The 115,343-nt window shown below is 44.9% G+C and carries 94 protein-coding genes, 2 pseudogenes and 1 riboswitch (1 of these 97 running past the window's edge); of the genes and pseudogenes, 46 read left to right on the plus strand and 50 right to left on the minus strand.

The window, feature by feature from the left end; all coding sequences use genetic code 11:
- Positions 1 to 88: 88 nt before the first annotated feature.
- From ribB to R8N47_RS00055, 11 genes are all read right to left on the minus strand, one after another.
- Positions 89 to 745 (minus strand): 3,4-dihydroxy-2-butanone-4-phosphate synthase, encoded by a 657-nt coding sequence (gene ribB / locus R8N47_RS00005; protein ID WP_005385579.1) that lies wholly within the window; start codon positions 743 to 745, stop codon positions 89 to 91.
- Between the two features lie 113 nt (positions 746 to 858).
- Positions 859 to 999: riboswitch (FMN riboswitch) on the minus strand.
- A gap of 104 nt (positions 1,000 to 1,103) precedes the next feature.
- Positions 1,104 to 1,721 carry a hypothetical protein gene (locus tag R8N47_RS00010; protein ID WP_064354868.1) on the minus strand — a complete coding sequence of 206 codons (618 nt, stop codon included), beginning with the start codon at positions 1,719 to 1,721 and terminating at the stop codon, positions 1,104 to 1,106.
- A 116-nt stretch (positions 1,722 to 1,837) separates the two neighbouring features.
- Positions 1,838 to 3,691: an MFS transporter gene (locus R8N47_RS00015; protein ID WP_025767948.1), complete on the minus strand. Its 1,854-nt coding sequence runs from the start codon at positions 3,689 to 3,691 to the stop codon at positions 1,838 to 1,840.
- Positions 3,692 to 3,837: 146 nt separating this feature from the next.
- Positions 3,838 to 4,596, minus strand: coding sequence for a helix-turn-helix domain-containing protein (locus R8N47_RS00020; RefSeq protein ID WP_064354867.1), 759 nt, complete (start codon positions 4,594 to 4,596; stop codon positions 3,838 to 3,840).
- The gene (locus tag R8N47_RS00025) at positions 4,597 to 5,235 is read right to left on the minus strand and encodes an HD domain-containing protein (protein WP_017819864.1); all 639 of its coding nucleotides are present in this window, start codon (positions 5,233 to 5,235) and stop codon (positions 4,597 to 4,599) included. It lies immediately after the preceding gene.
- A 248-nt stretch (positions 5,236 to 5,483) separates the two neighbouring features.
- Entirely contained in the window at positions 5,484 to 6,761 is a 1,278-nt protein-coding gene (locus R8N47_RS00030; RefSeq protein ID WP_064354866.1) for a cytosine deaminase, read from the minus strand.
- 9 nt (positions 6,762 to 6,770) lie between these two features.
- On the minus strand, positions 6,771 to 8,009 hold the full coding sequence (codB, locus tag R8N47_RS00035) for a cytosine permease (RefSeq protein WP_064354865.1): 1,239 nt from the start codon (positions 8,007 to 8,009) through the stop codon (positions 6,771 to 6,773).
- A gap of 805 nt (positions 8,010 to 8,814) precedes the next feature.
- Positions 8,815 to 10,161: a magnesium transporter gene (locus R8N47_RS00040; RefSeq protein WP_005373641.1), complete on the minus strand. Its 1,347-nt coding sequence runs from the start codon at positions 10,159 to 10,161 to the stop codon at positions 8,815 to 8,817.
- Positions 10,162 to 10,273: 112 nt separating this feature from the next.
- The gene (locus R8N47_RS00045; protein WP_064354864.1) at positions 10,274 to 11,596 is read right to left on the minus strand and encodes an ABC1 kinase family protein; all 1,323 of its coding nucleotides are present in this window, start codon (positions 11,594 to 11,596) and stop codon (positions 10,274 to 10,276) included.
- A 101-nt stretch (positions 11,597 to 11,697) separates the two neighbouring features.
- Entirely contained in the window at positions 11,698 to 12,921 is a 1,224-nt protein-coding gene (locus tag R8N47_RS00050) for an HlyD family secretion protein (RefSeq protein WP_064354863.1), read from the minus strand.
- Positions 12,921 to 13,247 carry an MFS transporter gene (locus R8N47_RS00055; RefSeq protein WP_017635162.1) on the minus strand — a complete coding sequence of 109 codons (327 nt, stop codon included), beginning with the start codon at positions 13,245 to 13,247 and terminating at the stop codon, positions 12,921 to 12,923. Before R8N47_RS00055 ends, R8N47_RS00050 begins: the two co-directional genes overlap by 1 nt.
- A 107-nt stretch (positions 13,248 to 13,354) precedes the next feature.
- On the opposite strand from R8N47_RS00055, the gene R8N47_RS00060 reads away from it, so the two are divergent.
- Positions 13,355 to 14,356, plus strand: coding sequence for an AraC family transcriptional regulator (locus R8N47_RS00060; protein ID WP_053304538.1), 1,002 nt, complete (start codon positions 13,355 to 13,357; stop codon positions 14,354 to 14,356).
- Between the two features lie 91 nt (positions 14,357 to 14,447).
- Here R8N47_RS00060 and R8N47_RS00065 read toward each other — a convergent pair whose 3' ends face one another.
- Together R8N47_RS00065 and R8N47_RS00070 are read right to left on the minus strand one after the other, a co-directional pair.
- Positions 14,448 to 15,137 (minus strand): hypothetical protein, encoded by a 690-nt coding sequence (locus R8N47_RS00065; RefSeq protein ID WP_031778833.1) that lies wholly within the window; start codon positions 15,135 to 15,137, stop codon positions 14,448 to 14,450.
- Positions 15,138 to 15,149: 12 nt separating this feature from the next.
- The gene (locus R8N47_RS00070) at positions 15,150 to 16,691 is read right to left on the minus strand and encodes a hypothetical protein (protein ID WP_031777160.1); all 1,542 of its coding nucleotides are present in this window, start codon (positions 16,689 to 16,691) and stop codon (positions 15,150 to 15,152) included.
- A 366-nt stretch (positions 16,692 to 17,057) separates the two neighbouring features.
- Here R8N47_RS00070 and R8N47_RS00075 point away from each other — a divergent pair, with 366 nt between their 5' ends.
- A complete protein-coding gene (locus R8N47_RS00075) occupies positions 17,058 to 17,750 on the plus strand; it encodes a response regulator transcription factor (protein ID WP_005373624.1) in 693 nt (230 codons plus the stop codon).
- Positions 17,751 to 17,753: 3 nt separating this feature from the next.
- Positions 17,754 to 19,076, plus strand: a complete 1,323-nt coding sequence (locus tag R8N47_RS00080; RefSeq protein WP_005373622.1) for an ATP-binding protein — start codon at positions 17,754 to 17,756, stop codon at positions 19,074 to 19,076.
- Here R8N47_RS00080 and R8N47_RS00085 read toward each other — a convergent pair.
- Positions 19,057 to 19,713 (minus strand): pyridoxamine 5'-phosphate oxidase family protein, encoded by a 657-nt coding sequence (locus R8N47_RS00085; RefSeq protein WP_064354862.1) that lies wholly within the window; start codon positions 19,711 to 19,713, stop codon positions 19,057 to 19,059. The two genes, R8N47_RS00080 and R8N47_RS00085, sit on opposite strands and share 20 nt — an antisense overlap.
- Positions 19,714 to 19,813: 100 nt before the next feature.
- Between R8N47_RS00085 and R8N47_RS00090 the strand changes: the two genes are divergently transcribed.
- On the plus strand, positions 19,814 to 21,259 hold the full coding sequence (locus tag R8N47_RS00090; RefSeq protein ID WP_053307231.1) for a PLP-dependent aminotransferase family protein: 1,446 nt from the start codon (positions 19,814 to 19,816) through the stop codon (positions 21,257 to 21,259).
- Here the strand turns inward: R8N47_RS00090 and yjeH are convergent, their stop codons facing one another.
- On the minus strand, positions 21,260 to 22,522 hold the full coding sequence (gene yjeH / locus R8N47_RS00095; RefSeq protein ID WP_064354861.1) for an L-methionine/branched-chain amino acid transporter: 1,263 nt from the start codon (positions 22,520 to 22,522) through the stop codon (positions 21,260 to 21,262).
- Positions 22,523 to 22,849: 327 nt separating this feature from the next.
- Here yjeH and R8N47_RS00100 point away from each other — a divergent pair, with 327 nt between their 5' ends.
- The 3 genes from R8N47_RS00100 (at position 22,850) to R8N47_RS00110 (ending at position 24,984) form a co-directional block, all read left to right on the plus strand.
- Positions 22,850 to 23,305: an Lrp/AsnC family transcriptional regulator gene (locus R8N47_RS00100; protein WP_005373615.1), complete on the plus strand. Its 456-nt coding sequence runs from the start codon at positions 22,850 to 22,852 to the stop codon at positions 23,303 to 23,305.
- Between the two features lie 40 nt (positions 23,306 to 23,345).
- Positions 23,346 to 24,260 carry a LysR family transcriptional regulator gene (locus R8N47_RS00105; protein WP_042522676.1) on the plus strand — a complete coding sequence of 305 codons (915 nt, stop codon included), beginning with the start codon at positions 23,346 to 23,348 and terminating at the stop codon, positions 24,258 to 24,260.
- 109 nt (positions 24,261 to 24,369) lie between these two features.
- Positions 24,370 to 24,984 (plus strand): LysE family translocator, encoded by a 615-nt coding sequence (locus tag R8N47_RS00110; RefSeq protein WP_005373611.1) that lies wholly within the window; start codon positions 24,370 to 24,372, stop codon positions 24,982 to 24,984.
- Positions 24,985 to 25,126: 142 nt separating this feature from the next.
- Here R8N47_RS00110 and R8N47_RS00115 read toward each other — a convergent pair whose 3' ends face one another.
- Both R8N47_RS00115 and R8N47_RS00120 read right to left on the minus strand, forming a co-directional pair.
- Positions 25,127 to 25,348, minus strand: coding sequence for a hypothetical protein (locus R8N47_RS00115; RefSeq protein WP_005373607.1), 222 nt, complete (start codon positions 25,346 to 25,348; stop codon positions 25,127 to 25,129).
- Positions 25,349 to 25,588: 240 nt separating this feature from the next.
- On the minus strand, positions 25,589 to 27,022 hold the full coding sequence (locus tag R8N47_RS00120; protein WP_017635170.1) for a glyceraldehyde-3-phosphate dehydrogenase: 1,434 nt from the start codon (positions 27,020 to 27,022) through the stop codon (positions 25,589 to 25,591).
- A gap of 615 nt (positions 27,023 to 27,637) precedes the next feature.
- Between R8N47_RS00120 and R8N47_RS00125 the strand changes: the two genes are divergently transcribed.
- Positions 27,638 to 30,274 (plus strand): ATP-binding protein, encoded by a 2,637-nt coding sequence (locus R8N47_RS00125; protein WP_054576123.1) that lies wholly within the window; start codon positions 27,638 to 27,640, stop codon positions 30,272 to 30,274.
- Positions 30,275 to 30,348: 74 nt separating this feature from the next.
- Here R8N47_RS00125 and R8N47_RS00130 read toward each other — a convergent pair whose 3' ends face one another.
- On the minus strand, positions 30,349 to 31,686 hold the full coding sequence (locus R8N47_RS00130) for an MATE family efflux transporter (RefSeq protein WP_005385628.1): 1,338 nt from the start codon (positions 31,684 to 31,686) through the stop codon (positions 30,349 to 30,351).
- Between the two features lie 121 nt (positions 31,687 to 31,807).
- Positions 31,808 to 32,122: a DUF496 family protein gene (locus R8N47_RS00135; protein WP_005373603.1), complete on the minus strand. Its 315-nt coding sequence runs from the start codon at positions 32,120 to 32,122 to the stop codon at positions 31,808 to 31,810.
- Between the two features lie 220 nt (positions 32,123 to 32,342).
- Here R8N47_RS00135 and R8N47_RS00140 point away from each other — a divergent pair, with 220 nt between their 5' ends.
- The 8 genes from R8N47_RS00140 to R8N47_RS00175 all read left to right on the plus strand — a co-directional run bounded on the left by R8N47_RS00140 (position 32,343) and on the right by R8N47_RS00175 (position 40,606).
- Positions 32,343 to 32,567 carry a hypothetical protein gene (locus tag R8N47_RS00140; protein WP_005385630.1) on the plus strand — a complete coding sequence of 75 codons (225 nt, stop codon included), beginning with the start codon at positions 32,343 to 32,345 and terminating at the stop codon, positions 32,565 to 32,567.
- A 165-nt stretch (positions 32,568 to 32,732) separates the two neighbouring features.
- Positions 32,733 to 33,383: a YceH family protein gene (locus R8N47_RS00145; protein ID WP_054577764.1), complete on the plus strand. Its 651-nt coding sequence runs from the start codon at positions 32,733 to 32,735 to the stop codon at positions 33,381 to 33,383.
- The gene (locus R8N47_RS00150) at positions 33,380 to 33,697 is read left to right on the plus strand and encodes a GIY-YIG nuclease family protein (protein WP_053349265.1); all 318 of its coding nucleotides are present in this window, start codon (positions 33,380 to 33,382) and stop codon (positions 33,695 to 33,697) included. Before R8N47_RS00145 ends, R8N47_RS00150 begins: the two co-directional genes overlap by 4 nt.
- Before the next feature lie 331 nt (positions 33,698 to 34,028).
- Positions 34,029 to 35,126 (plus strand): autoinducer 2-binding periplasmic protein LuxP, encoded by a 1,098-nt coding sequence (locus R8N47_RS00155; RefSeq protein WP_005385634.1) that lies wholly within the window; start codon positions 34,029 to 34,031, stop codon positions 35,124 to 35,126.
- Positions 35,126 to 37,702, plus strand: a complete 2,577-nt coding sequence (gene luxQ, locus R8N47_RS00160) for a quorum-sensing autoinducer 2 sensor kinase/phosphatase LuxQ (protein WP_005373590.1) — start codon at positions 35,126 to 35,128, stop codon at positions 37,700 to 37,702. Before R8N47_RS00155 ends, luxQ begins: the two co-directional genes overlap by 1 nt.
- 304 nt (positions 37,703 to 38,006) lie before the next feature.
- The gene (gene slyA / locus R8N47_RS00165) at positions 38,007 to 38,462 is read left to right on the plus strand and encodes a transcriptional regulator SlyA (RefSeq protein WP_005373589.1); all 456 of its coding nucleotides are present in this window, start codon (positions 38,007 to 38,009) and stop codon (positions 38,460 to 38,462) included.
- 35 nt (positions 38,463 to 38,497) lie between these two features.
- A complete protein-coding gene (locus R8N47_RS00170; protein WP_005373588.1) occupies positions 38,498 to 39,556 on the plus strand; it encodes an HlyD family secretion protein in 1,059 nt (352 codons plus the stop codon).
- Positions 39,557 to 39,568: 12 nt separating this feature from the next.
- Positions 39,569 to 40,606 (plus strand): DUF2955 domain-containing protein, encoded by a 1,038-nt coding sequence (locus R8N47_RS00175; RefSeq protein ID WP_017635179.1) that lies wholly within the window; start codon positions 39,569 to 39,571, stop codon positions 40,604 to 40,606.
- A gap of 2 nt (positions 40,607 to 40,608) precedes the next feature.
- Here R8N47_RS00175 and R8N47_RS00180 read toward each other — a convergent pair whose 3' ends face one another.
- A complete protein-coding gene (locus tag R8N47_RS00180) occupies positions 40,609 to 41,271 on the minus strand; it encodes a flagellar brake protein (protein WP_054576118.1) in 663 nt (220 codons plus the stop codon).
- A 94-nt stretch (positions 41,272 to 41,365) separates the two neighbouring features.
- Positions 41,366 to 42,292, minus strand: coding sequence for a DMT family transporter (locus R8N47_RS00185; RefSeq protein ID WP_064354860.1), 927 nt, complete (start codon positions 42,290 to 42,292; stop codon positions 41,366 to 41,368).
- Between the two features lie 148 nt (positions 42,293 to 42,440).
- On the opposite strand from R8N47_RS00185, the gene R8N47_RS00190 reads away from it, so the two are divergent.
- Together R8N47_RS00190 and R8N47_RS00195 are read left to right on the plus strand one after the other, a co-directional pair.
- Positions 42,441 to 42,896 (plus strand): Lrp/AsnC family transcriptional regulator, encoded by a 456-nt coding sequence (locus tag R8N47_RS00190; RefSeq protein WP_005373581.1) that lies wholly within the window; start codon positions 42,441 to 42,443, stop codon positions 42,894 to 42,896.
- 5 nt (positions 42,897 to 42,901) lie between these two features.
- Positions 42,902 to 43,525 (plus strand): class I SAM-dependent methyltransferase, encoded by a 624-nt coding sequence (locus tag R8N47_RS00195; protein ID WP_017819884.1) that lies wholly within the window; start codon positions 42,902 to 42,904, stop codon positions 43,523 to 43,525.
- Between the two features lie 525 nt (positions 43,526 to 44,050).
- On the opposite strand, the gene R8N47_RS00205 is transcribed toward R8N47_RS00195, so the two are convergent.
- The gene (locus R8N47_RS00205) at positions 44,051 to 44,599 is read right to left on the minus strand and encodes a hypothetical protein (protein WP_064354859.1); all 549 of its coding nucleotides are present in this window, start codon (positions 44,597 to 44,599) and stop codon (positions 44,051 to 44,053) included.
- Between the two features lie 103 nt (positions 44,600 to 44,702).
- On the opposite strand from R8N47_RS00205, the gene R8N47_RS00210 reads away from it, so the two are divergent.
- From R8N47_RS00210 to secF, 4 genes are all read left to right on the plus strand, one after another.
- On the plus strand, positions 44,703 to 45,371 hold the full coding sequence (locus tag R8N47_RS00210; RefSeq protein WP_005373574.1) for an SH3 domain-containing protein: 669 nt from the start codon (positions 44,703 to 44,705) through the stop codon (positions 45,369 to 45,371).
- A gap of 168 nt (positions 45,372 to 45,539) precedes the next feature.
- On the plus strand, positions 45,540 to 46,019 hold the full coding sequence (locus R8N47_RS00215; RefSeq protein ID WP_064354858.1) for a hypothetical protein: 480 nt from the start codon (positions 45,540 to 45,542) through the stop codon (positions 46,017 to 46,019).
- Positions 46,020 to 46,183: 164 nt separating this feature from the next.
- On the plus strand, positions 46,184 to 48,022 hold the full coding sequence (gene secD / locus R8N47_RS00220) for a protein translocase subunit SecD (protein ID WP_053349261.1): 1,839 nt from the start codon (positions 46,184 to 46,186) through the stop codon (positions 48,020 to 48,022).
- A 2-nt stretch (positions 48,023 to 48,024) separates the two neighbouring features.
- Positions 48,025 to 48,927: a protein translocase subunit SecF gene (secF, locus tag R8N47_RS00225; protein WP_054577769.1), complete on the plus strand. Its 903-nt coding sequence runs from the start codon at positions 48,025 to 48,027 to the stop codon at positions 48,925 to 48,927.
- Positions 48,928 to 48,988: 61 nt separating this feature from the next.
- On the opposite strand, the gene R8N47_RS00230 is transcribed toward secF, so the two are convergent.
- Positions 48,989 to 49,255 carry a hypothetical protein gene (locus R8N47_RS00230; RefSeq protein WP_064354857.1) on the minus strand — a complete coding sequence of 89 codons (267 nt, stop codon included), beginning with the start codon at positions 49,253 to 49,255 and terminating at the stop codon, positions 48,989 to 48,991.
- 15 nt (positions 49,256 to 49,270) lie between these two features.
- Complete coding sequence (locus tag R8N47_RS00235) at positions 49,271 to 49,891, minus strand: LysE family translocator (RefSeq protein WP_021035942.1); 621 nt, start codon at positions 49,889 to 49,891, stop codon at positions 49,271 to 49,273.
- Between the two features lie 739 nt (positions 49,892 to 50,630).
- Between R8N47_RS00235 and R8N47_RS00240 the strand changes: the two genes are divergently transcribed.
- The 4 genes from R8N47_RS00240 to phaC all read left to right on the plus strand — a co-directional run bounded on the left by R8N47_RS00240 (position 50,631) and on the right by phaC (position 54,826).
- Positions 50,631 to 51,371: an SDR family oxidoreductase gene (locus R8N47_RS00240; RefSeq protein WP_064354856.1), complete on the plus strand. Its 741-nt coding sequence runs from the start codon at positions 50,631 to 50,633 to the stop codon at positions 51,369 to 51,371.
- 12 nt (positions 51,372 to 51,383) lie between these two features.
- On the plus strand, positions 51,384 to 52,592 hold the full coding sequence (locus R8N47_RS00245) for an acetyl-CoA C-acetyltransferase (protein WP_064354871.1): 1,209 nt from the start codon (positions 51,384 to 51,386) through the stop codon (positions 52,590 to 52,592).
- Between the two features lie 44 nt (positions 52,593 to 52,636).
- Positions 52,637 to 52,984, plus strand: coding sequence for a phasin family protein (locus R8N47_RS00250; protein WP_005373550.1), 348 nt, complete (start codon positions 52,637 to 52,639; stop codon positions 52,982 to 52,984).
- A 66-nt stretch (positions 52,985 to 53,050) separates the two neighbouring features.
- Positions 53,051 to 54,826: a class I poly(R)-hydroxyalkanoic acid synthase gene (gene phaC, locus R8N47_RS00255; RefSeq protein ID WP_064354855.1), complete on the plus strand. Its 1,776-nt coding sequence runs from the start codon at positions 53,051 to 53,053 to the stop codon at positions 54,824 to 54,826.
- Positions 54,827 to 54,999: 173 nt separating this feature from the next.
- Here phaC and R8N47_RS00260 read toward each other — a convergent pair whose 3' ends face one another.
- The 6 genes from R8N47_RS00260 to napF form a co-directional block, all read right to left on the minus strand.
- Complete coding sequence (locus R8N47_RS00260; RefSeq protein WP_005373546.1) at positions 55,000 to 55,134, minus strand: TIGR02808 family protein; 135 nt, start codon at positions 55,132 to 55,134, stop codon at positions 55,000 to 55,002.
- A gap of 11 nt (positions 55,135 to 55,145) precedes the next feature.
- Positions 55,146 to 55,724 (minus strand): NapC/NirT family cytochrome c, encoded by a 579-nt coding sequence (locus tag R8N47_RS00265; protein ID WP_005373542.1) that lies wholly within the window; start codon positions 55,722 to 55,724, stop codon positions 55,146 to 55,148.
- Between the two features lie 28 nt (positions 55,725 to 55,752).
- Entirely contained in the window at positions 55,753 to 56,208 is a 456-nt protein-coding gene (locus R8N47_RS00270) for a nitrate reductase cytochrome c-type subunit (protein WP_005389061.1), read from the minus strand.
- 78 nt (positions 56,209 to 56,286) lie between these two features.
- Positions 56,287 to 58,776: a periplasmic nitrate reductase subunit alpha gene (napA, locus tag R8N47_RS00275; RefSeq protein ID WP_005389060.1), complete on the minus strand. Its 2,490-nt coding sequence runs from the start codon at positions 58,774 to 58,776 to the stop codon at positions 56,287 to 56,289.
- Positions 58,773 to 59,081 (minus strand): chaperone NapD, encoded by a 309-nt coding sequence (locus tag R8N47_RS00280; protein WP_005373535.1) that lies wholly within the window; start codon positions 59,079 to 59,081, stop codon positions 58,773 to 58,775. Before R8N47_RS00280 ends, napA begins: the two co-directional genes overlap by 4 nt.
- Before the next feature lie 47 nt (positions 59,082 to 59,128).
- Complete coding sequence (gene napF, locus R8N47_RS00285) at positions 59,129 to 59,614, minus strand: ferredoxin-type protein NapF (protein ID WP_005373529.1); 486 nt, start codon at positions 59,612 to 59,614, stop codon at positions 59,129 to 59,131.
- Positions 59,615 to 59,861: 247 nt separating this feature from the next.
- Between napF and narQ the strand changes: the two genes are divergently transcribed.
- Together narQ and R8N47_RS00295 are read left to right on the plus strand one after the other, a co-directional pair.
- Positions 59,862 to 61,598: a nitrate/nitrite two-component system sensor histidine kinase NarQ gene (narQ, locus tag R8N47_RS00290; RefSeq protein ID WP_025767926.1), complete on the plus strand. Its 1,737-nt coding sequence runs from the start codon at positions 59,862 to 59,864 to the stop codon at positions 61,596 to 61,598.
- A 4-nt stretch (positions 61,599 to 61,602) separates the two neighbouring features.
- Positions 61,603 to 62,217 (plus strand): response regulator, encoded by a 615-nt coding sequence (locus R8N47_RS00295; RefSeq protein ID WP_064354870.1) that lies wholly within the window; start codon positions 61,603 to 61,605, stop codon positions 62,215 to 62,217.
- 90 nt (positions 62,218 to 62,307) lie between these two features.
- Here R8N47_RS00295 and R8N47_RS00300 read toward each other — a convergent pair whose 3' ends face one another.
- Positions 62,308 to 62,481 carry a hypothetical protein gene (locus tag R8N47_RS00300; protein ID WP_005373524.1) on the minus strand — a complete coding sequence of 58 codons (174 nt, stop codon included), beginning with the start codon at positions 62,479 to 62,481 and terminating at the stop codon, positions 62,308 to 62,310.
- A gap of 261 nt (positions 62,482 to 62,742) precedes the next feature.
- On the opposite strand from R8N47_RS00300, the gene R8N47_RS00305 reads away from it, so the two are divergent.
- Positions 62,743 to 63,606, plus strand: coding sequence for a DUF6279 family lipoprotein (locus R8N47_RS00305; protein WP_064354854.1), 864 nt, complete (start codon positions 62,743 to 62,745; stop codon positions 63,604 to 63,606).
- Between the two features lie 170 nt (positions 63,607 to 63,776).
- Positions 63,777 to 65,006, plus strand: coding sequence for a peptidase T (gene pepT, locus R8N47_RS00310; RefSeq protein WP_064354853.1), 1,230 nt, complete (start codon positions 63,777 to 63,779; stop codon positions 65,004 to 65,006).
- A gap of 82 nt (positions 65,007 to 65,088) precedes the next feature.
- On the opposite strand, the gene R8N47_RS00315 is transcribed toward pepT, so the two are convergent.
- Positions 65,089 to 65,553 carry a dCMP deaminase family protein gene (locus R8N47_RS00315; protein ID WP_005373515.1) on the minus strand — a complete coding sequence of 155 codons (465 nt, stop codon included), beginning with the start codon at positions 65,551 to 65,553 and terminating at the stop codon, positions 65,089 to 65,091.
- Between the two features lie 419 nt (positions 65,554 to 65,972).
- Here R8N47_RS00315 and vmeY point away from each other — a divergent pair, with 419 nt between their 5' ends.
- Positions 65,973 to 67,100, plus strand: coding sequence for a multidrug efflux RND transporter periplasmic adaptor subunit VmeY (gene vmeY / locus R8N47_RS00320; RefSeq protein WP_017635193.1), 1,128 nt, complete (start codon positions 65,973 to 65,975; stop codon positions 67,098 to 67,100).
- An 8-nt stretch (positions 67,101 to 67,108) separates the two neighbouring features.
- On the plus strand, positions 67,109 to 70,261 hold the full coding sequence (vmeZ, locus tag R8N47_RS00325) for a multidrug efflux RND transporter permease subunit VmeZ (protein ID WP_064354852.1): 3,153 nt from the start codon (positions 67,109 to 67,111) through the stop codon (positions 70,259 to 70,261).
- Positions 70,262 to 70,350: 89 nt separating this feature from the next.
- On the opposite strand, the gene R8N47_RS00330 is transcribed toward vmeZ, so the two are convergent.
- Together R8N47_RS00330 and arfB are read right to left on the minus strand one after the other, a co-directional pair.
- The gene (locus tag R8N47_RS00330) at positions 70,351 to 72,120 is read right to left on the minus strand and encodes a methyl-accepting chemotaxis protein (RefSeq protein WP_064354851.1); all 1,770 of its coding nucleotides are present in this window, start codon (positions 72,118 to 72,120) and stop codon (positions 70,351 to 70,353) included.
- A gap of 100 nt (positions 72,121 to 72,220) precedes the next feature.
- Entirely contained in the window at positions 72,221 to 72,634 is a 414-nt protein-coding gene (gene arfB / locus R8N47_RS00335; protein ID WP_017635196.1) for an alternative ribosome rescue aminoacyl-tRNA hydrolase ArfB, read from the minus strand.
- A 76-nt stretch (positions 72,635 to 72,710) separates the two neighbouring features.
- Here arfB and R8N47_RS00340 point away from each other — a divergent pair, with 76 nt between their 5' ends.
- Positions 72,711 to 73,313, plus strand: a complete 603-nt coding sequence (locus R8N47_RS00340) for a beta-phosphoglucomutase family hydrolase (protein ID WP_017819896.1) — start codon at positions 72,711 to 72,713, stop codon at positions 73,311 to 73,313.
- 88 nt (positions 73,314 to 73,401) lie between these two features.
- On the opposite strand, the gene R8N47_RS00345 is transcribed toward R8N47_RS00340, so the two are convergent.
- Positions 73,402 to 74,394 (minus strand): OmpA family protein, encoded by a 993-nt coding sequence (locus tag R8N47_RS00345; protein ID WP_064354850.1) that lies wholly within the window; start codon positions 74,392 to 74,394, stop codon positions 73,402 to 73,404.
- A gap of 459 nt (positions 74,395 to 74,853) precedes the next feature.
- On the opposite strand from R8N47_RS00345, the gene aroG reads away from it, so the two are divergent.
- The 3 genes from aroG (at position 74,854) to R8N47_RS00360 (ending at position 79,010) form a co-directional block, all read left to right on the plus strand.
- Positions 74,854 to 75,906: a 3-deoxy-7-phosphoheptulonate synthase AroG gene (gene aroG / locus R8N47_RS00350; RefSeq protein WP_017635200.1), complete on the plus strand. Its 1,053-nt coding sequence runs from the start codon at positions 74,854 to 74,856 to the stop codon at positions 75,904 to 75,906.
- A 159-nt stretch (positions 75,907 to 76,065) separates the two neighbouring features.
- A complete protein-coding gene (locus R8N47_RS00355; RefSeq protein WP_021035943.1) occupies positions 76,066 to 77,238 on the plus strand; it encodes an MFS transporter in 1,173 nt (390 codons plus the stop codon).
- A 209-nt stretch (positions 77,239 to 77,447) separates the two neighbouring features.
- Complete coding sequence (locus R8N47_RS00360) at positions 77,448 to 79,010, plus strand: methyl-accepting chemotaxis protein (protein ID WP_017819900.1); 1,563 nt, start codon at positions 77,448 to 77,450, stop codon at positions 79,008 to 79,010.
- A 141-nt stretch (positions 79,011 to 79,151) separates the two neighbouring features.
- Here R8N47_RS00360 and tkt read toward each other — a convergent pair whose 3' ends face one another.
- Both tkt and tal read right to left on the minus strand, forming a co-directional pair.
- Positions 79,152 to 81,143: a transketolase gene (gene tkt, locus R8N47_RS00365; protein ID WP_042522667.1), complete on the minus strand. Its 1,992-nt coding sequence runs from the start codon at positions 81,141 to 81,143 to the stop codon at positions 79,152 to 79,154.
- Between the two features lie 125 nt (positions 81,144 to 81,268).
- A complete protein-coding gene (tal, locus tag R8N47_RS00370; RefSeq protein ID WP_005373488.1) occupies positions 81,269 to 82,219 on the minus strand; it encodes a transaldolase in 951 nt (316 codons plus the stop codon).
- 466 nt (positions 82,220 to 82,685) lie between these two features.
- Here tal and R8N47_RS00375 point away from each other — a divergent pair, with 466 nt between their 5' ends.
- Positions 82,686 to 83,687 (plus strand): sugar-binding transcriptional regulator, encoded by a 1,002-nt coding sequence (locus tag R8N47_RS00375; RefSeq protein WP_005387670.1) that lies wholly within the window; start codon positions 82,686 to 82,688, stop codon positions 83,685 to 83,687.
- 165 nt (positions 83,688 to 83,852) lie between these two features.
- Here R8N47_RS00375 and R8N47_RS00380 read toward each other — a convergent pair whose 3' ends face one another.
- From R8N47_RS00380 to moeA, 5 genes and pseudogenes are all read right to left on the minus strand, one after another.
- The gene (locus R8N47_RS00380) at positions 83,853 to 84,683 is read right to left on the minus strand and encodes a sulfurtransferase (protein ID WP_064354848.1); all 831 of its coding nucleotides are present in this window, start codon (positions 84,681 to 84,683) and stop codon (positions 83,853 to 83,855) included.
- 129 nt (positions 84,684 to 84,812) lie between these two features.
- Positions 84,813 to 85,213: pseudogene (locus R8N47_RS00385) on the minus strand (hypothetical protein).
- A 12-nt stretch (positions 85,214 to 85,225) separates the two neighbouring features.
- On the minus strand, positions 85,226 to 87,331 hold the full coding sequence (locus R8N47_RS00390; protein ID WP_064354846.1) for an LruC domain-containing protein: 2,106 nt from the start codon (positions 87,329 to 87,331) through the stop codon (positions 85,226 to 85,228).
- 175 nt (positions 87,332 to 87,506) lie between these two features.
- Entirely contained in the window at positions 87,507 to 88,256 is a 750-nt protein-coding gene (moeB, locus tag R8N47_RS00395) for a molybdopterin-synthase adenylyltransferase MoeB (RefSeq protein ID WP_064354845.1), read from the minus strand.
- 9 nt (positions 88,257 to 88,265) lie between these two features.
- Positions 88,266 to 89,501, minus strand: a complete 1,236-nt coding sequence (gene moeA / locus R8N47_RS00400) for a molybdopterin molybdotransferase MoeA (RefSeq protein WP_064354844.1) — start codon at positions 89,499 to 89,501, stop codon at positions 88,266 to 88,268.
- 288 nt (positions 89,502 to 89,789) lie between these two features.
- On the opposite strand from moeA, the gene folE reads away from it, so the two are divergent.
- Complete coding sequence (gene folE, locus R8N47_RS00405) at positions 89,790 to 90,443, plus strand: GTP cyclohydrolase I FolE (RefSeq protein ID WP_005373478.1); 654 nt, start codon at positions 89,790 to 89,792, stop codon at positions 90,441 to 90,443.
- A gap of 45 nt (positions 90,444 to 90,488) precedes the next feature.
- Here the strand turns inward: folE and R8N47_RS00410 are convergent, their stop codons facing one another.
- Positions 90,489 to 91,436, minus strand: coding sequence for a TDT family transporter (locus R8N47_RS00410; protein ID WP_005373475.1), 948 nt, complete (start codon positions 91,434 to 91,436; stop codon positions 90,489 to 90,491).
- Positions 91,437 to 91,696: 260 nt separating this feature from the next.
- Entirely contained in the window at positions 91,697 to 93,100 is a 1,404-nt protein-coding gene (gene clcA / locus R8N47_RS00415; RefSeq protein ID WP_005373473.1) for a H(+)/Cl(-) exchange transporter ClcA, read from the minus strand.
- 471 nt (positions 93,101 to 93,571) lie between these two features.
- Here clcA and R8N47_RS00420 point away from each other — a divergent pair, with 471 nt between their 5' ends.
- A complete protein-coding gene (locus tag R8N47_RS00420) occupies positions 93,572 to 94,186 on the plus strand; it encodes a hypothetical protein (protein WP_081248214.1) in 615 nt (204 codons plus the stop codon).
- Here R8N47_RS00420 and R8N47_RS00425 read toward each other — a convergent pair.
- Entirely contained in the window at positions 94,167 to 94,580 is a 414-nt protein-coding gene (locus R8N47_RS00425; RefSeq protein WP_005387686.1) for a helix-turn-helix domain-containing protein, read from the minus strand. The two genes, R8N47_RS00420 and R8N47_RS00425, sit on opposite strands and share 20 nt — an antisense overlap.
- Positions 94,581 to 94,675: 95 nt before the next feature.
- On the opposite strand from R8N47_RS00425, the gene R8N47_RS00430 reads away from it, so the two are divergent.
- From R8N47_RS00430 to R8N47_RS00460, 7 genes and pseudogenes are all read left to right on the plus strand, one after another.
- Entirely contained in the window at positions 94,676 to 95,584 is a 909-nt protein-coding gene (locus tag R8N47_RS00430) for an aldo/keto reductase (protein ID WP_064354842.1), read from the plus strand.
- A gap of 367 nt (positions 95,585 to 95,951) precedes the next feature.
- Positions 95,952 to 96,956, plus strand: a complete 1,005-nt coding sequence (locus R8N47_RS00435) for a response regulator (protein WP_005373466.1) — start codon at positions 95,952 to 95,954, stop codon at positions 96,954 to 96,956.
- Complete coding sequence (locus tag R8N47_RS00440; RefSeq protein WP_005373463.1) at positions 96,956 to 97,393, plus strand: PAS domain-containing protein; 438 nt, start codon at positions 96,956 to 96,958, stop codon at positions 97,391 to 97,393. Before R8N47_RS00435 ends, R8N47_RS00440 begins: the two co-directional genes overlap by 1 nt.
- Before the next feature lie 86 nt (positions 97,394 to 97,479).
- Positions 97,480 to 99,021, plus strand: coding sequence for a bifunctional ADP-dependent NAD(P)H-hydrate dehydratase/NAD(P)H-hydrate epimerase (locus R8N47_RS00445; RefSeq protein WP_064354841.1), 1,542 nt, complete (start codon positions 97,480 to 97,482; stop codon positions 99,019 to 99,021).
- A 436-nt stretch (positions 99,022 to 99,457) separates the two neighbouring features.
- Positions 99,458 to 100,501, plus strand: a complete 1,044-nt coding sequence (locus tag R8N47_RS00450) for a GMP reductase (RefSeq protein WP_005373458.1) — start codon at positions 99,458 to 99,460, stop codon at positions 100,499 to 100,501.
- A gap of 1,177 nt (positions 100,502 to 101,678) precedes the next feature.
- Positions 101,679 to 102,089 carry a hypothetical protein gene (locus R8N47_RS00455; protein ID WP_225452424.1) on the plus strand — a complete coding sequence of 137 codons (411 nt, stop codon included), beginning with the start codon at positions 101,679 to 101,681 and terminating at the stop codon, positions 102,087 to 102,089.
- Between the two features lie 207 nt (positions 102,090 to 102,296).
- Positions 102,297 to 102,477 (plus strand): annotated as a pseudogene (locus tag R8N47_RS00460) (IS5/IS1182 family transposase); the annotation flags it as partial.
- Positions 102,478 to 102,841: 364 nt separating this feature from the next.
- On the opposite strand, the gene R8N47_RS00465 reads toward R8N47_RS00460, so the two are convergent.
- From R8N47_RS00465 to R8N47_RS00485, 5 genes are all read right to left on the minus strand, one after another.
- The gene (locus tag R8N47_RS00465; RefSeq protein WP_213913885.1) at positions 102,842 to 105,322 is read right to left on the minus strand and encodes a GH92 family glycosyl hydrolase; all 2,481 of its coding nucleotides are present in this window, start codon (positions 105,320 to 105,322) and stop codon (positions 102,842 to 102,844) included.
- A gap of 89 nt (positions 105,323 to 105,411) precedes the next feature.
- The gene (locus tag R8N47_RS00470; RefSeq protein ID WP_064354839.1) at positions 105,412 to 107,868 is read right to left on the minus strand and encodes a GH92 family glycosyl hydrolase; all 2,457 of its coding nucleotides are present in this window, start codon (positions 107,866 to 107,868) and stop codon (positions 105,412 to 105,414) included.
- Between the two features lie 72 nt (positions 107,869 to 107,940).
- The gene (locus tag R8N47_RS00475; RefSeq protein ID WP_045454298.1) at positions 107,941 to 110,646 is read right to left on the minus strand and encodes a GH92 family glycosyl hydrolase; all 2,706 of its coding nucleotides are present in this window, start codon (positions 110,644 to 110,646) and stop codon (positions 107,941 to 107,943) included.
- Between the two features lie 47 nt (positions 110,647 to 110,693).
- The gene (locus tag R8N47_RS00480; RefSeq protein ID WP_064354838.1) at positions 110,694 to 113,114 is read right to left on the minus strand and encodes a GH92 family glycosyl hydrolase; all 2,421 of its coding nucleotides are present in this window, start codon (positions 113,112 to 113,114) and stop codon (positions 110,694 to 110,696) included.
- A 132-nt stretch (positions 113,115 to 113,246) separates the two neighbouring features.
- On the minus strand, positions 113,247 to 115,343 hold the 3' portion of the coding sequence (locus R8N47_RS00485) for a GH92 family glycosyl hydrolase (protein WP_064354837.1). It continues 735 nt past the right edge of the window; only the last 2,097 of its 2,832 coding nucleotides appear in the window; its start codon lies off the right edge, out of view; the stop codon is at positions 113,247 to 113,249.

Genomic DNA, 115,343 nt, shown 5'->3' on the forward strand with positions numbered 1-115,343 from the left:
CTTTAAAATACAAAACGCCCGATGAAGTACATCGAGCGTTTTAGTTAAAAAGTGTCAACCCATATCAGGACGGGTCACTGAGATCTGACTATGCCAGTTTCAACTCGAACTGGTTCAGGTACATTACCATATCTTCAATCGTCAGTACCGGCATGTTGTGGAGGCGACCGAATGCTACGATCTCCGGTGCCTTTGCCATCGTGCCATCTGGATTGGTCACTTCACACAGTACGCCAGCGGGTTGAAGCCCTGCCATTTGCATCAGATCAATCGTACCTTCTGTGTGACCACGGCGAGTCATTACACCACCTGGACGTGCGCGCAGAGGGAATACGTGACCCGGGCGAGCAAGATCTTCCGGTTTTGCGTGCGGGTTTGCCGCCGTTTTAATGGTCGTTACGCGGTCTGCTGCTGAAACACCCGTTGTTACACCAACTTTCGCTTCAATAGAAACCGTAAATGCGGTTTGGTTTGCGCTGTTGTTGTTTACCACCATTGGAGGCAGTTCCAGTTTGTCTGCTTGAACATCTGTTAAGCACAAACAAACGATGCCGCTACATTCGCGGATCATCAATGCCATTTGCTCGTTAGTGAGGTGCTCGACTGAATAAATGATATCGCCTTCGTTTTCGCGATCTTCATCATCAAGAAGCAGTACGCCACGGCCTTCTTTTAAAGCGATAAGTGCGTTTTCAACGCGAGTAATTGGGTCGCCGAATTCGGCAAGTAGTGATGACTGATTCATGGTTAACTCCTAAATTTCACCAGAATCAGGGCGGTATGAGAGATCGCCGTAAAATACGATCAAAAAGAAGTGCACCAGCATTCTTAGCAATCTGACTCGCTATGCTGGTGTATTCTTATTCTCTTTCATCCGGACTATAACCGTCGGCTCTGGCATCTCACCAGATCTGCTGACCTCGACGAATCGAGCGCTCGCGGGCTCACTTGAAAAAGTATACCGCCGGTGGGGAATTTCGCCCCGCCCTGAGAACAATTAAAAATGTACCACTTCATCCAAGTTGTGAAGAAGTGGAGCTAGGATAGTACTGCGAACTGAATAGCTTGGAAAGTCGATTCCATCTGTATGATGGAAAAGTGTGCTATCGACGGAAATAATCTGTGTGAATAAAGTGATCAATCTGCTGCGGCACGAAGGTGTTGTAAATCAGGCTCGTATGCGTTTGCTTCACTTCGATATGATCTTGCATACCGTCCAGTCTTGTCTCTTCTACGGTAACCGTACCGTCCGACATGGTGTTGTCATTACGGATCAACAATGGGCGAGCGCCAATCGGCATCGTTCCTGCGATACTGCCGAGTTTTTGAGGGAAATCCCAAGCGTCATCATGTTTGTTTAATCCGTGGTGTGGCGAATTGCCTAAAATTGCACCCAATCCGAGATCTTGAATTCGACCTACAATGGACGCGCCTTTCAGAGGCGAACCGATAGCGACAACATGAGAGATTAAGTTAGTGCTCGGTTTTCTGTTGGCGAGATAGCGCTTAATCATCAAGCCTCCCAAGCTGTGTCCCACGAGGACGTTTGTGGTCAGTGGATTAAGCGAATGATCAATAGAATCAAACAGTGAAGACTCATCGATAGCAACAGTGTTATAGCTGAGTACTTGCGTTTCGTATCCGAGTTTTCTCAGCTTTTGGCTAAGAGGCTGCATGACCAGCCCATGCATATAAAGACCATGTAAGATGATGATTTTCATAATACCTCCTAGATTTATGACGTCGTAATATCCTACTCTAATTGACAAGAAACTACTTGTGCTTTGTGGTGCATATTTACGTTTTGCTGCAAAGTTTGACTGCTGTAGCAAGCGACTCAGCCCAGTAAATCCTGTACTTGTTGTTGCAATTGATGACGATTTAAAGACGCAGGACTTAACACTTCACCGATTACAACATCCACTTTTGACCAAAAACGAGTCGGTCGTTTTGTGAGAGCATGTCCGCCTTTGTGGCTGAAAAAAGAACCCCAAAGCCCTTTTAACGCCATAGGGATGACAGGAACAGGGTTACGTTCAAGGATTTTTTCCACACCAGGGCGAAACTCACCCAATTGACCGTTAGACGTTAAACGACCCTCAGGGAAGATACAGACAACCTCACCGTCGTTAAGTGCTTGTTCAATCTGTTCAAATGCTCGTCGGTAAGTGTCGGCACACTTACGTGGAGAACAGATCGGGATAACACCGGCATGACGGAATACATATTTAAGAACAGGTAGCTCGCTGATGGACTTGTCCATCACAAAACGAACCGGGCGAGTAGAGGTTCCCATCAAAATCAATGCATCGACATAGCTAACATGGTTAGCCACGATTAACGCAGCACCTTGTTCAGGAATATGTTGGCGCCCCTTTACGGACACACGATACATACAATGGCTGAGTAAATAACTGATAAAGCGTTGTGTAAATTCCGGTACTTGGCGATATACATAGATCGCCACGAAAAAGTTACCTATTGCCATCATGGCAAACAGTTCCACAATAGAAAGCTCTAGTACGCTGAGTACAACGATCGAAACCAAAGCAGACACCACCATAAACAACGCATTCATGATGTTGTTAGCAGCAATGGCACGTGCACACTCCCTTTTGTTTGAACGCGATTGGATGAACGCATAAAGAGGAACAATAAAGACACCGCCGCTTACACCAACAAGGAACAGGTCAATCATGACGCGCAGATGTTTTGATTCAGCAACGAAGCTTTGCACATCATAAAAGTGCACCGGAAGTGATGGATAACTTGGGACTGCCCATAGCAAGTCGACGCCAAAGACTGTCAGACCAAGGATACCGAATGGCAAAATACCAAGCTCAACGTGGTTGAAAGAAAGTTTTTCACACAACCAAGAGCCTGTCGCGATACCAATCGAAAACAATGCCAACAGTAAAGAAACGACAGTGCTATCTGCGAACAAATGTTCGCGTGCGAAGTTAGGGAATTGAGTTAGGTAAGTCGCACCCATGAACCAGAACCAACTGATGGCAAGAATAGACATCCAGATGCCTCTCTGTTTTTTTGCCACTTTTAACGTGTTCTTTAAACCAGAAATCGGTTCAAATTTCGCTTTGTCATTCGATTGGCTAGGCATCGTTGGAATATTCACGCTGCTCATGAACCCAAGCAAAGACAAGGCAATCACGGTACAAGAAGCAATCAAGGTACCATTAGGAATGGCTAGCAGCAGGCCTGCGCTAAGCGTACCTATAAGAATCGAAAGAAACGTGCCCATTTCAACCCAAGCATTTCCTTTAACAAGCTCATTTGGTTTGAGCGCTTGTGGTAACAAGGCGTATTTCACGGGACCAAAATAGGCCGATTGAGTGCCTGTCATAAACAGCAGAACCAGCATCAGCATGGCACTTTGGGTGGCAATAGCGGTTGCTGCGCAAGACATGATAGCCAGCTCGATGAGCTTTAGACGTCGGATTAATTTGGCTTTGTCCATGCTGTCAGCGACGGCACCAGCATGCGCTGAGAATAGAAAGAAAGGTAGGATGAATAAGCCTGCCGCCAAATTAACGAATAGATTGACGGATATTGGTAGGTTATCAATTTGGCTGTATGTCACCATCAATAACAGAACGTTTTTGTAGATGTTGTCATTGAGTGCGCCAAGGCATTGCGTCACAAAGTAAGGAAAAAAGCGTTTTGAGAAAAACATACGGGCCCTGATTAAACAAAGTCGAATGAGATGGGAGCACTTTATGCTCAATGAACGATTAAACCAGCTTTCTCTTTCAAGTGACGTTGTATGCCACCAAAAGTAACGAAATTCGTTACTTTCATTTCCATTCGTTTATTGAGTTACTAATTCCGAGACTTCTGAGCAGGTTTTCTTTCCCATGGTTCAAACAAAGGGAACGTCCAACGACGCATCGCAATAATCAGAGAGGTGCCGTGCTTTTCGTCCATATCGAGAGAGCTATCATTTTGGCAAGCCTGATAAAACTCATCGATGACCTTTTGCAGTTTCTGTTGTAGCTTCTTGTTGCTTGGTACACTGATCAGTCCTGTTGCCATGGAGAACTTTTCATCTTCACCAGAAAAGTAGCTTTGGAAAAAGGCGTCTTGAACTTGCTGTTGGAAGAACCGTTGAATAGGGCCGCCCATCTGCCACTTAAATGTCGGAGATATACGCAAACGAATTTTGTTATTTGGCTGTAAGTCGATGATGTTCAGACGATCCAAATGAGCAAGCTTTTGCACCAGTTCCAACTCATTGAAGGTGTATTGCTGAACGATTTGCTCAAACTGATAGCCATTTACAACACAGATTGCCACGAGTAGCAGGGCTTTATCATCAACCAACTGCTTTTCTTGCTCTAACGTTAGCGACTCTAGACCTTTATTGTGCGCAGCCGCGAGCTTAAACAGTTCCGCCATTTCTAAACCAATCAATTGGCAAATGCGTTCTAAGCGTTCAAGACTAATGTGTTGACCTTCAGCGAGTAAACGTTTGACGCTTCCTTCACTTAAATCAAGGTGTTGTGCAACATCCGCATAATGCAGCCCAGCTAACTTTAGTTGGCGTTTAAGCTCTTTAATTAACGTATAGCTTTCTGACATTTACGCTGTTACCTCGTCGTGTAACTGCTCTAGGTACGTTTGCATAAAGGTTTTGCGTTTTTGCGCTTCGCGTCTTGCTGACTCTGTGTTCATAGTTTCAGCGATTTTGAATAACTTGGTCTGAAAGTGATCCAGAGTGAATTGTTTATCGTTAAGTTCACGTTCTTCGGCAAATATATCGCTGTCGTTGTAAAGTTGCGCGTTAAATTGAGTGCTGACTTGAATGCATCGCGTCACGCCAATTGCGCCTAAAGCGTCCAGACGGTCGGCATCTTGGACGATTTTGGCTTCTAACGTATTTGGCCTGATGTTTGCGCTAAAGCTGTGTGCCTCTATCGCATGAGCAATGGCATCATGATATTGCTGCGGATAATCGATACTCTCTAAAAATGCGACCGCTTTTTTGGCTGCGATGATTGAGCTCTCTTTGCGATTTGGGTGATCTTTCGGGTAAGTAAAGCAATCATGCAAATAGGCAGCCGGTAATACAATCGCGATGTCTGCATTTTCTTCTTTGCAGAGCTGTTTCGCTGTTTTGACCACGCGTTTTACGTGTTTAAGATCATGAGCTGCATCTACTTGCATCTCTTGCTGCATAAATTCCAAAAATTGCGGTTCTATCTGGCTTAATGACGTCATGGTTCATATCTACAACTAAAATGAAGTCAGAAGTATGCCCAACGCTTAGAATAATTTCCAAGTGCGATGGTGTAATTGAGATTCAGCCACCAGAACCTTGTGCAACGTTTGGTACTGAGCCGTTTTATATGGCCTTTCAATGTGTTCAGTGGTTTATGAGACAAGAATAGACAGAGCGAGCAGTGATGTTTACCAGTAGAAAAAAGGTCTGACGATGTCGTCAGGCCTTTTTAGTTTCGCCGATCTTTTTAGCGTTTGAACGTTACTTGCTCTGCTTGTTCAAGATGAATATGAGTTGTTGCAGGCTGTGTTTCTGCAATCACTTTACCGTGACGAACAGAGTAGCGAACCGGCACTTGGCGACGTACTGCGTCAAAACCATTTTCTGCGGGAAGAATCAGTAAACTACCTGGTTTGCCTTCTTCAATGCCGTGCTTATCTTGAATGTTCAGTGTACGTGCTGAATTGGTGCTGATCAGATCCAGTGAGTTGTTGATTTGGTCGTAACCCATCACCTGACACACGTGCAGACCCATATGCAGTACTTGCAGCATGTTTGCAGTGCCTAGTGGGTACCAAGGGTCAAATACATCATCGTGTCCAAAGCAGACGTTGATGTTGGCATTCAGCATCTCTTTCACTCGTGTTACGCCGCGACGTTTTGGGTAATCATCAAAACGTCCTTGTAAGTGAATGTTCACCAATGGATTTGCCACGAAGTTGATACCGGACATGCGTAATAAACGGAACAGGCGAGATGCGTATGCACCGTTGTAGGAACCCATCGCTGTGGTGTGACTGGCCGTGACTTTATTCCCCATATCAAACTTGTGCGCTAATGCTGCCAGTGTTTCAACGAACCGAGATTGTTCGTCATCGATTTCATCACAATGCACGTCGATCAGGCGGTCGTATTTTTTCGCTAACTCGAATACGTAGTGCAGCGATTCAATGCCATATTCGCGTGTGAATTCAAAGTGTGGAATCGCGCCAATCACGTCCGCACCTAATTTGACGGCTTCTTCTAGCAGCTCTTTGCCATTTGGGTAAGAGAGAATTCCTTCCTGCGGGAAGGCGACGATTTGGATATCTACCCATTCTTTCATCTCTTCACGCACTTCTACCATCGCTTTTAGGGCAATTAGGGTAGGGTCTGAAACATCGACGTGGGTACGAACGTGTTGTACGCCGTTTGCTATCTGCCATTTTAAGGTTTGTTTTGCGCGCGCTTTCACGTCTTCAATCGACAGCATTTCTTTGCGCTCAGCCCAACGTTCAATACCCTCAAACAATGTGCCAGAAATGTTCCAGCTTGGCTCACCTGCGGTTTGAGTTGTATCTAAGTGAATGTGTGGCTCGCAGAAAGGCGCAATCGCCATACCGCCTTCAGCATCGATGATGTCACCGTTATGACTAAGCTCCACATCGTTGCTTTCAATGCGCTTGAATTGACCATCTTCAATCAAAATTTGCTGCAGACCTTCTTGTCCTTTTAGCGTTACGTTTTTGATCAGTAGTGTTGTCATGATGGTTCCTTACGCTGGCTGTGTAGCCAGTGCTTTTTTGTTGAGAACAGGATTAAGAATCAGGAAGCTAATTGCGCCGCCAAGTACAGCGTTAATCGGCACTACGCCAGGCAGGAAGTGTCCCGCACCAACGCCAATCACGACAGCGATAATGCCAGCCCAGTTAACGTTTTGGAATTGGGCGGCTTCAAAGTTTGCGTAGCGTTTACGGTTCGTGAAGAAGTCAGCGATGATCACACCGCCAATCGGTGGAATTGCCAAAGATAAGAAGGTCAGCCAGCCAACAAAGTTATTGTAGAGCCAGAGAGCGCAAAGTGTGCCAACAAGACCGTTCGCCATTGAGATGTATTTACTTGGTAAGCCTGTGATGTTGGAAAATCCAAGACCCGATGCGTAGAGCGCGTTGTCGTTGGTCGTCCAGATGTTCAAGCCAAGAACGATGATAGCTGGAATAAGAAGACCTTGCGCGATCATCACTTCAGAGATGTCTGATTGACCCGTCACCGACGCACCTGCCGCGCCAAAGATAAACATTAACGAGTTACCGATGAAAAATGCCACCATGGTGATCATCACGGCGCTGCGCGGCTTTTTACCAAAGCGTACGAAATCCGCCGTTAATGTACCAGCACTGACAAAAGAGCCGACAACCATCGCGAGAGCTATTGAAAAATCGAGTGGCTCGGTTGGTTGAACCTGTTGTAGTTCGCTTATACCGCCAACACTATTTACTGCCTCGATGACAGAGTAGCCGCCAAGTAGCGCAATGGCAGGAACGGCAATTGCTGACAACACCATCAGTGCGGAGATGCCAAAGTAAACGGTCGCGGTCATGAGCAAACCGGAGACGAGGATCAAAGTATTGGTATCGATGCCCGTTGCTTTGTGCACCGGAATCGCAAACATCGCGACACCAACTCCAAACCACCCAACTTGAGTACCGCCAAGAAGAGCAGAAGGAAGCCAAGAGCCTTTAGAACCAAAAGAGAAACGAGCAAGAAGGTGAGTAGAGAGACCAGTAGAAGCGCCGATGTAACCGAGGAAAGAAGTGTAAATACCGAGGATTAGGTTACCGATGAGAACAGCGAGGAAAAAATCATTAAAGGAGAGCCCAGTACCGAGAGAACCCCCAGTCCACATACTTGCGGAGAAAAAAGTGAGTCCTAACATCACCATTGTAAGTGACGCCACGCCTTTTCTGGCCGTGTTAGGAACTGGTCCAAGACTGTAGTTATTGTCTCCAGCCATTATTACCTCCGCACATTGAAATATTAAATTATAGCACCTGATTTTCAGGCAAACGGCGCGTATTATCGTGATGTAAATTTAATAGTCAATGATAAAATTGCAATTTAAACGTTTGCTTTGTTTTTGATGTGTATTTTTTCTTTTAATAACAATGGTTTGATTTTTAAATTCTAAAGGTGGAAATTTTGATTTTACGTATTTTCTATGATTTATAGACAGGTTTTCTATGTGAAATGAATGTTTTGAATTGCTATTTGTTTTTATGGATTAAATTTATCTATAACTCTGGATTGTTCAGTCGATTTCTATGAAAAGAAAACGATTTCATGATGAGGTTTTTGGTTTGGACGTTATTTGTTCTTTTCTTGGGTGTGTTTTCTTGGTTTTATTTTATGTAGGTGATTTATTTTTGTTGAAGCTGGCATTTCTAATGGTTTAGTGGGCGAATATTTGAATTTTATAAACAGTAAACAATCTGTTGTGGGTAAGAAAAGTACAACCGAGCTCGGTCAGAGGATAAGAGGGCAATAGCCACATAAAAAAATAGCCAACCGCAAAGAGTGCGATTGGCTTATATACATGTGAACAAAATCAAGTTCACTAACAACGTCAGTTGGCTAGGTGACCCTCGGCTTAAGAAGGGTCGATTTATATAATGCAGTTACTGTGCCAACTTTAATATGCCCTAAAATACGTAGTTTCTGTGACATGCGTTGCTTAAAGTTTGAGTGTGTTTGCAATTTGCAACTGCGTTATGCAACTTGACTCTATTATGCTAATGATTGATTAATAAACAATGAACCTTTTAAAGCATGACTAAACTCGCCGTTCCTAAAAAGGCGAAAAAACCAACTACATCTGTCACTGTTGTTAGAATCACCGAGCCAGCCAAAGCGGGGTCCAATTTAAACTTATCCAGAATGATGGGAATCAGCACACCAAATAAAGCTGCGGTAATAATATTGACGATAATGGCCAGCGCGATGGTCCCACCTAGAACCGGAGATTGAAACCACAATCCGGCGAGCCCGCCGATGATTAACGCCCAAGCAATGCCGTTCAGAGAGCCAATACCCAACTCATTTTTCAATAGCTTGAAACGGTTACCTGGGGTGATCTGATTAAGCGCCATCGCACGAATCATTAGAGTGAGCGTTTGGCTGCCAGCAATGCCCCCCATGGATGCAACAATTGGCATGAGCACCGCCAAAGCCACCACCTGCGCAATTACATCTTCAAATAGTCCGATAGTGACAGACGCCAAAATCGCAGTAAGCAAATTGATGCCTAACCAAACACCGCGCTTTTGCGAGCTTTTTAATACTGGCGCAAACAAGTCATCGCCTTCATCCATACCTGTACCGGCCATCAAACGTGCTTCGTAGATTTCACGCTGTGTACTCAATGCAAACTGCCAATCGACTTCACCGATCAGTGTTTGGTCTGCATCAGTTACAGGGAGAGCGGGCAGTGTGCTGTGTTCTAATGCCTCTACCGCTTCAGGAAGCATCATTTTACTGTCTAGAACCGTCACAGCCTCAATAACGAGTGTTTTTAAGCGAGTATCGGGGTCACCACGCAAGATATCGAAGTAGTTGACCGTTCCACGATACTGTTTATTACGATTAATCAGATACACCTGTTGAGGCGTGTCGTAGCTATAGCGCTCCATTAACTGCTTAGCTGTCCCAATCGTAATGTTGAAGGGCAGAGTGATGATCTTACGTTCAGCCCAGTGGCCGAGTTCTTCATCAGCATACTCGTTTGCTTGATCGTAAAGTTCCAACTCATCTTTTTCTATCAACGAGAGTGCTTCGTTGATGATCGACTCTGGCAACGAATCGGCCCATTCGATGAGCGATAAGTTGTCGAGTTTAGCGAGAGTGAGTTTTAGCTCGACTTCAGATAACGCGTTGATGATAGAGAAACGTACGTCCGCACGCATTTCCGTTAACACGTCGATATGTAGCTCTAGTGGTAAAGCTCGCCATAAGCGAACACGATCGTCGATTGGAAAGGCTTCTAGAATCAGGGCAACCGCGCCGGGCTCGAGGCCCGCTTCAATAGATTCATTGAGCGTTGCGACTTGATCCGCTTCTTCGGCTTGGCCAATTTGCTGGATTAGAGTGGAGAGATCTTGAAACTTGCTCACCGAGTACCCCGATAGTTAATTCGTTTTATGGAAGTATGGCATGTTATTGAGATGCACAACTATGCATCTTAACCTTGCTCAAGGTACTTGAAAGTAACAGAAAAACAATAGGCTATTCGCTGTTGATGGTGAGATATGGCTGTACCAATTGGCGAATGTTCACTTTTGCGCCAATACGGGCTGCCAGCAAGTACATTCCGCCGATTTTTCTGTGTAAAAATAGGGCATCTGCTGGTGGAGTATGCCAGTATTCTTGCTCCATGCTTAGAATGGTGCCAGCCTCGCGAAGCTTTTGTGCTAAGCCGCTGGCTTTGAAATCATAGGGCTCATCGACCAACATAGGTTCACATGCCATTTTCACTAGATCGAGAATCGCTTGGCGTTGGTCTGGAAGGATGGTTTGGCTGAAGAAGCCTATTTGTTCAAGCGCATCATTCAAGCCTTGTTCGTCATTGTTAACGACAGATGCGAAAGCTTGGCGATAACCAGTGCTGAACCGCTCGCTGTACTCGCGAGTGGCCCCGAAATCTAGCAAGCCGATTTGACGAGTGTTTTCGATATATAAGTAGTTGGCGAAATTTGGATCGGTTTGTACCATCTTAAATTCGAACAGCTCTCGAAACAGTAATTCGAGTAGGCTGTGCATGACAAAATCTCGCGTACTCTGATCATAATGTTCGATTTTCTCAATCGGGCTGCCATCAATGAATTCCATCGCGAGAACGGAGTCTGAGCAACTTTCAGTATGAATCTTGGGCACCACAAAATGAGGGTGCTCCTTCAAAGCGTCATGATAACGAATGGCAAATTGTGCCTCTCGTGCGTAATCGGCCTCGTCATGTAGCTGCTTTTTCGCTTCTTCGAGCAATCCTTTGTAGTCGACAGACTCGGGAATCAACCCAACGACCTTGAGCAGTGTACCGACATTATCGACGTCGCTATCGATACTTTTCCGTATGCCCGGATATTGCACTTTGACGGCTAGGTTATCGCCCGCATCGCTGTAAGCTTGGTGCACTTGTCCTATTGATGCACTGGCGATTGGTTTGAAGTTAAATGACAGAAACTCAGCTTTCCAATTCGTTCCTAGCGAACTTTCCATTACTGCGTTGAGTTGTTTTGCAGGCATTGGGTCTGCGTTGGAACGAAGACGGGAAAGAATATCGGCGAGTTCAGGTTCTAAAACATCACCAGCATCCATTGATAGCATTTGTCCAAGCTTCATTGCAGCGCCACGTAGGTGAGCAAGTTGGTCGGTTAAACGCGCGATGTTCTGTGGCGTCAGCAAGAGGTCTTTCGCTTTTGGTTTGTTGCCTTTGGCTATCTGCTTCGTGCCTTCTGCAATCACATTGCCTGCGACACGGGTAGCAAGTGAAGCGAACTTGCTGAATCTTGAGATGCGATGGGTAGGTAGGCTTCTTTCCTTTACCGACATGAATCTTCTCCGCTATTTACTAACTAATTGTTATACGGGAAAAGGATATGTTTGGATACAAATGAAAAGAAAACCGCCAGCGTAACTGGCGGTTTGCGAGTTTAGATAGAGTAGAAGAAGTACAGTTGAGACTTCATTCGGATGATGATCCCGCGAATCACATCTAAGAAGGCCATGAAGCCTATCGGTTTTTCACCGCTGACCCATGCCAGGCCAACAGAGCCAACAGGGATGTCGTAGCCTTCTGGCTCATCAATCTTAAGACGAACAAAGTGATGTTTGTTTTGTAAGTTCTTGCCGGTTGTCACGCGAACAGAATCATCGAAACCCAGTAGATTACCTTGTGACTCACCTGTTGCTTCAACAATGCCTTCGACGGTCGCTGAGAAGATCTTACCTGGATAAACGGACGAAGAGAATTCCGCTGGCTGACCCGGTTTGATGTTACGAATCGCCTGGTGGTTGACTCGCATCAGCACGTACTTCTCGTTAGTGTACATGTTGATACGCGGCATCATCGATACACGCTGACCTTCACGCAGGATAAAGTTGGTGACAAAGCCATCTGTTGGTGCATGCACTTTGGTGCTGTTCAAATCCCATTGTGCTTTTGCAATTTGCTCTTCCGCTTGACGCAATTCAGCTTGTTTCGTTTCAACCGCTAACTCGGCTTTATGAATCGCCAGTTTTGCACGGGAAATATCGACTTGTTTCTTCTTAATTTGAGACTCAAGGGTTAACACGTTGTGACGTGCCATATCAACCGCACTCGATTGTTTGTCGATGTCGCTTTCCGTGATGGTGTTTTGCACCACTCGGTTTTGCTCAACATAACGATCTAGCATTTTTTTCTGCAATTTGTAGTCAACTTTGGCCGCTTCCAACTGGCTCTTTGATGTTTCTAGATCTTGCACTAGCGCTTCGTGATTAGCTTCTTCAATCTCGATGTCGCCTTTTGCTGTAGCTAATGCAACGCGAGCAGAATCAGCGGATACGTTCGCTTGATTTAATGCGATTTTGTATTGCGTTGGGTCAAGTTCATAAATTAGCTGACCTTCTTTAACTTTCTGATTCGGCTCAATGTAAATGTGGTCAACTTTACCTTTTACATTGGTTGAATCTGGACGCAATTGGATGTGTGGTGACTGCACGACAGAACCGCCGGATAAATCCATCGGGGTGAAGTTAATCAAACCTACCCAGACGAACATTAGCCAACCCAAGCCGCCAAGATAAGCGAACGATTTGGTTGCTTTGTTCCAAGGCATGCCAACCAAACGCAACAGATAGATGAAGAGTGCCCATACCGCTAAACCTTCTAACATTATGCTTCCTCTTTTGGCTGTGTTTCTGTTTGCGGTTTACTTTTCCATGTATCACGCAGATTGATGATGGCTTTTTCCATATCAACAAATGCAAAGATCACGGCTAGCACCCAAACCCAGTGCCAGACAAACCCTATCCAGGTCAGCGCAGTGATGAGCCCTATCTGATGATGGTCTTTGCTGTGTGCTTTATTGATAGGTAATTCATGGATTTTCCAAAAGCCGTAACACGCGCCCGCGACACTCGCGATTAAAACGACAGCAGCGACAACATGTAACGCCGTATCTGCGCCTGTACCGACAAATGGGACACTCAGTAAACTCATTAAACACTCCTCTATCAAACTGTTGGCGTATTGTGATCTGAATTTGATTTGCGGCTTTCTTTGTGACAGATTCAATCACTATAGGATTAAATTTGATGTGATTGGTTATGAAAACGGTTCGGTTTATTCGTGCGATGGGCATTCTAAACATGCATAACCTCGCGTTATCTAAATACAATTTGGACTCGGATGAGTTAGGGATCCCAGCATCGGTGTTTCGCAACCCAATGACACTGATCCCGCTAAAAGCCGTTGCGGAATGGTACCGTTGTGTTGAACAAGCCAGTGGTGACCCGGATGTGGTGTTGAGTCTCAGCCGAGGTATTGAACTGCAAAAGCTAGGGCCAGTGGGACGCTGGTTATTCTCCGGCAATGATTTAGCCAGTACCATTCGGCGAGTGAATTATGGTGTGAGCAACCTACAATCAGGGGCGTTTTTTGCTGGCGAACAGTCGGGTAAAATCATCAAATGGACTTACCACAACCCGTTTATAGAAACGTCAGTAAAGGTGCACGATAGTATCCGCTGTGCGGTATTTATGATTAAGGTGTTACGCGAATTTCTTGGCAAAGATTACCAGCCTTTACGTGTCAAGGTTTCAGGCTCGAGAAAAAATACTGAGCGATACCGGGAATATTTCGGCTGCGAGGTGGAATGGAGTCAGCCAAAAACAGAGATATGGATCCCGGGAGATGACCGACTAGCTTCTCGCCAAGTGAGCCATCGAGAAGACAGCCGTCTAGCGATGAGTTTTTCCGATTTGGATGATTTGCTTAATATGCCCGACCCAGAAGATGAGTTGAAAGTGATTTATGAAGTGGTGAATTACAGCAGCCATTATGGATTGCCAACGTTAGAGCGCGTTTCTTCTCTGCTTGATTTATCTGAACAGCAGTTTCAACGTCGTTTGCATAAATTAGGGCTCAATTTTTCGACGGTTTCTGGCTATGTATTGAGTAATATTGCAGCTGGTTTGTTGAGTAAGCGCGTGAGTATTGATGACATTGCCACGCGCCTTGGTTACACCAATGTGGCGAGCTTCAATCGTATGTTTAAGAAACATCGTGGATTAACGCCCAAGCAGTATACGGGAAGATTAGAGAAGTAGTGCTCCACTTATCTCTATGAGTACAAGCAATAAAAGCCCTCAAAAAAGTAGAGGGCTTTGTTTTTTTGTGTGTTGTTGTTTTATGTAATGGCTATTTTTTAGGGCGCCAACTTAGTGCACTTGCAACAGCGCCGATGGCAATTACATCCTTTTTTTGTTCGCTAAGTTCAGGGAGCATCTGTACCGCAATGGTACCGTTCGTCTGCACTGCGGCAATTTCTTGTGTGCCCTCCTTAAAGCTATAACCCAATGGAATGTCTACCGCCATCATGGCGTCAGGACTAGTATGTACAGTTTCTACATTAAAGTGGGTGCTACCAATACGCACTACGCCTGTCTCTTTTTTTTCAAAGCTGATGTCGATGAGAGCCGATTTTGGCTCCATCGCAAACTCACCGACTTTTTTACCATCTTGAGTAATGTCACAGGTGTAAGGATCATTCCCACCAAAATCGACGCCCATGTAGTTAACCGACATACCGCCTCCGGTGCAGTTCAAAAGCCAAGTTTCTCCGCTGTCGATACGAGTCACTTCTGCGCCCATTGAACCTTCTTTGAAAGAGATACGGTTAAACCAACTTGAGTTAGAAGCACTGCGTGAATACTTGCCTTTGTACTTACCAGCAAAATCAAAATGGCCATCTGCACCGAATCCCCAAAAATCACCGTCGGTTTTGATCAGCATTTCTGGTTGTGCTTTTACGGCATCAGTACGATCCATGACGGCTAGGCCACCACAACCAGCAAGGAGCAAGGGAGCGAATAGAATAAGTTTCTTCATGTTTTTCATTGTTTATAGCTTGGTTACATCTAGGGTTTGGTCGGTGAATTGGATGTTCTGAATGTCGTACAACTCGTCAGTGCCTGTACTCGGGCACTCAACAGAAACGCTCTTTGCTTTGATAACAGTACATTCCGCCAGTTTGTGTGGCACGATATAGGTGTTGATACCGCCTTCACCATAAATGCTGTTGTCTTTGCTGTTGCCTTCAAAAGTATTGTTTTGATCATTACCGATCACATTCATCGCGTCGCCGCCAATGATCTTCACTTTTGTTAGCCACTGAGATTTGTAGGTGTACGCTTCTATCAAACCGTCTTTGTTGGGAGCCATACGGAAGGTAGGTACTGTGCCTGGACTTGTCTTTTCTGTGTAGAGCTTGACGCCCGCAGAGTCGATATTCGCGGTATATTGCAAGTATCCGTGGAATAAGCCACTGATCCAATCAACGGCTTGTGGATCTTGGGTTTGCATTTCTTCACGCGTTAACGCTTGGTAGCCATCTAAACCATGTCCGTTTGCTTTTGCTACACCCATGTAAGCTTCAAAAGCGGCAGCAAAATATTCGTGAGAATATGAAGGGCCCGTTTGTTTCACACTTTCAGGATCGAAGTCGTCCGATTTCCAATCGTCCCAGTCATACTGAGTAGGGCGCCACACCGTCGGTTTGCCCGATTGAATATCGTTATAGATGCTTAACGCATGAGCTTGAATGTCATTTTGCAGTGCCGCAGTCGCCGTGTTAGGTGCAATACCTTGCGCTTGGACCAAGTGTAAAATTTCTTCAAAAGCGGCGTCTCGTTCGGCTTTTTTACCAAGATTGGCGCAGTAATCGGCAAAATTACTCATGTAATGGCAATCGCCTTCAACTGTCAGTTCTCGATACATTAAAGATTGGCTATTCCTTAGCCAGTTTGGTGTTTCTTTACTAGTTACTAATGTTGACGCGATAGATGTGACAAGTGTATCCATATCATCTTCGTTAAGTACCATCATGCTTACAACAAACTTTTCTAGAGAACTAGTATCAAAAGAGTGTGCTAAGCCCGAGCTTGTAACTGCATCGTTCAATTTGCCTTGGCGAATCAGTTCGTTGATAAAGATTTTGGTTAACATCTCATCATTCTGTTCGTCGTTTTCGGTCAGCATTAGTGTGGCATCACGCTCGGCTAATGTCTTAGCGATACGAGACTTGTCAGCACCGTACTTAGAGTCTGGTTGGTTTGTGAGAAGGTGTTGGATGATTTTGGCTGCACGAAAGATTTTTTCATTATTCGCACCGTCATCAACAGCCACAATGTGAAATGTATCGTTGTTGTTTGCTTCGGAAAGGGAGATTTTCACATAGTGGGTGAAGCCCGAATCAGCAGCCACTTTTAACTTGGCCGGAAACTCTGTAGAAACGACAGTTGGGATTGTGACAGTGCTCAATGTTGGCATTGGTGGTGTTGGAGGTGTCGTTGTCGATGGTTTCGAATTAGATTCACTGCCGCCACAAGCAGTTAGACTTATCGCGCAAAATATGGCTAAAGGTGTTAATTTGGAATATCTCATTTCATGTTACTCGTAGACTTTATTAGAGCAGGAAACTTAGAAGCAACATAAAGTCCTGTCTATATAAGCAAACTAAGTCATATATGTTGATATTGTTTTTTGGTAAGACCTATTATTCGATATATTTAAAAATATAGTGGATTTTTATTCCGAATTTTATTTTCTATGTGAAGCTATATTCTGATAATGAATAAAACCTCAGGTTATTGCATGGTTTTAGGGGTATAGAATGATTAGGATTATCGTATATGTATGGTTTGTAAGCGTATGTAAGCCTGCGTTTTATTAAAATTATCATTTAAGTAGGTTGCGCAGTATAGGACGAGCGATATACTCCCTCCATCATATTGGTGGAGTAAATGATTCATGGTGGGTAATACAATCTTACTGGTAGAAGACGACTCAGAGATTGCTCGATTAACCAAAATGTACCTCGAAGCCGAAGGATATACGGTAACTGTCATCGATAACGGTCAAAATGCATTAGAAACGATTAAGGGGCTCAAGCCGGACCTAGTGCTGTTAGATTTGATGTTACCAGGAAAAAATGGCGCAGAAATATGCCAAGAGGCGCGTAAGTTTTATCATGGTATTATCATTGTTTTGACTGCGACCGATGATGAAATGAGCGAGGTGAGCTTATTTAAGTTCGGTGCTGATGATTACCTTACCAAACCGATAAAAGGTAATATTTTGCTCGCCCGTATTGAAGCAGCGTTGCGTCGCTATTGTCGTCAAGTTGATATCGTTGAAGAAGAAAAGCTGAGCCGATATGGCATTAGTCTTTGTCTTCGTCGCTCCCAAGCATTTTATTTGCAAAAAGATATTGGTTTAACGAGTTCTGAGTTTGAAATTTTAGAGCTCCTGATGCTGAATGTCGATAAGCCAGTATCTCGTGAATCATGTTGCCGTCTTGCCCGAGGCATTGAATACTGTATTACTGATCGTTCGATTGATATGCGTATATCCTCACTAAGGAAGAAATTCTCTAAGGCTCATATCCATACGGCTACCATTAAAACCATACGTCACCACGGCTACATGCTGACAGGTAAATGACGCATGTTTTCCCTGTTTACTCGTCTATATGTGGGGTTAGTAACTGGCCTTGCGCTGACTGTTGCTTTGTTTCTCTTTATGGGGGAAGAGTACATGCGCAAAACAGAAGTCGGTGTTTTTTTGAGTGACGGTGCTTATTTTGTCGATCAATACATTGAGCAACGAGGCACTCCGGATTCTCTCTACAAGAAGTTAACCGAAAACGGCAAGCAAGATTTCTTTATCTTTGATTTAACATTGGTTGAAAACTGGGACGGATCACCGCCTTGTCGAGATTGTAATCTGCTGTACCGTATGCAAGGGATACCTGTTTATCTTATTGATGGCAGTACCTATGCTGCGGTATTCCCTTTGCCTAACACTTCGAAGAGTTTAGTTTTCAAAGAAAAAACGGATTTCTTTAGCCCACACGTTGATTGGAATGAAGATTCTGAGATTGTATTTATACTTACTCTACTTTTGGTTGTTGTATGCAGTTTAGGCATTATGGTTTACATACCTGTACGACGTCTTGACCGCCAAATTCGGCAACTAACGGCTGCGCAACAACAATTTGGTTCTGGTGAGTTGAATACGCGAGTCGAGCTAAAGCAATTTTCGCAACCCGTGAAAGAGCTCGCCCAAGGCTTCAACTGCATGTCTGAAGAGATTGAGAGACGAGTGCGCCAAACACACATCTTTACTCAAGCTATTCCTCATGAAGTGCGCACTCCGCTGAGTCGTATTCAGCTAGCGACGGATTTAGCTCGACGCACGAGTGGTGAAATGCAGGCAGAGTTACATGACGATATTGAACGATACGTTGATGTCGTGACGGATTTAACATCCGACATTGTCATGCTGTCTCGCTTGAGTGTGAAAAACCACTCATGGATCGATTCTGTTGAAACCATGGAACTGCCACTTTGGTGTAAAAGCCGCATGAATTACCTAGGCTTAGAGTCCGCCATGTTGAGAGCAGAAAATAAACTCGCGAACCAATTGATTCACTTTCAGCCTACTTTGGGTAACCTTGTCCTCGATAATTTACTGCAAAACGCCAAGCGTTATGGTGAGTCCTGCGTTGAGGTGACGATTCGAACGGTAGCGGATTGCTGGAGCATCGATATTGAGGACGATGGTCCGGGCATCCCTGAGGCGATGCGAGAAGAAGTATTTATGCCATTTTCGCGCTTAGACAAAAGCCGCAACGCCGACATGAAAGGCTTTGGTTTAGGGCTTGCCATCGCTACCAGTGCAGCGCGGCAACTGGGGTGGGAGCTTTCTGTCGGCGAGAGTCACTTAGGCGGCGCACGTTTTACGGTGCTTATTCCTGCCAACGGTTAGAGTAGGCACTGCGGTAGTCTGGCTCTGCGATACCTTCATACAAATCGTCACAAGCTTGCAGTGGACCTACGACGGTTCGGTAGGGTAGGACACCTGCCCAAACAGGGATGTCCATGTCTTCCGCATCGTCGTTGACGCCAAAATTGCTGATTTTCACTGATGCTTCTGTGAGTGGAATACGCAGCAGCATGGTGGCTTTGAGTTCTTTTTCATTACTCAAACGGATTTGTTCTGTTCTCCCCGGAGCGATCTGTTCAATAAAGTGATTCAGCAACCTGTCTTTCTCTTGGTTATCTTCCACCACCTCAAACTGGCCAAAGACCACAGCACTGCGATAATGCGCACTGTGGTGAAACGCACTTCGAGCCAATACCCAACCATCAAACAAAGTAAAGGTTAAGCACGTTTGCACTCCTTGTTTGAGTGAGCGTAACAGTCGACTGTTGTTGGCACCATGGATATACACGTAATCATCGACACGCCATGCCAGCATAGGGATGACCACAGGGCCTGACTCGTTGGTTATCGCAATATGAGCGATTAGGCTTTCATCTATGATGGCGTGCAGTTTGCTAACATCAGAGACGGCTTTATGTGCGCCTTTTTTAATTTCCGTTCTATTGGTGTTGGATAGCATTTTCTCTCCTTGCTTGCTCACGATTACGAGCGATTTATTCTCATTCTTTGATTGCAATGTAGCGTTTAACTGGTAGCTTAAAGAGAGCCAGTTTTAACTAATGGATGGATCCAGTTTGTCTTTGATTGATATCGGTGACCTACATTTAAAAGACAGTGAAGGAACGCGCCAGCAAGCGTTGTTTTTTGCTATTCGCAAGAAAATTGTTCAAGGACTGTGGATGAAGAATGGGAAGCTGCCTTCTACGCGGAAGCTTTCACAAGAGCTTAATCTAAGTAGGAATACCGTGATTTCTGCCTACGAACAGTTAGTGGCGGAAGGGTACTTGAACAGCCAAAAAGGTTCTGGTTTTTATGTTGCCGTAGAACTGCCAGAGCAGTACTTGCCTGAACCTAGTTCAGTTCAGAGAGACTCATCACCGAAAGCTCACTTTGATATCAACCGCGCATTTGCACCGGGTGTACCGGATTTGGACGCATTTCCGATGGCGCAATGGCAAAAGTTACTCACTCGCCATATGTCTCGTACTTGCTTGTTGGGGAACCAAGATATTCAGGGCAGTTGGACATTACGCTGTGCTTTAGCTGACTACCTTGCATCTAGCCGTTCAGTGAATTGTTCTCCAGAGCGCATCATTATTACCTCTGGGGCGCAGCAAGCGTTGTCGATTGCGACGATGGTAGTGCTCAAACAAGGTGATAAGGTTCTGATGGAGCAACCAGGTTACGCGCAAATGCGGAAGTTGATTCAATTCCAGCAGTATAAATTTGAGCCTTTATTCGTCCGAGAGAAACTAGGCTTTGATGTGGAAGCTGTGACCACAAGCGATGCCGATGCCCTGTATATCACCCCAAGCAATCAATATCCGATGGGCACCACACTCAATACTGAGCAAAGAGGGAAGATCATCAACTGGGCAGTCGAACAGTCACGTTGGATCATCGAAGACGATTATGACAGCGAATTCCAGTTTGCTCATCGTCCCTATACCAGCTTACAGGGGCTAGCAGCTCAAATGGGTCGAGATGATCGTGTGTTGTATGTGGGTTCCTTCAGTAAAGTGATGTTTAACGGATTGCGGCTTGGCTACCTTGTAGTTCCTGAACGTTTAGTAGAGCAATGCTTAGTGGTTAAGGATGCGTTAAGTGGTGATTCGCCGACGCATACACAAGAAGCATTGGCAGACTTTATTACTGAAGGTGGGTTATTACGTCATATTCGAAAAATGCGTCGACTGTACAAAACTAAGCATGAACAGATGCATGTATCCATTCAACAGCATTTTGGCGACCGTGTTTGCGTCGTTAGCCAAGCGGCGGGGCTTCATGTTACGTTGAAATGGCAAGACGGTATGGATGAGCAGCGTTTTATAAAACTAGCAGAGCATGAAGGGATCATCTTGCGACCTTTGAGCTATTATGAACACCCAGATTTTCAAGCACGTCACTGGCATGGTGCCGTGCTTGGTTACGGCAATATCGCGTTAGAGAACATAGACGCTGGTATCCAACGTTTAGCTCACATATTTCGAAATGGGAAGCGATGACTATTCAACTACACGTGTTTGTCGCTTATGTCGCCACTGTTTCCAAGGCAGTAAAAGTAGAGTAAAAATGCCAAGTGCATAAAACATTGACCAGCCTAAACATATAAAAACACCGGTACAAAGCAGTAGGGACAGTCCCGCAAGTGTTTTACCAAATCCTCGAAGCAATTTGAAAGCGGCTAACATCGCCAACATGTAAACCAGAACGAATACACTGTTTGCGAGTTTTAGGAAAAACTCCAGATCGAGCTGTGATAGGGTTCCGATCACACAAGATATCAATAATATACCGCCAACTAATATGGTGGCTGAGAAAGGGACACCATGACGCGAAATCTTGGCTAGTGGACTAGAAGGACGATGTTCCCGAGCTTGAGCCCAGACCATTCGCGCTAGGCTCTGTGTGTATAAGTTAACGCTCGCGAAACAAGCGGAGAAACCTATCAAGCTGATTATCCATTTGGCTCCATCGCCTAGTAGTTGGGCACTAAGCCAGGGGATGGATGCGTTATCAAATTGAGCGTTACCATACGCGCCAAATTTTAAAATAACGACAGAGCATGCCCAATAGGTAGCCCCTGCTACAAAACAACCGACCACAATGGCAATAGGGAAATCTCTTTGAGGGTTTTTGAACTCTTCCCCCATATGGGCAAAAGCCTCTATGCCAACAAAACACCAGAACATCACGCCTAACGCTGCGGTAATAGGCCAAATTGACTCTTGTGTGATGGCGGGCATCACAAGATCGGCGCTGTTAACGTCGCCTTTCCATAAAAATGCGCCAACAAGTGCGAAGACACTCAAAGCAATAAGAGTTTGTAAATGACCTGATGATTTTGTGCCCATCAAGTTGACGAACACAAGAAGTACTACCGTGAGAACTTGTGCAAACAGATTGTTGCTAATAGGCTCTGGCAATATTTGTTGTAGAAAGCCTGCGGCGAGTGCAATCGCGGCCGGAACCCCTACCGGAATGACACTAACAAATAGCCAAGCGACACTACTTTCCAGCTTGGCGTTAAAGGCTTTGCGTACAAAAAAGGCTGTTCCGCCCGCGTTGGGGTATCGTTTACCCAGTTGAGCAAAAGTCAGCGCAATAGGACAAATCGCGATGAACAATAAAATCCAAGCCCATAGTGAAAAATAGCCAGCTATACCTGCTGCGATAGCCGGGATCATAAACAGCCCCGTTCCCATTAATGTGGTGGATAACTGTGCGATACCTGATGTGAGTGAAATGTCTTTTTTGAGCTCTTCCATGCGAATTGATTCATCCAATGTTATGAGGCTTATTACGAAAAAGCTTGTAGCTTCTGATTATTTCGTTTTATGTGTTTAAGCGATGCTATTTATGTGTTGAGTGTATAAGGTGGGAATTTGATTTCAATGTGTTATCTATTTTCTGTTGAAATGGATAACAGCACTCATCTCATGCCCGCCAAATAGCATATCCAAAATGTTAATAACAAAATGATTTACTAAACCGTCAATATGACGGTTGTTTTAAATAATTCCAACAAAATGTTGGTTTCTTATGCAGTTAGAATCGGTATAGAATGAGAAAAATAAGGAAAGCTTGGTAACGGTATGGACAAGTTTGATCATAAGATTGTGGATCTGCTCAGGCACAACGCTCGGCTGTCGGTGACTGAAATTGCGGATAAAGTAAACCTTTCTCGTTCTGCGGTAACGGCCCGTATTCGCAAGCTAGAGCATGACAAAGTGATTCTAGGGTATCACGCTGAAATTGCGCCTTCGGGTGGGGATTCGATTTGCGCCTATTTTGCCTTAAAGTTCGATAAATCAACCTCTACGTATTATTGCGAATCATACGCGGACGAATTATACAAAATTGATGGCGTAAAATGGTGTCATGCGATCAGCGGTGAGACGGACATGATGGTTTTTGTCGAAGTGCCTACTATGGCTCGCTTGAATGAAATCAGAGATCAAATTCAACGATATCCAGAGCTTCGAAACCTGATGACTCATACCGTCTTAGCTGAATTCTTTAACACGACTGGGAACCTGTTTGTGAAGTGACCATGAATGGATGCCATGTTGAAAACCCTTCTGAGCGAATATGTTAAACAACATTAATTTGAATCTACTTAGATCCTTGCATGTACTTTTAGAGGAGTGTCATGTCAGCCGGACCGCAGAACGTTTGCACATTACGCAGTCTGCCGTCAGTCGACAGCTTGCACAATTGCGCGATCTGTGTGGTGACCCACTGCTTATTCGTCAAGGTAATCAACTGATACCAACGCCACGAGCAATAGCGTTAAAATCAAAGCTTGATGCATTACTGGCTGAGTTTGACCATTTACTCGATGACCAACCTTTTGAGCCGCGGCAGTGGCAAGGTGAGCTTGTTATTGCTTCTAGTGACTACGTGGCGCAATACGTATTGCCCGATATTGCCTCTCACTTGGGTGAACAAGCGCCACAGTTAGATATGGCGTACCGACTGTGGCAACCCAACTTTCTTGATAAACTTCATGAGACGGGCATCCATATCGCGTCTTCTATGTATCCAGAAAAACCACAGAGTGTGTCGAGCGTTAAAATTGGTGAGGATTCATCAGTTTGTTTGATGAAATCTTCTCATCCGTTAGCAAAGCAGGACCAGATCAGTATTGAAGACTTGATTTCATATTCACACATTAAAGTGACTGGCGGCGGAGACAAAGATTCCTACACTGATTTAGCATTGAAAGAGCTAGGGCACACCCGCCACGTTACCTTTAAGGTTCCATTCTTCTCTGCTGCGATCAATCGCTTAGTTGCAAGTGAGCACCTGATGGTGGCTCCTGAACATATTGCCGTTAACCTCGCTAAACATTGGGACGTAACCCATAAAGCATTACCACTCGAAACACCTATTCATCAATATTGGTTAATGTGGCACCCCAAATACGACACGGATCCTGCGCATAAATGGGTGCGAGAAGAGATTCGCTCAGTAATGCAAATCTCTGAGTATTCCATTCGCTAATACGTACACCGTTTAGCTATGACTTGAAGTCATGATTAGTATGAATAACTTTGATTTCTAATTATACCTCTTCCGTTGATAGAGTGAGCTTCAAAGAGGGGAGATTCTTATGACACTAACAGTTTGGTTATCACTTTTTACCGTGTGTTTATTAGGGGCTATGTCACCAGGTCCCAGCTTAGCTATTGTCGCTAAGCACTCGTTGGCTGGTGGACGTATCAATGGATTAGCTACGGCTTGGGCTCATGCGTTTGGCATTGGTATATATGCGTTTATTACCTTGATTGGGCTCGCTGTTGTTTTGCAGCAAAGCCCGATGCTGTTCAAGACGATTAGCCTTGTGGGTGCGGCATATCTTGCGTATTTAGGGTTTAATGCTTTGCGTTCAAAAGGTGGTGTGGCTGCGAAGTTGGAGTCAGGTGAGGAAACAACGGTAATCCAGTCTGCGCGAGAAGGCTTTTTTATCTCGATTTTAAGTCCCAAAATTGCTTTGTTTTTTATCGCATTATTCAGTCAGTTTGTCGCGCTCGGTAATGATTTGAGTAATCAGATGATCATTGTTGCCACGCCGTTTGTTGTGGATGGGCTTTGGTACACCTTTATTACCCTAGTGCTATCGAGCTCTAAAGTCGTTGACAGAATTCGCTCTAAGGCAGTGTTGATTGATCGTTTGTCAGGGGTAGTACTCATGCTGCTGGCTCTTAGAGTGGTCGTAACGGTATAGACAAGCTCGCAAGACAGAAATACTAAAAGCAGCCCGTGTGGCTGCTTTTCAAAAAAGCACCCTGCCATTTTAAGGACAGGGTGAAAGCAAGAAGTTTCTCAGGAGCGGTCGGGGGAGAGAAACTCATCTAAATCTTATTTACTTACCGGCGAACCTCTTCAAATTCACCTTCAATCGCATCTGCTTTACCTGTATTAAACTCATACTCTTCGTGCATTTCTCTCTGCATTTTCTTGACGCGCTTTTCAATACGTTTACCGGTAATTAATGCTGCGATGGTCAACGGAATCGCAATGATCAAGCTAAATACTAACGTAAAAAAGCCGGTAATCAGTGCTAGTGCAGTTACAATAATCCGATTCATAATCATGACCTCTCTGTAATTTATGTGCTCAGATTAATGCTGTGAACATGAACAAAACATGAATGCTGACGTTCACTTTGTCCGGAGAGTGTCAAATGAATGAAACGAAAAAACGCCTGAGGGTGATCAGGCGTATAAACGGGGAAAAATATTAGTAATGCGCATGGCGCTTATTATTTAGAACAAATATGAGATATTGTCCGCTACGCTATGTGGTTAACGTTGTGGAGCAAAGTTCACCTATCGAGGGAATGTTTGGTAACGAACACCCATCATTTGTTCCATACAGTGCACAACTTGGCAGCTGTAACCGAATTCGTTGTCGTACCAGATGTAAAGTACACAACGCTTGTCTTGTGCGATAGTCGCTTGACCATCTACGACGCCTGCATGACGAGAACCAACTAAGTCAGTTGATACAATTTCTGTTGAATCGGTGTAGTCAATCTGTGCCGAAAGCTCAGAGTTCAACGCCATTTCACGCAAGTAATCGTTCAGTGAATCACGGTCTACGTCTTCACCTAAGTTTAGATTAGCGACTGCCATAGATACGTTTGGTGTCGGTACGCGAATCGCGTTGCCTGTTAGCTTGCCTGCAAGCTCTGGCAATGCTTTAGCAACTGCTTTTGCCGCACCTGTTGAAGTCAGAACCATGTTTAGTGAAGCACTACGTCCGCGACGGTCACCAGAGTGGAAGTTGTCGATCAAATTTTGGTCGTTTGTGTATGAGTGCACGGTTTCAATATGGCCAGAAAGAACACCATATTTATCGTTCAGAGCCTTAAGGACTGGCGTGATTGCATTTGTTGTACAGCTTGCCGCAGAGATGATGGTGTCATCTTCTTGAATTACAGACTCATTTACACCGAATACAACGTTTTTGATGTCACCTTTACCTGGTGCTGTTAGCAGTACTTTCTCTGCGCCTTGACACGCTAAGTGCTGGCTCAGACCCTCAGAATCACGCCAAACACCTGTGTTATCAACAACTAGCGCGTTATTGATACCGAAAGCTGAGTAATCCACTTCGCTTGGATTATTTGCGTAGATGATTTGGATGTAGTTGCCGTTAACGATCAGTGCTTTGCGCTCTTCATCGATAACAATACTACCGTTGAACTGACCGTGAACTGAGTCACGACGCAGCAAGCTAGCACGCTTCTCCAAATCGCCTTTTTTACCGCCACGAACCACAATCGCACGTAGTCTTAGTGGGTAACCTGGACCACTTTTCTCAATGAGAAGGCGAGTAAGTAGTCGACCAATGCGACCGAACCCGTAAAGAACCACATCACGCGCTTTCAGTGAAGAATCTGCGTCGCGAGCGCCATCAAGTGCAGTGATAAGGAAATCGTTTAGAGAGCTTGTATCGTCATGTTCATTCCAGTACATAGTTGCCAATTGGCCAACATCGACACGGCATGAAGAAATGCTCATTTCACAAAGCGCTTGAATAATAGGCATCGTGTGCTCAAGCGAAAGTGGGTTACCGGTATAACGTCTTGCAACGCGATGAGTTTTGAGAATGTCTATAGTAGTAGCATTAATAAGCGTTTTACCAAACAGAACCACTTCGATTCCTTTTTGACGATATAGCTTACCAATTAGAGGGGAAATAGATTCAGCAATCGTTTGGCTAGTTTGCCAGTCTTGGAGATATTTCTCTGGACTCATTGTTGTATTAGACCTTTCACGTTTTGGGGGCTAACCATACTCTCTGCTGTTGCCTCTTCGGCAGCGTGCAAGAGTGTGGTGGGTTATGTAATCGGGTTGTAATAGTTATGTGTGCGGATTCTAAGGTCGGAGTCCTTATTCTGCTAGGAAAATTAAATCCAGTGTAAAACACTACTTAAGGGGACGTTAGTGGTGGATTAATGTGACTAAAGCAGTGGTTTTCACGTATTGACATTTAGAAAGTAACTTACTTTTTTTGCGATGATAACGTTTGCTTTCAAATTAGTTTTGTTGACAAAAATGGATATTTTGCATTTTTGTGTGATTTTCCTCGATAAGGCAACTCAATAGGTAAACATACAATAGATGATTTCCTGAAAAGTGAGGCGACTCTTAGTTGTGAGTGAAACTTTATTGTTTGCATCCAACTTTAAGATCAAAAAATATGACTTGAATCACAATTGCCACTTCATTAGCCGATGATAAAACACTCACAATAACCATAGTCTAGGTAGGTGAATGTTGTTTGAAAGTAACAATGTCGTATATGCCTTTCAATGCGGGAAACTAGTCTAATATTAAATAAACGGATGAAATCAACCATTAGGCTGATGGATGTTGAGATTATCAATAAAAACACGCTTAGCACTCCTCGCACTATTACCCGCTGTGGTAATAGTGGTGTTTGCAGTTCAGCAGTTTTCTGATAATGCGTTGCGCGTGAGCCGTCTCAATCAAACGGTTAGCAATATTCAAGGTTTCCAATTGATATCCAAGGCCTCCCACTTTATTTACTCCATAGAGAAAGTACGCCGACAGCCTGATCTTCAAGTCTCTGCAGCCATTAATATTGAAGAACAAGGTGAAGTTATTTCTTCTTTGCATCAAAAGTTTGTGAGTAACCCTAATACTGCTGAGTATGCTGATGACCTGAAAGAAGCCATGCTGGGGGTATTGTCAGGTAGATTGAGTGAGATGGACGATTTGGGTGATTGGGCATTTCAACAGCTCCAAAATATGTCGCGCTCTTTGTTGCAAAATCATCAATGGTATGGCAGTGACGACGGCATTCGCATGCAAAATTTTATTGCCTACCTTGCTCAGCTCTCTTTTTGGACACAGAAAGAAGCTTGGCTGACGAACCGTTTAGTCCAAGACCCTGAGAGTCGGCTAAGTCAAAGTATGTTTTATCAGGCGATTGACCGACAGCAGCAAAATTTGGATGCGTTTTTAAACTTAGGTGGGTCATACGAGCAAGTGGATAAATTGCTTGGCTTGTTTACTTCGCCGAGATATCAGAGAAACTTGGCGTCTCGCGGACAATTAATGTCAGGAGACATGTCACAAAGTGACTATGCCGCGTATTTAAAAGAACTCGATTTTCGTGTGCAGCGCTTACAAGTGCTCATTGATGGGTTCACCAAACAAACTGAGCAGTCGCTTCTCACGCAGGTTCATGAACAAAAGGCCAATATAGCGATGATCAGTTTTGGCGTTGCCTTAGTGGTTATCCTGCTTTGTTGGCTCGGATTTAGTACTTGGTTCCGAGTTAACAGCAAACTCGATGCGATCATTCATACTTTAAACGCGTTGATCAACTCCGAAGAGAAGCAAACAAAAGTCAAAGTTGATGGAAGTGATGAACTGACCATTTTTGCTCAGCAAGTGAATCGAGTGGTTGAAGAAATGCAGAGACAAACTGAAGAAATACTGCATGCAAAAGAGTCAGCAGTATCGGCTAATCGTGCAAAATCTGTGTTTCTTGCCAACATGTCACATGAAATACGCACGCCCCTTAACGGGATCATGGGCATGACAGAAATACTCTCTCAAAGTGAGTTGTCTTCGCATCAACAAGAAGTTGTTGATGACATTGACTCCTCATCTCAAACACTGCTTACTTTACTTAACGATATATTGGATCTCTCTAAAATCGAGTCTGGACGATTGGATCTGTCACTAGTAGAAGCGGATATCCGAGAAGTCGTGTATCAGTCGATGATTTTATTCCAATCCAAAGCAACATCTAAACAGCTAAAGTTAGGTATTAATTTAGCTGAAAATATCCCCATTCGCGTGATGGTCGATGATCATCGTGTCAAACAGGTAGTTACGAATCTGGTATCGAATGCGGTTAAGTTTACCGAAAGTGGGCATGTATGCGTTGATGTTAGTTATGAGGAGTTACCTGAGAAAGAACGTGGAGTGCTGACGTTTAAAGTAGAAGATACCGGAATAGGCATTGATCAAGATAAGTTAACCACGATTTTTGAACCCTTTACTCAGGAAGATGAAGGAGTGTCGAGGCAATTTGGCGGCACAGGGTTGGGTTTGGCAATTTGTTGTCAGCTTGTGTCGATGATGGGGGGCAAGCTCGTAGCAACATCTACAAAAGGAGTGGGCACATGCTTTGAATTCTCGATTGAGGTTGAAGCAATTCCGGTGTTTGGCTGGCGTTCTGAGGTGATTAATAAAGGGCTTTTGATCTGCTCAAATTACGACTACGCCGACCAAGTATTAAAAGAGTGTCGCTTAGCGAAAATCAATCTCTTTGGTGTTAATAATGTGAATGAAGTGCAAGCGATAAATGATGACTTTGATGTCATATTTCTGTGCCACAGTAACGACGCTAATACCGATGAAATCTTGGATAATCTATCATTTAATTACGATCTTCGCCGTGTGATTATTTGCCAGCATCATTTATCCACTCCCTACGAAAATGCAGAAAAAGTACATGCCGTACTCACATTACCTTTCCTTGGCAATCGATTTAAGCATGTCATTGATGATTTAGCTAAGGTTGAAAAGACTATATCAAGTGACAATGTCACCAATAATGTTGTCAGCTCTGAATATCGAGTGTCGCGCTCTCATCGGAGGATCTTAATTGCGGAGGATAACTTGATGAACCAGAAAATAGCGAGTTTCTTTCTGGATAAAGCAGGTTATGACTATTTGATAACAAGCAACGGTCAAGAAGCGTTAGAAGCCATCACAAAGGGAGAAGAATTCGATGCAATTTTAATGGACTGCATGATGCCCGTGATGGATGGACTGACCGCGACGAAAGAAATTCGTCGTTGGGAAAAGAAAGCAGGACGTGAAAAAACGATGATTATCGCACTCACTGCGAGTGTTTTGGAAGAAGACATCCACAACTGTTTTGCGGCAGGCATGGATGCTTATTTACCTAAGCCGTATAAATCGAACCAGTTGTTTGAGCTCTTTAGTGAATTAAAACTCGCCTAGCTAACATTTCAACTTAGACAAGGTGTCAAAACGATTAAGCCCCATTTCAGGGGCTTAGTTCTGATTATTCATCGTTACGCGTTGGCTTGAGCGCCTGCGAGTTTGCGTATGGTTTGGCGATAGGTTAGGTATGCGGAAACACCAGCTAACAGGTTGCCGATACAAGCGCCTAAGAGTAAACCTCGGATTCCATCCATTTGAGCGCCAACCCACAAGCACGGTAGGAAAAAGACAAACAAGCGCAGCGCTGAAATAGTGAGCGCGGTGTAAGATTTGCCTAATGCATTACAAAGAGAAACCATTAGCATACAAACCCCTAACGAACCCAAACTGATCGGCACTATCAGTAAATGCATTTCCAAGACTTGCTCCACTTGCACATCACTTGTCATCAATAATGCGAGTGGGTTTGCGACGGCAAATGTAATGGCAGCAATCAAAAGTTGGAAACCTAGAATGAATTTTACGGCAATACTGACGAGCCTTTGGATATCTTCATAGTTCTTTGCTCCAAGTAAGCGTCCAACCATTGGAGGCATAGACATTGTCAGCGCCAAGACCGAAACGATAGCAAAGAACTCATAGCGTGAACCAAGTGCCCAAGCGGCGACTGCTGCGGTTCCAAAGCTTGCCAATAATTTTGTTGCTAGCATGGAAGACAACGGTGGCAGCAGTTGGCTAATCATCGCGGGGCCCATAATGTTACCGATAGATGCAACACTTTTGGCTACGTTAAGATCTTGCCATTGTGTCGTTGCCCAGTGATTCTTTTTCACGCGAGGAGCGACGACTAAAATACCAAACCCAAAAGCGACGATGGTTGCTATTGCCGCTCCGTTAATACCCAAGTCAAACGTGAAAATAAATAGCGGGTCGAGCACAAGGTTCACGCCGCTGGTTATCATCATCATTGTGCCAGGTAACATTGTATTGCCATTAGCTCGGCAGATACTGTAATAAAAATACAAAACCGCACCAGTCCATGAGCTTAATAACCACCAAGGCCAGTAACTGTCGATTATCGGCATAACAGATTCTGGAGCGCTTAATAGAGCTAAAATGGGGTAGCGCAAAAGCCAAATTAGCCCGCCAAAAATAGCGACACCAATTGAGCCGATCATCAATACCAATCCGCCAAGTTGTTTGGCATACCGACTTTCATTCGCCCCAAGAGCTTTAGAAATGACCGCTGTCGTTGCGATCCCTAGACCGACTTGAATACCGATAATGACCATTTGCAAAGGCAGAGTGAAACCTTGAGCGGCTAACGGTAAAACGCCGAGCTGACCGATAAACGCACTATCCACAAGCTGAAAGCTCATTAAAGACAGAACGCCAAATAGCATTGGCCAGGTCATCGTAAATAATTGTTTTGCAAGCGTTGGTTGTGTACTTGTCGTAGTTGAAGACATAGAAAGCTGAATGCGTTAGGAATAAGAGTTAGATTGATTGTACACGGCGGTTAGTTTAGAGACAAAAATAAACCCCGAGGAAGATATTCTTGCTCGGGGTTCGAAAATCTAGCTTACGCGTTTATTTTTTGCCGCTAGTTTGCTTGTCTTCTTCAGTCAGCTCACGAATGCGACGGCTGATGTCACGACGTGCTTTAGAGATCTCAGCGCTTTTAATGATGTGGTCATCAACACGATCTTCATAGTCTGCTTTCATATTTTTGATGATTGCGACGATTTCATCGTGAGTCATTTCTGGTTTGATGTAGTCTAGAAGGTTTTCTAGAAGATCAACACGTTTACGGTTATCACGAACTTTCTTCTCGTTATCAAGAAGCTCACGTTTTAGTTTGTTTTTACGACGAGCTTGGTTAACGATTTCAAATACGCTACTCATAGTTCTCTTTCCTAATTTTATGAATATCTTCCTCGATTAAAGCACAACATCCAGTGGCATAACAGTCTTTAGATCAATAGCAATGCAGAGTTGAATATTTCTCAACCAATTGCGCTGTGTCCATATAATCGTGCTGCTTTCTTCGAGTTTTGGCCAACATCGTAGAATCCATCGATTCATTGTCATAACGTGGCCTTCACTATATTATCAACACCATTGAATGCAAAATGATGAACTTGATATGGACTCTGGTAACACTGCGGAGCAAGTAAATAGTCAAGATAATGAGCAAGTCACTCGCTCTGTGGCTGAAAAGTTAAAAACGGCGTATATCAACGCTCGCGAGCAACTCGAAATCATCGAAGTTGAGCTTAATCGTTCAAAAATAATGATGGTCGACCAAGATGGCAATTTGACGAGAGTGCCGATTCTCTCGGAGCATTGATACCTGACCCTATTCGTAAGGGGTGTCAGGTCTTACGCTATGCTTTAGCCTGACACCAACACCTGAACCGCTAACGCTTCTTGCACTGCTGTGTGAATTTATGGCGTATGATTTCGAAGCGATTTAGGTACAAAGTCAAATGCAAAAATAATAAGGAAATGCATTATGAAAGTTGAGCTAACGGCAATTGAAGCACGAGTTATTGGTTGCTTGATCGAAAAAGAAGTCACTACCCCAGATCTTTACCCCCTCAGCCTGAACGCATTAACCAACGCGTGTAATCAAAAAAGCAACCGTGATCCCGTGATGTCACTCTCAGAGTCAGACGTACTCGATGCCGTTGATGCTCTTATTGAGCGCAGGCTCGTCAGTGACGAAAGTGCGTTCAACAGCCGCGTCAGCAAGTATCAACACCGTTTCTGTAATACGGAATTTGGTGATTTAAAGCTGACAGAGCAGGAGAAGGGCATTGTATGCTGTATGCTTTTGCGCGGTGCTCAAACGCCTGGGGAAATTCGTACTCGTACTAATCGTCTCGCGACATTTCATGATGTAAAAGAAGTGGAAACGGTTCTTGAGCATTTAGCAAGTGAAGAGAAAGGACCATTAGTGGTCAAATTACCACGTGAGGCTGGTAAGCGGGAGTCGCGTTATATGCATTTGTTCTGTGGTGATGTTGATGCGTCCGAACTTGCAGCGCCTGTGTCTGCTGCAAGCTCGAGCTCCGATCGAGTAAGTCAGCTAGAGCTCGAAGTCGCTCAGCTTAAAGAAGAGCTGGATGAATTAAAAGCTAAGGTTGAGTTACTGCTTTCATGATGGAAAATACAACGCAGCGTTGGAGTGTCTACCTGATACGAAATAACCGCAACGCGTTGTATTGTGGTGTTACCAATGATGTTGAACGAAGATTCAATCAGCACCAAACCGGAAAAGGAGCTAAAGCTTTGAAGGGAAAGGGCCCTTTGATATTGGAATGGTCATCGGATTTTGAGTCAAAGACGCTTGCCATGCGAGCAGAGTACTATATTAAGCAACTAACTAAAGCGAAAAAAGAGCTGCTCGTTATGTCAAAAGCAAATATTGTCGTCGACGAACATCAACAAATGATGTTAGAGATAGTGGCACTCTGATAAGCCCTTGCTACGCAAAGATACACGGAAACCGCCTATGTCACATTGGCGGTTTCTTTTTGTTTTTGGAGTACCATGTAGGAATAAACTGACGCATAATGGGCTGGTGTTCTGTTTAAAGGGCCTGAATATGAAAAGCGCGAAATGTCTCTACGTTATCGAGACAAAGGAAGCGACTCAATGTACTTTCATTTGCATCCACTCAGACCAAGAACTAATTTACTATTGAAACAGGCACTAAGAGGAAGGTAGATTACAAGAGTATAGGATGACTCGGCTAGGTAATGAATAGAGCTGAATTAGGCTCATAAAAAAGCTAAAAGAGCAGTAGATGAAAAAAGCGTTAGTATTCTCCCTGATTTCAATGGCCGCTTTTGCGCCGAATGTGCAGGCCACCCAAGTTCTTAATGGGTATTGGGCATATCAAGAGTTTTTAGACCAGTTTCCACAACAGAAGCAGTTAACTAGTGCGTTGGCTGAAGTGGTAAGAGAAACCCCTGTACCCGTAGCAAAAGACAAAAAGCGTCCACTGAAAATTTCTGTTGTTTATCCAGGGCAGCAGATCTCTGATTATTGGATTCGAAACATCGATGCGTTTGAAAAACGCCTAGATAAGCTTGATATCGACTATCAACTAAATCAAGTGTTTACTCGTCCTAATGCAGATATAAAGCAGCAAAGTTTGTCTTTAATGGAGGCGCTGAAAAGCAACTCCGATTACTTGATCTTTACTCTAGATACCACAAGACATCGTAAGTTTGTTGAGCATGTCTTAGATTCAAAGAAAACCAAGTTAATTTTACAAAATATCACCACACCTGTTAGGGATTGGGAACATCATCAGCCGTTTCTTTATGTTGGTTTCGACCACGCAGAAGGAAGTCGTGAATTGGCCGTTGAGTTTGGCAAGCGTTTCCCTAAACATAGCCACTATAGTGTTCTCTACTTCTCAGAGGGCTACATTAGTGACATCAGAGGCAACACTTTTATCAACCAAGTGAACCGCGATAATCAATTTGAACTACAATCTGCTTACTACACCAAAGCAACAAAGCAATCTGGGTATGAAGCTGCAAAAGCCAGTTTGGAGAAGTATCCGGACGTTGACTTCATTTACGCGTGTTCTACCGATGTAGCATTAGGTGCTGTTGACGCTCTTAAAGAGTTAGGTCGTGATGATGTCATGATCAATGGTTGGGGCGGCGGTTCAGCAGAGTTAGAGGCGCTTTCTAAAGGGGAGTTAGACGTTACCGTTATGCGTATGAACGATGATACAGGTATTGCAATGGCTGAGGCCATTAAGTGGGATTTAGAAGGAAAGCCAGTTCCCACCGTTTACTCTGGTGATTTTGAAGTCGTTACCAAATCGGACTCTCCAGAAAGAATTGAAGCATTAAGAAAACGTGCATTTAGATACTCAGATAATTGATGACAACTACATCAAAAACAAGAAAGCGTCGCTCACTGTCGACGCTTATTACCAAAATAATTATTCTCGTACTTGCTCCGATCATTCTAGGCATCTTTGTTCAGAGTTATTACTTCTCGAAGCAGATTATTTGGCAGGAAGTCGACCGAACCAAGCAGCAGACCTCTGCCCTGATCCTGAACATTTTTGATAGCCATTTTGCAGCGATTCAGATTCATCACAACAGCAATTCGAAAAGTGATGTTGTATTGGATTTTTATACAGAACGTGATGAAGAGGCACTCAATTACTTTTTCATGAGTATTGACCAGAGTGATCCTTCCCATACACCAGAGTTTCGTTTCCTAACCGATCATCAAGGTATTATTTGGGACGATGGTAACGCGCATTTCTATGGCATCAACAATCTGATACTTAGCCGACTTGCCAGTCAGGTGACCTTTAGCAACAACTGGTATTATCTACCCTCACAGACCCCGATGGGAACTCGCCATCTGTTACTTCGTCGCGTACCCGTTTTACAACCTAAAACCGGTGAAGTGATGGGGTACTCTTACAATGTTGTTGTTTTAGATAATAACTTTGGGTTGATGGAAAGGTTAAAAAATGAAGGCAACGTCGACAATGTTGTGTTGGTCGCTAACAACACACCATTGGCAAGCTCATTAGTAGGAGATGAGGCTTATCAAATATTTGACGTACTCAAACGACGAGAGTCCCAGCACAAGCTTGACCAATTATTGATCATCAAAACCCCTATTGAGGTAAATGCCGCCGAGACTGACTTGTGCTTGCTTACTGTGCAAGACAATCAGAGCGTGGTGACATTGCAAATCCAACACCTGCTAGCAATGCTAGCCTCAGTTATCGGTATGGTCATGATTGCGCTGATGACTAAAGAATGGATCGAGAATCGAGTAGTTGAAGAGTTAGGATCCCTGATGGCATATACCCGCTCGGCTCGTGAAGAAAAAGGATTTGAGCGTTTTGAGGGGTCAGATATTGAGGAATTCGATCATATTGGTTCGACACTAGAAAACACTTTTGAAGAGCTTGAAGCACAAAAGCGCTCTTTCCGCGACCTGTTTAACTTTGCGTTATCTCCTATTATGGTGTGGTCTGAATCGGGTGTGCTTGTCCAAATCAATCCGGCAGCACGCAAAGAGTTAGTCATGGAAAACGATGTTGAAACCATGCACCCAGTGTTCAAAGGTTTCAAAGAAAAGTTGATGCCACACCTTCGCATGGCGGCTCAGGGAGCTACGTTGACAGGCGTTAATGTGCCAATTGGAGACAAAGTATATCGCTGGAACTTATCGCCGATTCGAGTTGATGGAGATATTAGCGGTATTATTGTTCAAGGTCAGGATATAACCACGCTTATTGAGGCGGAAAAACAGAGTAACTTGGCGCGCAAAGAAGCAGAAAAATCTGCTCAAGCCCGTGCCGACTTTCTGGCTAAAATGAGCCATGAGATCCGAACGCCAATCAATGGAATTTTAGGGGTTGCTCAATTGCTAAAAGACTCTGTGGAAACAGAAGAGCAGAATAACCAAATTGACGTACTTCGGCATAGTGGTGAGCACTTACTTGCTGTTTTGAATGATATTTTGGACTTTTCGAAGATTGAGCAGGGTAAGTTTAATATCCAAAAGCACCCGTTTTCTTTCACTGATACAATTCGAACGTTAGAAAACATTTATCGTCCTATTTGTGAAAGTAAAGGCGTCAACCTTGTCATTGAAAACAAAATAGATCCCAATGTTGAAATCTTTACTGACCAAGTTCGTCTGAACCAAATTTTATTCAACCTAGTCAGTAATTCTGTGAAGTTTACGCCCTCGGGTAGCGTGCGCTTGCATGCTGAACTTGAGCAGTTCTATGGCGCTGACAATAGCGTGCTGGTCGTGGAAATTTCGGATACAGGTATCGGCATCGAGTCTGACAAACTCGACCAAATGTTCGAACCTTTTGTTCAAGAAGAAGCAACAACGACTCGAGAATATGGTGGCAGTGGCTTAGGGCTGACCATTGTGAAGAGTCTTGTCGACATGCTGGAAGGTGATGTTCAAGTCCGCAGTCAGAAAGGCTTAGGAACGACTTTTGTCATTACAATGCCAGTGAAAGATCGTGAGCGAGTACTCACCCCTCTTGATTCGAGTTTGCGAGTTAAGCCAGGTGAACTATTTGCAGAGAGTCTCAAAGTGTTGTTGGTAGAGGATAACCATACTAACGCGTTCATTCTAAAAGCGTTTTGTAACAAGTACAAAATGCAGGTTGATTGGGCGAAAGATGGGTTAGAAGCAATGGAATTCTTAAAAGATCATACTTACGATTTGATACTGATGGACAACCAACTTCCGCATCTTGGTGGAATTGAAACGACCAAAGAGATCCGACAAAAGCTGAAACTAGGCACGCCAATTTATGCGTGTACTGCTGACACCGCGAAAGAAACCAGTGACGCCTTTATGGAATCGGGTGCGAATTACGTGCTTCTCAAGCCGATTAAAGAAAATGCGCTCCATGAAGCATTTGTGGATTTTAAACAGCGGTTCTTAGTTGAGCGAACATGAATAATTGGCTCACTACGGGATAACCCAATTATTCATTATCTGAAAAGCACAACATCATGACTGTGGGTTGTGCTTTTTTGTATCTGACCCTTTTACTCTTATACAAATCAGACTTTTCAGACTTTATTGGTCTCGACGTTTGTTGTGTACATCGCTGCATTTCAAATTCAAACATCGTGTTGTGTTACTTAGATTTATCCCCCTTCACTGACACACCTAATGTGATTTCAATCACAAAAAGATATTTACTTAGCGTGCTAACTATTTTATATTGCTTAGCACGCTAAGTAATTGAGTAGATCTTATGATTCAAGACATCAACAGTTTGCGAGACCTTTCTCTGGCTGAAAAATTATCTCGTGTTGCTCGTTTGTGGAAAATGGTTGCAGATCGCGAGTTAGAGCCTTTAAACCTGACGTATCCGCGTTGGACTGCGTTATGGAAGCTTTATCGAATGGGTGACAACATCAGTCAGAAGCATTTGGCTGAAGCGCTTGAGATCGAGTTAGCGTCGTTGATGCGAACATTAAAATTATTAGAAGAGCAATCTCTGATCACTCGCCATTGCTGTGAACACGATAAGCGAGCACGTATTGTTAGCCTCACAGAAGAGGGGAAAACCCTACTAAAGCAAATGGAGGCTCGGATTCTTCAAGTTCGAAGCAAGCTCCTAACGGACATCAACGACCAGGAACTTCAGCAGCTTTCATTGATTCTTGATCAGATTGCTCACAATGCGCTTGATTCACTTAGCGAATAAGTCAGAAAACCGAATAAAAAGAGAAGTAAACGCCTATGACTCCAGATCAAAAATTCGCACGTTGGATCAAATATTCTTGCGTCGCGTTTGTCCTTGTCTTTGCCTATTTTCTAGTTGCAGATCTCGCCATGCCGTTGACGCCTCAGGCAATGGCAACGCGTGTGGTAACTAAAGTGGCCCCCCGTGTGAGTGGGCAGATTACACATCTTTATGTTGCCAACAACCAAGAAATAAGCCAAGGCGATCTACTATTTCAGATTGATCCCCAGCCTTATCAGCTCGCCGTAGAAAAGGCTCAACTTAACCTTGAGCGTGTGATTCAAAACAACGAACAACTTGATGCTTCTATTGCGGCGGCAAAAGCAGACGTTGAAGCGAGCAAAATCGTGGCGGAACAAAAAGTTCGCGAAGCGAAACGTCTTAATACCCTGTTTCACCGTAATGGTACTTCGCAACAACAGCGCGATGACGCACAGAGCAGCGCAACGGCAGCTAAAGCGAACTTACTGGCCGCACGTGCTCGTTTAAAAGAGTTGGAAGTAAACCGCGGTGATTTAGGCGCGACGAATGTGAATATCCGCGTGGCGCAAAACCAGCTAAAACAAGCGGAACTTAATCTGTCTTACACTCAAGTCTCGGCGGAACATGATGGCGTTGTCGCTAACTTGCAGCTGGAGACGGGGGCCTATGCGGCAGCTGGTACACCTCTTGTCGCTTTAGTCTCCGATGACGTGGATATCATTGCCGACTTTCGTGAAAAGAGTTTACGACACTTTAATCAGAACAGCCGTGCGTTAGTGGCTTTTGATAGCTTGCCTGGTGATGTATTTGAAGCTCGTATTACGAGTGTGGATGCCGGGGTCAGCTCGGGTCAATTCGATGCGGATGGTCGCTTAGCAACACCAACTGACTCAAACCGTTGGGTGAGAGACGCGCAGCGCTTACGTTTACATTTAGCTATCGATGAACCTCAGCAGCGCGCATTTCCAGCAGGGGCACGAGCAACCGTGCAGTTGTTGCCAGAAAACGCATTATCTGGCTGGTTAGCGAGGTGCCAGATCCAATTCTTGAGTCTTCTTCATTATATTTATTAACGAGGAGGCGATATGAAGTTATGGGACCACCCCATGTCGGAAAACGACTTCCGTCAGTGTTTGCGCATTGCAACTGGTGCGACCATTGGTTTCACTTTATGTAAAGTATTTGGTTGGAACTATGGCGTATTCTTTACTGTAACCCCGATGCTGTTACTTGGAATGGTGCCAGTCATGAGTCTACATGCCGCACGACAACTGATTTTTTCAGCGGTTGTGTGTGGATTAGAAGTTGGTGTTCTTGGTGGGTTATTTGGTGGGCACCCTGGCATGATGACAATCATTGCATTCGGGTTGTTTCTGTATAAATTCGCCTGTATGTCAAAAGGGAGCTTATTCTTATTTGGAGCGAACAGCGTACTGAGCTTAAGCATCATGCTGCATTTTGCGAGTTATCCAACCACTGACTTAAATGACCTAATATTTAGCAATCTGCAAGCGAATGTTATTTCAGTGATCGTTGCTTATGTGGTGACATTTTTGATTCCCGATGCGGAACCTCGTCAGCCACCAGCGAAACCGTCGCAGCCTAAACAGAGTCATCGCATGCGTCATGAAGCCCTTATGGGGGCGAGTATCGCTACAATGTCTTTCCTTGTATTCCAGCTATTTGACCTCAGTGACTCTATGTCTGCTCAGGCGACAACCTTGCTTTTATTGTTTCCTATGCATTGGAACGGTGCTTTAGGGTATGCGCGAAAAAGAGCAATGGGGACCTTGATGGGGGTGACCTTTGGTATCGTCGGACAACTTGTATTATACGATTGGTCGGATACCTTATTGTTTATCGTCCCATTGCTTTGGATTGGGGCTATGATGTTCAGCTATATGCACGTGAAAGAGTCTAGCGGTTCGGGAGCCGGATTTGGCGGCTTAACCACATTAGGCATTTTGTTCGGCCAATATCTTACTCCGGATGGTGACTTAATGTTCAGTGCGCTGTATCGCGTGAGCAGTATTTTGTTTGCTATTGTTGCGACGCTGCTTGTGACCTATACGGTTCACAGAATACTCAACAGCTTTGAGGCGACGCGCTTTAGCGAGCAGTAAGTTCAGACGTTACTGGTTAGAAAGGATTGCTCCAGTAACTCTGTTTTTAGTTCGTGAGTCATCGCAATGGGACTGGCAAACTTAATTCCAACTACCCATCCCTTCACCAATTTCTTAATGTTGGCAATGACACATCGATTTTCTTCTCCGATATAGTGGCTTAACGGGCATTCGATGGTAACACTCTCACCCACGTTGAATTCGGGCTCAATCAAGGTTGATATACCAACACCTGCTAGAGAAAAATCGATAAGGCTACCGTCGTAGACATTCCCTGCATGAATAACGTTACAGTCCATTTGCAACTTGTAACGCTCATGTTCCCGAACTGGTTTGGTTGCAAATGTTCCTGGAATGCGGATAAACAAAAGGGGGGATGGTCGAACGGTCGTCGTCAGCACGCTGGACTTAAACGCAATGACATGGCCTAACTCCGTATCTGATACTCCACGCACGATGATATCGGCGTTGGGGAGTTTTCTCATCACTTGCTCTTCAAGCAAACGCATTGGTATATCAAGAATCAAATAAGCATTTTCTTTCATCCCAAGATAAGTGGTGGAATACGTATATTGATCCTTAGGCCCAAATTCGAAATTAGTAGAAAGTTTCATTCCCGGTTTGAGAAACCTATGCAGTTCATCTTTAGTATGAGTGGCTGGCATCACATTGGCGTTTTAATTTTTAGTTAAGCTGAGGCTATCAAAACGCCATTTTGTTATTCAAGATAGTAAGGCATAAGTTTTTGTAAAATCATCGCTATCTGTGAAGTGGTGGGCGATAAGTTTGGCTCATTCCACCTTTCATAAAGATTTGGCTTGCCACAATACTGCCGCATGTGACCAACATCAGCGCTAACCAAGTGAGAGAATCTGGTTGTTCACCAAAAATTGGAACGGCAAGAAGTGTCGCGACGACTGGAGTTAATGAACCAAAAGCTGCGCTGGCTTCGGCACCGATGATCCTAATTGCATAAATGAAAGTGAAAGAAGCGATTAAACCTGCGCCAACACCTTGTAGCATCGCGTGGCCAAATAACTCCTTCCATGGCCACTGGCTGAACGGTGTTACCACCAAATAACTGTCTACCCACCCGAAACCAACGGCGATGATGAGTAGAGCCAAAGACGCGATTGCAACGAATCCTGCACAGACGTGTGCATTAAGATTAGCGACACGAGCGCTGATGGTGAAAGCAGCCCACATGATGCTGCCAGTTAGAAACAGGATATGCCCTTGCAACTGAGACCAGTTGTACTCTGCGCCGCTATTAGAAAGAAGGAATACGAAAATCCCTAACAACACCGTAGAAAGCCCGATTAAGCGGTGAGCACTCAGCGACTGTTGATAACAAAGTACCGCGATAGCAGAAACAAACAATGGCAAAGTGCCAGGTACTAATGCACTGCCGTGCGCCACGGGAGCGAAATGCATAGCCGTTCCGACGACCAGAAGATAGGGAAGGCCGCTTCCAACCACAACACCAACCAGGTAGCGTTTAGGCACTACGCGTAGCGACTGTTTATGCTTAATCACAAATGGTAATAAAATTATACTTGGGATTAGAAAGCGAACTAACGCGATATCGGCTGGCTGCAAGGCAGAAATTGCGCCCCCTTTTAAAGAAATAAAGAAACCAGACCAAAGCAGTAAGGTCGTTAATATAGCTGCGTATCCCAAGATCATTATCGACATATCCATTTGTAAATGATGTGTTAATTGTTGAGTAAAACTCTTGCCAAAGGGAGGCAAAGTTTGACGTAATTAGGCTTGATGTTGGTGATAAATTGCGTATAAATGTTAATTATTAGTGATTAAAGGCACGGAAGAATAAATGGATAAAATTGACAGGCAACTTATCAACCTAATGCAGAAGGATGCCACTCTGACAACTGCAGAACTTGCTGACCAAGTAGGGCTATCGGCATCACCTTGTGCAAGACGCATTAAGCGTTTGGAGCAGGAAGGTGTAATAAGTGGTTATCGAGCTATTGTGTCCAGAGACACTGTAGGCATCGCGATGACTGTATTTGTTGAAGTGAGTTTAAATAACCACCAAGCTTCTTCGATTGATGAGTTTGAACATGCCGTTGTTGAGATGGATGAAGTGATCTCATGCCATGTCGTATCAGGGGCCTATGATTACCTGTTAGAGGTGGTCAGTAAAGATCTCGCTGGTTATGAAACATTTACTAGAAAGTTACAGCGATTAGAAAATGTGAAAGATATTCATACCCACCTGGCGATTAGACAAGTGAAAGGAAATGGCAGTTTGCCGATTTATGCATAAGAAAGATGAAATTTTTCGATAGACTTAAGATTGCCCACTATCATCGAAAGCGATATAGACAGTTTGGTAAAGACAGAGCCCGAACTCTGGGATGGGCAGATAAGTATAGTCAGATCAGCCGTTTTGAGGCGTTGTGTCGAGGGTTAACGTTAGACGGTTCAAGTATTTTAGATATTGGGTGCGGCTACGGAGACTTGTTAGCGTTTATCGAACTTACGGGGGGGCTTCCTCAAAGCTATATTGGCATTGATCAGCAAAAACAATTTATCTCTGAAGCCAGAAAACGAGATTTTCGTACGCAAAGTAAGTTTATATGTGGCGACTTTTCAACGTTGGTATTGCCTCGTTGCGATTTTGTTTTTGCTTCCGGATCATTGAACTATCAATCCACCAACCCAAATCATGCCATTGAAATGATTGATAAAATGTTCCGAGCGACAGAGAAAGGTTGTGTGTTTAACTTGTTGGATGAATCCAAACTACCCAGCATGAAAATGTTAGCGTCGCACAATAAAGAAGGTGTCTTTCGCTATTGTCGGTTGCTGTGTCCGAATACACGATTGATTGAGGGGTACTCCGAGCACGACTTTACGATTGCCATGATCAAAAAAGCGGAGTCCGTTTCCTGACTCCGCTTTATAAATTCTTAAGCCTTATTGGTTTTTGTATTGTGAGATTTCACAGTTACCTGTGTATCTATCAACCTTGAATGAGAACGCGGCTGAATGGTATTCCCTCCCATCACTCCATATTGTTTCTCCGAAGATTTTACACAGATCCAAATCACTGATTGAACCGAACTCTTTTACGTGCCTAACTACTGACAAAAACTTGGCTTTGGTAGCATTAGGACATTCCCTGTTACTTAATCGATTGATAACCATGTTTGTAGCATCATCTCCAGCCAAATGTGACTTTTTATTAAATTTTATTAATGGCTAAACTAACCAAAAAATGTCCATAAGTAAAGCATTAATGTGACGTATGTCTCTATAAATTGATTGTCTTGGTCATGGTTTAGTCAAGTTTGTCAAAGAGAACAATCCCATTATTTACATTTGATATCATTCACGACTAAGGAAAGAAAAAAGCACGAATAACGTCCAATATTGGAGTGAAAAACCAACATCGTCTATTCAAAACTGGCTCTGTTTTTACTTCGAAACATCTTGAGCGTATTGAAGCGCTCGAGCTTCTTTATCATAGACTTGTGACAGAGTTTGATATTGTGAAGAGAGGCGCTTGTAATCTTCAGCAAGTTCCAAAGCGTTGGTGTTATACCATTCCGCAGTTATTTGATTGACGGTTTTGTTTGACTCGCGGCACTTTTGGGCCAGGATCTCCCACCCATTAGCTGACCATTGGGATTGTGTGCTCAATTTAAGCAGTTGATTCGCTTTAGTTGTGAGCTCTTCTTTGTATTGAATCGATGCTTTTAATTGCGCTTTGAACACATTTTGGTTCGACTTGGCACGCCAAAGTAGCACGAGCTCATGCAGTGAAAAGGTTTCGGACAATAACTGACGCTGTTTATGTTCGGTTAAAAGTGTATTGAATACCTCAACATGCTGATTGTAATTGGACTCTAAACGATTGAATTGGGTAAGATTGTCATTCCACGACGATGGGTTACATTGAATATTGGCGTGCCCCGTTATCGGGAACAGAAGAAATAGTAGTATCCAATTGAGTCTGTTGATCATTATTGCTCGCGTTAGTTGACCTGCTCTTTTGAGTATATACCCAAATTTCTACGACATGCGTGCTGCTGGTGGGATAAGAATAAAGAATGAAAAGGAAAAGGGCATGAAGAAAATTCTCGTCGCATTGATTGTCATGCTGTTGCTCGGCGGAGCGGGGGCTGGATACTATTTCTTCTTTATGCAGAAAGATGAACCTGAAGCACCAAAGGCTACACAAGTCGAGCAATCGTCACTGCAAAAAGAAACATCCAAACCGATTCTGGATTTAGAAGCCGCTCCCCCGGAAGTTACCGAGTACTACGTTATTGAGCGTCGTGTCAATGTTTACAACAAGCCTAACCTTAATGCTTTAGTTGTCGATACGCTCTATAAGGGAGAAAAAGTATCGGTGTTAGAAAAAGTAGATGGGTGGTACCGAATCTCCGGCTATCTTGTCTATGAAGAGGGTGGAGAAGAAAAAGCCGAATGGTTGAATGCTGAAGGGTTATCGGATGCAGAGCCAGTTATTAAAGAGCAAGAGCGCTTAGAGATATTGGATGAATACCTACAGAAGTCGGATGATTTAAAAGTTCACTTGGATATTTTCCGTAAGAAAACACAGCAATTGTTAGACGATGAAACCTGTGATCCGAGTGATTTTGAGGAGCTCGGAGGCTGGGTTCGTTCTGTGACGTTCAAAAAGCGCAACGTTTACTTCATCTATTGTGGCGGTTTGGAGCAAGAGAACAAGATCTACTTAGATGTTGATAAGGGCGATATTTTTTATCGATAACTCACCACCAATTACACTAGTTCTCTAAAGACGTTTTGATAAATGCAATAACGATGCAAACCTGAAATCAGAGATTTATAACTTTTTAGTTGTTAACCATAATCAATAGGAATACTATCAACGAGTCAAGTGACCTAACTTGGCTCTTTGTGTTTTTAGTGAGTTCCTATGTCTTGGATTTACCTTAGAAAGTTGATTTTGCTGCTATTTGCAATGGTATTGCTACCAGTGCATGTATCTGCTGCGCAAATCGATCACAAGGCTCACGTACCGCACTTTTCTAAGCTACAACCTTTTGTAGCCGTAAGTGTATCGCCAAACTCTTCCGTCGATTTTTCTGAAGTTTCAGAAGAAAGCTCTCAATCTCCAGTATCTGAAGGCCATGCAAGTCTCGATTCCGTTGCTTTGTTTAACTCTCAGCGCTGGACGTCTTACTTACGGGAAGGGCTTGATGACGAGCACGTAGATTTTGTCGGCGATCTCACTACTCCGTTTTACGCTGATGCGGGTTACGCATACAGCTTGATGGACATTAACTGGCGTCACAACCAGTCCACATTTTATCATTTCACAAGCGATCATCGCATTTCTGGTTGGAAAGAGACCAATGCCATGTACGTCGCACTCAATAGTCAGTTTTCTGCCTAAACACCATCTATTTGCACCATTGTGCACTCTTAACACGACGATTGTATTCGACAGGACGTGAGCGTTCTGAGCATTTCATACCCTGAATTTATTCTGGGTGCATCTGTCGTGTGTTAAGCCTTGTTATTAAAAGCTTCACTTCATCGTGAAGGGATGATGTTTACATGAAAAAAACACCAAAGCAGCAAAAGAACAGAAAGCTGATGAATCACTACTCAGCTTGGAAATATGTCGTATTAATTACGACAGTCATTATTTTAACCCTAAGTGCTATACCAACTTGGTTTGGCGAACAGCCTTCTATCCAGTTGACGTTTGCGGATCAAAACAACAGTGAAATGTCGGTTGTTCATCTGAATCAACTGCTAAAAACCAACCATATTTCAGCAGACAAAATCATCGAAAAAGACGGCAAAACAACCATTGTATTCGATGGTGAAGATGCGCAAAGTAAAGCTCGTGCGTTGTTAAACAAAGAGCTAAATAAAGACGACAGCATCACTTTCTCATACGTATCGGTTGCGCCAGAATGGTTGAATGAGATGGGCTTTAGCCCAATTAAGCTCGGTCTTGACCTTCGTGGTGGCGTTCAGTTCTTGTTGAATGTTGATGTGAATAAAGCGTTTGAAGAACAACGTGATGCGTTGATTGATGAAATCAAAGCGAACCTACGTGATCAACGTGTTCGTGGTGTGCAAGTTCGAGCAGAAAGCGGCAACCGAATTACGGTAAACAGTGACAGCGAGCAAGCATTGTCGGAAGTGAACAAGTTTTTGCGTCAAAATTACCCGGGCTGGATTTCAAAAAGTTCATCTCGTGGCTTTGTGCTTGAACCGAGTGAACAAAATATCCAAGAATTTCAATCGTCGACTCTTCAACAAAACCTGAAGATCATGCGTGGTCGTATTGAAGAACTTGGTATCACAGAAGCGCTAGTGCAACGCCAAGGTAAAGAGAGCATTCGAATTGAACTCCCTGGTGTACAAGATCCTGCTCAAGCGAAAAACGTTATTGGTGCAACAGCAAGCTTGGCGTTTTATGAAGTGAAAGATGCGAGCCAAGCACACAGCAGCCAAGATCTTGTTCTTCAAGATAATGATGGTCGTACTGTGATTTTGTCAAAACGACCAGTTCTAACGGGCGAGCACATCGTGAACGCTCGTGCTGGTGTCGACAAAATGGGCATGTCAGAAGTCAATATTTCTCTTGATCACGCTGGTGGTAAGAAAATGAGTGACTTCTCAGCAACTCACATCGGCAAGCCAATGGCGACCGTTTACCGTGAATACAAAACAAACGATCGCGGTGTAACTGAGCGTAGTGAGCGCGTTATCAGCGTCGCGACTATTCAATCTCAGCTTGGTAGCCAGTTCCGTATTACTGGGGCAGGTAGCATGGACGATGCGCAGCAGTTGGCGCTATTGCTTCGCGCGGGGTCACTGACCGCGCCGGTTACTATTGTGGAAGAGCGAACAATCGGTGCTTCTCTGGGGGCAGAAAACATTGAAAACGGTTTTGCAGCACTGGCTTTAGGTATGGGACTAACACTGACCTTTATGGCACTTTGGTACCGCCGCTTAGGTTGGGTAGCAAACGTGGCGCTTTGTGCCAACATGCTTTGTTTGCTTGGCTTAATCGCCTTGTTACCAGGAGCGGTTCTAACGCTTCCGGGTATTGCCGGTTTAGTGTTAACCGTCGGTATGGCAGTAGACACCAACGTTATTATCTTTGAACGTATTAAGGACAAAATGCGTGAAGGCCGCAGCTTCGCTCAAGCGATTGATCTTGGCTTTGACAGCGCATTCTCGACCATCCTTGATGCCAACATTACTACCATGATCACCGCCGTGATTTTGTACGCCATCGGTAATGGCCCAATCCAAGGCTTTGCCTTAACACTCGGATTAGGTTTGTTAACCAGTATGTTTACAGGCGTATTTGCCTCTAGAGCAATGATCAATTTAATTTGGGGCCGCGATGCCCGTCGTGATGTGAGGGTTTAATCATGGTCGAAATGCTAAAACAAAATATTCGTAAAATTCGCTACTTTACTACGCTAGTTTCCATCATTTTAACGGTGATCGCGATCGTCGCTCTAGGCTTTAAAGGGTTGAACCTAGGTTTGGACTTCACTGGCGGTATGGTGACAGAAGTAAAGGTAGATAAGCAGCTAACTAACCATGATCTGCTTGACGTTCTGCAACCAAAGCTTGGTGAATCTGCGTCAGTGACACGCTCTGGTGAAGATGGCCGTTGGGTGATTCGTTACTCTGCGCCGGAAGATGGACAAACGTTGCCAAGTGTAGAAGAGGTGTTGAAGCCAATCTCTCACCAAGTTGATGTTGTCAGCAACAGTATAGTTGGCGCTCAAGTTGGCCAAGACTTGTTTGAACAAGGTGGCTTAGCATTGTTGATTTGTGTGTTGAGTATTCTCGGTTACTTGTGTTTCCGTTTTGAGTGGCGTTTGGCCAGTGGTTCACTGTTTGCTTTGGCCCATGATGTGATCTTAGTGCTTGGTTTTTTTGCAGTTACTCAAATGGAGTTCAACTTAACCGTTTTTGCAGCGGTGTTAGCAATTTTAGGTTACTCATTGAATGACTCTATCATCATTGCAGACCGAATCCGTGAGCTGTTGATTGCGAAACAGAGTTGGAAAACAGAAGACATCAATGATCAAGCTGTTATCGCGACGTTTTCACGCACCATGGTGACATCTGGTACGACATTGATCACTGTTGGTGCATTATGGATTATGGGAGGAGCGCCTTTGGCTGGTTTCTCAACCGCGATGTTTATTGGTGTTCTGTCTGGTACATGGTCATCGATTTCGATTGGTACCGTGCTGCCAGAGTGGTTGAAACTGGAGCCGAAACATTATCTGCCTGTTGAGATCGACGCTGCGCCATAGCATCGTTCTTTTAAGGTAAAAGTGCTTGCGCCACTCATTTTGAGTGGCGCTTTTTTTGTGCTTATTTCACGCGCATCAGACGATGTTTTACTCGTCCCAAATCGAACTCTAAGATCTGTGAGCGCTTCATTGCTTCGACTTTATTCAACATTGGCTCTTGGTAGCCTTTCTTCTTCATCCACTGAAGAGGTACAGAGAAAGTATCTTCATTAACGACATAAGACTCGCCTTTATGCTCACCGCTATAGACGTTCACAACCCAAACTCGGGCTTGAAAGTCCAATACTTCACCCATGACTTTAGCGATTTTATTCAGAATATTTTTCATTGTTTCCAGTTTGCCTTAACTTAGTAGCAACCAGACACCAACTCCCATCATTAAAGTGCCTGCGATACGGTTCATTAGACGTACATTCTTAGACTGACCTAATACGTGTTTCAACCCTTTACCACCAGTAGCGTACAGAGACATGCAAATGAACTCAAACAGTAAAATAATGGAGACAAGTATGATCAGTTGCGGTGCAAGCGCTGCGTTTTGGTCTATAAAAGGCGGTAAAAGAGAAATCATAAATGCCCAGCCTTTTGGGTTTGCGATTGCGGTAACGAAGCCTTGCATGATAAGTGCGATATTGTCACTCTTTGGTGTTTCTAAGTTGTCGACATTAATCGCAAGTTTCCCTCGCGATCGCCACATTTCAACACCAAGATAGAGTAAATAACCGCCACCAATGAACTTTAACGCGATAAACATCCAAGGATAATTGAGCATAATCGCAGCGATACCTAACACCGCAGAGACTGACACCAGCGCAACACCGAGAAGCTCTCCTATCATCATCCATAACGTGCGACGATAACCGATACTCATACCTAACGTTAGGGCGAGAGTCATGCACATACCAGGCGTGATTGAGACAAAAAAGAAAGTAGGGATGAACATACTGAGCAATGCAAGATTCATATCTGTTGATGATTTAGTGATTAAAGAGAAGCCACAAAGATAGTGCAAAGTGGAAAAGGATGCTACTACAAAGCGAACGATTACTTTCACTAGTAGCTAGTTGATGTTCTTCGAATATATAAATTTAAAATGAAATTATATTTTAATCTATGCGTCATAATAGTGCGTATTGCACCAGTATGAGACAAGATCTTATATCATTTTTAGATTAAATATATTTAATTTATTATATTTTATCGGTATTAATCATCACTGTATTAAAATAATCGAATTGATAACTAAATTATCATTAAATGCAGTAATTAAATGATATGTTTGATAATTATTTTTACTGATAATTGAATTATTATTCTAATCTCAAGTTTGTTGTAATCATATAGGCTTAAAATTCAGATCTTAAATCATGACATAATGTAACGTCTACCATTCTGTATGTAACTGCATGATATTTAATAATTATGTTTCTATTTCTGTTGGTGTGGCTTTTGTGGAAGTGTGATTTAAAACAATGACTTATGTAAAATTAACCATTTTATAACATTTCACGGGTAATGAGATCTAAATCAATCTTATGCAATTGGGTGAGTTTTTTATTTGAAATGTAATATTTCTAGGTTAACTTAAAATAAAGGCAGCACGGGATTGGTTGTCAAAAGAATAAATAAACACGTCAGTTGGTGAACTATTTCATCAGTGTATTAAGTTTGCTTTTTAAATGCCGTTAAGAATGGAGTCTTCAATGAAGAAAGTCGCTTTGATCACTGGATCAAAAGGCGGAATTGGTTCTGCTATTTCCTCTCAATTAGTTAATGATGGTTACCGTGTAATTGCTACATATTTCACAGGTAACTACGAATGTGCGCTGGAGTGGTTCAACAGCAAAGGGTTTACCAAAGATCAGGTTCGCCTTTTTGAGTTGGATGTAACAAACACGACAGAGTGTGCAGAGAAATTGGCGCAATTGCTTGGGGAGGAAGGAACCATTGATGTTGTTGTCAACAACGCAGGAATCACACGTGATGGCGTGTTTAAAAAGATGACTGCGCAAGCTTGGAATGATGTCATCAATACCAACCTCAATAGTTTATTCAACGTTACGCAACCCCTCTTTGCTGCAATGTGCGAAAAAGGCGGTGGTCGTGTCATCAATATCTCTTCAGTCAATGGTCTTAAAGGGCAGTTTGGTCAAGCAAACTACTCGGCGGCGAAAGCTGGGGTGATCGGTTTCTCTAAAGCCTTAGCATACGAAGGTGCTCGCTCGGGTGTGACAGTTAATGTTATCGCTCCGGGTTACACGGGTACGCCAATGGTTGAGCAAATGAAGCCAGAAGTGCTGGAATCCATCACGAACCAAATTCCAATGAAACGTCTTGCGACACCAGAAGAAATTGCAGCATCAGTGAGCTTCTTGGTCAGCGATGCAGGCGCCTACATCACCGGAGAGACTTTGTCGGTGAACGGCGGCCTATACATGCACTAAGGAGAGAAGATGATGGAAAAAGTATTTATCGTAGCGGCGAAGCGTACTCCAATTGGTGCTTTTGGTGGCAGCCTGAAAAATACTTCTGCTGGCGATCTGGCAGCAGTAGCGATTAAAGGCGCGTTGGAAGCGGCAAAGTTACCTGGCGACAAGGTTGACGAAGTGATTGTTGGCAACGTTGTTGGTGCAGGTCAAGGAATGGGTGTTGGCCGCCAAGCGGCACTGTTTGCGGGGATTCCTGAATCTGTTCCTGCATATGGCGTAAACATGGTTTGCGGTAGTGGCATGAAAACGGTCATGGATGCCGTGTCCCATATCCGTAGTGGCGATGCTGAGATCGTTGTTGCAGCGGGTGTTGAAGTCATGTCGCAGATTCCGTTTGCTGCACCAAGCAGCATTCGTGATGGCAACAAAATGGGCAATCTGGAGCTAAAAGATCTGCTCGTAGCGGACGGTTTAACCGATGTTTACAACCAATATCACATGGGTGTGACGGCAGAAAACGTAGCAAAACAAATCGGCTTAACTCGCCAGCAGCAAGACGAATACGCGCTGTCTAGCCAACAGAAAGCGGTAGCCGCTATCGAAGCTGGCAAATTTCAAGACGAAATTGTGCCAGTGGAAGTAAAGCAACGCCGTGAAACCGTGATGTTTGATACGGATGAATACCCAAAAGCGAACGCGACAATGGAAGCCTTAAGCAAGCTACGTCCTGCTTTTGACCGCGAAGGCACTGTGACTGCGGGTAATGCATCAGGCATTAACGATGGCGCGAGTGCGATTATCGTGGCGTCTGAAAGCGCAGTTAAAGCGCATGGATTAACGCCGCTTTCTGAGATCGTAAGCTATGCGCAATCGGGTCTTGATCCGAAGATCATGGGCCTAGGTCCTGTTGAGTCCGTCAATAAAGCACTCGCAAAAGCGGAACTCAGTGTACACGACATCGACGTTTACGAGTTAAACGAAGCATTTGCAGCGCAAGCACTTGGCGTGATTCATCAGTTGGCGGAAACAAACCAAGTTCCAGTTAACGCGATTCAAGATAAAGCGAACTTTAACGGTGGTGCTATCGCGCTAGGACACCCGCTTGGTGCTTCTGGCAACCGAATCTTAGTCACGCTGGTTCACGAGCTTCATAAGCAAAATGGTCAATATGGCGTTGCTTCACTTTGTGTGGGCGGCGGCATGGGCACGGCTGTGGTTGTAAAGACAGTTAAGTAATTATTTAAACGGACATTTTTAATTCTTTCTCTAGGAGACAAACCATGTACACAGATTTCTTCAAAACATTTAGCGATCAAACTGAAAAAAATCTAGAACCTTACTTGAAGTTCAACAAGCTAGTGACAAAAAACGTAGAAGTGTTGACCGAGCTTCAATTGAACGCCATTCGCACATACAGTGAAGTGGGTCTAAACCAGATGAAAGCAGCGACAGAAATCAAAGACGTAACGTCATTGACTGCTTTCAACAGTCAGCAACTAAGCGTACTTACTAAACTTTCTCAACAAATGATGGATGACAGCAACAAGCTTCAAGCGATTGCAAAAGAGTTCAAAGAAGACGTTGAGAAAATGACTTCGGAAAATCTAAAGACTGTTACTCCAGCGTAATTTGTCCGATTCTCGCCGCCCCTAGATTTGGGCGGCGTTGTTTTTTCCGAATATAGGAGTAAGACTATGTTTCAACACTTCTTTTCGGACTATCTTGTGAAGCTTCAGGAAACCAATCATCAGTGGTGGCATGATTTCGAAGTGAACAAGGCAGTCGTGAACTCTCCTTTAAACAAGGCCATGCAAGAAGTGAACTTTGAGGATACTGCCAAACTGTTCGAACAAGCTGCGAATCAGCCTGCTGCGATTTTAAAGCTGCAAGCACAGTGGTGGGAACAGCAGCTGCAAATTTGGCAGAATGTTGCATTGGCAGGGAACCAAGCACAAATCGTCGAAGCTGAAAAAGGGGATAAGCGTTTCTCAAACGAAGCGTGGCAAAATGAAGCCATGTATAGCTTCATCAAACAATCCTACCTTTTATTTAGTAAGACCTATCTGGACACCATCGAGTCCTTGGAAGGCTTAGATGAAAAGACGAAAGAACGTATTATTTTTTTCTCTCGCCAAGCCATTAACGCCCTTTCTCCTTCCAACTTCATCGCCACTAACCCAGAGCTTTTGAAGCTGACACTTGAGCAAAACGGTCAAAACTTACTGGCAGGCTTAGAGCAGTTGAAAGAAGACGTTGAGTCGAGCGCAGACATTTTAAAAATTCGTATGACGAATAACAATGCATTCCGCGTGGGCGATGACGTTGCGACGACACAGGGTAATGTGGTTTTTCAAAACGAATTATTTGAGTTGATTCAATATCGACCTCTAACAGAGAAAGTGAATGCGACGCCGCTGCTCATCGTCCCACCTTTCATCAACAAATACTACATCCTTGATTTAACGGCAAAGAACTCAATGGTTCGATGGTTGTTAGAGCAGGGGCACAGTGTATTTATGATGTCTTGGCGCAATCCAGGCAAGGCACAAGCGCACATAGAGTTTGGTGACTACGTGACAGAAGGCGCAGTGAAAGCCGTCGCTGCAATTGAAGACATAACAGGACAAGAGCAAATCAATGCTGCTGGTTATTGTATTGGTGGTACTGTTTTAGCAAGCACGGTTGCGTACTACGCTGCAAAACGTATGAAGAAGCGCATTAAGTCTGCTACTTTCTTCACCACGTTGCTCGACTTCTCTCAACCAGGTGAAGTCGGCGCGTATATCAATGACACCATTGTTAGTGCAATTGAAGCGCAAAATAACGCAAAAGGGTATATGGACGGCCGTTCCTTAAGCGTGACGTTTAGTTTACTGCGTGAAAACAGCTTGTACTGGAACTACTACGTCGACAATTACTTGAAGGGTAACAGTCCGGTTGATTTCGACTTGTTGTACTGGAATAGCGATAGCACCAACGTCAGCGCTGCATCTCACAATTTCTTGCTTCGCGAGCTCTATTTAGAGAACAAGCTGGTGCAAGATAAAGGCGTCAAAATTGGTGGAGTATGGATTGATCTAAATAAGATCAAAATTCCTAGCTATTTTGTGTCAACGAAAGAAGACCACATTGCGTTATGGCAGGGAACTTACCGTGGTGCGCTGAACACGGGTGGTAACAAAACGTTTGTCCTCGGTGAGTCTGGTCATATTGCGGGCATCGTGAACCCTCCAGCTAAAAATAAGTATGGTTATTGGTTGAACGATAATTTGGATGACTCTGCTGATGAGTGGTTGAATAACGCGGAACACAAAGAGGGATCGTGGTGGACACACTGGAACGAGTGGTTACTCCAATTCAACCCTAAAGAGCAAGTTGAGCCTTTCCCTATTGGCTCAGAAAACCATCCGGTTATTGATGAAGCGCCAGGACAATACGTCAAACAGGTTCTGCCAGTAAAAGAATCTTAAACAACTCCCTATAGCAGTAAATCTTAGCGGCCTTTATGGTCGCTTTTTTTATGTATGATTGCTTGTTTATTTATTGTTGGCAGTACCATTGAGCAATAAATAAAAATCGCCGAGCATTTGCTCGGCGCTCAGTGTCAACAAATAGGCTAGTTGACGAGTAGAGATGCGTTACGTTACACCTCTTTATCCTTACCAAATGACAGCAGCCAGAGAGAGATTGCTGCTACCGCCACAAAGCCGGAAAGAATAATCACTGGCATAGCACTGTAGCCAAGGATATGCCAAATTACAGATTCTAATGTACTCATGGTAAGTCTCCTTAGTGCCAGCCTTCAACGCCGCTCATGTCTGGTAGTTTGTGCGCAATACCTTTGTGACAGTCTACACATGTTTTCTCGCCTGAAGCTAGAGCGGTGGAGTGTTGTTCTGCCGCACGTGATCCTTGCTGAGAGTAATCCATGAAATCAAACTCATGACAGTTACGACATTCAAGAGAGTCATTCTTCTTCATACGTGCCCACTCTCGCTCTGCGAGGTGTCCACGACGCTCTTGGAACTTCTCTGGCGTATCGATCGTCTTCGTTACGAAGTGTGCAAATAGCTCTTTAGATGCCTGTACTTTACGAACGATCTTATCCGTCCATTCATGAGGAACGTGACAGTCTGAACAAATCGCACGAACACCAGAGCGGTTGGAGTAGTGAATTGTTTCTTGAATTTCAGCAACGATCGGCGCGTGACAGCCAGAACAGAATTCTTCTGTGTTGGTTGCTTCCATACCTGTGTTGAATGCGCCCCAAAATAGAAGGCCACCAGCGAAGCCTAGAAATAAAACCACACCAGCGGCAGCTTTACTCGGGCTCGACAGTCTCTTCCAAAACGCTTTAAGTATTTTCATAAGTAACCTCTTAGTACTCGCGTTTCAATTACTGAAGCGAATCGACTGCCTTAAACTCGTTTTCCACTAGTGGTTTTGCATCCGTTTGTGGAACGTGACATTGCAAACAGAAGTAACGACGAGGAGACATATCTGCCAGTACCGCATCTTCTCTGTTTACATAGTGCGTTACGCTAATTTTAGTCGCACCTGACTCTTTTGCATTTTTCCAACTATGGCATGCAAGACACTTGTTAGCATTTAACGAAATTTCGTAGTGACGAATGCTGTGTGGGATCAACGGTGGTTGATAAACATAGCTGTCTTCAACAATTTGATCTTTAGGGAAGTCTTTGAACTCGTCTGCTGGACGCGTATCTTCCAATTGAGACATTCCACGTAAAGATTCTAGACCACCAATACCACCTGGATTATCCAACTCAGCTTGCGCAATGCCTGTCACTAACGCACCTACAGATAAAACTGCGACAAGTAATTTTTTCATCATTTCATCTCCGCCTTTATGGCTTAAATTCTTTATTAGGCCGCCATAATGACGGCCGTAGCATTCAGTATCTGAAGGTTAAGCAATCTTAGTGATTTTGACTGGGCACTTCTTAAAGTCTGTCTGTTTAGACAGTGGATCAGTCGCATCTAGGATAAGCTTGTTAATCAAAATACGTGCATCAAAGAACGGTACGAATACCAAGCCTTTTGGCGGACGGTTACGACCGCGAGTTTCAACACGAACGCGTACTTCACCGCGTTTGTTTGCCATGAGTACTTCTTCACCACGACGAACATTGCGTGCTTTTGCGTCTTCTGGGTGCATGTAACACACTGCGTCTGGTACTGCTTTGTATAATTCAGGTACACGACGAGTCATGGTGCCTGTGTGCCAATGTTCAAGAACACGACCAGTACATAACCACATATCAAATTCATCGTTCGGTACTTCTGGTGGCGCTTCGTATGGCGCGGAAATGATCTTCGCTTTGCCGTCAGCATTGCCGTAGAAGTCCCAACCAGAACCTTCTTTCGCGTATGGGTCTGAACCTTCTTTAAAGCGCCACTGTGTTTCCTTACCATCAACAACAGGCCAACGTAGACCACGTACTTGGTGGTAGCGGTCGTATGGAGCCAAATCATGCCCGTGACCACGGCCAAATGTTGCGTATTCCTCAAACAGACCTTTTTGAACATAGAAACCGAAGTGGTGAGCATCGTCATTCAGTTCACGAGCTTCTTCGATAGGGAATTTGTCGACGTTACCATTGCGGTAAAGTACGTCGTACATTGTTTTACCACGGTATTGAGGCGCTTTCGCTAGAAGCTCTTCAGGCCACACTTCTTCCATTTTGAAGCGTTTCGAGAACTCCATTAGTTGCCAAAGGTCCGATTTTGCTTGACCGACTGTGCCCACTTGTTGGTACCAAGCTTGGGTACGACGCTCTGCGTTACCGTAAGCACCTTCTTTTTCAATCCACATTGCGGTAGGAAGAATAAGGTCTGCTGCTTGTGCTGTTGCTGTCGGGTATGGGTCAGACACAACGATGAAGTTTTCTGGGTTGCGGTAACCTGGAAGACGTTCTGTGTTGATGTTTGGACCGGCTTGCATGTTGTTGTTACATTGAACCCAGTAACAGTTCAGAACGCCGTCATTCAGCATACGGTCTTGCAATACGGCGTGGAAGCCAGGTTTTGGTGGAATCGTACCTTCTGGCAGTTTCCAGATGTCTTCTGCAATCTTACGGTGTTTAGGGTTAGCAACCACCATATCCGCTGGTAGGCGGTGAGCAAACGTACCAACCTCACGAGCGGTACCACATGCTGATGGTTGGCCCGTTAGTGAGAATGGGCTGTTCCCCGGAGTCGAGATCTTACCGGTTAGTAGGTGGATGTTGTAAACCAAGTTATTCATCCATACACCACGAGTATGCTGGTTCATACCCATCGTCCATAGAGACATCACTTTCGTGTTTGGATCCGCGTATTGCTTCGCAAGCTCGATAAGCTTCTCTTTCTCAACACCAGAGATTTCAGATGCTTTCTCTACTGTGTATGGCGCTACTGATTTCTTGTACTCTTCGAATGAGATAGAAGTGAGTTTGCCAGAGTTCGGGTTCTTCGCTGCTTTTTGTAGCGGATCGTCGTCACGTAGACCGTAGCCGATGTCAGTGTCTGCTTGAGTGAAGTTCGTGTGTTTGTTCACGAAGTCCCAGTTTACTGCATCGTTTTCGATGATGTAGTTTGCGATGAAGTTAGCAATTGCAAGGTCAGACTGAGGATTGAAAATGTAGCCGTGGTCAGCCAACTCAAATGAACGATGGTAGTAAGTAGAAAGCACGTTCACTTTAACGTGAGGGTGGCTTAGGCGGCGGTCAGTAATGCGAGTCCATAGAACCGGGTGCATCTCTGCCATGTTTGAGCCCCAAAGAACGAAAGCGTCTGCGTTCTCGAAGTCATCGTAACAACCCATTGGCTCATCGATACCGAATGCGCGCATGAAACCTACAACGGCAGAAGCCATACAGTGACGAGCGTTTGGATCAATGTTGTTTGATCGGAAGCCTGCTTTCATTAACTTTGACGCAGCGTAGCCTTCCATTACTGTCCATTGGCCTGAGCCAAACATACCTACGCTTGTTGGGCCTTTTTTCTCGAGGGAAGCTTTCCATTTCTCAGCCATGATGTCGAAAGCGTCATCCCAAGAGATAGGTGTAAATTCACCATCTTTGTGGAATTTGCCATCTTTCATTCGTAGCATCGGTTGAGTTAGACGGTCTTGACCGTACATGATCTTAGAAAGGAAGTAACCTTTGATACAGTTCAGACCTTTGTTTACTGGTGCTTCTGGGTCACCCTGTGTTGCTACCACTTTGCCGTTTTGAGTGCCAACAAGAACAGAACAGCCTGTACCACAGAAACGACAAGGTGCTTTGTCCCATGTGATTTTGGTTTGATCAGAGCTTGCAATCAGGTTGGCTGCAGATGCTGGTAGTGTCACACCTGCGACAGCAGCAGCTGATGCAGCCGCGTTTGCTTTCACAAACGCACGTCTTGTCATTTTCATACTTCACCCTCGATTTGGGAATGTTGTGTTCCAGTGTCTTCTTCATCCGTTTCTTCAAGCCCAGTTTCGATTTGGTGATAAACCAATACCGTGCTTAAGACGTTCGGTAAATTGTTAATGGCATCGATAGTGTCTGTGATGAAACCTTGGTTCTCAGTTTCAAGTACGACGATAATCTTGCCTTCAGGACTGTCACCATAGATTTCCGCATTTTCGTGTGCTTCTATCTTTTGTTTGATTTCGTCCAAATGTTCCGGCAGCACATGTACTACCAAACTTGAAATATGCACTTCATTTAGTGACATATAGCTCTCTCATTTATTTTTATTGCCTTTGGCCGACGACATTCGGCTTAGGCTGTTGTATTGCTCACATTGATGGATGAAGTCGGGCACACTGAAACACAGGCGCCGCAGCCGTTACACTCATCAAGGTCTAAATTGGGTTGTGCTACTTTCCCCAGTTCTAATTTGAACTGAATTGCCATCGGGTCGCACATATCCCCACAACTTCGGCATTCGACATTTTGTTTTGCTAAGCAGTTATCGTTGATACTTGCTTTTGCTTGCCAAGGTTGTTCTGTTTCTGGCAAGAAAAGGGGCTCAGGACAGGCGTTTGCACATTGATAGCAAAATGTGCATTCATCGATGGAAAAATCGACCGAGGGGAATCCGCCATCACTTTTGGTTATAATCTTTGTTTCACAGGCCTCAATGCATTTACCGCAGCGAGTGCAATCGTCCGTAAACTGTTGCGGTTTAGTTAACCAAGGCAAACGTACGGCGTTGTCGGGGTGCGCTTTTCTTGCAAAGAGTCTTCTTCTGGAAAGGTCTACCACTTAGTCACCTCGAAACTTGGAACCCAAACTAAGCATAGTCCACAATTTTCATTAATAAACTGTCATTTAAACTAACGAAATTGTAGTTTTTGACATATTTGTATAAATACCTCTTAGGGGGTAAATGGTATGCAATATTGTTTTGGATCAATAAATTCCGTCGCAGGTGATCACATATTGATAAAGTTGAAAGGTAATGGGTTCATTGCACGTAAAAATAGGATTGTTAATGGGCGAGGAACTCAGATTGTTTAAAAATGTGAAAAAGTCGGTGACGCGCACGATTGCGTCCGCGATGCTTCTTATTTTGCTGCTCTCAGTCGCTACGACTGGTTTTGCGATTTTTACGTTAGCGTCCAGTTTGAACGATGCTGAAGCCGTCAATGTTGCTGGCTCGATGCGAATGCAAAGCTACCGTCTGGCGAATGATATTCAGGTTAAATCTGTTGACTATTCTTCACATATTGACGCATTTGAACATTCGATATATTCACCTTCAATGAAAGCGCTTCAGCATTGGTCTGTGCCTGAAGACATCACTCACGATTACTACCGTCTTATTATCAGATGGCATGAACTCAAGGCGGTGCTGAGAGGAGACAACCCGGCAGAATATCAACTCCTAGTGGCCGGTTTTGTTGAACAAATCGATGAGTTTGTATTTAAGCTGCAAAGCTTTTCGGAGCAAAAACTGATTAACTTAGCCTGGATCGGCGGGTTAGGGTTGGGTGGCATCCTTTGTGTCAGTATGTTTGTCGTTCATTTTGTGCGCCTCGAAGTTGTTCGGCCTCTGCGTGCCTTAGTTTTTGCTAGCGAGCAAATTAAAAATCGCTCATTCAATATATCGCTCAATGTATCCAGCGATAATGAAATGGGAATACTGACTCGAACCTTTAACCGGATGGCGACAGACCTTGGTAAGTTGTACCGAGGATTAGAACAAGCGGTTGATGAGAAAACACGTAAATTGCAGCATGCCAACCAGTCTTTAGAAGTGCTGTATGACTCGTCAAAAGAACTCACGGCTTCGCGTATTAATCAAGACAATTTCCAGGCGATTTTGCAGCATATCGTCAGTCTTGAGGGCATTAAAGCGGTCAAACTTGAAATCGAGCAGCTGGGAGAACCGAGCTGGATATTGATGGAAGGAGAAGAATGCTGCCAAGATTGTGATGAAGATTGCCACGGTAAAGCCCTGATGCTAGATGGTGAGCACTTGGGCTATTTATATTGGAAAGCAGGGTTACCTTGTCCGAACGAGGCTCTTATTGACAACTTCGTGCAGATTTTATCACGCGCCGTGTATTACAATCGGGCGCAGCGCCAAGCAGAACAAATTCTGCTGATGGAAGAGCGAGCCACTATTGCTCGGGAGTTGCATGATTCATTGGCTCAAGCACTCTCTTACTTAAAAATTCAGGTCGCTTTGTTAAAGAGAAGCGTAAAGAACTTGCCTGACGAAAAGGCGATCGCGCAGGCTAATCAAGTTATTGCTGAGCTAGATACGGGCTTATCTGCCGCGTATACGCAGTTACGCGAGTTACTGACGACGTTTCGTCTTACGATTAAAGAGGGCAGTTTTGGCCAAGCATTGCAAGACATGGTTGAAACGCTCAGTGAACAAACTGCTGCGGACATTACGCTAAAAAATAGACTTTCATCAACTGAACTGGATGCACATCAGCAGGTTCATTTACTACAGTTGATAAGAGAAGCGGCAATTAATGCAATCAAACATGCGCAAGCAGATAATATTCACATTCAATGTCTCGATAATGATGGAAAAGTCACAGTAACCGTTAGCGACGATGGAATAGGCTTTGAACATCAAGACGAAAAATTAAATCATTACGGTATGAGTATCATGCAAGAGCGGGCCGCTAGACTGCATGCCGATCTGCACATCGAAGCATCGATAAACAAAGGTTGTACCGTAAAATTAGAATTCCAACATAGTAAGGAAGTAAACAGTGACAGTGTGTAAAGTAATGCTGGTGGATGATCATCCACTCATGCGAAGAGGTATCCACCAGCTTTTAAGCTTTGAGCCTGAGTTTGAGGTCATTGCAGAAGCAAGTAATGGCGCGGATGCAGTAGCGAAAGCGCATGAGCTAGAACTGGATCTTGTACTTCTTGATCTTAATATGAAAGGCATGTCTGGCCTTGATACTTTGCAAGCACTGCGTGCAGATGGCTGTGAAGCCAGAATTGTCATTCTAACCGTTTCAGATAGCCCAGCAGATATAGAAGCAATAGTTCGAAGTGGTGCCGATGGCTATTTATTGAAAGACACTGAGCCTGATGAGTTGGTTGAGTTGCTAAAACAAGCGCACCAAGGGGACAAGGCATACAGCCAAGAAGTTTCTAAGTATTTGAGTGAACGTTCAGAGCAAGAGGACGTGTTTGATACACTGACCGATCGTGAATTGCAGATCTTAAGAGAGGTGGCAAGAGGTTTCCGCAACAAGCAAATTGCCGATCGTCTTTTTATCTCTGAGTCTACGGTTAAAGTACATATGAAGAGTTTACTTAAAAAGCTTCAAGTTCCTTCTCGTACTGCAGCAACCGTCCTTTATCTTGAGCGCTTTGGCGACATCAAATAACATTGTTGGATTTTAATCTATAATAATAAATAAAATCAAATAGTTATATGGATTCTGACGAATAAAAAAACCGCCTTTTAGGCGGTTTTTTTACTTGTCTGGGCGAATAGAGTACAAGTCACTGTTGTGCTTACCACACTCCAAATAGTACTGATAAGCCACTTTTTTGCTTTCAGCAATGACTCTCATGCAGTGCATTTTCCCCTGTTCAAAATATCGAATCTCATATTCTACACTGGTATCAAGTTGCTCAGCGGCTGCCATACTTCGCCTCCATAAACCATCCAAAAAACATCCATGCAAATTATATGCCGTTATAGGGAGCGTCGTTCGGTACGTTTTTTAGCCGATAATTGCGCTCTAACTCACTTTTTTGCGGATAGCTGTGATCAAAAAGTTAATTTCAAACTCTATATATTATTAAGGTGGCAATCAATATTTGTCACACTGGTGTAAGTTTGCCGCAATACTAAGTGATACAGGTTGAGTATAGAACTTAATCAACAGAAAAGGGAATACGAATAAGTGACTAAATTAAAGGATGTATCTAATAAGGCGCTTCGTTATGGCCTTCTATTTTGTTTCGTATTTCTGCTTGCCGGTTGTGCGAAAAAGTTTTTATACAGCAATATCGATTGGTTCGTGCTCGATTACTTAGAGGACTATGTCTCGTTGCAAGGAGAACAAGAAGTCCTAGTGGAAGAGCGCTTATTACTGTTGGCAGACTGGCACAAGAAAGAGGAGTTACCATTATATATCGAACATCTAAAAGACCTTGAGAGATTAAAAGCGAGCGATATCACCTTAAATTACTTACAACAAAATCGAGATAGAATGCGAGCGCATTACGATAGAGTGGTCAGCAAAGCAGCACCAGATCTTTTTGCGTTAAGTTTGCAATTAACGAAAGAGCAAGAACGCGAGTTTTTGAGTAATGTACAAGAACATTATCAAGAGCGAAACGCAAAATATGCCGATAAGACAGAAGACGAAGTGCGTGAAATTATTCTGGATAACACTGAAGAGTGGATGGAAGAATGGCTAGGGAATCTATCAGGAAATCAGCGTCAATTAGCTCAAACATTTTCTCAGCAAGTTATTTTAAACAGCCCTTTATGGAGAGATTATCGAGCCACGGTATATCAAGAGCTCGAATACTTGTTCGACAACAAATCTAATGTTGTGACTTATCAAGATATATTTATGCGACTCTTGTTCGAACCAGAGAGTTATTATAGTGAGCAGCTTTCTCTGAATATTGACTCTAACTTTGCATTGGTTGATCAACTGACATTAGATGTTTCTCGTTCGATGACCGATAAGCAATGGCGTCATTTTCGTGAAAAGGTTAAAGAGTGGCGAGTACTGGCTGAGGAACTTTTAGATTAAATTCATACCTCAATGAGCGAAAGCAAAGCGCAAAAGCCTTTCTTATCAAAAAATGATTCAAAGCAAATTCTTATTGAGCTAAGAGCGTAACATAGCGTGAGGTTTGATGAGGCAACGTCAGCTTATCAATGCGTGATAAGGCCTCATCGTACAAAACAATGAGAATAAATATGAAACATTTAGTTGAAAGATTTCTTCGATACGTCACGTTTGATACCCAATCCAATCCACATGTGACGCTTTGCCCAAGTTCACCTGGCCAGCTTGTGTTTGCTGAGTTACTTAAAAAAGAGATGCTCGAACTTGGCTTAAGTGACGTGACTTTGGATAAAAATGGCTACTTGATGGCTAAACTGCCAGCCAATGTTGATTATGAGGTTCCTCCTATCGGCTTCATTGCCCATATGGATACCGCGCCGGATGCATCTGGCAAAAACGTAAAGCCGCAATTCATCGAAGATTACCAGGGTGGCGATATTGCATTAGGGTTGGGGGATGAAGTGTTATCTCCCGTGCAATACCCAGATTTACATCACCTACATGGCCACAATCTTATTACTACCGATGGCACTACATTACTTGGCGCGGATAACAAAGCTGGTATCGCAGAGATTCTTTCCGCGGTAGCTCTGCTACTGGAAAACCCAGACATTCCACACGGCGACATTTGTATCGGCTTTACTCCGGATGAAGAAATCGGTCGTGGTGCAGATTTGTTTGATGTTAAAAAATTTGGCGCGAAATGGGCATACACTATAGATGGTGGCCCGCAAGGTGAATTGGAATACGAAAACTTTAATGCAGCAAACGCTGATGTAATTTTTCATGGAGTTAGCGTTCATCCAGGTACCGCAAAAGGCAAAATGGTCAATGCGATGAACTTGGCTGCGAAATTTCAAGTTCAAATGCCCCAAGATCAAACTCCGGAAACAACCGAAGGTTACGAAGGGTTCTTCCATTTAAAATCGGCAGAAATGGGCGTTGCACGAAGCGAGCTAGGTTACATTATTAGAGACTTTGACCGTCAAAGACTTGAGGATCGAAAAGCCTTTATGCAGAAACTCGTCGATGAAATGAACACGGGTTTACGCCATGGTTCTGTAGAGCTAAAAATAAAAGACAGCTATTACAATATGAGAGAAATGGTTGAGCCTTACCCTCATATCATTGAGCTGGCAAAGCAAGCGATGGAAGCGTGTGATGTGGAACCGATTATAAAACCTATTCGTGGTGGTACAGATGGTGCCCGTTTATCTTTTATGGGTTTGCCGTGCCCGAATATCTTCACCGGTGGTTTTAACTTCCACGGAATTCATGAGTTTATTTCTGTTGAAATGATGGAAAAATCAGTACTCGTTATTGTCAAAATTGCTGAGCTCACAGCGAAAAAACACAGTTAAAAGACTACGTCGAGACCTCTTGCAGATTTAATAACAAAATAGCCCAGATCTCTCTGGGCTATTTAAATATTAAGATGGAATACTAGCGCACGTCTTTGTCTTCAATTTCAATGTCTTCTAGCGGTAACCAGTCGACTTTCACACCCGCTTGGTCGAACATATCTTGACTGACTTGGATTTTATCTCCCCAGCGAGATAAAAAGTCTTCAGACTGCTCAGGGCAGTGTACGTGTGAGATCCCTGTTTGAATGATCTTTGCCGCGCAGTTAGGGCAAGGAAAATGCGTTACCCAAATATCACATCCGTCTAAGTCACGTTTTGAGAACAAAATTGCGTTCTCTTCCGCGTGCAGTGTTTTAAGGTATTTCAACTCGCGCTCATCGGTGTCGACACTGTCAGAAACACCATGCGGATAGCCATTAAATCCAACAGATACAATGCGATTCTGTTTAGTAATAACGGCACCGACTTGTGTTGATGGGTCCTTACTCCAAGACGCCACTAGTTCTGCCATCTGGTAAAAGCGTTTCGCCCATTTAGAAATCATAGTCATCCTCTCTGTCGAAGGCGTTGAATTAATTGAATGATAACCCATTTATATTAAAAAAATAGTCAAAATCGGGGTCTTGAGTATGAAGGCGTCACTTTTTACCTTTTTAGCCACAAAACGTTCTTATCTTGAGCACTGAATCTCACTTTACGCCCGAATACAATACTCCCGTTAGTGTTTCCACGCACACGCTAAAATTCGCGATCTCCTAAGGCGTATATTAAATAGTTATGATTGAGTTGTATGTATATTGCTCATTGAATACCACTGTTAACTAAATTACTTTATTTTCCTTTTGTTTCTCATGTTTACATTTAGAAACACCTTGGGCGCTTTTCAGTGAAGTTTTCAGTGGCAGCAAGGAGTAAGGTTGATAGGAATTCAACAATATCCTGTTCTATAAAGACGGTAAATACATGCAAAAGAAACCACTTGTCGCACTAATGGCGGCTACAGCAATCCTCGCTGGATGCGGGGAAGCTAATAATGCCCAAACGAAAGGTCAAGCGCCTCTCGTAGTGACTCAGGATGTCACGGTTATCGACTACCAACCGAGCAAGTCTTATATCGGTCGCATTGAAGCAGTAGAAGATACCAATATTACCGCGCAGATTTCTGGCTACTTAAAAGCTCGTCACTTTGAAGAGGGGCAAATGGTAGAAAAAGGGCAGCTCCTTTACTCTATCGAGCCATCTTCTTTTGAAGCCCAAGTCGCGAGTGCTAAAGCCGCACTTGCACAAGCTAAAGCGGCGCTAAAAAAAGCCGAATTAGATCATACTCGAGGTAAAAACTTGTTGCCTCGCGGTAGTATCTCTCAATCTGAGTTTGATGCTTTAACTGCGGCACTTCTTGGTGCGAGAGCAGAGCTAGAAGCGGCAAATGCTCAACTTAAACTTGCTGAAGTTAACCTTTCCTATACTCAAATCCGAGCACCTTTTAGCGGACGTATTAGTGATACCAAAGTTAGTACGGGTGATCTGGTTTCTCCATCATCTGGCGTGCTGACAACTCTGGTGAGTTTAGATCCAGTTCATACCTCATTTAGTGTGAGTGAGCGTGAGCGTTTAGCTATGGGTATGGATCAAGTAAAAGGTGATGGCTCGGCTGAATCAAACCGCGTTGAAGTTCAGCTTGAACTGGAAAATGGACAGTTTTTTGAGCATCTCGGTAAGCTTGATTTCTTAGGTAATCGTATTGACACCAAAACGGGTACGATTGCTATGCGCGCGCTCGTTCCAAACCCAGAGCAGAAGTTACTTCCGGGTCAACACATCAAAGTGAACTTGAGAGATAAGAACACGAAAGACGTTATTGTTATCCCACGACGTGCCGTACAGACTGACTTAGAAGGTGACTTTGTGATGGTGATGGCTGAGGGAAGTGTGGCAGAGCGTCGTAACGTCGAGCTTGGCCCTCAGGTTGAACAAGGCATTATCATTCGAGAAGGGCTCGATCAGGAAGATACGGTTATTACACAAGGCCTACAACGTGTGCGTAATGGTGTAGAAGTGCGCCTTCAAGCACCTGCTGAAGATAAGCAGTAGGGGGCACTATGTTAAGTCGTTTCTTTATTCAGAGACCTAAATTCGCGCTGGTTATTTCGATCATATTAACGCTAGCCGGCGCGATCTCACTGGCGATTTTGCCAGTGGCTGAGTACCCACAGATAAGCCCGCCATCAGTAAGCGTTTCGGCTTACTACACCGGCGCGAGTGCGGAAGTTGTCGAGCAGGCCATTGCGGACCCCATAGAGACCTCAGTCAACGGCGTTGAGGATATGATATACATGTCTTCAAAGAGCGCGAACGATGGCTCTTACAGCCTAAACGTCACGTTCGATGTCGGCACCGACCCAGATATGGCGCAAGTTAACGTGCAAAACCGCGTGTCACAGATTGAGTCAAAATTGCCTCAAGAAGTTCGCATGGTTGGTGTGACGGTGAAAAAGCGTTCACCTGACTTGCTGATGGTACTTAACTTCTATTCACCTGATGGCAAATACGATGATCAGTTCTTGATTAACTACATTAACTTGAATGTAAAAGATCAGTTGGCTCGTGCGAAAGGTATCAGTGAAGTTAACGTGATTGGTGGTGGCGAATACGCAATGCGTGTTTGGTTAGATCCTGAAAAAATGGCCAACCTTAAGCTAACCACGTCAGACGTATACGCTGCTTTGGCTGAACAGAACGTTCAAGTTGCGGCAGGGCGTGTAGGTGCAGCACCATACAACAATCCGCAAGAAGTTCAGTTTAACCTTGTGACCAAAGGTCGCTTGGAAAGCGTGAGTGAGTTTGAGAACGTAGTCCTTCGAGCTAATCCCAATGGCTCTACGGTTTATCTGAAAGATGTTGCTCGCGTTGAACTAGGCAAAAAGTTCTACGATGGTAACGGTAAGTTCCGTGGCCAGGACGCGTCAATCGTTACGTTGTCTCTTCAATCGGATGCGAATGCGTTAGAAAGTGGTCAGGCCGTCATGGAGCTCCTTGAAGGCTTGAGCAAAAACTTCCCAGAGGGAATGGAATACGAGACCAGCTACGATACAACCGTGTTCGTATCTGAATCGATCAAAGGGGTAGTAAAAACACTGATTGAAGCGATTCTATTGGTGATTGCTGTAACTTACTTGTTCTTGGGTAGTGCGCGTGCAACGTTGATTCCTGTTGTCGCGATCCCCGTTTCTCTGATTGGTACGTTTGCCATCATGCAGGCAACGGGCTTCACCATTAATACGGTTACTTTGTTTGGCTTGATCCTTGCGATTGGTATCGTGGTGGACGATGCGATTCTGGTTATCGAAAACGTCGATACTACCATGGCGAAAGACCCAACCATTTCACCGCGTAAAGCGACGTTGCTAGCGATGAAAGAAGTAACGGGACCAATCATCACGTCGACCTTGGTTCTACTTGCGGTATTCATACCCGTCGCCATGCTGCCAGGTATCACCGGTATCATGTATCGCCAGTTCGCTTTGACCATCTGTATTTCGGTTGTGATTTCATCCATCAATGCATTGACGCTGTCTCCAGCACTTTGTTCTCTGGTATTGAAGCAGGGTGGGGGCAATACCGCTAACTGGTTCCAGGCTTTCAACCGAGGCTTAGAGCGCATCACTACGCGTTATGGCCAGATCGCTGGTTTCTTGGTGAAGAAGTCTTTACTGCTCGTGACGTTCTTTATAGTTGCTATCGCAGCGGTCACTTTCTTTGCGAAAACCACCTCTACAGCGTTTGTTCCTCAAGAAGATAAAGGCATTTTGCTGGTTAACGTACAGCTACCAGATTCAGCCTCTTTATCACGTACTGAAGAAGTCACCAATGATTTAATGAAAATGATCGGTGAAGAGCCTGGTGTGGATGGTGTGACGGTTGCGAACGGTTACTCGTTTATGACAGGCGCAGCAGCATCAAACGGTGCTTCTGTATTTATCAAATTGCATGACTGGGATACTCGTAACTCGCTGCAAGGAGAGCACTCTGCTAATGCTATCGCGGCACGTATTAACGGGCGAGCGGCGACAGAGTTACCTCAAGCGGTTGTTTTTGCGATGGGACCACCGGCGGTTCCAGGTATGGGCGCTGCGTCTGGTTTTGAGTTTGTGCTTGAAGACACGCTAGGGCGAAGTCGTACCGACTTGTCGATGGTCATGGGAGAAATGATCCAAGCGGCTAACCAAGCGCCTGAAATTGCCTACACGTTTAGCACGTTCCGCGCGAATGTTCCGCACTACTACGTTGATATCGATCGTGAGAAAGCGCAGCAATTAGGTATTTCGCTGTCGTCTATTTTCCAAACCTTGCAAGGCAACTTAGGTTCGCTTTATGTGAATGACTTCACCATGTTTGGTAAGAACTTCCGCGTAACCATGCAAGCTGATAGCCAGCACCGTAGCAGCATGGAAGATCTAGAGCGTTTTCATGTTCGTTCTTCGAACGGTGATATGGTCCCGTTAAGTACGCTAGTGAGCTACGAGCAAGTGTTTGAGCCTGATGTGGCGTGGCGTTACAACATGTACCGCAGTGCTATCATTCAAGGCCAACCAGCTCCGGGTTACTCTAGTGGTGATGCGATTGCAGCAATGGAACGCGTTGCTGCTGAAGTTCTTCCGCAAGGGTACACGTATGAATGGACAGGTATGGCTTATCAGGAAGTGCTTGCGGGTAACCAAGCCATTTATGCGTTTGCGCTGGCTTTGATCTTCATTTACTTGTTTATGGTGGCTCAGTATGAGAGTTGGAGTATTCCACTGGCTATTATTTTGGTGGTCCCAGTAGCAACGTTAGGTTCCTTCCTTGCGTTGAATCTAACTGGCACGCCGCTTAACTTGTATGCCCAAATTGGTCTTGTCTTGCTCATAGCCTTGGCGGCGAAAAACGCAATTTTGATTGTGGAGTTCGCCAAGCAAGAGCGAGAAGAAAAAGATGCTGATATCGATAGTGCAGCGGTTAAAGGAGGCACTTTACGTTTCCGCGCTGTGAATATGACATCTTGGTCATTTATTCTGGGTATCTTCCCGCTTATCTTTGCCGCTGGCGCGGGGCACGTGAGTCAAAACTCACTCGGCGTGTCGCTGATTGGTGGTCTATTGTGTGTGCTTCTAGCAGGTACATTCTTGATCCCAGGCTTCTACGCTCTGGTGCAAAGACAGCGTGAGAAAGTTCATGGTGGCAACACCAAGCTGGTTCCTCTTGATGATGAATAATCACATCCGAAGTGCGCAGCAAGCACGAAGTGACAATTGAAAAAAGCCCGAAGCAATGATTGCCTCGGGCTTTCTATTTTGAAAAAGGGTTATTTTAGCGCAGTTTTGAATTGTGCAACGGCTTCATCCATATCATGAGCTTGAGCAGAGACAGAGTTCACTTCATGCAAGCATTCCTGAGCGGATTGCATGTTATTCTCAGATATTGCGTTTAGCTCGGTGATTGAACCGCTAACTTGGTTCATAACGATACCTTGTTCTTCAATTGCTGAAGCTATGCGCTCCGAATTACCTTGAATTGAATGCATGTCAGTGATGATCTGCTGTAGGCTAGAATCCAGTTTTTCAGAAGCATTAAGTGTTTGTTGCCCTTGATCGTTACATTGATCAATATCAGCAACAACTGTAGACATTTGAGTTTGAATATCTGCAACGACCCGCGTGATTTCCTCTGTGGATTGATGAGTTCGGCTAGCTAGGGCGCGTACTTCATCGGCGACAACTGCAAACCCGCGGCCTTGTTCGCCTGCTCGCGCGGCTTCAATTGCTGCGTTGAGAGCTAGTAGGTTGGTTTGCTCTGCAATTTCTTGGATGATGTTCACGGCACCACCAATTTTATCTACATGCTGATTCAGCGAGCCAATCGACTGCTGGCTGTTTGATAAAATCGTGGTTAGTTGACCGATGTTGGTTACCGTCGCCTCAACAACTCCTCGACCTTGTTCGGCATTATTCGCTGCCTGATGTACGCCTTCTACCGCAACTGATGTGCTTTCAGAGATTTCACCTATTGTGGCAACCATTTGCTGAACTGCCGTCGCCATTGATGCAGTGTGGTCAGTTTGAGTGTGGAATTGCTCCATAACGCCTTCTAACTCACGATGCATATTATCGGTACTTGCAGTGAGTTGCGCCGATTTTTCTTGGGTACTACTAATTAGATGCTCAAGCTTATCCAATAGGTCATTGAGGTGATGACTGATATCAAATAGCTCGTCTTGACCTTTCAAATCAGATCGAAGTCCCATGTTGTTCGTTTCGCTGATACTTCGAATGGTGCCAAGTAAGCTATTCACTCGCGTATTGATTGAACGTGAAATTTGCCAAATCAATGCGAAAATAACGACTAAGATCAGAGCTGTAATGACCTGCTTGATGGTCGACATTTGTTCATCACGTTGTGCGGCAGCAGAGCTAAGGGCTGTGGAAAAGGTTTCAAATTGCTCTTCTACGGCATGGGATAATGCGCGAGTTTCACCGAGTAGGCCTTTGTCATAAGCAACCCCAACAACTTGCTTTTGGGCCGCCAATTGCTTACCTGTTTTGATAAGCTCCGGAGCATATTGCCCCTCAAGCAAGTCACTATTGAATAGTCCTGCTTTTACCGCAGAGTCAAAACGGACTAATGCCAATAACTGCTGGTGGTCTGAACGTTGTTTTGCTTCTAATAGTGCTTGTTCGTAACCAGCGAGAAGCCCACTCTTTGAATCAAGCCCGTATAGTTGGTAAGCGCTGACCAGATTCTGAAAGCCCCTTTGGTATGCGAGCAAGTCTTGCTTAAATTGTTGACTGGAAGGTAATTCATTACTCTTGAGTATGTTCGCAAGCTCTTTTTCTGTGTCTATAAACTTGTCAACATTGGCGTCAAACTTATTTAGATATTTGTCATTACTACGTAGTAGGAAATCTTTTTCATTTCTGCGTAAGTTGAGTAAGCGTATTTCTAGATCACCAACGAGTTTGATCGCGTGATTTAGATCATTGCTCTTGTTTTCAAAATGGGATGACGTACCCAAAAGGGCCACGATGCCTAAAATGGCGATAACTCCGAGGAAGTAGAGTTTTTGCCTAATAGTCATATTGTTGTTTCCTGAATAAGTAACTAAAAAGAGAAATCCAATGAGATTTCCAAGGGCTAGCAAACGTTGTTCAACTAACATGTCGAGAAAACGACATTCACTAATACAGCACTTTTTTACGTTGCTGTTTTTTCGCTCCGTGCTTGTTTTTTGTATCAAGTCGTCGGCGTTGAGAAGCGCGGGTTGGTTTCGTTTTAATACGCTTCTTCTCCTGTAAAGCGGCAGCTTTTATCAATGCTTGAAGCCGATTTAGGGCGTCTTCCTTATTTTGTTCTTGTGTCCGAAATTGTTGCGCTTTGATGATGATCACGCCATCTTTACTTATACGACTATCAGAAAGTGCAAGTAATCGCTCTTTGTAAAAGTCAGGTAAGCTTGAATGCCGGATATCAAAGCGCAGGTGTATAGCGGACGCTACCTTGTTAACGTTCTGGCCACCATTTCCTTGAGCTCTAATTGGGGATAATTGAATTTCCCACTCTTGAATTGTGACGGAGTTCGAAATTTTGAGCATGATAAGTAAATGCCGGTAAGGACGATTGAAAGAGCTGATAAATTAACATTACAGATGCACAAATAGAAGAAAAGACATGAGCACGATTGATTTTAGACCCTATGAGGGATTCATATTTGATATGGATGGTACTCTAATCGATACCATGCCAGCCCACTTGGCAGCTTGGCAAGCAACTGCTGAGCGTTTTGATTTTCCGTTTTGCCAGGAATGGTTTCACAGTTTGGGAGGGATGCCGAGCTTTAAAATTGTTGAGGAACTAAATCGTGTGCATGAGCTTTCGTTAGATCCTAAAACTGTCGCGACATTTAAAATGGAAACATTCGCTGCTATGGAGCTTCATGGTGACGTTATTCCTTGCACGAACATCGTGTTAGAGGAATATTTAGGCCATAAGAAAATTGCAGTCGGGACTGGCAGCCAACGAGAAAGTGCCATGCGCTTATTAAGTCATGCAGGTTTATTAGACAAGTTAGATGTTGTAGTAACCGCGAGTGATGTAGAGAACCATAAACCCTTTCCAGATACCTTTTTGGTGGCCGCGGAACAACTCGACTTGGAGGCGTCACAGTGTCTTGTGTTCGAGGATACTGAGTTGGGGAAGCGAGCGGCGCATGCAGCTGGTATGGATTGCGTTATGGTGCAAGATAATGAGTTGATCTTTTTCCCAAAACCATAGTGGCAATATCCCTTAATATGAGATCAAAATGGGGTGCAAATGCACCCCATTAATTTTTACCACATCATCGATCATGAATCATAGATGCTTATTCTGGTTGAACTAGCTCTTGGTATTCAAATGAAGGTACCACAACTTCTACGCGACGGTTTTTCTCACGACCTTCGCGAGTGCTGTTGTCAGCAACTGGGTTTTCTTCACCCATACCTTTAACTGTCAAACGATCTGAACCAATGCCAGCTGCGGTTAGGTAATCAGCAACAGATTGAGCACGACGCTCAGACAGTTTTTGGTTGTATGCCTCAGGGCCTGAGCTATCCGTGTAACCAGTAATCTCTACTTGAGCTTGAGGATATTCGTTCAAGAATGAAACAAAGTTGTCCAGACGTTCAGAAACGGACTCTGTTAACTTAGCACTATCGAATTCAAACGTACCTGTACCGTACTCTTCTTTGTGCACCTTGCTCATCATCACTGGTTCTGGATCTGGCTCGATCACTTCTTCCGTTACAACTGCTGCAACAACTGGAGCTGCTGCGAATTTGTAGTTAACACCGATACCAAAGAAGTTAGCATCCATGTCGTCCCACACGTCGTCAGACATGTCTTGGTAACGTTGGTATTCAGCGCGAACACTCCAGTTTCTATCGATCGAGTATTCAGCACCCAAAGAACCTGTTGGGACAAAGTCTGTTTCGTCATCAGACATCATGTAAGCACCACCGATCTTAGCAAACAGATTCCAAGAGTCGTTTAAGTGCCAGTTGAATTTAGGTGCAAGTGTTAAAGCCGTTAGATTGCCGTCAATCGTATTAACCGTGTTAGCCCCTGACATCGAGTTAGCTTTGTAGTCGCCTAAGAAGTCTACGCCGTACTCTAGCCCAATGATATCGGTAAAGTCATAACCGATATGTAGTCCTGCACCAAACGCTTCATCATCACAAGGGCTATTTAGATAGCAAGCGTCGTCAAGTGTAGTCATGCCCACTTTGCCCCCGATGTACATTTCAGCTTGAGCAGAGTTTAAAAGCGCGCTACTACCAGCTACCACTGCTGCTACTGCAATTGCTACTTTGTTCATAATGTTTCCTTGTATTGATTGCATATTAACTTCTACTTCGTTTTATCAAAAAATTAGAAAAAACCAGCGTTTATAAGAAATTAGTTTAATATTCTAATCATTTCATATCAAGCAACAATATATTTGAACTTGATCAACATTTACTACCCAAAAATACCTCACAAACTTCTGATATTTCTTACATTGTAGTAAAGATTTTTTGGTGCATAAGAAAATTGATGATTATTTTGAACTTTTTTTCGTAAACTTTACTTTACATTGTGCGCAGTAGTTAACAGGTGGCTTTTATTTGCATTTATTTGCAAAAACTGATTGCAAGTCTACGCCTAAGCCGATAAGTTACTTAAACGCTAGACAGAAAATGACCACAGCCCTTGATGCTGCTCGCTTTGTGAACAATGTTGCAATGAGTTCAGTTGGTAAAAATGGGGTCGGAAATAAAACCAGGAAGTAGAAGTAATGTTTCAAACTGATGATGTAAGAATAAATAGAGTAAAAGAGTTATTGCCACCTGTTGCAGTATTAGAGAAGTTCCCAGCGACTGAAACCGCTTCTTCGACCACTTTTGATTGCCGTAACGCCATTCACAATATTCTTGAAGGAAAAGACGATCGATTACTCGTGATCGTTGGCCCGTGTTCTATTCACGATCCGGCTGCCGCGGTTGAGTACGGTAAAAAGCTAAAAGTATTACGTGATGAACTGGGCGAGCAGCTTGAGGTTGTTATGCGAGTTTATTTTGAAAAGCCGCGTACGACCGTTGGTTGGAAAGGCCTTATCAATGACCCTTACTTAAATGACACCTATAAGCTAAATGATGGTCTACGTATCGGACGTAAACTTCTTCTTGATCTAACCGATATGGGCTTGCCAACGGCAAGTGAATTCTTAGATATGATCACACCTCAGTACGTGGCGGATTTGATCAGTTGGGGCGCTATCGGTGCTCGTACGACAGAATCTCAGGTTCACCGCGAGCTAGCTTCTGGTCTTTCTTGTCCTGTAGGTTTCAAAAACGGTACAGACGGGAATATTAAAATAGCGAGCGACGCGATTCGTTCTGCAAGCGCTTCCCATCACTTCCTTTCAGTAACAAAATACGGTCATTCCGCGATCGTAGAAACCGCTGGTAATCCAGACTGCCATATTATTCTACGTGGCGGTAAAGAACCAAACTACAGTGCAGCACATGTAGCTCAAATTAAAGATGAGCTGGACACCGCAGGTCTGCCGAAAAAAGTGATGATTGATTTTAGCCATGCTAACAGCTCGAAGCAGTTCAAGCGTCAAATGCTGGTGTCTGATGATGTATCCGAACAAATCTCTGCTGGCGAAGAAGCCATTTTTGGTGTGATGATCGAGTCTCATTTAGTTGAAGGTCGCCAAGACTTAGTGGATGGCAAAGCAGCCACTTATGGTCAGTCGATTACTGATGCATGTATTGGTTGGGAAGATACGGAAACGGTACTTCGTCAGCTTTCTGATGCAGTAAAAGCGCGCCGCAACAAGTAAGCTCAACAGAAAAACTTTTTAAAAGCGAAAAGTGAATAGTGAAGAGCCAGAGGTACTATGCCTCTGGCTCTTTTTGTTGAGAATTACTCTCATATCTTTCTATTGTTTCTGCTTTCCTATATGTTATCTGTATACGTTGTAACCAAAAGGAATTTGGAATTGAATCGTAATGTATGGCTTCTATCCCTCTGCCAAGCCTTATTAATGACAGGGAATATTTTACTCATATCTGTTATTGCCCTTATTGGCAAAACACTTGCGCCGTCATCAAGTTTTATCACATTACCAGTTGCACTGCAGTTTTTGGGACTGATGGCCGCGACAATTCCTGCGTCGCTAATTATGGGCAAGTTAGGGCGTCGCCTTGGTTTTAGCCTTGGTAATGTCATTGGCATTTTGGGTGCTAGTCTAGCGACGTATGCATTAAGTCAACAAAACTTCTATCTGTTCTGCATGTCTACGTTTTTGCTTGGTGTTGGTATAGGTTTCGGTACTCTATACAGGTTTGCTGCCATTGAAGTGTGTGAAGAGTCGGCAAGGCATAGGGCGATTTCGATATCTATGGCGGGTGGGGTGTTAGCGGCGATCCTTGGGCCTAATCTGGCCGTGTACTCGCAGCAGTGGTCAGATGATGGCTTATACATTAGTGCATTTGCTGTGCTTGTCGTGCTTTATATAACCGCGTTGGTTGTGCTACAAACCATTCGTTTTCCACCTGCACACACGCAGGCGCTACACGCTAAGGCGGATAAGCTGAGACTGATTATTCGTCGACCTAATTTCATGCTGGCAGTTATCGCGGCAATGGTTGCGTACGCGGTGATGAACATTTTAATGACAGCAACTCCTTTAGCGATGATTGGTTGTGGCTTTGATTTTGATAAAGCGGCGGGAGTGATCGAATGGCACGTGTTGGGTATGTTTGCACCTGCGTTTGTCACGGGCCGTCTGATAGAGCGGTTTGGCGCTAAGAATATGATTTTGGCGGGTGGATTGCTATTTGTTGCTTGTATTGGAATTAATATACATGGAGTGTCTATCTGGCATTTTAGTCTTGCTTTAATCCTGTTAGGAATAGGGTGGAACTTTATGTTTATCGCAGCAACCGGGCTGTTTAGTCAAAGTTATGAAGCGAAAAACAGAAGCAAGGCTCAAGCGTTTAATGAATTCTTCGTGTTCAGTTGTGTCACCATCACCGCATTACTATCTGGTTGGCTTGAGTCTACCGTAGGTTGGCAGAATCTTAATTTGTATGTTCTTCCATTTGTGTTACTCGTTATCGCGATGTTTGCGTTAAAAACGAATAAAAAGCCAGAATCACAAACCGCTTAATTGAGGCTTAATATATAACCCGGCCGATCGTGTCGGGTTTGTTTATTAGCTCAAATCAACAATCTCTTCTTTATGTTTTTATCGATAATGTGAATTCCCACAATAAAAATGTCGATTTGATAAGACTTTTTATCTAACTTTTTGTAATAAAAATAAAAATCCTGTATATATCTTGCCGAAAATCAATAAAAACTAAAGAAGTTTCGTCTATGTCAGCCAATATTTCTCATAAAGCTCAAGAAACTCTCGTGAGGGAGTCTGAGGAACTCGTCTCAACAACGAACTTACAAGGTGTTATTACATATTGTAATGAAGCCTTTTGCCGCGTTGCTGAATACACTCACGAAGAACTTGTCGGTCAGAACCATAATATAGTTCGTCATAATGATATGCCTAAAGCCGCTTTCGGTGATATGTGGGCACGCCTTAAACAAGGTAAAGCCTGGCGTGGAATGGTTAAGAATGCCACTAAGTCTGGCGGTTACTATTGGGTTGATGCTTATGTCACCCCTATCTACGAAGACAACCATGTTGTTGGGTATCAATCAGTGCGCGTGAAACCAAAGCGAGAGTGGGTTGATATTGCGACAAAAGCCTACAAAAGCATGCGTGCTGCAGAGAAGTCTGGTCGAACTTGGTCGTTGAAAATCAATGAAACCATTCGCTATGCGATTCTACTTGGTGCACTAACCGCACCTGCAACCGCATATGCGTTGTCTGTTGAAGGGCCGTTGGCTTGGCTTGCAAGTGCGTTACCTGCAAGTGTTCTGGCTCTGTTATTCCGCCAAGAGTTAATTGATACACCTCAGCAACTTAAAAAGTTACAAAAGCAATATGACAGCGTAAGTCGCTTGATCTATTCCGGTAACACGGCATTTTCGATTGCCGATTTCCATATCAAAATGCTATCCGCAAGAATTCGAACCGTGTTAGGAAGAATGACTGACTCCGCATTGCCTTTGCAGCATTGCGCCGAAGAGCTTAGTCAAACAACGGCAGAAGTCTCAGCTGCATTAAATCAGCAAAATACCGATATTCATCGTGTGCGAGATGCTACCCAAGAGGTGGAGTCGTCGGCAAATTCGGTTTCTTCGAGTACCAATGATGCCCATATGTTGATTGATGATACATTGAAGTCATGCTTGATGGCGAAGGAGACCATCGATCAAACGCACACCAATCTAGCGAAGTTAAGCCTTCAAGCTGAAAAAGCGACGGAAACGACGTATCAACTGAGTGATCAGGCGCAGAAGGTGAACCATTTGATGGAAGAGATTGGTGGGATCGCAGAGCAAACCAATTTACTGGCACTCAACGCGGCGATTGAAGCGGCAAGAGCAGGGGAGCAAGGTCGTGGTTTTGCTGTTGTAGCTGATGAGGTCCGCGCGCTTTCTGGGCGAACATCCAATGCAACTGAACAAATCCAAGCCTCTATCTCCACTATGTTGGCAACGATTCAAAGTTGGCAGAAAGATATTCTGGCAAACAAAGAGCAAACCGATGCCTGTTCTCAAGTAGCAGAACAAAGTGCGTTACGTTTGTCTGAAGTTGAACAGATGATGCAAACCATGAGTGGGCTGATGGTTGATGTAGCAGAAGCGGCGAATAACCAGTTAAAGCTATCTAGTGATGTAAACCAGCACATTCATTCTATCGCTTCGACCGCAGAACAAAACTTGGCAGCAACACATTCAGTTGAGCAAAATAGCCGACAGTTGAAAGACCAAGTACAAGATTTCTATCAGCTCGCACTTCGATTTGAAGACAAATAGTCGTAACGAAAGTTGTGATGTTTATGTCCTGGCTGCGTTTATGCGAATAGGAGCCAGATAAAAGAAAGCCCCGCCATTGCTGGTGGGGCTTTTCAGTTTTCACATTCGCAATAGAGAAAACTGATTATCTTTTTACTGCAATTACGCGAGTAGCTCTTTTGCTGTGTTCACTACGTTTTCAGTCGTGAAACCAAACATTTTGAATAGTTCGCCGGCTGGTGCAGATTCACCGAATGAAGTCATACCAATGATGCGACCGTCGAAGCCTACGTACTTGTACCAGAAGTCAGCAATACCTGCTTCAATTGCGATACGCGCTGTTACGTCTGATGGCAGTACAGCTTCACGGTAAGCGGCGTCTTGTTTGTCGAATGCGTCTGTTGATGGCATTGAAACAACGCGTACTTTCTTACCTTCAGCAGTTAGCTGTGCTGCTGCTTCTACTGCTAGTTCAACTTCAGAACCTGTTGCGATAAGGATTAGCTCAGGCTTGCCTTCGCAATCTTTCAGAATGTAAGCACCTTTCGCGATGTCTGCTACTTGTTCTGCTGTACGCTCTTGTTGCGCAAGGTTTTGACGAGAGAAGATAAGTGCTGTCGGTGCATCTTTACGTTCAATCGCTAGTTTCCAAGCTACAGCGGACTCAACTTGGTCACATGGACGCCATGTGCTCATGTTTGGTGTTAGGCGTAGCGATGCCATTTGCTCAACTGGTTGGTGAGTTGGACCATCTTCGCCAAGACCGATAGAGTCATGCGTGTACACTTGGATGTTCTGAATTTTCATCAGCGCAGCCATACGCATTGCGTTACGTGCGTACTCCATGAACATTAGGAATGTTGCGCCGTAAGGAACGAAACCACCGTGTAGCGCGATACCGTTCATGATCGCTGTCATACCGAATTCACGTACGCCGTAGTGGATGTAGTTACCAGAGAAGTCGCTTGCTTCTAGAGACTTAGAACCAGACCACATTGTTAGGTTAGAAGGTGCTAGGTCAGCAGAGCCACCCATGAACTCTGGTAGTAGAGCACCAAATGCTTCTAGAGCATTTTGAGACGCTTTACGTGATGCAATGTTTGCTGGGTTAGCTTGAAGATCAGCAATGATTTGGCTTGCTTTCTCTTCCCACTGTGCAGGAAGCTCACCGTTTACGCGGCGTTTAAATTCAGCTGCCAGCTCAGGGTACGCTGCTTCATAAGCTGCAAATTTCTCGTTCCACGCTGCTTCCTTAGCTGCGCCTGTTTCTTTCGCTGACCATTCTGCGTAGACTTCTTGCGGAATTTCAAAAGGACCGTGCTCCCAACCTAGTTCTTTGCGTGTTGCTGCAATTTCTTCAGCGCCTAGTGGCGCACCGTGACAATCGTGTGAACCAGATTTGTTTGGTGAACCAAAACCGATGATAGTCTTAGTACAGATAAGTGTAGGACGTGGATCCGCTTTCGCCGCTTCAATTGCTGCGTTGATTGCGTCAGCATCGTGACCATCGACTGCAGGGATTACGTGCCAACCGTAAGCTTCGAAACGCTTAGGTGTGTCGTCAGAGAACCAACCTTCAACGTGACCGTCGATAGAGATGCCGTTGTCATCCCAGAATGCGATCAGCTTGCCTAGACCAAGAGTACCTGCAAGAGAGCATGCCTCGTGCGAAATACCTTCCATCAGACAGCCGTCGCCCATGAACACGTAAGTGAAGTGGTCAACGATGTCGTGGCCTTCTTTGTTGAACTGTGCTGCTAGCGCTTTTTCAGCTAGAGCCATACCAACCGCGTTAGTGATGCCTTGACCTAGTGGGCCCGTTGTGGTCTCGATTCCTGGCGCGTAACCGTACTCTGGGTGACCAGGAGTTTTAGAGTGAAGCTGACGGAAGTTTTTCAGATCGTCGATAGACAACTCGTAACCTGCAAGGTGCAGTAGAGAGTAAATCAGCATTGAGCCGTGGCCGTTAGACAGTACGAAACGGTCGCGGTCTGCCCACTCAGGGTTTGATGGGTTGTGGTTTAGATGAGAGCGCCAAAGAACTTCAGCGATGTCAGCCATACCCATAGGTGCACCTGGGTGACCAGAGTTAGCTTGTTGAACACCATCCATGCTTAGCGCACGGATTGCATTTGCTAGATGTTTACGATCCATAGTGATTACTTCTCGATATTTGATTTAAATAGAGGGAACTCGCCGAAACAAGTTCAAATAGAATTTTTTGAAAATAGTGCTGATGGTAAAAGCGAGTAGACGGGCTACTCGCTTTTGGTAAGCAATTAAAGCTTAGCTTCGATCATCGCTTCTAGTTTGCCTTGGTCAACGGCGAAGTTGCGGATACCTTCAGCCAGCTTCTCAACAGCCATTGGGTCTTGGTTATGTTCCCATAGGAACTCTGCGTGAGTCATTGGTGCTGGACGCTCAGCTGCGCCTTTAGAATCAACTAGTTTCTCAACTACTTCACCCTCAGCTGCTTCTAGTTCTGCAAGTAGAGCAGGAGCGATAGTTAGACGGTCACAACCAGCTAGTTCTAAGATCTCACCGATGTTACGGAAGCTTGCGCCCATAACTACAGTTTTGTAGCCGTATTCTTTGTAGTAGTTGTAGATCTTAGTTACAGATAGTACGCCTGGATCTTCTTGAGCTTCGAAGTCACGGCCTTCTTTCGCTTTGTACCAGTCCATGATACGACCAACGAATGGCGAGATTAGGAATACACCCGCTTCTGCACAAGCACGTGCTTGAGCGAACGAGAATAGAAGCGTTAGGTTACAGTTGATGCCTTCTTTTTCTAGGATCTCAGCTGCGCGAATGCCTTCCCAAGTTGAAGCCAGTTTGATAAGGATACGGTCGTTAGTGATGCCAGCATCGTTGTACATTTTCACTAGTTGACGAGCTTTCGCTACGCTGCCTTCCATATCGTAAGATAGACGAGCGTCTACTTCTGTAGAGATACGACCTGGGATAGTTTTTAGGATTTCTTTACCGATGTTTACTGCAAGCATGTCACAAGTATCTTGAACTTGTTGAGCTTTGTCGTTGCTCTGTGCTTTAGCGTATTCGATTGAAGCATCGATTAGAGGTGCGTACTCTGCGATTTGAGCGGCTTTAAGGATAAGAGAAGGGTTAGTTGTTGCGTCTTCTGGCTGATACTTTTTAATTGCATCAATTTCGCCAGTGTCTGCTACTACAGTCGTTAGTTTACGAAGTTGCTCTAACTTGTTGCTCATAATCGATCATCCTATTTAAATGGGATTAAGCGTGATTTTTGTTATCACAGCTTGTGCATTTGAAAGCGAGTTAGCTAACCGTCTCATCGCATTTAATGAGACATCTGCTCAGCCAACTACGGAAAATTTCGTTACCGAACAAATGCTATGAACATTTGATCGATAGCTGAGTAAATGATGTGTCCATATTTATCCTATCTATGCTGAAAGTCAATCGCTGAAATGGACTTATAGTGAACTTCATCAACGTTTTTTTACTGTGTGTTTAGTGGTTAACCCAAATAAACGTTTGCCCTTATTGTTCAAAGCTTGAGCGTTATCCAAGAGGGTAAAAAATTGTAGTGAGAAAATGTTATTGCGATGAGCAAATGTAGCGTTTAAATTGATAAAGAACATATGCTAAGTCAATGAGCATATGTTCACTTATTGCATACAATATCGATCCTCTTAAAGGGCGAGAGAAACCATGAGCAGTTCTAATCAAGATATTTCCATTGAAAACACGGATTTGTTGACAGAGATTTCCGTCGCGTATTATCAAGACGGTGCGACTCAGGAAGAGATATCGAGAAAATTTGCCATATCACGCGCAAAGGTCGGGCGAATGCTAAAGCAGGCGCGTGATGAAGGCATTGTTGAAATTACCGTTAAATACCATCCGGTGTTTAGCGCCAAGATTGAACAACGTTTGATCGAGCGATTCGGCGTTAAGCGCGCGCTTGTTGCTCTTGATCAACCGAATGAAGAAGCGCAACGACTACAGGTATCGGGATTGGTGTCCAATTATCTCACTAGCACGCTCAAAAACGGTATGGTGGTGACGGTCGGACAAGGGCGCAACGTGTCGTCTGTCGCTCACCATATAGGTGTTATTACGCCGCGTGACTGTAAATTTGTGTGTGGCATTGGTGGTATTCACCCGCGTGGCGGTATGTATAACGCCGACCATATTTGTCGTCAGTTGGCGAAGAAATATGGGGGAACCTCTGAAACCCTTTATGCGCCGGCATACGCAGAAAATAGAGAACAGAAGTTGGCCTTCATGCAAAATGCAACCGTGAAACAAACGCTCGACCTAGCACGTAAAGCCGATGTTGCTTTGGTTGGTATTGGTGACATGAGCGAAAACAGTTACATGGTCGACTTAGGTTGGTTTACGCCTGATGAAGTGGTTCAGTCGAGACTTCAACAAGGTGTGGTAGGGGATTTTGCAGGTTATGACTTCTTTGATATTCACGGTAATGTAGCGAACACGGTAATGAGTGACCGAGTAATTGGACTTGGTATTGAAGAGTTTCGGCCGATCTCGGAAGTCATTGCGATCGCAGCAGAGAACAGCAAGCCGCTCGCTCTACTCGGAGCATTAAGAACTGGAGCGATAGACGTGATCGCCACGAGCGTTAGCAACGCATTAACCGTGCTCAACTTAGATGAGCAAATGCACGGCAACGCGACATCTGAACGCTAACGAAAATAGTCGGCTTTTGATGTAGTCAGGCTATGAGGAGGGACAAATCACTCATAGCCAGTTTCTATTTCGAAACGACAAGTTTGGTTTAGAAGCTGCGTTTAGTTTATTGGAACACATCATCTTTAGATAAACGTAAGATACTTTGTTAAACAGACACTTGTCTTAACGCTCGATAGGTAGAGAGTGGTCTGCACCCCATTCGGTCCAAGAACCGTCGTACACCGACAGATTGTCGAGACCAATTTGATACGCCGCGAGTAATAAAATGCATGCGGTTACACCGGAACCGCAACTAAAAATAATCGAATTGTCACTATCTATCGTTAGTGCGCTAAATATCTGTTGCAACTCTGAATTTGGTTTAATGTGACCGTTGGCCAAGAGTTCTTGAAACGGTAAGCAAACCGAATTTGGAATGTGCCCACTACGTAGACCTTCTCGTGGCTCAGGCACTTCACCAAGGAAGCGAGCTTTGGCTCTAGCATCGATGATATTGGCACTTTTATTGGTTGAATGAGCAAGAACATCTTGTGCACTCAAAAAGGCATTTTGGTTGAGCTTGCCCGCAAAGTTGCCTTCTTCGCTTGGTTGCGATAGGGCACTTTCGGCAGGGAGTCCTGCTTCAATCCAAGCTGGAAGACCGCCATTTAAGACTCGGACATTGTCATGCCCCATGGCTTTGAACATCCACCAAGCTCTTGGTGCCGCTAAAGTGCCTGAGTTGTCATAAACCACAATCAAGTCTTCGTTGTTCAAACCGAGTTGTTGCGCACTTTGGTTGAAGCCTTCTTCTGTTGGCATCATATGCGGTAGGGAGGAGCCGGGTAAGCAAAAGTCATTGTCGTAATCAAAGCGTAAAGTATTTGGAATCCACTTATCTTGAATCTTTTTACCTTCAGAAGGGATTTGAAACGCAATACTAGCGTCGAGGAGCTTGACGTTAGGTTGGCCGAGAAGGCTATTGAGTTCATCAGTACTAATCAGTGCTTGCATTGTCTTTAGTTTGCTAGGTGGATAATCTTACTGTTTTACAACAAAAAAATCGCATGTTCAAAAGAACGATGCGATTTTTAAGTTAAAGATTGAAGATTTGTTCTGAAAGACAGCTTTCGATTTACCCAGTTACATGGTCCAAGTGTTGTCTCCAGAAGTAATCACTTTCTGAATTGGGTCACTACCGTCATAGAACCAAATTTCAACAAGTAGGCTACCTTGGCTATCAGAAACATTAAAGTCGACGTTTGCTGTACCGTTGTTGAGTGGAACCGATGCGACTTTGCTTGGATATTTTGCATCGTAGTTACCTGAACTGTTCTCGACAAACTCTTTGTACACGCTTAGGTGTGCACGTTGTGAAGAGAAACCACTGATGTCTACATTGAGCGTACCCTCCGTCACTGGGTTGTGTCTTCCTCTGCAACGGTGGTTTGGGTTGGTGAAGGTGGTGTACTGTTACCACCTCCGCCGCCACCGCCACAAGCCGTTAGTGCTAATCCCATGATGATTGTGATAAGTGCTTTCATAATGTTATCTCCCTATGGAATGTAGCATTTGTTAGGTGTTGGAGCGGTGTGCCAATCTGTGCTTCGTTCGCCACCAGACTCAGCCCAAGTTTGGAATTGAGGGTATGCATCGACCATGTCTACACGCTCTAGCGGCCAATCCCAATCTTCTACTATCAACAGTGCCCAAGGTAAGTTGTTTGCTGTTTTGAAGTACACACCTTGCGCAGGGTCACTTGCATCGACGCCGACACCGAAGAGGTTTTGGTCATCAAACTGTTCTGTTGGTGCTTGGTCTGCTAAGTGAACTTCCCATTTACGGCCTGGTTGGAAGGTAATCCCATCGCCATGGTAAGTGCCCGGTGTTGCAAAGATGAACGGGTCGTATGGCATGGCTTGAATGGCTGAACGGTCAGATCCTTCAGTGAAGAACACATTCAAGGTAAAGGTGAGTGAAACGTTATCATCACAGCCAGACTCGGTACGGAAGTAGCTACAGCTGCTCGCCGCGTGTGTGCTTAAGTCTTCACTGATGATGAAAATGGCTTCATCAGAAATACTTTCCAAGCCATTAGATGCTTGTTCTACACCATTGAAGGAGAGCGTTGTTAGTCCGTTTTCAATCGAGCTTCTTAAAACACCCGGTAGTCGGATTGCGAAGCCATTTTTGTAACTTGCGCCGTAAGCCGCTAGGTCACCAGTAATTTGAATATTCTCAACATGACCAGCAAGACTGGTTTCAGTGATGCGGAATTTCACGACCACATCGTTCATATCGTAGTCTGCGGTGTATGGCCAGTTATCTTCGTAAGCGACGGTGGCGTAATCTTCTGCACTCGGGAAATATTCCACTGAGTAACCATTACCAGTGATGGTAATTGGGTAATCTTCCACCTCACCAGATGTCGAACCACCATCGTAGTTTAATCCGGTTTGTTGGCTAAAGCGGAATCGGCTCCAGCTAGACCCTTCCGTTGCAGCGGTTGAAACTACAAACGGTAGGGGATTATTACCCGCAGACAGTAATTGGTCGGTAAAGACTTGCTCACCTTCATCATCAAAGTCACCATCGCGGTTCCAGTCAAACCATGCTGATAGGTAGCCAGAAGTAGAAGCTGTCACATTCACAATTGAGCTTAAGCCTGGGTCAAGTGCGGATACAAAACCAACACCATCTTCATCGGCTGTGCCCACAGAGTTGTCGTTTGCTTGACCGTCGGCATCACCATCAGGAGCGACTGAACCAAGCCAAGTTACACCGTCGACTTCGTGGCGAGGACCGTTTGACGCAAGTGTTGTGTGGTAGCTGTCTGGAGCATCACCGAAATCAATTGGCTCGTCTTCGTTAATCACTGGAGCGTTTGCACAACGTGCGCCATCATTTTGGCTTGAGCTTGGACCGTTGGATACAAACTCAACCGCAGGAACGATACCTGCTGCGATATTGGCTGCGTTACCTTCCGAAAGGTCAACGCGATAGATTTTGCCATCTTGGTTACGTGACACGTAGTAGTTGCCGTTTACATCGAAGTAGCCAGCACCAAATGTGCCTTTCTCACCTGTGTCACCTATCGCAGTTGCGCTACCATTTGATGGGTTGAACTGATATAGCACACCAGAGTTGTTGTCGATGCCGTAAAGGGAGCCATCACCTGGATGAAATGCAAAGTCGGTTAGGTTCACAGTCGCTGTTGAGCTGATTTTCACGATGCTCAATGTCGCATTTGGATCAGAATCGAGCGGAGAAAGGTCAATGGAGAAAAGTCCTTTGCCTTTGCGGTACAAGTAGTAGACGTGGTTGTAAACGTCACCTACGTAAAACGTGTGGTCGGTAGGAAGACCCGAAACATCAAGTGTCTCTGCTTGGAAGTCTTGACCAAGACGAACAATCTTTTTGTTTGTGGTGTCGTAGCCGTAGATATAACGGTCAGTGAAGTTAAAGCCTACACCGTTGATGCCCGAAGCCAAACCTGTGTCGTCCTCTAAAAGAGTCGTAGAGCCTGTAACCAAATTGACGCCATAGATTTGAACCGGGGTTGATTGGAATAGGTATGCTTGGCTTGGGCACGTATCAAATGGCGCCGCTTGTGCGTAAGCGCTCGCTATTAGAGACCCAAGTAGTAGTGATGTCCTTTTCATAATTCGCCCTCTCATTGGTTCGTGATATATGCAATGAAAGGAATGTGCCAACTTTTAACTTGTTGAATTTTATAGAGATAAGATTTGTAAGAAGAAGGGTTGTAAATCTGATTGTCAAAATGATAAAAAGCCCAACATCGAGTTGGGCTTTTTGGGAATGATTAGAGGTATAGAACTAACTACAAACCGGACAGGTTGGCATTTTCATCAGATTCATTTCTCGCCAAGACATGCTGAGCGCGTCCAAAATCAGAATTTTGCCTTTCTTTGGTTGGCCGTAATCAGCAATCACTTTGATCGTCTCCATCGCTTGTACTGCGCCAACAATACCCACAACAGGAGCCATGACTCCGGCTTCGACACAACTTAACGCACCGCTGCCGAAGAGGGCACTTAAGCACTGGTAACATGGTTGAGTTGGGTCGTCGTAAGTAAACACACTCACTTGGCCTTCCATACGAATAGCCGCGCCTGAAATTAGCGGTGTTTTAGTCGCAAAACATAGGCGGTTAAGTTGATTGCGCGTATCGACGTTATCTGATGCATCAACAACAATTGTGTGCTGTTCGATCAAGCTTTTTAGCTCTGTATCATCAAGACGCTTTGCGATGGTATCTACAATGATGTGCGGGTTAAGTTCGCGTAGCGCATTGGCCGCCGAGTCTACCTTCTTACGACCAATATCCGCATCGTGGTGCAGCACTTGGCGCTGAAGGTTAGACAACTCGACGATATCATCATCAATCAGCGTGATTTTACCGACACCAGCAGTCGCCAAATATTGGCTTGATGCGCAGCCTAAACCGCCAGCACCAAGCATCAATACCGATGCTTGTTTGAGTGCTTCTTGTCCTTCAAAGTCAAACTGACGAAGAATGATTTGGCGGTTGTAACGCAACATTTCCTGATCGGAAAGAATATCCACAACGTCTTCCTAGTAAAGGGTTGAGTTGAATAGTTGAATCTGAACCGTTTCGCCCACTTCAACTCGGCCGCGTTCACGTTCCAATACAACAAAACAGTTCGCTAGGCTCATTGAGCGGAATGCACCAGAGCTTTGGTTACCGGTTGTTTCAACCACAAACTTGCCATCTTCCAATGTATAGATACCACGTTGGTAATCGGTACGACCTGGCGCTTTCTTAAAGGCGGTTTTGGTTGTTGCTGGAATAGATTCGGGTGCTTTCCATTCTGTATGGCCTGCAAGTTTTGCCAGCATTGGTTGAACAAGCACGTACATAGTAAGAACTGCAGAAACAGGGTTACCCGGCAGCCCACAGAACCAAGCTGTACTTAGCTTACCAAATGCGAAAGGTTTACCCGGCTTGATTGCTAACTTCCAGAAACCGATTTCACCAAGCTCTTCAAGAATGTCTTTGGTGTAATCCGCTTCGCCCACACTAACACCGCCTGAGGTCACAACCACATCTGCCAATGTTTGCGCTTGTTCAAAGGTTGCTTTCAGAGTCTCTGGGCAATCTGGAATGATGCCAAGATCAACGGCTTCACAACCGAAGTTTTCAATAAGCGGTTTAATACCGTAACGGTTGCTGTCGTAGATCTGACCTTCGTCTAGCGGTTCGCTCAGTGGTTTAAGTTCATCACCAGTAGAGAAGAACGCAACTTTTGGCTTACGTACTACTGTCACATGGCTAACACCAAGCGACGCAATCATCGGAATATCGCGAGGTGTCAAACGTGCACCTTTTGCCAGTACGATGTCGCCTTGTTTGATGTCGTCACCTGTTGGGCGGATGTTGTTTTGTGGCTTCACGTCGGTTTGGTTGAACTGAATGCCAGCATCTGTTACTTCAGTATTTTCTTGCATGATAACGGCATCACAACCCTGTGGGATTTTTGCGCCAGTCATGATGCGAACACAGGTACCTTGAGGCCATTCACCTTCAAAAGGTTGTCCTGCAAATGATTTACCTGCCAGAGGCAATACAGAAGATGACTCAAGATCTTGAATGCGAATAGCGTAGCCATCCATTGCTGAGTTGTCGAATGGCGGTACGTGGATAGGAGACAAGATATCTTCTGCCAGTACAAAACCGAGTGCTTCAGCAAGTGGAAGAGAAAGCGTTGTTTGGATAGGTTTGATTCGCGATAACATTTTGTCCATCGCTTCTTCAATTGGCATCAAGCCAGGTGCGTCGCAGCAGCCCATTGAGAAAATCCTGTGTTCTTTTGTTTTGTGGCAACTTTACCATAAAAAGGGGACCGAGTAAGAATGTCCACCTATAAAATATGGGTGTAATTATTCAAAAATCCGAGTATCCTTGTCAGCCATCCGAAAGGGGTAAAAAGCCCGCGGAGCTCAAGAAAATCAGCTCAGTACCTTCATCTGATGTGACTTGGTGTAAAGACACGAACTGAGCAACTCAAAGCGAAAAGTATGAATGCAATTTTGATTGGGTTTGTACGAAGGCTGAAGTAAAACAAAAGAGGAAGTGGAATGTCAGGTCTTAGCGAGTCAGCGAAGTTAGTAAAAGAAGCGCTAGAGCAACGCGGTTTGGAAACGCCAATGCGTCCAAACAACGTAAGTCGTGAAGAGAAGAAAGAGAAGATCGAACACCACATGCGTGAGATTTTAGGTCTACTTCAACTTGACCTCACTGACGATAGCCTAGAAGAAACCCCTCACCGCATTGCTAAGATGTACGTTGACGAAATCTTCTCTGGTCTGGATTACTCCAACTTTCCTAAAATCACAGTGATTGAGAACAAGATGAACGTGAGCGAGATGGTTCGCGTGAAGGACATCACCGTAACTAGTACTTGTGAACACCACCTTGTGACCATTGATGGCAAGGCCGCTGTGGCTTACATTCCACGTGGCAAGATCATTGGCTTATCAAAGATCAACCGTATCGTTCGCTTCTTTGCTCAGCGTCCACAAGTACAAGAGCGTATGACTCAGCAAATTCTTGTTGCACTTCAAACGCTGCTTGAGTCCGATGATGTGGCAGTGACGATTGACGCAACACACTACTGCGTGAAATCTCGCGGTGTGATGGATGCAACCAGCGAAACGACAACAACTGCATTGGGTGGCATCTTCAAGAGCAACCCAGCAACGCGTGCCGAATTTCTGCACGGTTTACGCTAGGTAACTAAGCAAGTTTCTAAGAGGATGGCAAACGCCATCCTTTTTTTATGCTTGTTTAGAAAATGACTTCATGATTTCTGGCCAATACATTTTGACGTAACCTGCCGATACCCAAACAACCAATACAGTCGCGATACTGAGCTCTAGAAAACCAAAGTCGTGTAGCCAGTGCCAGTGAGGGTGCGATTCGGCGAAAAAAGAGGTCAAGCGATGCATTGCGATGGCGCTGATCACGGAAGGAAAGGTTACTGCCGCGATAGAAGGTTGAAACTTCAAGCGAAGTAAGCGGAAGTAACATAAGTAGATCAATAAAGTCATAGTGATGGCGATCCCGGCCAATGCGCCTGTCAGTATCGGATCAGGTAAGGGAAAGTTCACCAAGTATGCTGCTAATGACAAGTTTACCGGCGCGGCCATAATCGCGAGGGTCGGTCTTGCTCGCCTTGGTAGAGAGCCGAAAAACACCAAACGATACAACACGAGTGGCAGCATGAAGAAATAAATGCCGATGCACATCATCGCTAACGTTTCGGAGAATAAGTTGTGACCTAGTTGAGAACCGGCTAGTGAACTACTGATCAGCCCCACCGGATAAAGAAACCAACTCGGTACGATATTGGACATTTTGAAGTTCATTAGCTGAAAGCTAAAAAACAGCACCATCATAGTAAAATGCAGCAAAAGCGCCATAAACCAAAGTGGATAAGCGATGATAGGTGCTACAGCGGCAAGATAATCTGCAAGGATCAGTAACGCCATACTCATTGGTGCCATTAAACTACCACTCAGTGGGTGACGAATGTCGACCATGAATAATCGTGGATTCGCGGCATATTTTATGAGTACAGGGGCGAGTAAAAGTGCGCCGAGTGACGCCAAAAATGGGCGTATCGGTTCACCAATCTCAGGAACATAGAGTGCCCAAGCTTGCCCTAAACCTATCATACCTAGTGCCAACGCGGCTTGAGACGGCGGGACACTATAAAACTGCACAAGTCTTCTCCAGTTCAAATCTACTCCATTTGATTTTTGCCTGAATGAAACGAAACATGACGATTTGGGTGAAATGCTCTATTTAAGTAGCGAATACTAACAAGTATGGAGAGGGGTTTCTCATGAAAGGTGGTGAGCAAATATCAGAGAATGATAATTTTGTGAGTTTGGTATCGAATATTTGGGAAAAGATGTAAAAATGCAGAGTTTATCGCTCCAAACCCTCGATAGTCTGGAGCGAAGTGATAACAAAGAGAATGTTATGTTGATTGATTCTCCGGTAGATCCTGTTGGCGTAACTTTTCGTTTTTGATTGTGCGATGCAGCAGCTGGCTGTAAATAGGTTGTCCACCCAACAATTGAGCAATAATCACAGCGCCCAAACAAGTAATGATCAATGGCAGGATTAAGTAGTAGTTATTCGTCATTTCAATCACTAACAGAATACCTGTAATCGGTGCACGTACCGTTGCTGCAAACAGGGCACCCATGCCCGCAATCGCAAATACACCAGGCTCGATATCAAGCGCAGGGAGCAAGACATCAGCACTTGCTCCGAACGCATAACCAAATAAGGTTCCCAGAGCAAGCATAGGTGCAAAGATGCCTCCCGGCGCACCAGAACCAAAACAGAGCAGGGTTGTAATTACACGACCAAAGAAAAGCAAAACTAAAATGGATACCGAGTAGTTACCGTTAGTAATGTCAGGAATAAGGCCGATACCACCACCAGTTAGTTGGGGTACGTACAAAAGAAGCAAGCCAAACACGCCTCCCAGTAACGAACCCACAATCAAGTAGCGCTTACGATCGTTTTTGTGAATTGCGACAAAACTGTCTTGTGCCACGGTAATCAGTTTGTTGAAGATCACGCCAAACACGCCAAACAATGCGCCAAGCAATAAAAATAGCCATAGGGTTTGAAGCTCTGGCGACTGGTATTGCGGCATAGTGATAACGGCGTCTTGCCCGTTGATGGCGCGAAACACTATGTTCGCCATAATGGCAGAAATGATCACTGCACGAATTGAGATCAAAGAGTAGCGAAACTGAGGTCGCATTTCCTCCACAACGAACATAATGCCTGCGAGTGGGGCATTAAAAGCCGCAGCCAAACCGCCAGCAGCACCAGAAGCGAGCAGGGAGTGGCGGGTATCGTCATCCTTTACCCGGAATATATCGGTCACCATTCGACCTACAGCACCACCCATTTGAACGGTTGGGCCTTCACGACCCAGCACCATACCTGAGCCAAGTGCGCCCATGCCGCCGAAGAATTTTACTGGTAGAACTCGCCACCAGCGCACTGGACGAATATTATCCATTGCCCCTTCGATTTCAGGAATACCAGAACCTGCCGCTTCTGGCGCAAAGCGGTGCACAAGAAAATAGCCAATAAAAGCTAAAAGTGCGCTAATGAGAACCGCTGCTAGCCACAACGGTAGAACATTACCAATTTCGCTTCTTAACCATTCTGTTCGTGTTTCAGAAACGAAATGAACGGCAAGCTCGAAATACGTACCGACAAAACCAGCCAACGTACCCACAATGGCGGCCATAATGAGAACAGAAAATGGTGTTGACCCTCGAGAGACAAACTGGTTAATCGCATCTTTCGGTACGTGCGCCAACACAGATTTCACAATTCTCTCGCGTTTGGTCATTAACAAGCTCTCCTGTTGCTGGGGGGAAGGGACGAAAGAAAGTATACGCTTCGCAGAGTCTAGACCTAATCAATAAAGATGCAATTTAGCTTTTCACTATTGAGTGTTCGAAGTGTCGCGATATTATTCATTCACTCAGATTGTGCTATTGCTCTCATAATTTAGGATAAAAAACTTGTTTTTTGAGAAAAATGAACCATGCTTTAATTGTAAAGCAACATGACTGCTTCAGAAGGAGGGATGTGAGGTTTTACACACAATTTGGATGGATTCAAACCCTACGGTAAGTCCTCGTTTTATGTTCGGGATGCATCAATAGACATCGCCGATTCGCACACTCACGATTGAGTAACGAGGTAGAGGCGCACGCACATGTGCGCCTTCTTAATTTCTGCGTTATAACTTTCATCACCATAACTTTCATCGCCACCTGCCACTATTTTTCTCTTGAACATTTTCTTGCAGTTAGTAATGTCTTGGTTCGATGTCAACCAACTAGAGCAGTGCATGCGCTTTTATCTTCGACTCTTACTTTCTTTATGTTGTTGTTCGGTAACGTTTCCGGCACTTTCAACGCCGAGCTGGTGGCAAGACACGTTGTCAGCAATGCCATATTCCAATCTAAAAGAACGTATAGAAAAAAGTGGAAGCTGGTATGGTTGCGAAGTGCAGTTGCGAGACAACTCAACGTTTATCAGCGCATTTTGTTTGGATGATTTTTCGTACTACCAGCAGCACTTGTATGGTGAAGTGATTTTGAGAAGAGAAAGAGCTCAGTTCTCGTTTCTCACTGAATACGAGTGGCAGCGTCTGAATGACTTACTCCTCAACTTAAGAAAGGATGGGTTAGTTTTACGCAGAGTTACTATCGGACAAGAACACTATGATGTCGTTGAAGCTCTGGAAAAGAAATCTTCCGAACTTGTCGATAAAGAAGTTATTTTGTTGATGAACCGCTATCCGCAAGAAGCGATTCGAAGTTTGCTTTGGGTAAAACCGGACGAGTTTCTGACGCCATCACCGTCCTTAAATGTGCAATTGCGCAGTGATGGCGAAATTATCGAGGTCAAAGTGACTCGTTTTTAGATTCTTTATGGAGAGATAGGAAGGTCGCCATTGCAGATTCGTCCAAAAAACCATCCGATTTTTTGTGAGCGCGCAGGTATTGATAGCCTGCGATTAGCTTGCGGTGTAGCTCTTCTGCATCGTCTGACAACGGCTGATTCATAACGTGTTGAAAGGCAAGTTTGTACGCATCCATATCCACGACTTCAGCACGGCGATATAAATAACCACATCCCGTTGCTAACCATTCAAGAGAGCAATTGGCGCGCATTGCAATTTGATTTGCTTTGGTTAGGCTAGGTTCACTGCCTTTAAGGTATTTGCGTATTAAAGCTTCAGACACATCGACGCGTCGTGCGAACCCGCTGATGCTTTCTTCTCCGATCAGGGTGGCTAGGCGTTGGGCAAAAGACATATTTCGTACTCCAGTTCGAATTGCGAAAGTTTACCCGTTGAGCCGGTACGAAAACAAGACTACGATGAATGCAGATCAATTGAAGGAGAAAACCCATGGTTGCAAAAGTAGTAACTGCACCAAAAGGCCCAGAGTTCTCAGAGCTGGTTCAAGGATATTGGCGTGCAGTTGAGTGGGGAATGACGGCTCAAGAGCGTTTGTCATTTCTTAAGCAACACATTGAGTTAGGCATTACGACAGTCGATCACGCCGACATCTACGGTAATTACGAGTGTGAGGCGTTGTTTGGTGAAGCGTTAGCTTTAGACAAGAGTGTTCGTGAGCAAATTCAGATCGTGACGAAATGCGACATCAATTTGTGTGGCGATAAAACGCCAGAGCGTAAGATCAATCACTACGACACGAGCTCAGCACATATCTACCAATCGGTGAATAACTCGCTAGAACGTTTGAATGTGGATGAAATCGACGTACTTTTAATTCATCGTCCTGACGTGTTAATGGATGCAGACGAGGTTGCAGAAGCATTTTCTGAGCTTCACAAAGTCGGCAAAGTGAAGCACTTTGGCGTGTCTAACTTCACTCCACGCCAGTTTGAACTGCTGCAATCTCGCTTAGGTAAGCCGTTGGTTACTAACCAAGTGGAAATCAACCCACTTAGCTTTGAGGTTGCACACGATGGAACGCTTGATCAAATGCAAATGTTGCGCACGCGACCAATGGCTTGGTCTTGCCTCGGTGGTGGTTCAATTTTTAGTGGTGACAGTGAGCAAGCTGTTCGTGTCCGTAACGAATTAGAAGCAATTCGTGAAGAAGTGGGCGCAGCGAGTATTGATCAAGTAATTTATGCCTGGGTACGTCGTTTGCCATCTAACCCTATTCCAATCATTGGCTCTGGTAAAATCGAGCGTGTGCAAACTGCAGTTAATGCATTGAACATCGAACTTACTCGAGAGCAATGGTATCGCGTATGGGTGGCTTCTAAAGGCCATGGTGTGCCATAGAATTGATATCTTATCGATGAAATTATTATTAAAGGCATCCTCTAGCAGGGTGCCTTTTTAGTTTTAGCGCGTTACTGTTTACCCATTATGGAAATGGAAAGAATGAAATTCGAGCAAAAATGGGCTTTGGATGTTAGCTGCAACTTTTTGCTTACTTTTGGTGGAGGAGTTTTACCCATGTTTGTTTTATGTCACTAAACAGCGAATGTGATGCTTGCTTTTTAGTCATTTTGTTCACTCATTCATTCATATTGCGTATGCTTATTGAATAATAAAGAAATAAAAAACTCGTCAGTTTTCTCGTATTACATGCTGTAACAATCTGTTAGACTCCGGCGCAGATTGTGGAATATAAAAAGGTGATTGAATGTCTTTTCCCGTACTCATCTGTGATGATTCAGCGTTAGCACGCAAACAGATGGCGAGATCACTACCAGCCACATTGAATGCCGATATTACGTTTGCTATCCACGGAAAAAACGCGCTAGAAGAACTCGAAAAAAACGAGTTTAAATTGATGTTTCTTGATTTGACCATGCCAGAAATGGATGGCTTTGAAACACTAGAGCACATGCAACGGTTAGGGGATAAAACTCCGGTGGTTGTGGTGTCGGGGGATATCCAACCTAAAGCGAAAGAGCGCGTGTTCGCACTGGGTGCAAAAGCGTTTATTCAAAAACCGATCGCCAAAGATGAACTCAAGAAGGCGCTTAAAGAGTTGGTCGAGCCAGAACCTCGTCCTCAAATTATCACGCCTGTCTCTATTGAGTTACCGATTTTACGTCGTCGCGATATTTACATGGAAGTGGCTAACGTTTCAATTGGTCGAGCAGCCGATGCGTTGGCGCGTCACTTTGATGTGTTTGTGCAACTACCTCTGCCGAACGTCAATATCTTTGAAGTGAGCGAACTTCACATGGCCCTACGCGACTTGGCGTCGCATGACAACGTATCGGGTGTTTGTCAGGGATTTTGTGGCGAAGGTATTGCTGGCGAAGCGCTAGTGATCTTGAGTGACTCAAGCGTATCTGATCTCAAAAAGTTGATGAAAGTACCAGCAGACAGCGAAGAGCTAGAAGAGCTTGAGCTGCTAATGGATATTTCTAATATTTTGGTGGGGTCGTTCTTAAATGGTTTAGGCGAGCAGTCTGAAGTCCGATTCTTCCAAAGTCCACCAGTACTCCTTGGTCAGCATATCTCAATTGACTCGATCATTGAATCTACAACTGGAGCATTCAGCCGCACGATGACATTCGAAGTGAGCTACAACATTGAAGGAACGTCGATTCGTTGTGACTTGTTGTTTATGTTTGTGGATGAATCCTTGCCGCTGCTTGATAACAAACTGTCTTATCTAATGGAGGAGTTCTAATGTTGAATATGCCAGCAGAGTTTGAACAATTCCATTGGATGGTGGATATGGTACAAAACGTCGACATGGGCTTAGTGGTCATTGATCGAGATTACAATGTACAGGTCTGGAATGGGTTTATGACTCATCACAGTGGTTTGCAGTCTCATGATGCGATAGGTCGTTCTATATTTGATATCTTCCCTGAAATCCCACAGGAGTGGTTTAAATTAAAAACAAAACCAGTGTATGACCTAGGCTGTCGCAGCTTCATCACATGGCGACAACGACCTTACTTATTCTGCTGTCGCAATGTTCGACCAGTTACGCAGCAAGCGGAGTTTATGTACCAGAATGTTACGTTGAACCCAATGCGTACACCGACTGGAAAAATCAACTCGTTGTTTTTGTCTATACAAGACGCGACGGCTGAAGCTCTGATGTCTCAGAATCAATAGCGATAAAAAACTTTCTCAAAAGCCAAGGTCCGCCTTGGCTTTTTTGTATACTTATAATTGTGTTTCCCAATGCGTAGAACGTGAATATGGACTTTAATCTCGCTCTAAAACTCTACACCGCAGAGCAAGTAAAAAACGGTGAAACGCTGGCTGTGCAAATGGCTGGTGTTTCTATGTATAGCTTAATGCAACGCGCTGGTATGGCCGTGTATGAGCGCTTTTTACATCTGTATCCTAAATCAAAAAATATCTTAGTGATTTGCGGTAAAGGGAATAACGGTGGCGATGGTTACGTATTTGCATCTCTTGCGAAACAAGCTCAACTCAATGTACATGTTTTCCAAATTGGTGATGTATCTGTGCTAAAAGGTGATGCTTTGCGCGCATACCAAGACTGGCAGTCAATCGACGGTGTTAACAATGATTGGGATGAATGGAATACCGCATTGCTAGAAGCAGATGTGATCATCGATGCCATGTTAGGCACTGGTTTAAGCGGTGAGGTTCGTTCGGAGTATCGTCGCTATATTGACCAAATTAATCAAATTCATACCCCTGTGATTGCAGTCGACGTTCCTTCTGGTCTGTGTGCTAATACAGGTGCAGTTTTAGGTGATGCTATTCGTGCCGAGCATACTGTAACCTTCATTGGGGTTAAGCAAGGCTTATGCACTGGACAAGCGAGAGATCGAGTTGGCGAGCTCTACTTTTGTGGTTTAGGCGTCAATACTAAGTTTGATACTATCGAAGTAGAAAGTGCATTAGGTATTGATCATCAGGTTGTTTCAAGATTAATGCCCAAGCCAAATCCAACGGTCCATAAAGGTGACAACGGGAAGTTGCTTTGTGTTGGTGGCAACCAAGGGATGTCTGGAGCGATTCGTTTATGTTCCTCCGCTGCGATTAGAGCCGGAGCGGGTTTAACTGCCGCAATTACTCACACGAGTAGCCTTATTCCACTGCAGGTTGGTTGCCCAGAAGTAATGAGCCAGAGCATCACCGCTGACTTACTCAGGGATACTGAGAACGACTTAACTAAACGCATTCGCTGGGCTGACGTATTAGTGTTTGGTCCTGGCTTTGGAGATGATGAGTGGGCTTATCAAGCCTATCAATATCTGGCTCAAGAGCAGAAACCTAAAGTTGTTGATGCTGATGGCCTCAATATTCTAGCGATGCTGAGCCAGCGATGCGATTGCACTCTAGTGTGCGACAACCATCGAGTGATCACGCCGCATCCTGGAGAGGCAGCTCGACTACTAAATGTAACCATTCAACAAATAGAAAGTGACCGATACTCTGCTGCAAGACAACTGCAAGAGCGTTATGGCGGTGTAGTGGTTTTAAAAGGCGCGGGGACGCTTATTTACGATGGAACGAGAATGTACGTCTGTCTAGCGGGTAACGCCGGAATGGCGACGGGGGGAATGGGAGATGTGTTATCTGGAGTCATTGGTGCATTACTAGCCAAAGGTTTACCAATTTCTGTTGCCGCACGTTTAGGTGTGGTACTTCACAGTCATGCTGCTGATATAAACGTGAGTCAGAATGGTCAAATTGGTCTTTTGGCAAGTGATGTCGTTAGCACTCTTCGTACCGCTATCACCCAAGAGCTCTATCGAAATTAATTAGATTTCATGCATTGCTGAGAAAATTGGTCGATTTTTTTGAGTACTTTTTTACGAATTAGCAGGGCATCTTAGTATTAGGTGATTGAGTTTTAGGCAGATTTGAGAGGTGATGCGTTTTAATTTTTAAGATATGACGCAAAGGTTTGCGCAATGGGTTAACTTAAGTGCTTTCTCAAGTTGTTGATAGTTATAAATAATAAGAGGTTTTGGTGACTTGGGGAGCGTTTTTGATATGCGATTTTCAAGATGGTATCACAAAAAAAATTCAAATATCAGACTTGTAGGAAATAAATCACAGCCTATAATGCTGAAAACCGGAGCGTCTGCCAACGCTCCGGTTTTTTTGTGTCCGAAGAACAGTGAACTCGTCTGCCAACGAAGTCACTACGCACTCTGAAATGACACATATACATATGAATCAAGGAATTACACAATGCGTATCGAACAAGAACTTAAGTTAGGTTTTAAAGATGTACTGTTTCGCCCGAAACGTTCTACCCTTAAGAGCCGTTCTCAAGTAAATTTAACCCGCGATTTTACATTCAAGCATAGTGGTCGTCAATGGTCTGGTGTGCCAGTAATCGCAGCAAACATGGATTCGGTTGGTAGCTTTGCAATGGCTAAAGCGCTGGCTGAGCATGGTGTAATGACCGCTGTTCACAAACATTACACGGTAGAAGATTGGGCTGAGTTTGCTAAATCAGCAGATAAAGTAACCATGAATAACGTTATGGTGTCTACTGGGACATCTGACGCAGACTTCCAAAAAACCAAAGACATCATGGCACTTTCAGATGAATTTATTTTCATTTGTATCGACATTGCAAATGGTTACTCAGAGCATTTGGTCGAGTATGTTGAACGCGTGCGAGCAGAGTTCCCAGACAAGGTCATTTCTGCAGGCAACGTGGTTACTGGTGATATGTGTGAAGAGCTAATCCTAGCTGGTGCAGACATCGTTAAAGTGGGTATCGGCCCAGGCTCTGTATGTACAACTCGTGTAAAAACGGGTGTTGGTTACCCGCAGCTTTCTGCAATCATCGAGTGTGGTGATGCAGCGCACGGCCTTGGTGGCATGATCGTCGGTGACGGTGGCTGTTCTTGTGCGGGTGACGTAGCGAAAGCATTCGGTGGTGGCGCGGACTTCGTAATGCTAGGTGGGATGCTAGCGGGTCACGAAGAGTCAGGCGGCGAAGTGATCGAGAAAGACGGCGAGAAGTTCATGAAATTCTATGGCATGTCGTCGAAGAGCGCGATGGATAAGCACTCAGGTGGTGTCGCTGGCTACCGTGCGGCTGAAGGTAAAACCGTATTATTGCCATACCGTGGTAGCGTTCACGGCACTATTCAAGACATCCTTGGAGGCGTTCGCTCAACATGTACATACGTAGGTGCAGCAAAGCTTAAAGAGCTAACCAAGCGTACTACATTCATCCGCGTTCAAGAACAAGAGAACAACGTGTTCGGTAAAGAGTAAATCGACTGAATGTAAAAAGTGTAAAAGCAACCATATATTGATACTTGGTGCAACCATAATTTGATATTGCCTCTTCATAAGTCTATTGCTTTTTATGTTTATGACATTTTTGAAGAGGCAGTTTTATGTCTGCTTTACCTTCCCCTTCTACAGCCAGCCTGCTTTAACTTGAAACTGCGTTTGACACTCCTGCTCGAAACTAAACTAAATCACGTGAAAAACATACACCGTTACGTCAGTGCTAAGATGGGAAAAAGAGTCACGGTAGAATCATTTTAGAATGTGCCGCTTGTTATCATTTTGATTTCGAGCTTAGCATCGTTCGTTTTTGCTCCTAGCCGATACGGCTTTCATACTGCTTCAATAGCAAAACCCATACCTATGTTCCAGACTTTCTAGTATCAGTTTGATACCGGTGAATATACGCTGTATAAAGTAAAATCCGATATGGAGAGTTCAAAATCGGCATTTCAATGTGAATGGGAAGCAAAAGTACAAGGCGCGTTTGCGTTAGGTTTGGAGCTAGAACTGGTTACAGAGGAAGAAATACTGGATGAGGTTATCTCTAGCAACCTTAAACTTTTGCATCGATATTCCTCAAGAGATAACCGAACCACTTTCATCAAACTCTCCTTACGATGTTAAAACTGAATGGTACCCAAACAGCGAAAAGTTTAGGACATCACCTCTGTCTAAATGGAAGAAAAATATTTCCATTCCTGTGTGATTTGCTCTCTCGAAGCCTACTGAAAACAAGCTTAGAGACCTCACCTCCTCTCGAATCTGAATTGGGTTGTTATGCCTAAGAAATCGTTCTCGAGTTTTCATCGGAAGTCGGCACTTCAGCAAGAAAAGCCTGAGCCAAATGAGAGGGTGTCGATACCAGCGATGTTGATGAAGAAACATATCGAGATATATCTGCATTTCCTGACAATATAGCCACTCAAATTACTTTTCGTCTAAGCATTCTTCGTTATTTAGCACTGTAAGTGCGAAAAATCATTCCAAAGACTATTGAACCACATCGTGTTGTACTACAACGGTTATATGACAGGATTATTCCAAGTGCAATATCAATACACCGGTGGTTGGTTTTCAGAGTATCTGATCATATAGATCCAAGGAATAAAGATAAGGGTAATAGTAAAGTCTAGAACTAACATTCGTTGATGCTTTGATGAAACAAGCTGTAGAAAAAGTTATCTTTGGGCGAAAAGCGCGTATCAGAAGGGCCTACAAGCGCGTGCGAAGGCAATTACGTCAGCATAATCTGAACAATGGAACGAAGTACAAATACCCAACTTATGAATCCCTTCGGAAACGGGTTAAAAAGAAGGCCCCTTTCGAATTACTGACCGCGGAGAAGGGGGAGCGAGTCGTGAAAATAGAGTTTCGTCGGATGGGGAAAAAGATGTTGAGTTTTTACGTCTTTGAGAGGGTAGAAATAGATCATACGGTGGTGGAACGCTTTGTTGTACATGAAGAGCATTGCAAGTCATTGGGCCGGCCTTGGCTTACTCAATTAGTTGATTGTTACAGCAAAGTTGTTATTGGTTTTTACCTAGGGTTTGAACCACCTTGTAATTAGGTGGTTAAGTAAATCTCGATGTTTGCTCAGTAACTCATTAGATAAATAACCTAAGTCCGTGACTTCCATACCTACAGTTAAGATTGATTCCAATATTTCGACTGCAACTGAAGTTGAACCGCTCTTGACCAATTTAACTAACACATAATTAATATTGCTGACGGTGCGATTATGCTCAGGTGAAACATTGAGAAGTTGTTTTCTTACCAAAAGCTCTATGGTTCGAAAAAAGTGGGAACGAAAGTATGGTTACCACAGGCCTTCATCGTCGGAGACCGCTATGTATCGCGTAAAACAACTACTAGGCGCTTCACTCACGCTTCGAAATTACAACGCACAAGTTGGGGAGGCATACGCCATTATCAAAGCACTCAACACGCATACTTGAAAGAGGTTTTTGGTTATATCGATGCGACAACGTTAATAGACATGATGATTACTCCTGTTCTTACTGGTTGCACCATTAGTTTGGTACAACGGTGCTAGAAGGGAGGTGCGAAGATCACATCAAAGCTACTAAGTGCATTAAGATAGAGTTGAGACTTGAACTATCTACATATGAGATCAAATCGCAGAATTCAGCATTGGAAAGGTTCGACCGATTTTGTCAACACGCTGTCCGTTACTTCTACTCATACTAAGTGCGCCATTAGTTTGGCGCAACGAAGCTAGATAGGAGATACGTTCATCACATCAAATCCCCCTGTATTCTTCAAGCTATTTTAGCCTGAGGAATACATTTCAAGTGAAGCTTATTGAGGCGCTTTCATCGCTTCAGATTGCTCGCCCGTCATCACGAAGTGCAACTCACCACCCGGTTTGAACTCGGAATGGTCGAAGAAGAAACCGTTATCCAACGCTTTGCCATTGATGGTGACAGACTTGATGTACATGTTGTCATCGGCGTTGTTCTCTGTGGTGATGGTGAACGTGCCGCCTTTCACCGGAATCACGGCTTTGTCGAATAGCGGACGACCCACAGTGTAAATAGGTTCTGCTGCGTTCACTTGGTAGAAGCCTAATGCAGACATCACATACCAAGCGGACATTGCGCCCACGTCTTCGTTACCAATGACGCCTTCTGGCGCAGCGAAATACATGTCATCCAGAATGTGGTCGACGACTTGTTGTGTCTTCCAAGGTTCTGCTGTCCAGTTGAATAGGTAAGGAATGTGGTGCGAGGGTTCGTTACCAAACGCAACTTGACCAATCAAACCAGACATATCCGGTGTTTCTGTGCCTTGGCTTTCTGCGGTGAAGGTGGCTTCTAGGTTCTTCTGGAACTCAGCATCGCCACCCATGATGGTCTTCAAGCCTGCGATGTCATGCGGTACAAACCAAGTCCACTGCCACGCGTTACCTTCGGTGTAGTTGCCTGTCTCATGTTCTGTGCCGTATGGGTCGAATGGCGTCATGAAGGTTTCATCAATCATCACTGGGCGCATAAAGCCCGTCACGCCATGCTCTGCGTATTCCGTCGGGTTGTAATCGAAGTACTTTTTGTAGCCTTTTGAGCGTTCAAGGTATTGCTCTTCCACTTGAGTATCACCGGCTGCTTTGGCGATTTGCGCGATAGCCCAATCATAGAACGCATTTTCCAGACCGTAAGAAACAGACTCAACCGTGTAATCTTCAAATACTGGCTCACCATCAACACGTTGGATGGCAGGTGTGAAGCCGTTTTTCTCAATGTAATCGATGTGCTTGGTTAAAGTGCGATCCAATACGCCCTGATCCCAATCCGCTTGCAGTGCTGGGTAGTTGTCGTAAGTCGAAGAGTCGATCGCTGCTTTCAGCGCCAGCTCTTTCTCTTGTTGAGTAAACTCATCTGGGAACTTAGTGATCGCATCCGCAATCACTGCTACCGCTGGGTAGCCAACCATGGTGCCTGTTTCGTCACCTAAGTGCTCCCATTTCGGCAGCAAGCCGCTTTCAGTGTACTTCTGAACTAGGTTCTTCGCGTATTGCACCGCGCGGGTTGGCTCTGTGATGGTTTTTAGTGGGTGTAATGCACGTTGGGTATCCCATAGAGAGTAAACCGAGAAGTTTGGCTGCTCTTCTGTCGCTTGACCATAAGCGATGGAGTATTCCCCTTCACCTTCACGAATCGAGCCTTTGCCCATGCCACGGAATCGACCATCTACATCTTGATGCACCATCGGCGCAATCTTGGTGTGGTAAAGCGCGGTGTAGAAGATCTCTTTTTGATCTTCTGTGCCACCTTCGATAGAGAAGTTGAGTGCTTTTGCCCATTTCTCGCGTGCGTTGTTACGCGCAGTATCGAAAGAGACATTCGCTTCGGCATCGTAGTTGTTTTCTGCACCTTGAGGGTCAACCGCAGACAACGCCACTTGCGCATTCAGCTCTTGTGAGCCTTCATCTTCAAATTCGATGTAGGCAGTGACGTCTGCTTTGACACGCTTAACTGGATTACATTGGTCATCGTAAATTAATTCAGAAACGTGCTCTGCCGATAGACCGTCAACAGGCTTACCATTGGCAAGGATGTAGACGTCTTTGATCTTCTTATCGAAAGTCGCATAGAAGAAGATTTTTTGGTTTTTCGCCCAACCAGAGAAGTGCGCTGCATCGCGCTCGCCCGTGATGGTATGGCCGTCTTCGCTCACCGTCAGTTTGTTGCGCAGAGAGGTCGAACCCCAGTCACTGTTTAGGATGGAGTTGAGGTCAATCTTCAAACGTTGTGGTTGACCTTGCGGATAGGTGTAACGATGGAAGCCGACACGTTCAGACGCCGTAAGCTCGGCTTTGATACCGTTCTCGGCAATCTTCACCGAGTAGTAACCCGCTTCTGCCACTTCTGAGGTTTTGTCCATCTTGACTGAAATCGCTTCGCGGTAGTCGTCGCTGTCTTCGATGTATTTAGCTTTATCTTCGGTAAACGGCAGGAACAGAATGTCACCTAAACCGCCCATCCCCGTGCCAGATAGGTGAGTGTGGGAGAAGCCAAATAGGGTCTTTTTATCGAAGTGGTAACCTGATGAAGAGTGCCAGCCGATCAGCTCGGTATCTGGAGAAAGTTGCACCATGCCTTCTGGCACAACAGGACCCGGGAAGGTGTGTCCGTTAAAGCCTGTTCCAATGAATGGATCGACGTATTTTAGGTTGGAAGTATCGACGCTTGGTGAGGTGTTATCGTCGTCATCGTTGCAGCCAGCCAAACCAATAACACTTGCAATCACAGCGGTGGCGATAGCGGTTTTCGTAAAGTTCATAATCTTGATTCCTTAGGCAGGAAGCGCCTCACTTCCTGCCACTGAGTTAATCTATCTGCTTATTCTTTAAACACGAATTACATAAAACGTTACTGAGCTTGAAGCGCTTCTTGCTTGTCACCCGTCATGACGAAGTGAAGCTCGCCGCCCGCTTTGATTTCGCTGTGCTTGAAGGTGAAGTTGGCATCCAGCGGTTTGCCGTTGATGGTTACGGACTTCACGTACTTGTTGTGTGGGCTGTTATTGTCTGCGATGACTGTGAACTCGCCGCCTTCCACTGGAATGGTGATTTCATCAAACATAGGACGACCGATGGTGTAGACCGGATCCGCAGGCGTCACTTGGTAGAAGCCCATTGCCGACATCAAGTACCAAGAGCTCATCTGACCTACGTCTTCGTTACCAATCAAACCAGTTGGCTCGCTGGTGTACATCTCTGACATGATGCGGTCTAGGTACTCTTGCGCTTTCCATGGCTCATCCGTTAGCGCGTATAGGTAAGGAATGTGGTGCGATGGCTCGTTACCGTGCATGTACTGACCGATGTAACCCGTTAGGTCTGGTAGCTCTTCGCCTGTGTTTGAAGAACGTGCATTAAATAGCTCGTCCAAATCTTCACGGAACGCTTTCTCTGGCGTGGTGTCTTTGCCTTGCGCCAAGTCGGCTTGGTAGATTTCTTGTTTCAGACGGTTGAAATCGTGCATTGGTTGGAATTTCCATTGCCACGCGTTCCCTTCGGTGTAGGCAAACTCGTCCACGTAGTAAGGGTCGAATGGTAGCAGTGGGCATTTCTCTTTCATCACGCCGGAGCCTTCTGGCCACTCAACCATTTCACACTCATCCAAACGTTCTTCATCAATTGGTTGGTTGAACTCCAAAGGTGGTTTGTTTGGTGATGAGCTAAGCGGGTGGTTTTTCGGACGTAAGAAGCCTGTCTCTGCATCCCAATGGTTAAGCCAGTTGTCGGCACGAGTCATAAACTCTTCTTGCAGTTTTACATCGCCAGCCATGCGTGCGATTTCTGCCATTGCCCAGTCACCGTAAGCAAACTCAAGCGTGTAAGACGCACTGTTCCAGTAGCCATGATGAACAAAGCCGTTTTCTTCGTACACTTTCACTTGCACAACGTTTGCTGCGCCTATGTTGTTGTCTTCCGTCCAATCTGGGAATTCAGACGCCTCGTGGTAACGCACCGTAAACTCAGCCGCTTCTTTAGCCAGTTGTGGGTCGATGTCTAAGCCTTTCGCCATCGCGTCAGCAATGATAGAAACCGCAGGGAAGCCGATCATAGTGCCCGTGTAGTGGCTGTGCAGTTCCCATTTCGGCAAGATGCCACCGTCTTCGTATTTACGAATTAAGTCGTTGGCAAACTCTTCGGCACGTTCTGGGTCGATGATGGTTTTCAGTGGATGTGCAGCGCGGAAGGTATCCCACATGGAGTACACAGAGTAGTTTGGTGTGTCACCCGCGTCTTTTTGAATGCGAGTACGCATCGCAGGGTATTGACCGTCGACATCTTGGAAAATCATTGGCGCGATAGAAGCGTGGTAAAGCGCGGTGTAGAAGATCTCTTTCTGATCTTCCGTGCCGCCAGATACCATCATGCGGCTAAGCTCTTGGTGCCATGCGTCGTTGGCTTGAGCGCGCGCAGTATCAAATGACACGTCTTTCGCTTCTGCTTCTAGGTTTTTCTCCGCACCTTCTGTACCTGTTGGTGACAAGCCTACTTGGATTTCTAGCGGTGTTGATGATGGTGCGAATTCTAGGTAAGCGATGGTTTTCACTGCGTCGATGTTGTCGTTGTTTACATCGATTTCCGTTTCTGCGCCATCAACCAAAGCAATGGCTTTAACGATAGGTTGGTTGAAGGTGGCGTAGAAGTACACGTGCTGGTTGTTCGCCCAGCCGTTTGAGCTACGTAAACCGCGAATGGTGTAAGCGTCGATAAACTCCAAATCGCCCTTCATGGTGCGGTTGTTGAAGTGACCTTTGTTGAGAGTGTGGTCTAAATCGAACTTGATGTGTGGTGTCGTGCCTTCTTTGAAGGTGTAGCGGTGGAAGCCAACACGTTGCGTGGTAGTTAGCTCAGCTTTGATTTCGCCTTTGTTCAGTTCAACCGCGTAGTAACCTGCTTCTGCAGATTCGTTGTCTTTATCGAAGGTGTTGAAAACGGCGTTTTCTTTCTTGGTGAAAGGCAAAACTAAGATGTCACCAAGGTCGGTAATGCCTGTGCCAGAAAGGTGAGTGTGGGAAAAACCATACACTGGGATTTCAGTCAGTTTGCCGTGGTCGAAGTAACCGGCAGCAGAGCCCCAGCCTTCCATTTCGGTATCAGGAGAAAGTTGCACCAAACCGTAAGGCACAACCGCCCCAGGGAAGGTGTGACCATCTGCACCTGTACCAATCAATGGATTGACGTATTGGGTTAGCGTAGTGTCGAGGGAAGGAGTACCAGATTTGCTGTTGTCGTCATCACTGTTACAACCAGCAAGACCAAACATGGCAGCGAGTATAGCGGTAGAGATAAGGGTTCTTTTTAGTTTCATTTTTATGGTTCCACTGAAGTGAAGTTTTTTAGGGGGCTAGATGCCCCCTTTCGTTATTTGGATGGGTATCGGTTACTGCGCTTTCATCGCTTCAGATTTGTCTGAAGTCATGACGAAATGCAGCTCACCACCGTCTTTCAAATCGCTGTGCGCGAAGCTGAAGTTGTCACTCAATTGTTTGCCGTTGATGGTCACCGACTTCACGTAGATGCTCTCTTGGCTGTTATTTTCCGAGGTGATGGTGAATTTACCGTCCGCGACTGGAATCACGGCTTTGTCGAACAGAGGACGACCGATGGTGTAACTTGCTTCGCCCGGTGTGACTTGGTAGAAGCCCAATGCAGACATCACATACCACGCCGACATCTGACCAACGTCTTCGTTACCAATCAGACCTTCATGCGTTGGGTGGTAGAACTCGTTCATCGCTTGGTCGACGATTTCTTGTGTCTTCCAAGGCTCTGCCGTCCAGTTGTATAGGTAAGGCACGTGGTGATCAGGCTCGTTACCCATCACGAACTGGCCGATGTAGCCAGACATGTCGTGTGATTGGCTCGTATCAGCGTTGGAATCCGCATTAAACAGCGCATTCAAGTTGGCTAAGAATGCCGCTTTGCCTTGTTCGGTTACGTCTTCAGGAAGAGAGAAGTCAGTACGGTCGATGTGCTCGCCACCCATCACGTTGGCTAGACCGTTCAAGTTGTGCGGTGCAAACCATGTCCATTGCCATGTATTGCCTTCGGTGAAGTCTTCACCACGGTGCTCGGCGCGGTAAGGCCAGAACACGTCACTTTCATTGAGAGCTTTGCGGTCTTTACACGCGTTGTAGTCCATACCGTCTGGGATAGACAGCGCCATGTTCTCGTCCAAACATTCGGCTTTCAGGTTGTTTGCCCAAACCTTGCTGCCGCTGTTCATGTAAGCCGGACGCATAAAGCCCGTTGCACCCAATGCGTTGCCTTTGGTGTCTTGCAGTTTGCCGTATTGCTCTGGGTTGTAATCGAAGTAGTTCTTGAACGACTCTGAGCGTGCCATGTAACGGTCGTACTGTTGGTCGTTGCCAGCAAGTTTAGCGATCTGAGCGATACACCAGTCGTAGTAAGCATTCTCAAGACCGTAAGACACCGACTCGTTGACGAGCTCGTCGTATTTATCGACTTTTAAGCCTTCTACGTAACCCGGTTTGTCACCAGAATCCGGCGCCCATTTGGTGTTAGCTGGAATAAAGCCGACGTCTTCTTGGTAGTCGTTATGACGTGTCATTACTGTGAAGCGTTTGTCACCGTTCCAAGCATCTTGGTAAGGCACCCAACTTTCAGTTTTATCAAGGTTGAAGTTGACTGTTTCGTCAGCGGCTTTCAGTGCCAAATCAAACTCAGCAGCGGTAAAGGCTTCTGGGTGTTTGACCATGATATCGGCAATAACCGAGACCGCAGGATGACCGACCATTTCACCGGTGTAATCCGAGTGCAGTTCCCATTTTGGCAGCACGCCACCCGTTTGGTATTTGTTCAATAGATCGCGTGCGTGTTCAATCGCGCGGTCTTTATCGATGATGGTTTTCAGTGGGTGTGCGGCGCGGAAGGTATCCCACATTGAGTAAACCGAGTAGTTCACTAAGCCATCTTCTGCTTGGTGCACTTTGCCATCCATGCCACGGTATTTGCCATCCACGTCTTGGTATAGGAATGGAGCAACGAACGTACGGTAGAGCGAGGTGTAGAACATGGTCTTGTCGGCTTTGTTGCCGCCTTCCAGTTCAAACTCGCCAAGGATGTTTTCCCAAGCCACGCGGTTTTGTTGTACGACGTTGTCGAAGTCCCAGCCGTTGGTGTCTGCTTCTAGGTTTTTCAGTGCGCCGTCAACGCCAGTGCCAGAAATCGCTACTTTGACCACCAATGGCTCATCGCTCTTGCCAAAGTTCAAATGAGTCAGGACATCGTTTGCGCGTTTCGCCAAACGTTCTGGATCAGGTTCTGGTTCGCCCGGCATTGGTTTATGTTCTGCGTAACCACGGTAATCTTCCAAGCCGACTTCAGTAGCGTCAGTTGGAGTCAGTTTGCTCTCAGAAGCCAGCTTGGTGTACAGGTTTTCTTCAATGATTGGATCAGAGAATTCTGCTGCGAAGAACACGGTTTGCCATTGACCCCATTCGTTTGAGGTACGCGCGCCTACGACTGTGGTGTCGTTAACGCGTTTGTAGTAGATGCTGCGAGAGTGGTTGCCGTATTGTTCCAACAGTTCGTGTTGCAGGTCGATACGCACTTTGCGGTCTTCACCCGGTTTGAAGGTATAACGTTGGAACGCCACGCGGTCGGTTGCCGACAGTTCTGCTTTTACACCTGTTTCAACAAGGTCAACCGAGTAGTAACCAACTTCTGCCACTTCCGAGCTTTTATCCATGGTCACGGCATCGGTATTGAAGCCTGTGTATGGCAAGAAGGCGAAGTCGTTTAGGTCGCCTTTACCTGCGCCGGAAATGTGGGTCATTGAGAAGCCAGAAAGCAGGCTGTGCACAGGATCGTATTCAACAGGCGAGCCTTTACCATTCCAACCGTTTGGATCGAAGTTATCTGGTGAAGGTTGAATCATACCTTCTGGCATGACTGGAGAAGGGTTAACGTTGCCAAGACCTTTAGTGCCGATCAAGGTATCAACGAATTCCAAAGTAGGGGTAGAGATAACTGGAGTTTCTGGATCAGAGTCGCTGCCACAACCAGCAAGACCAAGCATGGCGGTTAACACTGCGGTAGAGAGTAGGGTTCTTTTTAGTTTCATTGTTTTTATTCCACGAGAAAAGGGGACACGAGGTCCCCTCAAAATCATTATTCGCCTAGGTTGGCTTGCATTGCTTCAGACTTGTCAGCCGTCATCACGAAGTGCAGTTCGCCGCCTGCTTTGAATTCGCTGTGCTGGAAGGTGTTGTACACATCCAGAGGCTTACCGTTGATGGTTACTTCTTTGATGTACATGTTGTCTGGACCGTTGTTTTCAGCCGTTACCGTGAAGGTGCCAGAGCCAATGTCTACCGTCGCTTTGTCGAAGATTGGACGACCGATGCTGTAGGTTGGATCGGTTGGCGAGATTTGGTAGAAGCCCAGTGCTGACATCAAGTACCACGCTGACATTTGACCTACGTCTTCGTTACCGATGATGCCGTCTGGTGTCGGTTTGTAGAACTGGTCATAAACTTGGTCTAGGTATTCCTGCGCCTTGTAAGATTCTTCAGTACGGTTGTACAAGTAGATGACGTGGTGCGAAGGCTCATTACCGTGAATGTACTGACCGATGTAGCCTGTCATGTCTTGGTGCGCTTCGCCGCCATTTGGATCGGCAGTAAATAGGTTGTTCAGCTTGTCGTTCAGACCTTGCGTGCCGCCCATGATTTCAGTCAGCTTGTCTAAGTCTTGCATGAACGCCCATTGCCATTGCCACGCGTTACCTTCTGTGTAGTAGAACGCGTCAGACTTGTAAGGGTCGAAGTCTGTTGAAGCGTATTTCAGTGCACATGGGTCGCCTTCTTTCAATTCTGTCGGTACAAAGAAGCCCGTGCCGTCTGCGTTACCTGCTTCTGCATCCCAGTGTTTCAATGAGTTGTAAGAACGAGCTTTGAACTCTTCATACGCGTCCATATCGCCAGCAGCTTTTGCCATTTCTGCGATCGTCCAATCGTAGAATGAGAATTCCAACGAGTACGACACTGAGTTCCAGTTCGGGTAGCGAACACACTGTTCTTTCTCGTGGTAGTTCAACTGACCTGCCATAAGTGAGCTTAGGATGTCGTCATGAATCTGTGGGTACTCATGCGGTGTGTAACGCGCTGATTTCACCGACGCCGTGTAAGCCTGCTCTGCATCAATCAAGCCTTTGGTTACCGCATCGCCCAGAATCGCTGCCGATGGGTAGCCGATCATGGTGCCGGTTTCTGAACCGTGACCTTCCCATTTCGGCAGTAAACCAAACTCGTCGTTGGATTTACGAATCAAGTCTTTCACGTATAGCGTTGCTTGGTCTGGGTCGATGATGGTCCACATTGGGTGAACCGCGCGGAACGTATCCCACGTTGAGTAAATCGAGTAGTTTGGTGTGTCGCCATCTTTCAGTGTGCGCACCGTGCCAAGCATATCTACGTATTGACCATCCACATCGTAGAACTCGATTGGCGCGATCATCATGTGGTACATGCCAGTGTAGAAGTTGGTTTTCTCTGCGTCTGTGCCGCCTTCTACTTTGATTTTCGCTAGCTTCTCAGCCCACGCGTATTCTGCGTCTTCTTTCACTTTTGCTAGGTCGAAACTTGGTGCTTCTGCTTCTAAGTTTTTCTGTGCGCCTTGCCAGTTAACTGGAGAGATACCGACGCGGATTTCAATTGGCTCTTCGCCTGTGCCGAAGTTTAGGTAAGCCGTCAGATCATCGCCTGAGTAAACCGCGCCATTGCGCATTTCGCGAGTTGGTTCTAGATCTTGTTCGCCCAACAGTGCCTTGGCGATTGGTTGATTGAATTTAGCGTAGAAGAAGATGTCTTGACCTTGGTGGTCTTGCCCTTGGAACCAGCCTGTTGATGTTTTACGACCGCGAATGGTGTATTCGTCCACCACTTCTACTATGTTCTTCAAAGACTTGCCGTTGTTGTTCATTAGGGTATGACCCAAATCGAACTTCACGTTGCGGTCTGTGCCATCAGCAAAGGTGTATTTGTGCAAACCAACGCGTTTGGTTGCGCTTAGTTCTACTTCGATTTGACCTTGGTTCAGCTTGGTTTTGTAGTAGCCTGCGCTTGCTTCTTCATTGGCTTTGTCGAAAGAGTTCAGCTGTGTGTTCGCCATGTCTGCGTATGGAAGAACCAAGATGTCGCCTAAGTCCGTTGCGCCTGTACCTGAAAGGTGAGTATGGGAGAAGCCGTACAGCGGAACGTCAGTGTTAACCACTTCGCCAGTTTCGTAGTTGGATGAATCCCAGTAGCCAGAAGCTGAGTGCCATGGGTTAAGTCCTGATTCATGGTCTGTGTTAGAACCGATGAAAGTATCTGGAGACAGCTGAACCATACCTGCCGGTACCGTCGCGCCTGGGAATGTATGACCAGAAGCTGCTGTGCCGATCATAGGATCGACGTATTTCAACACCGCAAGATCAACAATTGGATCGCCCGGCAGTGAAGAGGAGGAATCGTTGTCGCTGTTACAGCCAGCCAAGCCACCCGTCAGACCAACCAGGATAGCCAAAGAGATAAGATTACGTTTAAACATGTGCATACCGTTTTGTCGTTATTCGTATAAAAAAGTGTTTATAAGAGACTGTTTATAAAGGGCTGCTTATAAAATTTGCTTGTAGGGATAGCCGGGAGATGTGCGCCCCCGGCTGAGTTGTCACTATTGGGATTAACGAGAACCTGCTGGCATCTCGTCTTCATGCAAGAACTCACCGATGCCTTGTGCTGGTGGAAGGTCTTGTTCTAGAGAGCCCCAACGTTGATTTGGTTTGTCGCCCATCACGAACTCCAACTCACCGCCGTACATGATTTCGTCATGAGTTAGGTAAGTGCGGTTGAAGTCTTTGCCGTTGTAGCGAGCCGACTGAATGAAGATGTTTTCGCGGCTAACGTTCTTCGCGGTCACCGTGAACTTCTGGTTGTTGCCGACATCGATAGACGCGCTTTCGAACAGCGGAGTACCGATTTCGTAGATGCCAGAAGAAGCGTTCACTGGGTAGAAGCCAAGTGCACGGAACACAAACCACGCAGAGAGCGTACCGAAGTCGTCGTTACCACAAATGCCGTCAGCGGTGTTCTTGTAGCAAATGTTGGTTGCTGCGGCGATGGCTGCCTGACCTTTCCAAGGTTGACCTACGTAGTTGTACAAGTACGGAACGTGGATATCTGGTTCGTTACCTTGAACGTGCTGACCAACGTTACCTGTGTTGAACACTGGGAATTGGTTGTCGCCTGCATTACGGTCTGGGTAGGTTGACCAGTACTCATCCAAGCGCGCTGCGAACAAGTCACCGCGTTCTGCTTCAGGGTTTTGTGTCTTGTCGAAGCGTGTCATCAGGTCAATCAAGCCATGAATGTCGTGCTGAACACTGAACGAGTATTGCCAGCCATTCGATTCAGAAAATGCCCAGTTAAACATGTCTGGACGCCAGTCTTTACCCACCGCGCGACCAGTGATTGGGTCTACCCAACCTGCATCGATAAACTCGCCATCGTAGTCACGGGCTTTGAACCAACCTTGGTATTGCTTACCGCCGAAGTCGAATTGCGCTTGCCAGTTTTTAGAACGGTTAGCGAACTCGGTGTAGCGTGGATCTTCTTCACCGAAGACTTCTTTGACCGATTGTGCGATTGCCCAGTCGTTCATTGAGTATTCAAGCGAGTAAGATGCTGTCCAAGAGTCTTTAAATGGTGAGTGACTGCCGTAAGAATCTGGTGGAGTGTCGTGCAATTGCGCTGGCACGTAACCTTGTTCTTCGTACTCTTTGATCCATGCTACGCCTTGGCTCGTCACTGCGCGTGCGTCAGTGATCATTGCTTCAACTAAGCGTTCTTTAACGTCTTTGCGCTCAGCTTCTGTGAAGCCAAGATCGATCATGCGTTTTTCTAGTGAGCCTTTCGACAACACATCATGAATCACAGGCGTTGAGTGCATGCCCATCATCATGCCTGTTTCGTTGCCTTTGAATGTCCACTCAGGCAGACGACCTTTGCGCACGTTGCCTTTGTCATCCACCCATTCTTCTTCGGCGTAAGACAGCATAGACAGCACCACGTCGGCTAAGCGGTCTGGCTCAAGAATCGAAGACAACGGTTGAACTGCGCGGTAGGTATCCCACAAAGAGAAAGTGTCATAGCGCGTGAAGTCTGCTTTGCCATCTTTGTTAGCATCGGCAGTGCGGATCGACTCTTTCAGCGTATCGATCTTGTCGCCCCAAGGTGTGTTGCCATCTGGGTAAGCGTTACGACCTTGGTGAACTTGGCGGTAGCGACCATCTAAGTCAGAGTGAATGGTTTGACCTAGGTACGAGTGGTACATCGCGGTGTAGAACGTCTGTTTGTAATCTTCGTCGCCAGAGACTTGGATCTTGCCGAGTTCGTCTTCCCATTTCTTCGTTGCCGCTTCGCGTACTTGGTCGAAGTTCATGCCCGCAACTTCTGTCATGTTAAGAAAAGCACCTGACTTGCCGTTCTCGCCGATCTCAACGTTTGATAGCGCCAATTTTGCTTCAACCGTTAAGCCGTCTTTTGAGGTGTCGAACTCTACGTAAGCGCGTGCGTATTGGTACTTGCCGTGTGTTTCGTTACCGATTTCTGTAATGCCTTCTGGCACGTCCATGTAACGACCTTGCTCTTTATCGTAGTAAGCAAAGCGAACGTTTTTGATTGGTTGGTCGAATTCCATCACGAAGAATTCTTTTTGGCTTGGTGCCCAGCCGTCAGAGAAACGGTGACCTTCTAGACGGTTATTGTCTTTGTCCCATTT

The organism is Vibrio sp. 2132-1, from assembly GCF_033344315.1.

What these genes read in the sequence shown, in the direction of transcription:
- ribB (WP_005385579.1), bottom strand. Translation starts at nt 745, where the DNA reads ATGAATCAGTCATCACTACTTGCCGAATTCGGCGACCCAATTACTCGC.
- R8N47_RS00010 (WP_064354868.1), bottom strand. Translation starts at nt 1,721, where the DNA reads ATGAAAATCATCATCTTACATGGTCTTTATATGCATGGGCTGGTCATG.
- R8N47_RS00015 (WP_025767948.1), bottom strand. Translation starts at nt 3,691, where the DNA reads ATGTTTTTCTCAAAACGCTTTTTTCCTTACTTTGTGACGCAATGCCTT.
- R8N47_RS00020 (WP_064354867.1), bottom strand. Translation starts at nt 4,596, where the DNA reads ATGTCAGAAAGCTATACGTTAATTAAAGAGCTTAAACGCCAACTAAAG.
- R8N47_RS00025 (WP_017819864.1), bottom strand. Translation starts at nt 5,235, where the DNA reads ATGACGTCATTAAGCCAGATAGAACCGCAATTTTTGGAATTTATGCAG.
- R8N47_RS00030 (WP_064354866.1), bottom strand. Translation starts at nt 6,761, where the DNA reads ATGACAACACTACTGATCAAAAACGTAACGCTAAAAGGACAAGAAGGT.
- codB (WP_064354865.1), bottom strand. Translation starts at nt 8,009, where the DNA reads ATGGCTGGAGACAATAACTACAGTCTTGGACCAGTTCCTAACACGGCC.
- R8N47_RS00045 (WP_064354864.1), bottom strand. Translation starts at nt 11,596, where the DNA reads ATGTCGGTAAAGGAAAGAAGCCTACCTACCCATCGCATCTCAAGATTC.
- R8N47_RS00050 (WP_064354863.1), bottom strand. Translation starts at nt 12,921, where the DNA reads ATGTTAGAAGGTTTAGCGGTATGGGCACTCTTCATCTATCTGTTGCGT.
- R8N47_RS00055 (WP_017635162.1), bottom strand. Translation starts at nt 13,247, where the DNA reads ATGAGTTTACTGAGTGTCCCATTTGTCGGTACAGGCGCAGATACGGCG.
- R8N47_RS00060 (WP_053304538.1), top strand. Translation starts at nt 13,355, where the DNA reads ATGAAAACGGTTCGGTTTATTCGTGCGATGGGCATTCTAAACATGCAT.
- R8N47_RS00065 (WP_031778833.1), bottom strand. Translation starts at nt 15,137, where the DNA reads ATGAAGAAACTTATTCTATTCGCTCCCTTGCTCCTTGCTGGTTGTGGT.
- R8N47_RS00070 (WP_031777160.1), bottom strand. Translation starts at nt 16,691, where the DNA reads ATGAGATATTCCAAATTAACACCTTTAGCCATATTTTGCGCGATAAGT.
- R8N47_RS00075 (WP_005373624.1), top strand. Translation starts at nt 17,058, where the DNA reads ATGGTGGGTAATACAATCTTACTGGTAGAAGACGACTCAGAGATTGCT.
- R8N47_RS00080 (WP_005373622.1), top strand. Translation starts at nt 17,754, where the DNA reads ATGTTTTCCCTGTTTACTCGTCTATATGTGGGGTTAGTAACTGGCCTT.
- R8N47_RS00085 (WP_064354862.1), bottom strand. Translation starts at nt 19,713, where the DNA reads ATGCTATCCAACACCAATAGAACGGAAATTAAAAAAGGCGCACATAAA.
- R8N47_RS00090 (WP_053307231.1), top strand. Translation starts at nt 19,814, where the DNA reads ATGGATGGATCCAGTTTGTCTTTGATTGATATCGGTGACCTACATTTA.
- yjeH (WP_064354861.1), bottom strand. Translation starts at nt 22,522, where the DNA reads ATGGAAGAGCTCAAAAAAGACATTTCACTCACATCAGGTATCGCACAG.
- R8N47_RS00100 (WP_005373615.1), top strand. Translation starts at nt 22,850, where the DNA reads ATGGACAAGTTTGATCATAAGATTGTGGATCTGCTCAGGCACAACGCT.
- R8N47_RS00105 (WP_042522676.1), top strand. Translation starts at nt 23,346, where the DNA reads ATGTTAAACAACATTAATTTGAATCTACTTAGATCCTTGCATGTACTT.
- R8N47_RS00110 (WP_005373611.1), top strand. Translation starts at nt 24,370, where the DNA reads ATGACACTAACAGTTTGGTTATCACTTTTTACCGTGTGTTTATTAGGG.
- R8N47_RS00115 (WP_005373607.1), bottom strand. Translation starts at nt 25,348, where the DNA reads ATGAATCGGATTATTGTAACTGCACTAGCACTGATTACCGGCTTTTTT.
- R8N47_RS00120 (WP_017635170.1), bottom strand. Translation starts at nt 27,022, where the DNA reads ATGAGTCCAGAGAAATATCTCCAAGACTGGCAAACTAGCCAAACGATT.
- R8N47_RS00125 (WP_054576123.1), top strand. Translation starts at nt 27,638, where the DNA reads ATGTTGAGATTATCAATAAAAACACGCTTAGCACTCCTCGCACTATTA.
- R8N47_RS00130 (WP_005385628.1), bottom strand. Translation starts at nt 31,686, where the DNA reads ATGTCTTCAACTACGACAAGTACACAACCAACGCTTGCAAAACAATTA.
- R8N47_RS00135 (WP_005373603.1), bottom strand. Translation starts at nt 32,122, where the DNA reads ATGAGTAGCGTATTTGAAATCGTTAACCAAGCTCGTCGTAAAAACAAA.
- R8N47_RS00140 (WP_005385630.1), top strand. Translation starts at nt 32,343, where the DNA reads ATGCAAAATGATGAACTTGATATGGACTCTGGTAACACTGCGGAGCAA.
- R8N47_RS00145 (WP_054577764.1), top strand. Translation starts at nt 32,733, where the DNA reads ATGAAAGTTGAGCTAACGGCAATTGAAGCACGAGTTATTGGTTGCTTG.
- R8N47_RS00150 (WP_053349265.1), top strand. Translation starts at nt 33,380, where the DNA reads ATGATGGAAAATACAACGCAGCGTTGGAGTGTCTACCTGATACGAAAT.
- R8N47_RS00155 (WP_005385634.1), top strand. Translation starts at nt 34,029, where the DNA reads ATGAAAAAAGCGTTAGTATTCTCCCTGATTTCAATGGCCGCTTTTGCG.
- luxQ (WP_005373590.1), top strand. Translation starts at nt 35,126, where the DNA reads ATGACAACTACATCAAAAACAAGAAAGCGTCGCTCACTGTCGACGCTT.
- slyA (WP_005373589.1), top strand. Translation starts at nt 38,007, where the DNA reads ATGATTCAAGACATCAACAGTTTGCGAGACCTTTCTCTGGCTGAAAAA.
- R8N47_RS00170 (WP_005373588.1), top strand. Translation starts at nt 38,498, where the DNA reads ATGACTCCAGATCAAAAATTCGCACGTTGGATCAAATATTCTTGCGTC.
- R8N47_RS00175 (WP_017635179.1), top strand. Translation starts at nt 39,569, where the DNA reads ATGAAGTTATGGGACCACCCCATGTCGGAAAACGACTTCCGTCAGTGT.
- R8N47_RS00180 (WP_054576118.1), bottom strand. Translation starts at nt 41,271, where the DNA reads ATGCCAGCCACTCATACTAAAGATGAACTGCATAGGTTTCTCAAACCG.
- R8N47_RS00185 (WP_064354860.1), bottom strand. Translation starts at nt 42,292, where the DNA reads ATGATCTTGGGATACGCAGCTATATTAACGACCTTACTGCTTTGGTCT.
- R8N47_RS00190 (WP_005373581.1), top strand. Translation starts at nt 42,441, where the DNA reads ATGGATAAAATTGACAGGCAACTTATCAACCTAATGCAGAAGGATGCC.
- R8N47_RS00195 (WP_017819884.1), top strand. Translation starts at nt 42,902, where the DNA reads ATGAAATTTTTCGATAGACTTAAGATTGCCCACTATCATCGAAAGCGA.
- R8N47_RS00205 (WP_064354859.1), bottom strand. Translation starts at nt 44,599, where the DNA reads ATGATCAACAGACTCAATTGGATACTACTATTTCTTCTGTTCCCGATA.
- R8N47_RS00210 (WP_005373574.1), top strand. Translation starts at nt 44,703, where the DNA reads ATGAAGAAAATTCTCGTCGCATTGATTGTCATGCTGTTGCTCGGCGGA.
- R8N47_RS00215 (WP_064354858.1), top strand. Translation starts at nt 45,540, where the DNA reads ATGTCTTGGATTTACCTTAGAAAGTTGATTTTGCTGCTATTTGCAATG.
- secD (WP_053349261.1), top strand. Translation starts at nt 46,184, where the DNA reads ATGAAAAAAACACCAAAGCAGCAAAAGAACAGAAAGCTGATGAATCAC.
- secF (WP_054577769.1), top strand. Translation starts at nt 48,025, where the DNA reads ATGGTCGAAATGCTAAAACAAAATATTCGTAAAATTCGCTACTTTACT.
- R8N47_RS00230 (WP_064354857.1), bottom strand. Translation starts at nt 49,255, where the DNA reads ATGAAAAATATTCTGAATAAAATCGCTAAAGTCATGGGTGAAGTATTG.
- R8N47_RS00235 (WP_021035942.1), bottom strand. Translation starts at nt 49,891, where the DNA reads ATGAATCTTGCATTGCTCAGTATGTTCATCCCTACTTTCTTTTTTGTC.
- R8N47_RS00240 (WP_064354856.1), top strand. Translation starts at nt 50,631, where the DNA reads ATGAAGAAAGTCGCTTTGATCACTGGATCAAAAGGCGGAATTGGTTCT.
- R8N47_RS00245 (WP_064354871.1), top strand. Translation starts at nt 51,384, where the DNA reads ATGGAAAAAGTATTTATCGTAGCGGCGAAGCGTACTCCAATTGGTGCT.
- R8N47_RS00250 (WP_005373550.1), top strand. Translation starts at nt 52,637, where the DNA reads ATGTACACAGATTTCTTCAAAACATTTAGCGATCAAACTGAAAAAAAT.
- phaC (WP_064354855.1), top strand. Translation starts at nt 53,051, where the DNA reads ATGTTTCAACACTTCTTTTCGGACTATCTTGTGAAGCTTCAGGAAACC.
- R8N47_RS00260 (WP_005373546.1), bottom strand. Translation starts at nt 55,134, where the DNA reads ATGAGTACATTAGAATCTGTAATTTGGCATATCCTTGGCTACAGTGCT.
- R8N47_RS00265 (WP_005373542.1), bottom strand. Translation starts at nt 55,724, where the DNA reads ATGAAAATACTTAAAGCGTTTTGGAAGAGACTGTCGAGCCCGAGTAAA.
- R8N47_RS00270 (WP_005389061.1), bottom strand. Translation starts at nt 56,208, where the DNA reads ATGAAAAAATTACTTGTCGCAGTTTTATCTGTAGGTGCGTTAGTGACA.
- napA (WP_005389060.1), bottom strand. Translation starts at nt 58,776, where the DNA reads ATGAAAATGACAAGACGTGCGTTTGTGAAAGCAAACGCGGCTGCATCA.
- R8N47_RS00280 (WP_005373535.1), bottom strand. Translation starts at nt 59,081, where the DNA reads ATGTCACTAAATGAAGTGCATATTTCAAGTTTGGTAGTACATGTGCTG.
- R8N47_RS00295 (WP_064354870.1), top strand. Translation starts at nt 61,603, where the DNA reads ATGCTGGTGGATGATCATCCACTCATGCGAAGAGGTATCCACCAGCTT.
- R8N47_RS00300 (WP_005373524.1), bottom strand. Translation starts at nt 62,481, where the DNA reads ATGGCAGCCGCTGAGCAACTTGATACCAGTGTAGAATATGAGATTCGA.
- pepT (WP_064354853.1), top strand. Translation starts at nt 63,777, where the DNA reads ATGAAACATTTAGTTGAAAGATTTCTTCGATACGTCACGTTTGATACC.
- R8N47_RS00315 (WP_005373515.1), bottom strand. Translation starts at nt 65,553, where the DNA reads ATGATTTCTAAATGGGCGAAACGCTTTTACCAGATGGCAGAACTAGTG.
- vmeY (WP_017635193.1), top strand. Translation starts at nt 65,973, where the DNA reads ATGCAAAAGAAACCACTTGTCGCACTAATGGCGGCTACAGCAATCCTC.
- vmeZ (WP_064354852.1), top strand. Translation starts at nt 67,109, where the DNA reads ATGTTAAGTCGTTTCTTTATTCAGAGACCTAAATTCGCGCTGGTTATT.
- R8N47_RS00330 (WP_064354851.1), bottom strand. Translation starts at nt 72,120, where the DNA reads ATGACTATTAGGCAAAAACTCTACTTCCTCGGAGTTATCGCCATTTTA.
- arfB (WP_017635196.1), bottom strand. Translation starts at nt 72,634, where the DNA reads ATGCTCAAAATTTCGAACTCCGTCACAATTCAAGAGTGGGAAATTCAA.
- R8N47_RS00340 (WP_017819896.1), top strand. Translation starts at nt 72,711, where the DNA reads ATGAGCACGATTGATTTTAGACCCTATGAGGGATTCATATTTGATATG.
- R8N47_RS00345 (WP_064354850.1), bottom strand. Translation starts at nt 74,394, where the DNA reads ATGAACAAAGTAGCAATTGCAGTAGCAGCAGTGGTAGCTGGTAGTAGC.
- aroG (WP_017635200.1), top strand. Translation starts at nt 74,854, where the DNA reads ATGTTTCAAACTGATGATGTAAGAATAAATAGAGTAAAAGAGTTATTG.
- R8N47_RS00360 (WP_017819900.1), top strand. Translation starts at nt 77,448, where the DNA reads ATGTCAGCCAATATTTCTCATAAAGCTCAAGAAACTCTCGTGAGGGAG.
- tkt (WP_042522667.1), bottom strand. Translation starts at nt 81,143, where the DNA reads ATGGATCGTAAACATCTAGCAAATGCAATCCGTGCGCTAAGCATGGAT.
- tal (WP_005373488.1), bottom strand. Translation starts at nt 82,219, where the DNA reads ATGAGCAACAAGTTAGAGCAACTTCGTAAACTAACGACTGTAGTAGCA.
- R8N47_RS00375 (WP_005387670.1), top strand. Translation starts at nt 82,686, where the DNA reads ATGAGCAGTTCTAATCAAGATATTTCCATTGAAAACACGGATTTGTTG.
- R8N47_RS00380 (WP_064354848.1), bottom strand. Translation starts at nt 84,683, where the DNA reads ATGCAAGCACTGATTAGTACTGATGAACTCAATAGCCTTCTCGGCCAA.
- R8N47_RS00390 (WP_064354846.1), bottom strand. Translation starts at nt 87,331, where the DNA reads ATGAAAAGGACATCACTACTACTTGGGTCTCTAATAGCGAGCGCTTAC.
- moeA (WP_064354844.1), bottom strand. Translation starts at nt 89,501, where the DNA reads ATGGGCTGCTGCGACGCACCTGGCTTGATGCCAATTGAAGAAGCGATG.
- folE (WP_005373478.1), top strand. Translation starts at nt 89,790, where the DNA reads ATGTCAGGTCTTAGCGAGTCAGCGAAGTTAGTAAAAGAAGCGCTAGAG.
- clcA (WP_005373473.1), bottom strand. Translation starts at nt 93,100, where the DNA reads ATGACCAAACGCGAGAGAATTGTGAAATCTGTGTTGGCGCACGTACCG.
- R8N47_RS00420 (WP_081248214.1), top strand. Translation starts at nt 93,572, where the DNA reads ATGTCTTGGTTCGATGTCAACCAACTAGAGCAGTGCATGCGCTTTTAT.
- R8N47_RS00425 (WP_005387686.1), bottom strand. Translation starts at nt 94,580, where the DNA reads ATGTCTTTTGCCCAACGCCTAGCCACCCTGATCGGAGAAGAAAGCATC.
- R8N47_RS00430 (WP_064354842.1), top strand. Translation starts at nt 94,676, where the DNA reads ATGGTTGCAAAAGTAGTAACTGCACCAAAAGGCCCAGAGTTCTCAGAG.
- R8N47_RS00435 (WP_005373466.1), top strand. Translation starts at nt 95,952, where the DNA reads ATGTCTTTTCCCGTACTCATCTGTGATGATTCAGCGTTAGCACGCAAA.
- R8N47_RS00440 (WP_005373463.1), top strand. Translation starts at nt 96,956, where the DNA reads ATGTTGAATATGCCAGCAGAGTTTGAACAATTCCATTGGATGGTGGAT.
- R8N47_RS00445 (WP_064354841.1), top strand. Translation starts at nt 97,480, where the DNA reads ATGGACTTTAATCTCGCTCTAAAACTCTACACCGCAGAGCAAGTAAAA.
- R8N47_RS00450 (WP_005373458.1), top strand. Translation starts at nt 99,458, where the DNA reads ATGCGTATCGAACAAGAACTTAAGTTAGGTTTTAAAGATGTACTGTTT.
- R8N47_RS00455 (WP_225452424.1), top strand. Translation starts at nt 101,679, where the DNA reads ATGAAACAAGCTGTAGAAAAAGTTATCTTTGGGCGAAAAGCGCGTATC.
- R8N47_RS00465 (WP_213913885.1), bottom strand. Translation starts at nt 105,322, where the DNA reads ATGAACTTTACGAAAACCGCTATCGCCACCGCTGTGATTGCAAGTGTT.
- R8N47_RS00470 (WP_064354839.1), bottom strand. Translation starts at nt 107,868, where the DNA reads ATGAAACTAAAAAGAACCCTTATCTCTACCGCTATACTCGCTGCCATG.
- R8N47_RS00475 (WP_045454298.1), bottom strand. Translation starts at nt 110,646, where the DNA reads ATGAAACTAAAAAGAACCCTACTCTCTACCGCAGTGTTAACCGCCATG.
- R8N47_RS00480 (WP_064354838.1), bottom strand. Translation starts at nt 113,114, where the DNA reads ATGTTTAAACGTAATCTTATCTCTTTGGCTATCCTGGTTGGTCTGACG.